Below are 114,021 nucleotides of genomic sequence, written 5' to 3'. Positions count from 1 at the left end.
CCGGGATCATCGGGACGAAGATGTCGGCGGCGTCGAGCTTGAGGGCGGTGGCGGCGCGGGCGGTCGGACCACCCCAGGGGAGGGTGTTCATGACCCCGTTGGCCGTGGCGGCGACGCCCGTCATGACCACCAGGCTGAGGCCGAGCCGCTTGTAGAGCGGATACATGGCCGAGACCGTGATCATGAAGGTGGTCGAGCCGTCGCCGTCGAGCGAGACGATCGCGGCGAGGACGGCGGTGCCGACCACCACGCGCATCGGGTCCGCCTTGCAGAAGCGCAGGATGCCGCGGACGACCGGGTCGAAGAGGCCGACGTCGATCATCACTCCGAAGTAGACGATGGCGAACATCAGCATGGCGGCGGTCGGGGCGAGCTTCCCGACGCCGTCGATGACGTAGTCGCCGAGGTGCGCGCCCTTCCCTGCGAACACGCAGAAGAGTGCGGGGATGAGGACGAGCGCCGCGATGGGCGACATTTTCTTCAGCATGATCAGTACCAGGAAGGTCGCGATCATGGCGAAGCCGAGGAAGGTCAGCATGTGGGGAAGGTAGGTGCCCCCTCAGCACGCCAACAAGACGTCTACGCGTGAGCAATACGAGCAAAACCCCAGCTCAGGGCAGGGGTGCCAACTCGACGGGGAAGCCGTTGAGCACCGCCGTGCCGGACAGCCGGTCCATGCGGGTGCCGTCGAGCAGCTGGTTGACGTTGACGCCGGGCACCGCGGCGGCCACGGACAGCCGCGAACCGGCGCGATCGTGGCCCCACCCGTGCGGGAGGCTCACCACGCCGCTGCGGACGGTGTCGGTGACCTCGACGGGCACCTCCAGGCTCCCGCCCTCGGCGGTGATCCTCGCCCGCCCTCCGTCGACGAGACCGAGGCGGTCGGCGTCGTGCGGATGGACGTGAAGGGTGCACCGGTTGGAACCTCCGGTGAGGGCCGGGACGTTGTGCAACCAGCTGTTGTTGGACCGCAGATGGCGGCGGCCCACGAGCACCAGGGCGGCGGGGCGTTCGGCGAGCGCCGCGCGCAGCCCGGGCAGCTCGGCCGCGATCGGGTCCGGCAGCAGCTCGATCCTGCCGCTGCGGGTCTTGAGCACGCCCGGGAGCCGGGGCCGCAGCGGGCCGAGGTCGATGCCGTGCGGCGCCTGCCGCAGGTCGTCGAGGGTCAGGTCGTACGGGCCGGTGCGCAGCATCAGGTCGAGGCGCCGCTCGGGGCCGGTGGTGCCGGTCAGGATGCGGGCCAGTTCCTGCGGGTCGCCGCCGTGCAGCGGTGAGTGGGGGTCGGCGACGGCCCGGGCCAGGGTGTCGGCGATGACCCGCTCGTCGACGGCCTCCGGCGGCGCGCCGTGCAGCCCGGAGACGGCGAGGATCAGGCGCGCGTGGATCTCGCACTCGTCCATGCGCCCGTCCTCCAGCGGGAGGGAGGCGGGCGAGTACCGGGCCTGGTTGCGCACGGCGAAGCCGTTGAACGCGAAGTCGAAGTGCGCACTGCGGGAGGGCGGCGGCGGTGGCAGGACGACGTGTGCGTGGCGCGAGGTCTCGTTCAGGTACGGGTCGACCGAGACCATGAAGTCGAGCCCGGCGAGCGCCGCGTCCAGCCGGTCGCCGTCGGGTGCGGACAGGACCGGGTTGGCGGCGATGGCGAGCAGCACCCGGATCCGCCCTTCGCCCGGAGTCTCGATCTCCTCCGCCAGCGCGGCCATGGGCAGTTCACCCTTGGCCTCGGGGTGGCCGCCGACCCGGCTCGACCAGCGGCCGAGGGCGAATCCCCGGCCCGGGCCGGCGGGCCGGCCCGCGGGGGATGTGGCGGAGAGCGGGAACAGGGCTCCGCCCGGCCGGTCCAGGTTGCCGGTGAGGATGTTGAGTACGTCGACCAGCCAGCTCGCCAGCGTGCCGAACTCGACGGTGCAGCTGCCGATCCGTCCGTAGACGGCGGCGGTGGGCGCGGCCGCGAGCTCCCGGGCGAGCGTGCGGATCTCGGCGGCGGTGAGGTCGCAGGCGGGTGCGACGGCCTCAGGAGTGAAACTCCAGAGGGCGGCGCCGAGTTCCCCGATGCCCTCGCTGTGTTCCTCCAGTGCGCCGGGGGCGGCGAGCTTCTCCTCGATCAGGGTGTGGGCGAGCGCGGCGAGGAGCAGCGCGTCACTGCCGGGGCGCGGCGCGAGATGGCGGTCGGCGAGTGCAGCGGTGCGCGTACGGCGCGGGTCGACGACGACCAGGGTGCCGCCGCGGGCCCGCAGGGCTTTCAGCCGGCCGGGGAAGTCGGGGGCGGTGCACAGGGAGCCGTTGGACTCGACGGGGTTGGCGCCCAGGAGGAGCAGGAAGTCGGTCCGGTCGAGGTCGGGGACCGGGATGGCGAAGGGGTCGCCGAAGAGGAGTCCGCTGGATACGTGCTTGGGCATCTGGTCGAGCGTGCTGGCGGTGAAGAGGTTGCGGGTGCCGAGGGCCTTGAGGAGCAGCGGCGGGTAGAGGGCGCCGGCCATCGTGTGGACGTTCGGGTTGCCGAGCACGACGCCGACCGACTGGGGCCCGTACTGCCCGACCAGGGCGGGAACGGCGGCGGCAATGGCGTCGAAGGCCTCCTCCCAGGTGGCCTCCCGCAGCCGGCCGTCACGGCGGACGAGCGGGCCGCGCAGCCGGTCGGGGTCGGAGTCGAGCGCTCCGAACGCGGCCCCCTTGGGGCAGATGAAGCCGCGGCTGAAGACGTCCTCGCGGTCACCGCGGGCGCCGGTGACCGCGCCGTCCTCGAGGGTGAGGGTCAGGCCGCAGGTGGCTTCGCAGAGGGGGCAGATGCGCAGGGCGGTGCGGGACATGGGCCCTCCAGGGGCGGCGGTCTGCGACACGGGCACGCGGGCGCACCGAGCATACCGACCGGTACGCACGGAGGGGAGGGGTCAGTCGAGGACGCGGGCGAGATAGGCGTGCATCATGGCGCGGGTCTCGTCGACGATCCCGGGATCCCCGGCCGGGTCGGTCCGGAAGGCGAGCTGGATCAGCGCGTCGGTGGCCTCGACGGCGACGAGGACGGCCCGTTCCAGGGCGACGTCGGGGGTGAGGCCGAGGTGCGCGGAGAGCAGCTCTGTCAGCCGGGCGGCGACCTGGTGGTTCGGGTCCGCCTCCGGGCCGTCGACGGGCGGCGCGGGCACGCCGAAGTCGACGAGCGCGAAGCCGGGCATGCTGCGCTTCATCGCCAGGTACTCGTCCAGCACCGCGTCCACGACGGGCCGCCAGTGGGTGGCGGGGAGGTCGGCGAGCCGGTCCGCGATGCCGTCGACGTAGCGGTCCAGGTTGCGGTGGGCGAGGGCGATGGCCATGGCCCTCTTGTTGCCGAAGAAGCGGTAGACGGAGCCGATCGGCACGCCGGCGCGCAGGGCCACGGCACGGGTGCTGAGGTTCTCGTACCCGGTCGCGTCGAGCAGCTCGGCGCAGGCGTCGAGGATCCGGGCGAGCCGGTCGGCGCTGCGCTGCTGGATCGGCGTACGGCGCAGGGAGTGGGCGGGAGGCACGGGGTCCATCATGCCGCTCCTCGCTTCCGGGTTCGGTGGGGGCCTCAGCCTCAGTTCAGCAGAAGCCCGATCCCCCCGATGGTGTAGGTGATCATCAGCGCCAGCAGCGGCAGCTGTCCGGCCACCGCTTTCGCGGGCGGGAAGAGGCGTACGGAACGGTCGTGGGCCGCGACGACACCGAGGACGTGGCCGGTGACGACGGCGATGACCTGGAGGGCGGCGAGGCCGCCCGGACCCAGTGGTGGCAAGGGTTCGGGGGCGTTGTCAGTGCCGAGTGCCATGCTTACTGTGCGTGGTCCTTCGACTACAAGGAGGGAGAAGTAGTGGGCGATGAGATAGCCGAGTGCGATCGGGACGAGTGAGTGCGCGAAGGCGGTGAGCGGGCCGGGGTGCGGGCCGCTCACGAGTCGGGTGGCCGCGGCGCAGAGGCAGTACAGCGTGGCGACGAGGGCGACGGAGGCGAGCAGTCCGAGTGTGGCCGTGGGGGTGCGGCCGAGGGGGGAGGTCTGAAGGACGTTGATCCACGAGGGGTTGTCGGAGAAGCCGTCGTAGGCGGTGGAACCGAGCAGGACGCAGACGGTGGCGACGAGTCCGGGCCGCTCGGGTGTCGCGTCGAGTCCGTGGAAGGGGTTACGGAGGACGAGGCGGCCGTCGCTTCGACGGCCGAGGGGGGAGAGCCGGGCCAGGAGGGTGGAGTACGCCTCGAAGGCGTCGCCGTCGTCGAACCAGCGCTCGCCGAAGCGGGCGGCGAGCAGGAGTTGGGCGGTGGCGTAGGCGGTGATCGCGATCAGGAGGGTGGTGGTGGATGCGGGTTCAGGAGCGACGAGTTCGAGCCAGGTGAAGCCGAACAGCCCGACGGCGGCAGGCCATTGGCCGAGCCGGGCGGGGAGGGGGTGATGGCCGCGGGCCGGAACGGCGTCGGGGGCGCTGCCGGGGTCGGGCGCGGGGCCGGAGCCGGGCTCGGGGCCGGGCTCGGGCTCGGGGCGGCGCGGGGCCCGGGAGAGCAGGCGGTGCAGGGTGCGGAGCGGGTTGAGCAGGCGCCAGACGGGGCCGAGGAGGAGGGAGGCCGGGACGAGTCCAACCCAGAGGAGGACGTAGACGGCGCCGGGAGCGGGGTTGTGCGCGGGGTCGTCGGGACCGAGGAGGAGGTACAGCAGGACGGCCAGGGCGGCGGCGAGTCCCAGGCCGCGCAGGGCGGTTCGGGTGGCCGGCGAGTCGGCCACCCGCTGCAGGGCGACGGGCAGGGCGAGGCCCGAGCGCTCTCCGCGGAAGCGGGAGGTGGACCAGAGCAGGCCGAGCGCGAGGAAGGAGACGAACAGCGCGGCGAAGGCACCGGCGAAGGCGTAGAAGGGAGAGATGGGCAGATCGTGCTGGGAGCCGATCCCGTGCGCGAGCGAGGTGAGCGGATCGGCCGGGTGAAGGACCACGCCCTGGCCGTCGCCGTCACCGCCGCCACCGCCCGGGATGGCCCCCGGCCCGAGGGGGCTCAGCACGGACCCGCCCCGAAGCGCGCCGCCCCGCGGGCAAGGCGCCCGAGCATCCCGAACCCCGGCCCGAGCCCGGTCGACCGGGGCCGGGAGGCAACTCGGCCCGCGGGCCGAGCCCTACGCCCGGGCCGGGATCCGGGCTGGGACCGCGACCCGGGCCGGGGCCGCGATCCGGGCTCGGACTCAAGCCCTGCCCCGGACATGGGGCCGAACGCAGCACCGGCTTCCGTCCCCGGCGCGGGGCCGAACGCGGGCCGTGGCCCGCGCGCGGGCCACGGGCCGTGCCGGCCAAGCCTGGGCGGCGGCTGGTGGGCGAGCCCGGGCGCCAACTGCTGGGCGAGCCCGAGCGGCGGCTGCTGCTGGCCGGGCCTGGGCGGCAGCTCCTGGCCGAGCCCGGGCGGCGGCTGCTGGGCGAGCCCGGGCGGCGGCTGCTGGCCGGGCCCGGGCGACGGCTGCTGGGCGAGCCCGGGCGACGGCTGGTGGGTCGGGTGGGGGCGGGTCATCGGACGAGGAGTTGGGTCAGGACGAGGCTGGACTCGTGGGTTTCGACCTCGAAGAGGCCCGTGCGGTCGACTGTCAGGATCAGGGTGGCCTCCTGGCCTGCTGGCAGGACCAGCTCCTTGTCGTAGCCGTGGACGTGCAAGGTGTCCGCGCGGTCGCTGGTGACGCGCAGGGCCACGCGTTCTCCGCGCCGCAGCTCGGTGCGGGCGGGGGCGGGACTGACCTTGCCGTCCCGGACGGTGATGGCGACCGTCCGGTCGGCCTGCTCCGGAGTCGGAGTCGAGGTCGGAGCAGGGGCCGGAGCCGGGCTCTCGCCGTGGCTGTGGCCACCCGCCTGCCCCGGGGCGGTGGCGGTGGCGGTGAGCTGGGCCGTGCCCTCGACCGGCTTGCCCGACACGGCCCAGGCGGTGTGGTCGTCCGCGTAGAGGCGGACGGTCAGGGTGTGCGCGCCCTCGGGGACCTGCGCCGCGGGCAGGTGGAACCAGGGGCCGTACAGCCTGGCCAGTTTGCGCCCGTCGAGCTCCAGGTGCGCGTGGCCCGCGCCCGGGAGGGCGGCGCCACCGGTGCTGTCGGGGGTGAAGCGATAGTTCTTCACGGCCAGTTGGAGGTTCCACCCGTCCTCGCTGTCCGGGCGGACCGTCACCTCGACCTCCGGCGCACCCTGGGCCGGGACCTCGCGGAGCCGGTGGCCGGTGGCGTCGGTGGCCGTGAGCAGGGTGCCCACGCTGCCGGAGGCCTGCTCGTGGCTGGTCCCGGGCTTGTGGTGGGTGGTGGCCCGCCCGCCGCACCCCGTCGCCGCGCCGCCCGCGAGGAGCAGGGCGAGGGCGAGCACGGCTGCGGCGCGGGCGGTTCGGCGGAGCCTGCGGGCTGCGCGGGGCGGCGGCGTACGGCAGGCGTCGCACCGGCTGTCGCCGTCGGACCAGCGGTCACGCCGGTCCTCGGACCCGCCGTTGGACCGGTGCGCGGACCCGTCGTCGGACCGGTGCTCGGGCTGGTGCTCGGGCCCGTCGTCGGGCCGGGGCTCGGACCCCCCGTGGGGCCAGTGGTCGGGCCGGTTGGTCATGGATGGCCTCCTGGGGGCGGGACGGCCCGGTTGGGGGTCACGGCGCGGGGTTGGGGGTGGTCGGGGGCTCCGGTGCCGCCGCGTGGAGCGCCGGGGCGGGGCCCGCGGGGACCGGGGCGCGGTCGCCCGCGGGGTCGCCGCCCGGGCCGGACGGGGTGCCCGGGCGGGCCGAGGCAACCACCGCCCACAGGATCCAGACCACGGCGACCAGGGCCCGTACCCAGGCGGGGCTCAAGGGGATCCACGGGATCATCAGGACCGCCTTGTCGAAGGCGTCCAGCAGGGTGAGCCCGGCCAGCAGCAGGGTCAGGCGGGCCAGCCACGGGCGGCCGGTGCGCAGGGCCAGGCCGGCGCCCGTCCACCACAGGCCGAGCAGGAGCAGGGCCAGTGCGGGGACGAAGGTGGCGGTCAGGGCCGTGGTGGAGCCGGCCACGTCCAGGACCAGGCCCGCCAGCCCGGCCAGCGAGGCGGCGGTGCCCAGCCGCGAGCCGCGCAGGCGGCGCCACCACAGGGCCCCGCCGACCAGCAGCAGGACCGCGGCGACGGCCAGTGCGAGCTGGGTCTCCACCCGCTCCGGACCGCGCGCGCCGTACCAGTCGCAGCCGGCCGGGAGTTTGCGCGCCTGGACGTTGTAGTCGGCGCAGACGAGGAGCTGGACCAGCTTGACCGGTTCCCCGACCAGCCGGGAGGACGCCCCCGAGACCTCGCCCCGGCGGTCACCGCACTGCGGGACTGCGCCCGGGGTGGAGCCGTCGGGTCCGTCCTGCCAGCAGTTGGCGCGCCCCTGGCCGTCCCACCACACGTCCATGCCGTTGGGGCGGGAGGCGCCGGACTTGTCCTTGCCCATGACGTTCCCGGCGTACCGGTTGTGGTGGGAGGTGTCGGTCTGCTTCGACCATGCCTCCTCGCCGCGGATGAAGGCGGGGACGGCGCTGAGGAAGAAGCCCGCGCGCTCGTGCCCGTACACCCAGTTGCCCTCGTAGAGGTTCCAGTTGCCGCCCGCGGTGATGATGCCGGTGCCGGGGGGCATGGAGATCTGCGGGCAGACGACGCCGCGCTCGTAGCCGCGCTCGATCGGCGGCTTGGCGCAGGTGCCGTCGGCGACGAAGCGGTAGTAGTCCTGGTTGTTGTCGTGGATCACGTTCCGCTCGAATTTGGCGTGGTTCTGCGGGAGTCCGGGGTGTCCGGGGAAGGCGCTGTCCATCGAGGCGCCGCCCATGTTTTGGTCGAACTCGTTGTCGTGCACCCAGACCGAGTCGCCCGCGGTGCCGGAGTAGCCGACCATGTTGTGGTGGCTGCGGCAGCCGGTGATCTCGATGGAGTACCGGGGGACTTCGTAGCCGCGGCCGTCGTTGATGTTCGAGGCGCTGCCCGGGTAGATGCCGGAGTCGCCGTTCCCGTACGACTCGCAATTCTTGTAGAGCCCGTGGTCGCTGGCGAAGGTCAGGAAGCCGTACTCGTCGTTCCAGCGGGTCAGCACGTCGTCGATGACGAAGCCGTCGCCGGCCAGCACGTACAGCGAGTTGAAGGTGGTGCGCTGGGCGGTGAAGTTTCGGAAGTAGATGCCGTTCGACTTGTCCGCACGGATGGCGTTCAGCTTCTGGTACTTGGCGTCGACGACCACGTCGAGCCGTGACGCGCCGGTGCCCTCGATCTGCAGGTTCGTCTTGCCGAGGATCGCGACGAGGTTCTGGTTGTGCCGGCACTGCACCTGCTGCTCGTAGGACAGGATCTGGTAGCCCAGCGAGGACTCGGGGGCCTTCAGTGCGGCGCACTCCCCCGTCGGCGCGGGGAGCGAGGGCTCCTCCTCGTAGAGGCCGGGGAGGATCGCGATGTTCATCCCGGGCCGGTCGACGGCGTCGACGGCCTCCTGGAGGTGCCGGTAGCCGCTCTTCTCGCACCGCTCGTACAGGGCGAGGTTGCGCTGCCGGAGCTCTTCGGGGAAGGCGGATATCCGGCGCTCGAAGGCGGGCCGGTCGGTCTTGCAGACGATCAGGTCGGGCTCCGCCCTGCGGTACTCGGGTACGGATCCGGAGCCGTCCGGGAGGGTGATCGGGCGCTCCTCGTGCGCGCGGGCGGCGGGCGCGGCGACGAGGAGGGACACAAGAGCGAGGAGGGCGGCGAGGAGCGCCGCCGGCACGGCAGGAAACCTGCGGGTCCACGACATGCGCGTGAGAGTAGAGCAATGTTCATCTTTTGGGATCCCCCTCGACCGAATCCGTCCTCCCGCCCGGCCGAAAGCCCCCCGACCACCCCGGCACCCGTCACCCCCCTCTCCCAGCTCCCCCCTCTCAGCCCCCTTCCCGGAACCCCCTCGACGCCGCTCGCCGCCCCGCGCCGCCCCGCGACCTTTCCCGCCTTTCCTGCCATTCCCGCCGATCTTCCGCCGCTCCCCCCACCCCCGCCCCGGATCCGCCGTTGACGCGCGGGCTGCGGAATCCTACTGTCGACCATAGGATTCCTTCGACGGAGCGGGAGCAGCACATGAGCGAGCAGGCCAGGAAGACGGCCGAGGCACTGGAGTACCTCACCGGCTTCGGCAACGAGCACAGCTCGGAGGCCGTCCCCGGCGCACTGCCGATCGGCCGGAACTCGCCCCAGCGCGCCCCCCTCGGCCTCTACGCCGAGCAGCTCAGCGGCAGCGCCTTCACCGAGCCGCGCACGCACAACCGCCGCTCATGGCTCTACCGGATCCGCCCCTCGGCCGCGCACCCGCCCTTCACCCGGGTCGACAACGGGGCCCTGCGTTCCGCGCCCTTCACCGAGGCCGCGGCGGACCCGAACCGCCTGCGCTGGAACCCGCTGCCCGCCCCGGCCCCCGGCACCGACTTCCTGGCCGGCCTGTGGACCCTCGGCGGCAACGGCGACGCCGCCCAGCGCTCCGGCATGGCCATCCACCTCTACGCCGCCAACGCCGACATGACCGACCGGGTGTTCAGCGACTCCGACGGCGAGCTGCTCATCGTCCCCGAGCGCGGCGGGCTGCTCCTGCGCACCGAACTGGGCCTGCTCGCCGCCCGCCCCGGCGACATGGCCCTCATCCCCCGCGGGGTCCGTTTCCGGGTCGAGCTGCTCGACGCCGATGCCCGCGGCTACGTCTGCGAGAACTACGGCCAGCCCTTCGAGCTGCCGAACCTGGGCCCGATCGGCGCCAACGGCCTCGCCGCCGCACGGGACTTCCAGGCCCCCGTGGCGGCGTACGAGGACAGCGAGCGCCCGACCGAGGTGATCAACAAGTTCTGCGGCAACCTCTGGTCGGCCACCTACGACCACTCCCCGCTCGACGTGGTCGCCTGGCACGGCAGCCACGTCCCGTACGTGTACGACATGCGCCGCTTCAACGTCCTGGGCTCGATCAGCTACGACCACCCGGACCCGTCGATCTTCACGGTCCTGACCTCCCCGTCCGACACCCCGGGGCTGGCCGGCGTGGACTTCGTGGTCTTCGCACCGCGCTGGCTGGTCGGCGAGGACACCTTCCGTCCGCCCTACTTCCACCGCAACGTGATGAGCGAGTACATGGGCCTCATCGAGGGGGCCTACGACGCCAAGGCCGAGGGGTTCGTCCCCGGCGGCGGCTCGCTCCACAACATGATGTCCGCGCACGGCCCCGACCACGAGACCTTCGAACGGGCGAGCGCCGCCGAGCTGAAGCCGCAGAAGATCGACGACGGCCTGGCCTTCATGTTCGAGACCCGCTGGCCGATCACCGCCACCGCGCAGGCCGCCGGCGCCGATCACCTCCAGCGGGGCTACGACGACGTGTGGCAGGGTCTGCAGCGCCACTTCCGCGCCTGACCTGCACTGCATACCCTGCATGCGCCGCACGTCACCCCTGTCCAGCCGTTCGGAGATCCACCCGTGACCGCCTTCGCCCCCGACTCGCTGGTACTGAACCGGAAGCTGCCGCTCTGGTATCAGGTGTCGCAGTCCCTGCGCGCCTCGATACTGGGGCGCACCCCGGACGCCTCGCTGCGCCTGCCCACCGAGGAGCAGCTCGCCGAGCACTACGGGGTGAGCGTGCTCACCATGCGGCAGGCGCTCAAGGAGCTGGAGGGCGAGGGCCTGATCAGCCGGCACCGGCGGCGCGGGACCTTCATCGAGCCGGGCGCGCTGCGCAGCACCCCGGTCCGCCTGCTGGGCTCGGTCGACGCGATCGTGGCCCAGCAGTCGGGCGACCGCACGACGATCCTGGGACACGGCCGCACGGCCGTGTCCGGGGAGCTGCTGGAGCACTTCCCGGGCACGCCCGAGGTGGTGACGTACCGGCGCCTGCGCCACGACCGGGAGAGCGGCGAGCCGACCAACTGGGTGGAGAACGCGGTCCTCCCGGAGTTCGCCGACACCGTGGACCTCGCCGATCTCGAACGCTGGCCGATGACCAAGGTCCTGCGGGACGTCGTGGGGGTGCGCATCAGCCGGATCACGGACACGGTGGAGGCCCGGCTGGCCGACCCCGAGACGGCCGAGCTGCTCCAGGTCCCGCTGCTCAGCCCGATCCTGCACTACACGGGGGTCACCTACGACGAGGACGGCCGGGTGGTGGACGTGGCCCGGATCCGCTACCGCGGTGACCGCTTCTCCTTCACCGTGACGGTCGACGCGCACTGACGGCCGCGCAGGACATCCGCGTGCGGGCGACGCGCCTGCGCGTCGCCCACCCGTCCAAAGACCCGCAGCGCACCCGCGCGGCTACTTCTCGTCGTCCTCCCTGGTGCGCTCACCCTCCGCCTGCGAGGGCGTGGTCCGCATCGTGTGGGGGTGCTGCAGCTGCTTGCGGTGGGCCTCGTCCATGTCCTCGTCGAGACGCTCGCCCTCCGCCTGCGACGGGGTCGTGTATTCGTCGTACTGGCTCATGACCGTCTCCTCAGCTCCTCGGTCGATACCCGTACGTATACGTACATAAGGAGCGTAGCTCTTCGGCCTGGACGCAGCCCGGCCGCCCGATCCCGTCGCTACCATCGGCGGCGTGAGCGAAGACGTACCGCTGCTTGCGGACCTGATGCCCTGGGCCGTGGGCAGTCTGCGCCTGGGCCGGGACTGGGTGGCCGCGCCCGATCCGGCGGCCCTGCGCGCCCGCTGGGCCGCCCTGACGGGCTCCGAAGGGGCCGAGCGGGAGCGACTGTTCCGCCCGAGCCGCAGTCGCCGGCCCGACGCCGGGGCGGCGGCCCTGCCGGGGCAGCGCTCGGCGGCCACGGCCCGCTTCGCGGACTCCCCCGGCCCCTGCCCCGAGCCCGTACGGGTCCTGCGCGAACCCTTCGACGAGCAGTGGCTGCTGCCCGACCAGCGGCTCATCGACATGGCCCGCCCCGAGCTCTGGCGGGTCCGGGACGAGCACCAGCTGTTCCTCGTCGAGACTCCGGATCCGCTGGTCACCGCACACCTCCCGGTCGGCCGCCTCGGCCGGATCCGCCCCCTGCACCGGCGCCCCGGCGGCGCCGAGCCCAATCTCGCCCCCGGCCTGCTGCACCTGCTGGGCGAGCGCCACGGCGGCTGGGTGACCCCCGAGGACGTCCTGTGCTGGATCCTCGCGGCGGGCCGGCCGGGCCCGCGCGGATACGAGGTCCCGCTCGCCGCCGACCCCGGGCGCTGGCGGGCCGGGCTGGAGCTGGGGCACCGGCTGCTCACGGTGCAGTTGCGCGGGGCGCGCGGCGGCGAGGCGCCCCGGCTGCCCGGCGGCCGCCGCCCGTACGTCCGCTCCGCGGTGCCGGGCCGGCCGCACGAGATGGCGTACGACGCCGAGAGCGAGACGCTGAGCCTGGGGAGCGGGACCGTGTCCCCCGTGCCGGCCGGGGCCTGGGAGTACGAGGCGCAGGGCGTGCGGGTGCTGCCGGCCTGGTTCGCGGCCCGCACCGCGCACCGCGCGCCGGACGCCGAGGGCCTGGCGGCGCTGGGGCCCGCCGAGTGGCCGCAGAGCTGGACCTCGGAACTGCTGGCCCTGGTCACCACCTTGGCGCTGCTGGCCGAACTGGCTCCGGAGCGGGCCGCGTTCGAGCCCGGCCCGGGCCTGCCGGCCGAGGCCCTGCGCGCGGCCGGGGTGCTGCCGCCGCCGGCCTGGGCACGGCGCCCGGCTTCGGTGCTGGATCACCAGGAGGAGGGCCCCGGCGGGCAGTTCGCCCTCCTCTGAGCCCGACACCCGTCGGGACCGGCAAGGCATCCCCAAGATCCGAAAGAGACGGCCCGGGGCCTGTCTCTTGGATCAGGCCGTCGCGAGCCCGGCACGATCCAAGGGACACGGCCTAGGACTCCCAGGCCCCCAGCAGACGGGTCATCGTGCGGTCGAAGACCGCGGCCATGTCGAGTCCGGCGCCCGGGACCGGACCGCCGCCGGTGAGGGCCGCCGCGAGCCTGGGGTACTCCCCGCTGGCCAGCCGGGAGCCGAGCCAGGCGGTGCGTACGCGCTGTTCCTCCGCCTCGCTCCAGGGCAGCGACCGGGCCCGCTCGGCGAGCGCCAGCTCGCCCGCCACGTAGGTCGCGACGGTGCCGTTGACGGCGGCGACGAGCTCGAGCTTCTCGGCGTCCGGCACGTCGAGCGGGGCCAGGCAGTCCAGGGTGTACTCGAGGTAGCGCAGGGCGTTGGGGCCGAACCCGTAGACGGGGGTCAGCAGGCGCGGCAGCCACGGGTGGCGGTGCATCAGCGCCCGCGTCCCGCGGGCCAGCACGAGCAGGTCGGCCCGCCAGTCGCCGGTCGGCGCGGGGAACTCGTACTCCCCGCTGACCGCGTCGACCATCAGCTCGTACAGGTCCTCCTTGCGCGGCACGTAGTTGTAGAGGGACATCGTCCCGGCGCCGATACCGGCCGCCACGCGCCGCATGGAGACGGCCTCGATCCCCTCCTCGTCGGCGATCCGCACCGCCTCGGACGCGATCGACTCGCGGCTGTGCGCGGGCCTGGGTCCGCGGCCGGCCCGCTGGGGGCGGGACCAGATCACTTCGGGTTCAGCGGGTCGCCCGCCGGCTGTCATGGCTCAGATCACCTCGTCGTCTCGCCACCATCTTAGTTACGTACGGCGTACGTAGTGCGGTACGGTGACGCACATGACGACTACGTACGCTGTACTTAGTGAAGGTCTGCGGAAGAACTACGGCCGGGTCCATGCCCTGCGCGGCCTCGACCTGGCCGTCCCCGAGGGCACGGTCTGCGGCCTCCTCGGCCCCAACGGCGCCGGCAAGACCACCGCCGTCCGCATCCTCACCACCCTCACCGCGCCCACCGGCGGCCGCGCCCTCGTCGCCGGCCACGACGTCACCCGGGATCCCGCGGCCGTCCGCCGCGCGATCGGCGTCACCGGCCAGCACGCCTCCGTCGACGGGGACCTGACCGGCCGTGAGAACCTCCGGCTCTTCGCCCGGCTCGCCGGACTGCGCGGCGCCGCCCGCCGGGCCCGCGCCGACGAGCTGCTGGAGCGCTTCGGGCTCGGCGAGGCCGCCGACCGGGTGGCGGGAACCTGGTCCGGCGGTATGCGGCGGCGCCTGGACCTGGCCGCCGGGCTGATCACCCGGCCCCGGGTGCTGTTCCTCGACGAGCCCACCACCGGACTGGACCCGGCGGCCCGCGAGCAGATCTGGACGGCGGTGCGCCGGCTCTCCACGGAGGGCACCTCGGTGCTGCTCACCACCCAGTACCTGGAGGAGGCCGACCGGCTGGCCGACGACATCGTGGTCGTCGACGGCGGCCGCGCCGCCGCCACCGGCACTCCGGCCGGTCTGAAGGCCCGGATCGGCGCCCACGCCGAGGTCGCCGTCGCGGAGCGCGGGGCGCTCGCGCGCGCCGCCGCCGTGCTCGACCGGCTCACCGGCGGCCGGCCGGTGCTCGACGAGGAGCGGCTGACCGTGGGCGTCACCGTCCTCGACGACGCCCTCACCCTGCCGCGGATCATCCGGGAACTCGACACCGCGGGGGTCCCGGTCACGGACGCGAGCCTGCGCCCGCCCACCCTCGACGAGGTGTTCCTCCGCCTCACCGGCGCCCGCCCGGCCACCCCCGACACCGACCCCGACCCCGACCCCCATGCCGAGGCCCGGCCCCGGGCGCAGGCCGGGCAGGAGCACGCCGCATGAGCACCTTGCTGTCCGACGGCGGAGCCGTCCTCACCCGCCAGCTCCAGAAGGCCCGGCACGCCCCGGCGCTGCTGATCCTCACCCAGACCATGCCGATCACCATGCTGCTGTTCTTCGGCTACGTCTTCGGCAGCGCCGTCGCCATGCCGGGCGCCGAGTACCGGGAGTTCCTGGTGCCGGGGCTGCTGGCCGCCACCGCCGCGAACGGTCTGATGACCGGCCTGTTCACGGCCGCGCAGGACGCCCACCGGGGAGTGATGGACCGCTTCCGGACCCTCCCGATGAGCCGCAGTGCCGTACCGCTCGGGCAGACGGCCGCCGATCTGCTGACCACCGGCGTGGCGATGGTGCCGCTGATGCTGGTGGGGCTGGCGATGGGCTGGCGCATCGAGAACGGACTGCCCGGCGCGCTCGGGGCCCTCGGCGTACTGCTGCTGTTCCGCTTCGCCACCGCGTGGGTCGGCACCTACCTCGGCCTGCTGAGCAGGAACGAGGAGGCCGCCGGCCAACTCGGCGGCGCGACCTTCATCCTGCCGATGCTGTCCAGCGCGTACCTGCCCACCGGCGGGCTGCCCGGGTGGCTGCGGGCGGTCGCCGAGTGGAACCCGATCAGCGCCGTCGCCACCGCCGTCCGCACGCTGTGCGGGAACGCCGGGGGCGGGGCCGCGGCGGGCGCCGCCTGGCCCGCCGCACATCCCGTGGCCGGGGCCCTGCTGTGGTCGGGGCTGCTGCTCGCGGTGTTCGTCCCGCTGGCCACGCGCAGGTTCGCGCGCGGCGCCCGATAGCCGCGCGCCCGGCGGCCATTCGTGATCAATGGCGCGCATCGCCGCCCGTGTGGTGACAGCCGCCCGTCCGACCAGGTAGGCAGGGGGCATGGCTACCGAACCGCTCCCTCTGGACGGCGTCACCGTCGTCGCCGTCGAACAGGCCGTCTCGGCCCCCTTCGCCACCCGCCAGCTCGCCGACCTCGGCGCCAGGGTGATCAAGGTCGAGCGCCCCGACGGCGGCGACTTCGCACGTGCCTACGACACGGCCGCGCACGGCCTCGCCTCGCATTTCGTCTGGGCCAACCGCGGCAAGGAGTCGATCGCGCTCGACCTGAAGGACCCGCGCGGGCGGGAGGTCCTGCACGGGCTGCTCGCCGATGCCGACGTCTTCGTACAGAACCTCGCGCAGGGGGCCGCCGCCCGGCTCGGGCTCGACTCGGCGGCGCTGTGCGCGCGTTACCCGCGGCTGGTCGCCGTGGACGTCTCCGGCTACGGCGCCGAGGGCCCGTACGCCCACAAGCGCGCCTACGACATGCTCGTGCAGTGCGAGGCGGGCCTGGTGTCGGTGACCGGCACCCCGGACCAGCCGGTCAAGGCGGGGATCCCGGCGGCCGACATCGCGGCGGCCATGTACGCCTTCTCGGGGGTCCTGGCCGCCCTGCTGCGCCGCGGGGTCACCGGACGCGGGGGCAGGGTGGAGGTGTCCATGCTGGACGCGCTCGCCGAGTGGATGGGCCACCCGCTGCACCACACGATGCACGGCGGGGAGCAGCCCGTGCGCACCGGCCTCGCGCACGCGGTGATCGCACCCTACGACGCCTACGCGACGGCCGACGGGGACCGGGTGCTGCTGTCGGTGCAGAACGACCGCGAGTGGCGGCGGCTCACACAACAGGTGCTGGAACAGCCCGAGTTGGCCGAGGATCCGGCGTACGCGACGAACACGGCGCGCACCGGGAACCGGGAGAGGACCGACGCGGTGGTGGCGGAGGCGCTGGGCCGACTCGGCGCGGACGAGGCGATCGGGCGAATGGAGGCGGCGGGCATCGCGTGCGCGCGGCTGAACTCGGTGGCGCAGCTGGCCGGGCATCCGCAACTCGCGGCCCGGGACCGCTGGCGGGAGGTGGCATCTCCGGTCGGCCCGCTACGGGCCCTGCTGCCGCCGATCGGACTGCCGGGCGGCGCGGCACCGCACATGGGTGCGGTGCCCGCGCTGGGCGAGCACACCGAGTCCCTGCTGCGCGCCCTGGGGATGGCGGACGCGCAGATCTCGGAACTGCGCCGGGACGGTGTGATCGGGTAGGGCCGGGAAGCCGGAGGCCGAAGGGCCGACGGCTGCGGAACGGGGACGGTTACGAGCGGCGGCTGCCGAAGAGCGTGCGACGCAGACGGCGCAGCGGCGCGAAGAGCGAGACGCGCGCGCTCCGGCTCCGCAGACGGTGCGTGTGGTCGCGGGAGGTGAGCTCGCGCATCAGCAGTGTCGCCTCGGCGGCCTCCCGGTGCGGGACGGCAGGACCGCCCAGCACGGCGAGGTGGCGGTCGAGGCGCGAGCTGGTCGCACTGCTGCCGCAAGTGATGGCAGGCACGCGAGGCGGCCTGCTGCGCATTGCTATCTGTTCCATGATCTCTCCCCACCCGTACGAGGGCACCCGGCCCGGGCAGGTTAACCCTATCGCCCCCGCGTCGCCCCCGGGTATCCCGGTGGTGTGAATTACCCCTGTGGCGACGGGTAGTTGACGATTACTCAACGGAGTCGCCGGTTACTCTCCGCACAGACGTCACGCTGCGGAAGGCCTCTGCGCGAGTCCCGTCACGACAGGGGCCACACGGCTCACACTGCGCTAACTTGGAGTGATCGCCCGATGACACGCGGGCGCACGGGAACACACTCGGGGGCGCGCGTGAGTGAGCAATCGAACTCCGATCGTGTCATCTCGGGCCGCTACCGGCTGCTCGAACCGATCGGCCGCGGCGGGATGGGCATCGTGTGGCGGGCCCGGGACGAAGTGCTCGCCCGCGAGGTCGCCGTCAAGGAGGTACGGGCGCCGGCCGGGCTGGAACCCGCCGAACTGGAGCGGCTGTACCGGCGGCTGGAGCGGGAGGCCTGGGCCGCCGCCCGGGTCTCGCACCGCGGGGTCGTCACCGTCTACGACGTGGCCTCCGAGGACGGGCGACCCTGGATCGTCATGGAGCTGGTGCGCGGGCTCTCCCTGGCGGACGTACTGGAGGCCGAAGGCCCGATGCCCCCTCAGCGAGCCGCGCACATCGGGGAACAGGTGCTCGCCGCGCTGCGCTCGGCGCACGACTGCGGGGTGCTGCACCGGGACGTGAAGCCGGCCAACGTGCTGATCGCCAACGACGGCCGGGTGGTGCTCGGCGACTTCGGGATCGCGAGCCTGGAGGGTTCGTCGGCCATCACCATGACGGGCGAGGTGGTCGGGTCCCCCGAATTTCTGTCACCGGAGCGGGCGTTGGGCCGCGACCCGGGACCCGCGTCCGACCTGTGGGCGCTCGGGGTCATGCTCTACGCCGCCGTCGAGGGGGCCACGCCGTTCCACGGGGCCACGCCGCTGGACACCCTGCGGGCCGTCGTGGACGCACCGTTGCCGCCGCCGCGCCGGGCGGGCGCGCTGGAGCCCGTGCTGGAGGGACTGCTGCGCAAGGACCCGGCCGAGCGGCTGCCCGCGGCGGAGGCGGCCCGGATGCTGCGGGTGGTGGGTGCGGGCGGGACCGTACGGGCCTCCGGCGGTCCGGTGTCGGGACCGGACGGGCCGACGACGGTCGCACGCCACGGGCTGCAGGGGGCGGGCGAGCCGCACGATCCGTACGGGGCGCAGCCGGCGCGGGTGGCCCAGCCCGCGCGCCCGGCGCCGTACGGGACACCGCCGCCGGTGGCGCGCGAGGGACACGCCGGGCTGGTGCTGACGGCCGGGATCGTGCTGATGCTGCTGGCCCTGGTCGCGGTGGGGTGGCTGCTGCTGCGGGACCGCGGGAACGGCGGCGGGACGAGCGGCGGGAACGGCGCCCCGACCGGCGCGGCGACATCCGCGCAGACCGTCACGACGGCGCCTTCGACCGCTCCGTCGGCCCCGGTGTCGGCGTCCGCCTCGGGCGCCGCGGGACAGCACGTCTCGGTGTACGTGGACAGCGTGCGCTCCTCCTACACGGGCAGTTGCCCGCCGCCCGCCGAGTACGCGCCCGCCTTCACGGCCACCGTCGAGGTGGAGCGCACCCCGGTCGTACTGGAGTACCGGTGGGCCACGCGCAGCGGTCGGACCTCCGGGCCCGGCTGGCAGTCCGTCACGTACGAGGAGAGCGGGCCGAGGAGCCGGCGGCTGGAGCACGCGGAGCTGACGCACGAGCCGGACGGGGTCTTCGAGGACGCCGTCCGGCTGGAGGTGCGGGGGCCGGCGGAGGTGGCCACCCAGTGGGTGGCCACCTCCGTGACCTGCCGGAAGGAGACCCCGACGAGCGGGGCCCCCTCCCCCGGACCGAGTACGTCACCGGCGTCGCCGACGGCGAGCGCTCCGGCGAGTCCCGCGACCGGTGAGCCGGATGGAACGGACGGGACGGATCGAGCGGGCCGGGTGGATCGGGCGGATCAGGCGGCGTTCGTGAAGGCCGGCAGGTAGCCGCCGGACTGTCCGGCGGCGGTCGGGTGGTACGACTCGCCGATGTTCAGCCAGTTGACGCTGTGCAGCCACGCGTTGCCGGAGCAGATCTCGTGACCCGTGAAGGCACCGGCGACCGAGGCGAAGGTGAAGCCGTGGTTGGCGGCGCGTTTGGCGATGGCGGCGTTCAGGTGGTCTGCGGCGCCGTTGATGGCGGCCCGCTCGCCCTCGGTGAGGCCGGTGGTGCAGGTGCCGTTCAGCTTGTAGAAGCGGGGATAGCCGAGGACGACGACGTGCGCGCCGGGCGAGCGGCTGTCGATGGCGTTGTAGACCTGGTCGAGCTGGCCGGGGAGGGTGGAGTCCACGTAGGCCTTGGCCTGGTTCACGCGGTTGACGCAGGTGGATTCGGACTGGAGCACACAGGTCGTCATGACGTCGGAGAATCCGGCGTCGTTGCCGCCGATGGTGATGCTGACCAGGTCGGTGCCCGAGTTGAGCGGGGCGAGCTGGTTGGCGAGGACATCACCCGTACGAGCGCCCGAGCAGGCGGTGAAGGAGAAGGTCTGGGGGGAATGGGCGGCGGCCCACAGGGCCGGGTAGGCGCGGGTGGTGCGCTTGCAGTTGCCGCTCCCGCTGTCGTAGTTGCCGGCGCCGACGCCGGAGGAGTACGAGTCGCCGAGGGCGACGTAGCCGAAGTCGGCCTGGGCGGCGGCGGCCTGGCCGGCTCCGAACAGGGCGGCGCCCGCGGCGAGTAACAGGGAGGAGGACAGGGCTGCGAAGCGCGACAGTCTCATGCTCATGTGTGCGGCTCCTTGTGGGGGTTACTCCTGAGTCCGTGGTACAAGCAGCCGGGGTCCGCTGGAAGTGTCCATGCCAAGAATGTTCGGGGCAGAGTTGTGGCTGGAATCTTCACCCCGAATGCGTTTGAAGAGGGAACTCGGGCACCCGATCCGGCGAAACACGGGTGCACGACGGCATCGCGTGCCGGATCATGGGCGCCATGTCAGCCAACCCGCAGGACGCGCTGCCGATCCGGCTCAACGTCGACGACAGCGACTCACCGTCGGATGTCGTCGACGCGCTGTTCCTCGGCCGGTTCGCGTCCGGTGAGCAGCCGTACTCGCACAGCGTGTCGATCGAGCGGGTCAAGGCCGAGGCCACCCTCCTGCCGCCGGAGGCCACGGTGTTGCGCTCGGCGCGCGACAGCGACCGCAGCGCCACCCTCGCCGAGGGCGAGGGCTGGACCATGCTCGTCTCGCGCTGGAGCCGGGGCGCGGACGTCACCGTGACGGCGGTCAGCGACGAACTCGCCGCCGGAGTGCTCGGCAAGGCCACGGAGGGCGTGCAGGACGAGCCCGAACCGCAGCCCGAGAACGTCACGATGGGCTTCTGGTACGTCTCCCCGCGCCGCGGCCCGTACCGGACGACCCGCCAGATCGCGGCCGGGACCTGGCCGGAGGTGCGGCCCAACTACACGGCGCCGGTGGCCGGGGCGATGGACCGGCTGATGAAGGTGACCCCGGACGACATCGCGGGCCGGCTGCTCCTGCTGCACGGGCCGCCGGGCACGGGCAAGACCTCCGCGCTGCGCACGCTGGCCCGGTCCTGGCGGGACTGGTGCCAGGTGGACTGCGTCCTGGACCCGGAGCGGCTGTTCAACGACGTGGGCTACCTGATGGACATCGCGATCGGCGAGGACGAGGGCACGGCGAAGGGGCGCTGGCGGCTGCTGCTGCTGGAGGACTGCGACGAGCTGATCCGCGGCGAGGCCCGGCACACGGCGGGGCAGGCACTGTCCCGGCTGCTGAACCTGACGGACGGCCTGCTGGGTCAGGGCCGCAACGTCCTGGTGGGGGTCACCACCAACGAGGACCTGGAACGCCTCCACCCGGCGGTGGTCCGCCCGGGGCGCTGCCTGGCCCGGATCGAGGTCGGCCGGCTGACCCATCGGGAGGCGGTGGACTGGCTGGGCACGGACGAGGGCGTCTCCCGCGAGGGCGCCAGCCTGGCGGAACTCTTCGCCCTGCGGCGCGGCACGGGCCCGGCGGCGGTCCTGCCCCCGCAACCGCACACCTCGGAAGCCGGCCTGTACCTGTAACCCCGCCGTGCCGCACCCGGCCCCGCCGGCGTTTGAGGCGCGGGGGTCCGGGCGCAGAACTCCCGACAACGGCCCTGCCGACCCAGCCCCGCCGGCGTTTGAGGCGCGGGGGTCCGGGGGCAGGGCCCCCGGCGACGGCCCCGCGCGGGCTACTTGGCCGCGTACCGGGCCCGGAGGGCTTCCGTGGCTGCGGCGAGCGCCTCGGCCTGCGTCAGGCCTAGGCGGTGGACCCGGTCCGCATACGCCTGCGCAGCAGACGCCGCCTCGCGGGACACCCCATCCCCCGCGGCCGCGATGAAGGTCCCGTTCCGCCCCCGCGTCTCGATCACCGCGTCCGCCTCCAGCGCCCGGTACGCCTTCGCGACGGTGTTGGCCGCCAGCCCCAGCTCCTCCGCGAGGCCCCGTACCGTCGGCAGTTTGAAGCCCGCCGGCAGCTTGCCCGTCCGGGCCCGGTCGGCGATCTGCGCGCGCAGCTGTTCGTACGGGGCGGCCGATCCGGCCGAGCCGTCGATGGTGATCTTCAGGTTCGTCGAGGTCACGCGGCTGATTGTCCCCCATGACCGGGTAATTGGGAGGCGCCCGGCACGAAGGCGCCCGTAGCGTCTGCCGCATGACCGTATCGATCCGCGACCTCCGCCCCGTCGACCCTTCCGACGCGGAGTCCGTCGTGCGGGTGCTCCGCGCGGCCCTGCCCTTCACGATCACCACCGCCGAGGGCGTGGCCTTCGAGCTGTCCTCCGGCCACCCCGCGAAGCACCACCGGATCCTCGTCGCCGAGGGCCCGGACGGCCTCGTCATCGGCACCGCCCAGGTCGGCATCGCATACGACAGTCCCGAGCCCGGCCAGTCGTACGTCAACGCGTACGTCCACCCCGCCCACCGCGGGCTCGGCGCCGGCCGCCTCCTGCTCCGCGCCGCCGAGGAGCACCTCGCCGCGCTCGGCGCGGTGGACGTGTACGCCTGGGTCCTCGACGAGCCCGCCCATCGCGCCTTCGCCGAGCGGCACGGCTACCGGGCCAGCCGTTCGGCGCACTTCCTGCGCCTGGACCTGACGACGGCCGAGCTGCCCGAGCCGCCGCGGGACGGGGACCTTCCGGCCGGGGTCGAGCTGCGTCCCGGCTCCGCCTTCGCCGCCGACCCGCGACCGCTGTTCGAGGCGGACGCCGAGACGACCTCTGACGAACCGGGCGATGTGGCGGCCGGGTTCGACGACTACGAGCAGTGGCTCGCGCAGACCTGGCACAGCCCGTCCCTCGACAAGGAGCTGACCACCGTCGCCCTGGTCGACGGTGTGGTGGCCTCCTTCGCCGCGGCGCAGACGGACGGTGCGACGCGCTACGGCTCGGCGATGACCGGCACCCTGCGCGCCTTCCGCGGCCGGGGTCTGGCCAAGCTCGCGAAGACGGTCTCGCTGCACCGGGCCCGGGCGGCCGGGTACACGGAGGCCTTCACCGGGAACGACGCGGGCAACGACCCGATGCTGGCCATCAACGAGTGGTTCGGCTACGAGATCTGCGCGACCGAGACGCGCTTCACGAAGAAGCTGACGACGCCGAAGAAACCGAACGAACTGGAGAAGCCGTGACCTCGCAACTGACCGTCGTCCTGACCAAGGCCGGCCGGACCAAGATCCGCTACCCGGCGGCCCAGGTCGCCGACGACGGCGACCGGATCTCCGTACGCGCGCCCTGGGCTGCGGAGGGCGTACGGGACTTCGGTTTCGTGCGCTTCGAGCCGGGCGACGTGTTCGTCGAGCACTTCTGGCGGACGCGCTGGTACGCGGTCAAGGAGGTGTGGACCGGCGACGGCGTCCTCAAGGGCTGGTACTGCGATGTCACGCGCCCGGCCCTGGTGCAGAGCGGGGAGATCCTCGTCGAGGACCTGGACCTCGACCTGTGGGTGTCGGCGGACGGGACCTCCGTGCTGCGGCTGGACGAGGACGAGTTCGCGGAGAGCGGGCTCACCACGAGCGATCCGGAGGCGGCCGCCCAGGCGGTGCGGGCCCTCGACGCGCTGGACGACCAGGCCCGATCGGCCGCCGGCCTGGCCGCTCTCCTCACATAGTGCGGGGCGCGCGGCGGCCCTCCCGTGGGGAGCCGGGAGGGCGCCGGGCCCGGGATTGGTCCGGGGCCACACCATACGCACGGGCCGTGGTGGGCCGATAGGCATATGACAGCCGGAGATTCCGGATCGCCGGCCACCCGCTCCCGCGCCACGGCACCCGCGCCCGACGGCGTACCTTATTGCACATAGATTGCAGTTACTTGAATGGCTCAACAGGTGCGAAAGGGGTCGTCGTGGGCTCTCCGGTGGTGCTCGGGATCGAGTCGTCGTGCGACGAGACGGGCGCGGGGCTGGTGCGGGACGGCCGGCTCCTCGGCCACGCCGTGGCCTCGAGCATGGACGCGCACGCCCGCTTCGGCGGCGTGGTCCCGGAGATCGCCGCGCGGGCGCACGTGCACTCCTTCACCCCCGTCGTACGGGAGGCCCTGGACCGGGCCGGGCTGCGGATGGCGGACATCGGCGCGGTGGCCGTCACCACCGGCCCCGGACTCTCCGGCGCGCTCCAGGTGGGGCTGGCGGGGGCGAAGACCCTGGCGTTCTCGCTCGGCGTGCCGCTGTACGGGGTGCACCACCTGGCCGGGCACGTCGCCGCCGACACCCTGGAGCACGGGCCGCTGCCCGACCCGTGCGTGGTGCTGATCGTCTCCGGCGGGCACACCTCGCTGCTGCTCGTACGGGACCTGGCGCGCGACCCGATCGTGCACCTCGGGGACACGATCGACGACGCCGCCGGGGAGTGCTTCGACAAAGTGGCCCGGGTCTTCGGGCTGCCGTATCCGGGCGGACCGGCGATCGACCGCACCGCACGCGAGGGCGACCCGCGCGCCGTACGGTTCCCGCGGCCGCTGACCGGGCCGCGCGACGCGCCCTACGACTTCTCCTTCTCCGGGCTGAAGACCGCCGCCGCCCGCTGGGCGGAGCAGCACCGCATCCGCGGCGAGGACCTGCCCCTCGCGGACGGCGCGGCCTCGCTCCAGGAGGCCGTGGCCGACGTCCTGACCCGCAAGGCCGTCGCCGCCTGCCGCGAACACGGGGTCGGCACCCTGGTCGTGGTGGGCGGGGTGGCCGCCAACTCCCGCGTACGGGCGCTCGCCGAGGCCCGCTGCCGGTCCGCCGGGATCACCCTGCGGGTACCGCCGCTGAAGCTGTGCACCGACAACGGGGCGATGATCGCGGCGGTCGGCGACCTGCTAATGCGGGCCGGCGCCGAACCGGCCCCGCTCGACGTCTCGATCGACCCGTCCGCCCCACTGGAATACGCGGCCCTGCACCCGGTCGCCCGCGCCGCCGCCCGGCTCGCTTCCTAGACTCTGTGCATGCCCGTCCACACTGCCGCACCGCTCGCCGGGACGGTCCCCGTGCCCGAGCGGGTCTGGTACGCCTCCTACGGCTCCAACATGCACATGGACCGCCTCGCCGCGTACCTCGCCGGCGGCACCCCGCCGGGAGCGACCCGCACCTACCCGGGATGCCGGGACCACCGGGCACCCGAGCGCTCGATCGCGGTCGAGCTGAGCGGCTGCCTGTACTTCGCCACGGAGTCACCGGTGTGGACGGGGGGCCGCGCGTTCTACGACCCGACGGCGCCCGGCCCGACGCGCGCCCGGGCGCACCTGGTGACGGCCGGCCAGATGTCCGACATCGCCGCGCAGGAGATGTACGAACGGCCCGGGCGGGACCTGGACCTGACGGCGGTGCTGCGGGACGGCCGTGACGAGCTGGGCCCGGGACGGTACGAGACCCTGATCTGCCCGGGCACGATCGAAGGCATCCCCCTGCTGACGTTCACCGCGCCATGGAGCCTCCAGGACGTCGAGGTGCGCACCCCGTCCGCCGCGTACCTGCGCTACCTGGCCGGCGGCCTCCTGGAGTCGGGCCCGTGGCAGGAGCAGGACATCGCCGAGTACCTCGCAACCCGCCCCGGCGCCACCGGCCACTGGACCCCCGCACAGGTGAAGACCCTCCTCACCACCGACACCCCCGGCTGACCCGCGGGGCCCCGCCGGGAGTCCGGTTCCTGAGGCGGTGCTTGTCCCTGCCTTAAGGGGACCGTAACGAGCCTGCCCGGCTCGCCAGAGCTGTCGCAGCAGGTCACGGGCGCGGAGGCGCTCCCGGCTTGGTCCCGGGGAGCCAAACCGGGAGCCACCGCAAAGCGATCACGCGGATTCCGGGCGGAAGGGCACCTCCTTCTCCTCCCCCGAGAAGATCTCGTCCATCGCCTCAGCGCCCTCGGCGATGACGGGCCGCAGCTGTTTCCGGTAGACGCGCTCGGTCGTGTTGCTGCCGCTGTGTCCGACGACGCGCGCGATGACCTCGATGGGGATGCCGTGGTCGGAGAGCAACGAAACGAAGGTCGTGCGGAGCTCTCTCGTCGTCCACTCATGCGGCCGTTCGATGCCCGCCTCAGCCAGCAGGCGCCGGAAGTTCCGCCTCACGTCCAGGGCGGTCCGCACCTCGCCGCCCTCCCTGGGGAAGACGAGATCCTCGTCGGACCACACCCGGTCGGCGGCCTTCGACTCGGCCTGCTGTCGCCTGCGGTGAGCCTCCATCACCTCAGCCGCCTGCCTGGGCATGGCCAAGGAACGTCGGCTCTTCGGAGTCTTCGTGTCTCCGTGACTGCGCACGGAACGCCACACGTCGACGTGAGGCTTGCGCCCATCCGCGGGTGCCGTGTGCACATGCTTCCAGGGAAGCGGGCGCGTCTCTTCCGGCCGCGTCCCAACGAGCAACGACAGCACAACGTAGGCATGGATCCAGGTGCCCACCCCAGCCCGCAGGATGGCCTCTCCCTGTTCGAGGGACAACGACTTGCTGGGTCTTCCCGGTTTCCCTTCGGGGGCTTCGACCAGCTCGGCCACGTTCCGCACTGCCTTCCCCCTTCGCTGGGCATGAGCGATCGACCTGCTCAGAATCGAGAGCAGCAGGCGCAGCGACGTGGTGGCCAGTAGGGCCGCCCTGCTGTCCAGCCACCCATCAACGTCGTCGGCTTCGAGCTGGCACAACTTCGCGGCGCCCAGCTCCGTGTAGATGTGCGTGGTCGCAAGACTGCGATACGTACCGACGCTCGCGATCGCCTTCCCCTTCAGCCCCTGAGCCAGCCAGTCGTCCACGGCCTGCTTCACCGTGTACTGAGCCGGCGCCTTCGCTCCTTTGTCCAGTTCCTTCCTGAGTTCGCGCAGCTTCCGCCGGACCTCGGTCTTCGTGGTCCCGGATACCTTGGCCCGATTGCGCTTCCCGGCCGCCGTGTAACCGAGGGAGATCGCTCCGATGTAGCGGCTCTTGGACGCATCCCAGTAGATCGAGTCCTCGCCGTTCGCTGCCTTACGGGCGGGTGCCCGCTCGTTCTCCATCTGGCACCTTTCACGCATGAGAGCGGGGCCGCACCGGTGAGGGGCGACCCCGCTGTAGAAGTGGTTCTGGCTATGCGGCTTTGTGGGCTTCGATCTTGAGGAGTTCGACGTACTCGTCGACGTACTCGGTAGGTACGAGCCGTCGCCTGCCGACTCGGACCGTCCGCAGGCGGCCGAGTCGGATCTCTTCGAACGCTGTGGAGCGGCCGACGTTGAGGAGTTCTGCGGCTTCTTCCACGCTGTGCAGCCGCTTCTCGGGTACGACCATCAGTGCCACGTGATGACGTTCCTTCCGGTCCGTGAGTGGTCAGTCACGCGACGCCAGCCCTGCCGGAGGGCCGGAATCGCTGACAGAACTGACAGAACCTCGCCATGTAGCCCCTGACCTGCTGTTTTGGCCGGTTTGACCCGCGTGACAAAACCTCAAAAAACTCTGACAGAACCTCGAAAACCTAGGTTCTGTCAGACCGGACGACTCGCCCCGCGGCGAGGTTTTTGGAGTTCTGTCAGAGTTTTCGGAGGTTTTGTCAGAGCTCCGAAGGTGCCCGTTTGTGCAGGTCAGGCGGCTGGTCGGGAGGTTCTGTCAGTTCTGTCAGAGGTTTCGGGGGTTTTCAGGCGGGGGTGATGCGGGGGTGGGTCTCGTAGCGGGGGGAGGGCGGTCGGCCGCCGCGTGTGGTGCGGGGCCGCGGGGGCTGCTGGCGGACCCACCCGTGTTCCTCCAAAAGGTCCAGAGCGGGGTCGAGGTCGCCCATGGCGGGGAACTCGCTCCGTGGCATCGCGCGGAACAGATCTCGTTTGGTGAAGGTGGCGGTTCGGGTCTCGGTCAGGTGGGTCAGGACGGTGTGTGCGGCTTGCTGGGCTGGGTCGGCTTTCATGGCGTTGAAGACGTCGAGGGCGTGGGCGGTGAAGTAGTCCCCGAGCCGGGTGGCGGCGGCCATGGTGGCGGCGGCGATCGGCAGGTGCCAGCCGTCCTCGGGGTGAGCGGCGAGGTGGAGGAGGCCGGCGATGCGGGCGACGGCGCCGTCGCGCTTGCTGGCCCAGTTCACGATCGGGGCGAGGGGGCCGTCCTTGCGGAGGCGGGATTCCGTGACGCGTTGATAGGCGAGGAGGACCGCATCCGCCTCGGGGGTGAGGGTGAGCTCGGCGGTTTCGGTCCAGGCCGCGAGGGTCAAGGCCAGGCCGCCGAGCTTGCGGGCGTAGGTGTCGGCGGTGTCGGGGCTGAGGAGTTCGGGTGTGAGGTTGCGGTAGCCGACGAGGGATTCGGGCTTGGAGTAGAGGAACCGGGCGAGCAGGCCGCGGCCGTCGGCGCCCTTGATCTGCCCGATGGAGTCCAGGACGTCGGGCTGGATGGCCAGGCCCATGGTGATGGCGGGGTTCTCGATGTACTGGGGGTCTCGGGCCTGGCGGTTGACGCGGGCCATGTCGCCGGCGTGGCCCTTGAGGAAGATCCCCATGTTCGGGACGCCGGAGTAGCGTCCGGCGATGATCTCGAAGATCTCCCCCTCGGGGGAAAGGATCGAGATCCGCCCGTCCTGCTGGGCGAGGAGGGTGGTCAGGCTTTCGGCGGTGATGTCGTCGGCGACGAGCTGCGGCTCGACCGGGACAACAGCCCTCTCCGCGGCCTCTGACAGCGAGACGGCCTGAGCGGTCAGGCCGGCCTGTTTGTCGGCCTCGGCGTTGGCGGCCAGTTTCTCGGCCCTTTCCGCGGCGGCCTTCGCGATGCGAGCCGACGCTGCGGCCTCGGTCCGCTGGGGTGCGGTGAGTTCGATGAGGGCTTTCTCGGCGGCGAGGAGGGGTTTGGTCATGAGGCCGAACACGGCGCTCTTGCGGTTGCCGGGCGGGAGGGCGACGGCGGTGTAGAGGTTGACCGGTTCGCTCCACTGCCCGCGCACGTTCACGGTGAGACGTCCGCCGGCGGCGGTGCCGATGACGGCGAGAGCCAGACACCCGGCGAGGTCGACGGGTGTCTGCGTCTCCTCCGCGACACCGGCCGTCATGGCCGCGAGCCAGTCGGGCAGGGCGTCCACAGGGAAGGCAGGCAGCGGCCCGCGCGGGTTGAGGGGTACCGGCTCGTCCCACCCGGGACCGGAACCGGTGATGTCCTCGGGGGTCATTGTGTCGAACCCGTCCCACAGCTCGGGGTCGTACGTGGTCATGCGGCTTCCCTTCGCTCGGTGAGGCGGGAGCAAGCTGCTCGGTGTTCTTCGTGGTCGTCGATGAGCGCGAGGGCGCGGACATATCCGGCGGCGAACAGATCGCGGCCGCAGCAGCACCAGGAACGGACACTCGGGCTGGCGCCGTACGAGGGCGGGGCCACGATGTGGAGCCAAGCCACTGGCCGCCGTCCGTCGTCGGCGAGCGGGTCAGGGCGAACAGATGAAGGGACGCCTTCGGCGACGACCCTCAGCGCACCACTGCCGCCCGGGGCGGGGGCCGGTTCGGCGGGGCCGGTCCCGGCAGGGGCTGGGGTGGGGCCTTCCAAGGGGGGATGGGGGTGGGTACTCATGCCGTGTCCCGGGCGCGGACCGTGCGGGCGGAGCTGTCGAGGGCGGAGCGGATCGTGGACCGGCACTCGGCGACGGTGAGTCCCCGCTCCTCTCCGGCCACTTGGAAGGCCCCCTCCACCTCCTCGCGGGCAATGTCTCCCCAGGCCACGAACCGGCCCACCTTGAAGGCGGATCGGTTGAGCGTGTTGTTCGCCTGCCCCTCCGGGGCGGCACGGACCACGTCGCACTCGGCGTCCAGCGCAGCCCGGGCCGCGCTGGTCCCGCTGACCGCCGGGCCAACCAGCCGACGGACGGGCGCCGGGGCAGGGGGCTGGAGAAGCGACAGCAGCCAGTCCGGTAGCTCCGCCACGGGCAAGGAGTCGGTGACTTCGTAGAGACCGGCCGGCGTGGTGCTGCCGGGGGCCACGACGTATCCGCCATGCGCGCGGGTGTCGACGAGCGGAGCCAGCTTGCCTGCGGTGTTCCCGAGCCGGATGCCGTCGGGGGCGGTGAAGTACAGGTGCGTCCCGCCGGAGGGAGTCCGCACGGTGAGGGTGGCCGGGACGGGCTGCCCGGCGCGCTCGCAGAGCGCCCACAGGTTGCCCGCGCCGCCAGGCGCGTCCTGACTGCTGTCGGGCTTGGGCATGTCGAGGTCGATCACGATCAGCCCGGCCGGGCCGGTGGCCAGGCCGATGTTGTACGGCTTGTGATTCCAGCACCGGACGATGACGGCCGGGTCGGTAGTGGCGCGCTGCTCCCACTTCACGTGACCGTCACCGCAGGCACCGGTACGGGGACAGCGGTCTTGACGGTGCAGGGCAGGGGCCTTGCTGCCGCACCGGAGGGGGAAGACGGGCCAGCCGCGGGCGGCTAAGGCGAGTGCGTCGGCGATGAGTTGTAGCCGGCCGTCTCGCCGGATGGGGGCGGGTTGGGTCATGCTGGGTGTCTCCAGTTCTCGTGAAGGTGCTGGTGGACGAGGGCGGCCCCGGTTCATTGGCGTGAGAGGGGGCCGCCTTCGGCGTAGCTAGCTCCGGTGCCCGTGTCGGGGTTCGAGGAGCGTGAAGGTGAGCGCGGATTCGGCGATCTGCCCGTACAGGAACGCGGCATCGGGGAACGCTTCGAGGTCTTCGAGGGTGTCGGCGACGTTGAAGCCGTCGGGGAAGTCGTCCTCGTCGAGATCGACGCAGGCCCAGAGGTCACCGAGGCGTTCCAGCTCGCTGCGGGCGTGCTCGAAGCGCTGGTGTCCGCTCCAGCGGTCCAGCCCCTTGAAGGCGGGCGGGACGGGGAACAGCTCCTCGGGGATGGCGATGCGGCCGCCGGGCTTGCGTCCCAGTTCGACGAACGGGGGCTGCTGGCCATCGAGCACGCGGTGGATGGCCCAGGCGGCCCCGTAGGCGTATGCGGCGGCCGCGTTGTCGTAGAGCTCGGTCATGCGGCGCTCGTGCGCGCGGTGGGATGCGCCGATCTCGAACAGTGCCCGGTCGTGCGGCCTGTCCGGTACACCGGACTGCCAGCCGCGGACAGTGATGGCCCCATCGACGGGTCGGAGCCGGTCGAGGCTGTACTGCTCGGCGGCGGCCTGCGCGGCCCGGTGGGCGATGCGGGCTTCGCGGGCGGCAGCGCCGAGCGCGGACACGCTGTCGGTCAAGGTCTCGAACCACGGCATCGTGGTGCGCGTCATGGAGGCACTCCTCAAGGGTTATTGACGGTTCCGGTGGCGGCTCGGACATGGGTGAGGGCGGCCCGGAGTTTGGTGAGACGGGGCCGCCCTCGTTGTGTCTGCTGGGGCGTTCAGTTGCTGATCTGCCTGCGGACCTCCGCGACGAGCTGGAGGATCTCGTGCGCCAGGTCGGTGATCCGCTGGAGGATCTCGTGCGCCAGGTCGGTGATCCGCTGGAGTCGCTGTTCCACGTCCTGCGGTGCGGTGAAGGAGAAGGTCGGTTCGTTGTTGGGTTTGGGGTCGGTGAACGAGAACGACACGGGGTGGCTCCAGCCGGGTCAGATGTTTTGGTGGTGTGCGCGCTGGATGGCGGATTCCCACACGCTGCGTACCTGGGCGCCGGTGTGGGAGTCGTTCCAGGCGGGGATCGATTCCCACTGCTTGCCGTGCTGGCGGCGGGCTTCGTCCAGGAGGAGGTTTCCTGCGTCGCGGTAGGCGGTGTTGCGGGTGCCGGCGGCGGCGCGCAGGGCGCCGATGGAGCAGCGTGCGCCCTCGGGGTGGATGAGGCGGTGTTTGGTCCAGCCGTGGGTGTCGAGGAAGGCGAGGGCGTCGTTGAGGGTCTTCTCGACCGGCCCGGCTCGGTGCGCGGGCGGGGTGGCGGCGAGGATGACGGACACCGGGGTGGGTGCCGCCGGGGCCGCGGGGAGGTCGGGTTCTGGGGCTGGGTCGAGGAGCTGAAAGGCCTTCGCGTACAGGCCCTGGTCGACGGGGGTGAAGCGTGCGTTCGTGCTCGTGTTCATGCGGCCCTCCACAGTCCGTTTTCGTTGGTGACCTCGTCCCGCTTTTTCAGCTCGGTCAGACGGGGCTTGATCTTGTTCGCGGACGTGCCCAGCTTTCGGGCGATCGTCTCGGCGGTCATGGGGATGGACTCCTCTCGGAGGAGGTTGAGGATGCGCGGCTTGATCAGCTCCGTTCCGTCCGAGGAATCGACCGGCCCAGCAGTGCCGACGGGGCCGTTCTGGACCCGCTGCTGGGGCAGGGCGGATGTTCCGTGCTGGGCTTTGGTGAGGAGGTCGGCGAGGCTGCCGATCAGGTTCTTGCCGCGCTGGTCGACCACCGGCGTGCTCACGATCGCCTCCCGGGAGCGCCAGGCCTCGCAGTCCTCGACCGCGACAGGTGCCCCGCCTCCAGCGAGGGAGGCGGGCGGGACGTCGAGGTAGAGGGAGCGGAACTGGACGGCTTGGGAGCCGGGGGTGAGGAGGTAGCCGAGGCCGAAGGTGGCGTCCTCGGGCTTGGCGACGGCGGTGGTGTCCAGGCCGGACATGTCGCGGTCGGCGACTTTCTGGGCCTGGCCGGGCCACGAGTCTGGGATCAGCGACAGGTCGATGCCCTCTGCGCCCTGGACCGCGTTTGCCCCGACCAGGGAGCCCTGGCCCTTGGCGCAGCGCAGGAAGACCGCGCCGCCGCCGATCAGGAGCTGGGAGCGGATGATGGAGGAGTTGCCGAGGTCTTCGGCCAGCGGTGTTTGGGTGGCCAGGACCACGTCGATCCCTCGCTTGAGGGAGCGGCGGGTCATCTGCTCGACGATCGCCTTGGCCTCCGCGTGATACGGGGAGGAGGTCGCCAGCAGCATGTGTGCTTCGTCGATGACGGTCAGGATCAGCGGGTCGGTGAAGGGGAAGGACGGGGAGCGGTAGCGGGCTTCGCGGTCGAGCATGAGCGCGTAGGCCAGCCGCAGGGCGCCCATCGCCTCGTCCAGTCCGTCTCCGCAGAACGCGGCCAGCGAGGCTCCGGCGATGGTTCCGGCCTGCGGGGAGGACAGGATTACCGTGATCCGGGACTTGTGAGCGGAGAGCAGGATCTGTTCCAGGACTCCGGACTTTCCGGAGCGGGATCCGCCGACGAGGTAGAGGTGGCGGGCGCCGGAGCCGGGCTGGGCGAGGGGGACCAGGGCGGGTCGGGCGTCGATGTAGGTGCCCAGGCGGACGTAGCCGCGCGAGTCCATCGCCAGCTCGTCCGCGACCGCGGAGAGCATGGTGCCGTGCATGAGCGTGTGCTCCTTCATCACGCGCACCCCCATCTGCGTGGGCTTGTCGCCGGCGGCCAGGGCGACCTGGATGTTCGAAAGGTCGAGGTTCCCGGCCAGGTCCTGGATGTTGACGGTTCCGATGGCCTTCCGCTCCCGGGTGGCGGTGCCTTCCCAGTCCAGGGGGCCGTCGTAGCGGGTCAGGGTCAGGCGGGTGCCGGGCATCGCTCCGTCGGGGATGGCGACGTGCGCGGCCCACAGCTCCTCGGGAGTCGTCGGGACGCCGGCGGCAATCTCCGGCGCGGCCGATGGCTTCTTGAGGTGGACGGTGATGGGTAGCGCGTTGGGGGCGTAGTGCTTGGGGTCGCCCATCTCCACCTGGGAGACGGGGATCTGGTAGACGGCGGCGATGTCCGCGGCCTTCACGCGGACCTGCTGGCCCTGGGGCAGCGTGATGATCCCCGTGAACGAGGCGGCGTCCTCCCCCGCCTCGATGGCGAGGTGTGCGAGGACTGCCCCGGGCTGGATGAGCTTGCGGCCCTCGGTCTGGGTGGGGCCGGAGATGAATTCCGTCCACCACGCGGTGATGAGCTGCGCCTGCGAAGACTGTCCGGCCGTGCTCGTGACGGGGAGGGCGGGGGGCTGGCCGGCGGTGTTGCGGTGGTGGGCGAGGGCTGCTGCTCCGGCCGGTACGGCGAGGCCGAGGGCGAACAGGGGGTCCATGCCGCTGGTGAGGATCTGGTGGGCGGCGATGCCGCATCCGCTGGTGGTGATCCCGCAGGCGATCAGGGACCGCAGGGCGGGGGCGGAGGCGTTGATGGCCCACGCTCCCGCTCCGGCTGCTGCGGCGGCGAGCGCGGACCAGGGGCCGACGGTCACGGATGCCAGCGCGAGGGCGGCGGGCGCGTACTGGATGAACTGCGTGCGGGTCGGCCCCATGGTCCTCTCCTTACTGCTGGGTGTAGAAGGCGGCTTCGGCCATCTCGACCGGGGAGGTGTCCACGGCGTCGGCGATGCCCCCGTGATCGGACTCGGCGGTTGTCTTCGCGTCGTCGGCGGCTGCGGACGCGCTGTCCGCCGCGGACGTATAGGCGCCCGCCGCGTCCTTCGCCCCGGTCATGGTCAGAGCCGCATCCGCGAACTCGGCGGTGGTCGCGGCATCGACGGACAGCGCCTTCATCGTTTCCGAGGCGTCCTGCATCTGTTCCGCCGTGTCGTCGACGTCGGCCGCGAGGCGGGTGACGGTCTCGGCGTGGACGTGAACCTTGTGGGTGAGCCAGGCGAGCTTGGCGCGCAGAGCCGCGTAGGTCACGGCGTCCTGAAGGGTCTCGATCACAGACATGCGGGCTGCTCCTCGTCTATCGGGCGTTGTAGAAGTCGCGTTCGGCGGGCTTGGTCAGCGGGGAATCGGCGACGGCCCGGAAGATCGCGCCGTGCCGTACCTCCGCGTTCGCCGACGCGGTCCGGCAGGCTTCCTCGCCGCCCTGGATCTGGTCGTGCAGCTTCTTGGCGGCGGCGGCCTGGAGGGCGAGCTGTTCCTTGAGGTGCTCGCACTTGCCGATCAGGTTTTCGCCGACTTCCTTCTCCGTGATGTCGGCGATCAGCACGTCGCAGTCCGCGGCCAGCTGCGTGGACTCGTCGACGAGCTCCAGACAGGTCTCCGAGCTGGACTGGCACAGGGTTGCGGCGCCTTCGGCGAGGTCGATGACCTGGGTGAGGGTGATGACCTCACCGCCGCTGTAGGTGCGGTTCCTGCCGGACGCGGTGGTGACGTGGACACCCTGGGCGTCGACGGTCGCGGCGTGCGGAACGGGCGGGTTGGGCTGCATCGCGGGGTCCTTCCTGAACTGCGCAGGGAGCTTGACGGCCGAAGGAGGCGGGACAGTGCCGGTCGGCGGAACGATCACAACCAGCGGCGGCGGAGGAGCGGCAGGGGGCGCAGTAGGCGGCGTGGGTGGAGTGGGTGGGGGTGTCGGAGGCGCGGTCGGCTGCGGCGGCGGGACCGTCGGAGGCGACGTGGGCATCGGCGGCACGGTGGGCCCCGCGGCAGGTGCCGAAGGTCCGGGAGGAGGCGTGGCGGAGGGCCCCGACGGAGGCGTGGGCGACGGTGAACCGGAAGGCGCAACGCCCGGCTTCTTCAGGTAGGCGGACCGCCACCCGTCACGCAGACCACCCGCCCAATGAGCACCCGCGAGCAGTCCGTAATGCGCTTTCGCCGCCGCATTGTAGGAGGCGTTCCGAAAAGTCTCCGGGGCCTTGGTCGGCGCCCATTTACCTTTCGGATTCGGCGGGGGTTTCTTGATTCCCGCCTGCTCGTACTTGCCGTGCGTGTTGTCGACGCCGACGAGGTAGGTGATGGCCAGGAGAATGAGGAGTTCCACGAAGCTCCTTCGATGACACTGTGTAGTTGTCAGCGGTTACCGGTTACCGGTTACAGGCCCTACGGACGTCGGTTCGGGCCCCTGGGGCGGTCAGAACCGGGTGCCTGCGGGCTGTAACCGGTAACCTGTAACCGGCGAGATGGTTGCCTAGCGTGACGTTCCGATGTCGCTGACGGTGTCGTTCGCCGTGTTGAAGACCGATTCGAGGGTGCCCCGGATCTCGTCACTGAACGGCGTGTACGGCAGGAAGATCCCGGAGACGATCAGCAGCAGGCAGATCGCCATCTGCTTTCCCTTGGTCTTCTTGAAGGTGAAGAACAGTGCCCAGCAGAACAGGGCCAGGGCGAAGAACTGGAGCGTCATTTCATGCACCCTTCTCGAAGGTGAATCCCTTGTTGCTGGCAGGGCTGACCGCACCCGAACCGGAGGTTGTGGAGAGCTTCTTGTAGGCGAAGAGGCCACCGCCGCCGACGAGCGCCACCCACAGCCAGGGACTGGACGTGATGGAGCCGCCGGCCCCGCCGGATTCCTCGGTCTTGGCCTTGGGGGTCTGGCTGCCGAGGGTCGGGGCGGCGCAGGAGGGGATCTTCGCGACGTCGTACGAGGCGGCCTTGGCCACTGCTGCCGCGCGGATCTTCATGCACTCCAGGTAGACGGCCATCTCCCGCTCGTACAGGGTCTTGGCTGCGGCTTCCTCGGTCTGCGCCCGCTGCTTGTCGGCCTCTACCTCGACCAGTGCGTTCGCGGCTTTCTCCTGGGCCCGGGCACGGTCCTGGGCGGCCTGCTCGCTCTGCATGTTGGTGACTGCCACGACCGTGCCGCACACCGCGAGGACGGCGATGGTGCCGCACACGGCGAGAGCGGCGGTGTTGCGGCGGACCCCGCCGATCGTGCCGATCCTGGCGCTGAACTTGGACGAGGTGGTGGGCTTCTCCGGGGCTGCGGGGTTCAGGCGGGTGAACTCCTCGTCCCAGTCGATTCCGGACATGGGGGGCCTCTTCATGGTCAGCGAGTGGCGGGGCTGGGGTGGTTGGCCGCTGCGGTTAGCTGTCGGCGCCAGGCGGCGTGGACGATCTCGCCGTGGTCGAACGCGAGGTCACCCGGCGCGTTCAGCGACACCCACCGCACCGCCGCCGCGTCATCGCCCGCCGTGGCGGTGGTGTCGTCGGGGACGGTGGCCGCGTAGGCGACGGTGACGTACCGGCCGCGCGGGTCGCGCTCCGGGCCGTCGTACACGCCGACCAGCACCAGCGCGTCTGCGGGGATGCTGACGCCGGTCTCTTCCAGCAGTTCTCGGGCGGCGGCCTGGCGGGAGGTCTCGCCCGCATCCACGTGCCCGCCCGGCAGGGCCAGCCTGCCCTGGTGGGGCGGCCAGCCGCGCTCGATGACGAGCACGTCGCCGCCACGGATGCACACCACGTCGGCGGTGTACCGGATCGTTTCCGGCATGGTCTCGGTCATGGGACTGTCTCCTCGGGGAGGTCAGACGGGGTAGGCGCACGGGCTGCACATGCCGAGCGAGGTCGGGATCACGTACCCCGCATCGCGGCGGCAGGCAGGGCACCAGCGGCGGGCCGCATTGGCCTTCGCCAGGGCCCCGGCCCGGCGGACGGTCATCGGCCGGACCGGACGGGCCTCATCGATCCGGTAGAGGTAGGCCACCAGCGGCCCGCGCCGACGGCGCGGCCGCTCCAGCTGGGCGACGACGTCCTGACCGCCCGGCCGCAGCCCGAGCGAGCGGAGCTGACGACGGGTGGCCAGGCCATCGGGGGCCAGGCGCCACCGGTAGACGGGGAGGGTAGTCACCGTGGGCTCTCTTCCTGAGCCATGAGGGTGGCCCAGGCGCCCCGGATGCGGGCTTCGCCGCCGGTGAAGCCGGACTCGCGGAACGCGGCGGCGGTCTGCCGGTAGGACAGGGGCGGGTCCGCGGAGTAGCGCAGAAACCTGAGGACGACCACGATCTGTTCGTCGGTGAGGGGCTCCCCGATCAGCGGCGTGGACACCCCGGCGATGGCGGCGACCTCGTCGAGCGTCACGGGCGTGACGGGGGGCGTGACACCCTCACCCTCCGGGCCGGTCGGCGGGTCGTTGACCTGCGTGCCTTCCCCGTCACACCCACCCGTGACGGGACCCTCACCCGCGCCCGGTTCGGGCACCGGAGGGAGGGCAGGCGTCACAGCGGCCGTGACGGCGTCACGGGTGGGCGTGACGAGCGTGGCGGTGATCGCGAACATGTCGCCGAGGGCGACGTCCGCGCCAGTGGTGATCCGCTCCCGCTGTACGTCCAGCAGCCGTGCCCCGAGCGTGGTGTCCGCCGTGCCGACCTTGCGGGCCAGGCGCCACGATGCCCGGTCCGAACGCTTCCGGATCTTCGCATCGGGGTGGTTGGCGGCCCGGGCGCGGTGGTAGGCCAGCGCCTGCACTACCGATGCGGCCTTTGCTTCGGCCTCGGCGTCCCGGCCATCGACATGAACCACGATCCGCCGGGCCAGGAAGGCCATTCCTTCGGCCGACACCGACATGCCCAGCGGGGTGATCGCGTAGATCACGGTGCGGGGCCCGTCCGGGGCGGCGACGGCGGACATGGCCGACGCGGCGGCCGGCAGGGCCCACAGCCCGGCGCGGACCACGGCCGGGGACGACTGCCCCAGCATGGTCAGCCCCAAAAGCACCAGGGCCAGGACCGCGGTGGCACCCTCACCGGCGGCGACCGCTCCGAGGGCGGTACCGGAGTTGTAGGCGCCCTTGATGTTCGAGTACGTGCCGTATCCGCCGGCCGCTCCCGTGGCGAGCATCGGGGCGAACGCGAGCGCGAGGACGGCTTTCTGGGCTCCCGTCAGCGGGCGGCCGGTCACCGGACTCCCCCATCCTTCACGTCCTCGAACGGGGTGTAGGTGACGGGTTCCTCGGCGGTGCGGGTACGGATCGCGTCCGCAGCCACGCTCGGGTCTTGGGTGACGGTCCGGTTGATCTGCACGATGATTCGCACGGCAAGGGCCCGGCGTTCCAGCAGCCGGTAGTAGAGCTGCTCGTCCGCCTGCGCGATCGACGGTAGCGGCACGTTCAGCGCTTCCACGATCGCGTCGAGGAGGTCGGTGTGCGCCGTTTCGGTGCGCTCGTTCATGCCGCGTCCCCCGAGAGCTGCGTACCGGTGGCGCGGTTGGCGGCGTCCCGGCGGGCGGTCATCACCCGGTGGTGGGCCCGGCGGATCCGGCGGGCGTCGAACTCCGACGCCGGCCGGTCCAGGAGGACGATCAGCGCGTCCAGCAACTCGACCTCGGCCAGGACCACGTCCATCTCGGCCTCGATCTCGATCAGCTCCGCGTCGGAGGGCTCCAGGCCTTCGGACCACGGGGTAACAACGTCGTGAAGTGCGACGATGGGCTTCATGGGTTCTGCTCCTTCTAGGGAGGAACGGGACTCAGCAGCCCTCGGCGCGGGAACGCCGGGGGCTGCACTGCGTTGGGGGTTCAGCGGTGGACGACGGGCTTGTGCAGGTCGCGGTGGTGGAGCGTGACCGTGTGCCCGGCGCCCGTGAGCTGGTGGGCGAGGGTCAGGGCGACGGTGGCGGCGCGGTGGCGCCCGCCCTGGCACCCCGTGGCGATGACGAGAGGGCCGCCGCCCGGCCCGGCCGCGAACGCGTCGGCCGCGAGCATGGCCGCGGTGATGAGCGGCACGATTCCGGGGGTGGCGAGCACCGCGTGGCGCACGGACTCGTCCTCGGCGGTCAGGTACCGCAGCTCCGGCGACACGTGCGGGTCCCGGAAGTGACTGCGCAGGTCGAGCATCAGGTGAGCCGCGGGCGGCGCCGCGTGCAGGTAGCCGAACGAGACGATCTCTACGTTCACGGAAACCCCTTCCGGGGCCGGACACTCCGGCTCCCCTCAACCCCGCCCGTACGAGACGGGCGGAGGAGGCAACCGGCCGCCGAAGCGGCGAGGCAGGTCGGACTGGGCTTCGCACGGCGCCGCTCGATCCGGGGGCGGTCCGAGTCCCCGGGGGTCATGGCAGCCAAATGTCTGGCCGTGCGGATCTTTAGAGCCGATGGCGTGCCACCCCTTCGGGGCGTAGGGACCGGTTGTGACGCGGGCCCGTTCTCAGTCGGCTGGTCTCCACTCGCATCGACCGGTGCGCTCACGGCCGTCTTGCTGCGGTGGATCACGCTGTGGAGTTGTGTTCGGTGCATTTGTGCAGCTCAGAGCAGCCCAAAGAAGGCCCCTCATGAGTCGTTCGTTGGCGACTGCGCCACCGTTGTCGGGGCGCCCTGTCTTGCAACAAGCCTGTCCGCGTGGTGCTCCGGAATCGAATGACGGCTTGTCATATAGGGGCTGCCTCCTGCTCGCTGCCCTACGAACAACATGGTGCACCTAGTGCACCATGTTGGCAAGTGGCTCGCCCCTCCCCACAGGGAATGGATGCGAAGAGACTGGTGTACTAGGTACAACACCCACGACTGAAGGAAGACCCCGATGACCGAGTTCCGAGGGCAGCCGGCATACCTTCAGCTGGCTGATGACCTGCGGGAACGCATTCGCAGCGGCAAGATCCCTGACGGTGTTGCGCTGCCGTCGGCGCAGGAGCTGATCGACAGTTCCGGGGCCTCAAGCACGGTGGTGAAGAACGCGGTGTCGCTGCTGCGGGCGGAGGGATACGTGGTCGGCCACCAGGGCAAGGGGGTCTTCGCGCAGTTCCCTCCCCGCCTCGCAGACCACTCGCGCGGGGTGGCGGACTGGGCTATGCCGCTATTGCAGGCCGGCACGGAACTCGAAGCAGCCCTACGCGATGCGCTGAGCGAGACAGCGACCGCGTCGGCGCACAGCGAAGCGGCCCTTGAGCGCTGGCGGGAGGCGTTCGCCGACCTGCCGGAAAGCGTCAAGGACCGCTTGGCCAAGTCTTAGCGACTGGTGCCGGAGACGACCGCCCAGGCATCGGTGACCTGACGCTCCAAGCTGGAGCACTCCGGCTTCCATCCCAGGTCAGTCGTAATCCTGGAGATGTCCGCCACCAGCCGCGGCGGCTCGGGCTGCGGCGGGCGGTGCACAACAGGCACTTCTCGGCCCGACACCCGTTCGACCGTAGCCACGATCTCGCGCATGCTCGCCGGGGTCGCGCCCACGTTGTAGGCCCGGAAGGGGGCAGAGGCCGGAGCCTCCAGAGCCATCACGTACGCGCGCGCCAGGTCGTCGACGTGCACGAAATCCCGGACCGCCTCACCATCGCCGTTCATGTCAAGGTGCGGATGGTGGCCGGCTGCCACCGCCACGGCCTTCGGGATGATCCGGCTCTCATCCGCGTCCCCCACTCCGTTGACGGAGCCCGAGATGTTGAAGCACCGCAGACTCACGGCGTTGATTGCACCGCTCTCTGCTCGCGCCTGAAGTGCCCTGTCGGCGGCCAGCTTCGACGTGCCGTAGGGGTTGCCCGGAGCAGGCACGGTGTCCTCGCCGATGGGCTGCCGCTCGGGCGCCCCGTAGATCGCTGCTGTGGAGCCGAGGACGACCGTCGGGACCTTCGAGCCAGCGCGGGCAGAGGCAAGCGCGTCGAGCAGCGTCATCGTGCCGCCGGCGTTGACCGCCTGATACTCCTCCGAACGCTTGAAGGACTCGCGAACGCGGGTGAGAGCCGCGAGGTGGCACACGCCCTGGACGCCATCGAGAGCCTCAGTCAGAGCGTTCGGATCGCGGATATCGCCGCGGAAGATCTCAGATATCGGCAGCTCGGGCAGGGGGACATCGGCCGGCCGATGCGTGAGGACTACGGTGTCGTGGCCTGCTTCGACAAGCCGTCGTACAACCGCGTTGCCCACGAATCCGTAGGCGCCGGTCACAAGTACGCGCACTGATCTGCCTCTCAGCCCAGGATGAGTCCGCGGTGCTGCCACGCCAGGTCAAGGCACGCGGCCGCAGCGGACGCCAAAGGTTCATTGTCCAGCAGGCGCCGGACGTTGGCCTCGGTGAACTCAATTCCGGCACCGCTGCTGCCGGGACTGCCTGCTACAACGGCGCCTTCCGAGTTCCTGGACACCATGCCGGAGAAGACGGAGTCGTACACGTCGGCGTCGATGACCACCACGCTGAGGATCTCGCCCGCCAGAGTAAGCGGGTCCAGACCGATCCCGAAGCAGTACGGGCGCACCTTGCCTTCGCGACGGGCTTGGTTCAGCGTTCTGAAGGGTTCAGTCCCGTCGTAGTCGATCGGCTCGCCGCTGCTCCCGTCCGCTTCGGGGTCGCCGAGGAACTCCTCTGCGTACTCACGCAGTACATTGCGCCAGAGGTTGAAGTCATTCGACTGGTCCCAGGGCATGACCGAGGACGGTTGGAACACCCCGGCTGGCATGACGTGGTACGTCCCGCCGGCAAGAGCGACGTTGCTGGCAGACCGGTGATGAAGCGGGAACGACGCACCATCGGGGCCGAGCCGGATTGTCAGAGTGTCGATGGATGGCAGCAGCGGCCGGTGCGCGAGGTCGAACGGGTCCCCAACCAAGGACCGGAACGGGAGTTCCGCCCAACTGGGGTCACCGATCCAAGCCGGGTCACTGCCCGTCGTCAACCACGCACTCGCCAGCTCGTGAGCCACCCCCTCACAGACATCGGCCATGTCGAAGTAGGTCGTGTACCCGAACGACAGCTTGGGGTGGCCCTCTGTCTGCGCCACGTCGAGCAGCCGAAAGCTCGGCCTGTTCACGAAGAGGGACGGACGGTCGATCATGCGGATTGCTTGGGTATAGCGATCGAACTTGGTGCCGTGCGGCGCGAGCGGCCGAACACCCTCCGCCTGCCTCTCCCGCCCGGTAACTTCCGGCGGACTGGTCTGCGTCAGCCAGGCCAGCTCGATGTCCGCGAAGTCGACCGGCTCGGGCCACATCCACGACTCACGAGTGAGCACTGGGCTGTTGCCTGCGCGGGAGGCATCCGGGTACAGGCGAGCAGCGGCCTTCGTGAGGTCGGCCCGGTGACGGTTGAGTTCGCGGCGCGTCATACGCCAGCGCCTCTGGTCGTCCAGGGCTGCGAGCGGACTCCCCTTCCCCGATTCGCCAGCGGACGCTCCGACGGTGACCGTAGCCTCGGCCGGCGGGAGCAGGCCCAGCTCGTCTTCGGGCAACGCCAAAGCGTGGGGAAGCCTGCGAAGTTCGACCATGTCACGAATGTTGCGCTTCCCACGTTCGAGTAAGGACACGTACGACTGGTCATAGCCGAGTAAGTCGGCGAGATCCTGCTGCTTGAGCTTGTGGAGCGCTCGATACGCCTTGAGTACGTCAGCCAGGTTCGAGCCATCCGGAGGGGCACTCCTCTCGGCACTACCAGCGAGCCAGTGAGGCTCAGTGTCAGCCGGTACGGCGCGCAACGGGCTGCCGGAGGCCTTAGGACCGACAGCACGGCGGCAGGGGCTGCACACGGTGTCGATGTTGCTGCGGCTCAACTTCGTGCCGCACCTGGTGCACAGGGACGGCGTGGGCGGTGCAACGGTCATCAGCTTCTGATCCCTTCAGGGGAGGCAGTGACTCTAACGGCCTTACTGAGCAACTCGGTTGTATGGGTCTGGTGCCAGATTCCGGACCCCTACCCGAGCACGCTGGCAGGAGTTTCTCTACGTCATCAAGCACCCGGCTGCGCTCCGCTCCGCCGGGCGGGCTTCCCGGCTCCGCTCCGCGCGACGCTCCTGCCTTCGGCCCGCTCCGCGCGCGCTGCGCCGACGCCCGCCCCTGCAAGGCGGGTAGGCCCAAGGACATGAGTCGAGCCCGCCGGGCCGCAGGTGCCACCACTCACCGACATGCCTCCGGCGGGGGCGCTCCGACTCCGGAATGGCGGGGGCGCCGCGGCGGGTGCCGGCCGTGGATGGCTGGGGCGGGGAACTCCCATCCCATCTGCCATCGGCCAGGACAAGCCGAGCAGACACAGCACCGGGCGTCCAGGTCGTTCGTACAGTGGCGCGCTCCACTTGGACGCCCGGCACCGCACCCGCTCCACTGACGTGTGGGTCGACGGCAGACGGGATGGGAGCTGGGGTGAGTGGTGGGTGGGTGCGAAGTCGTTCTCAGATGGCGCGGAGTCTTAAAGCTAGGAAGGTTCCTTACGTTCGTCGCGTAGACGCCGAGCGAGACGCTGCATCGCATCGTCAGGTGCCCGAAGATCTTCCGGGTTCAGCTCAAGAGGGGTATTCGAATAGGCAACGTAGGAACCTGAGTACCGCATAGGCCCCGTTCGGAGAGTGAAGCGCACGACTGGCTGCCATCTACCGTCCCGCCGCAGAATTCGCTGCCATAGCTTCCGCTGCCCCAGAACCGCCTCGATAGCCACCTGGTAATCACGTCCTTCAGGTATGAAACCTGGCGACGGCACACTGAAGGTCACGACCCGTTGCTCTGCTTCCCGGCCCGCGATGGCGAATCCAGCCGGGGGTATCACGTCTTGCACTGATTCTGGCATGAGCTCTTCGCACGTGCCGGTCCAACGCAGCGGCCACAGAGCGGTGGGTTCCTCCGGGAAACGCATGCGCATGTCCAACACTACGATCGACCGTGCCCCCGTGTTGTACATGACCAGTGGCAGGCGTACCCGGACATAGTCCTGGCCGAGGGACATCGCGTAGGTCTGAGGCTCCCAGCTCTTCAGTACTCCCAGGCGGGCGTTAAGCCACCAAAACGTGACAACAGTGAACAGCAGGGCCATCGCCCCGACGAGTGCAGCAGCTGGGAGGGACGCTATGAGGCTCTCGGACTGCCTTGCGGCAGCAGTCACACTGATCATCGGTTCAGTCTGTCAGGACAAGAGAACGCCTGTCCGTGGAAGAAAAGAAGACAGGCTTGCGTGCCCCGAAGGCGCCTGGGCTGCCCCATCCGTGTCCGATAGACCGGGGCCTCACGGGGAATGCCTACATGCAGGGCTTTGACCTGCTGGATTGCCTTCGTATAAAGCGACCTCCGGAGCCGTGTGTGGATCGCCTGCTCTATCCAGCCTCGGACGCCCATACCGGCCGCGTCTCGGTGTGGATCCCTGCACCCACTGCCGGCCGGACAGTGCGCTCGGAGGCGGGGGCGGCAGGCTGGGGGCATGTCGGACGAGACGGAGATCATCGTGCACCCGGTGTCCTCGCAGGGTGGTCGGAAGGTTACGGTGCATGCGCTCGGCGTAGACGCGGATCGCGGACGCGCGCACGCCCCCAGGGACGTTGCCGAGTTCCTGCGACGCGCCGGCCTGAAAGACGTGGACCTGAGCGAGGATGGGCCGATCACGTAAGAAGGCGGCGGCCCCGAGGTGTGGAAGCGCCCCGACGCCTGAACGTCACCGGCGGCTCCCGGGAAGCCAGTCGGGGAGCCACCGGAGGCGACACGGGGCGGATCTGCCTGGACTGTCATGGACAGTGGGGAGCCAGGACCCTTGGGGTATGAGGGCTCCGCAACGTCGCTTCCTGAGGCCCTTCTTACCTCGACCCTAAGAATGCTCAATGCGTATAACATCGGGCGCAAATGCCTCGCCGCCAATGACGCGGGTGAAACCGTCCAGGGTTAGCTTACTCAACTCGGATAGTTCGAGTAGGGGGCGTACGTCTACCTCGATGGATCCATGAATTGCGATGATCCGGAGTGAGCGGACTTGTGGGAAGTAATCGACGAGCGGGGCTACGACACCAGACCTTGTGCCGAAGCTCGCGTCGGTTACCTGTGTTAGTCCCTCGAACCATGGACGACAAGCTGCTTCCAGTTCGACGTTCCAGAGATCCAAGTGGCTCAGACGGGGCGGCAACTCGAAGTTTCCACCGCGAAGGAACCCCGCGCCCTGGACGGACAACCGAGTCAAGCCAGGCCAGCGGTCAAGCATGGTGAGAAAGCCGCCGTGGTCGACGTCGAGCCACTCAAGCTGGGGAAGAGCTGGTACGCGCCCCGGGGTGAGTCGCTCGAGGTCCAGGAGCCGCAGGGAGCGAAGCCCGTTCATCCTCTTCAGAGGCCCAAGATTTCGCAGCATGGTGGACCCGATGAGCGAAAGCTGGCTGACTGACGTTGTCTCCAAGCCCGCGAGATCGCGCATCTTCCGGCATGCTTCCAGCTGCAGTTCCTCAAGCTGGGGAAAGAGAGTGGGCAGCTGGTTAAGTTCCGCAACTCTGCCGTTGCCTTGGAGAGTCAGGGACTTAATCCGCTCAGGGTGGGGCAGTCGGCCGATTGCCTGGAGCGTGTGGTCCCCCACGAAGGTGACCTTTGTTACCCGGAGGGGACGGATCGCTTGAATCTGTCGATCCTCCACGAGATGAACATTCGGGAGTTCACCCGCCATGGCCGCGAGTACCTGTGCCACGTACTCGTCAGGGTCGAAGTCGGACCAGCCAGCGCACAGTCCAGCACGCGCCCAGAGGTCTTGCGTTCCGCTGAAGGACTTGAGGTATGCGAGGGCTCCATCGCCACCGATTGTCTTGGCGGTGCGGATCGAGTAGCGAGCATGTCGCATGGGCGTATCGACCGCACTGGGCATGAGGTCGAGCACGAGTGGCCCAATATCCCCTAGCTCGTTCGCGGCTGTCCAAGATTGCGGCGGCAGCAGGGATCCGGCATTTATCTCGACCTTCTCGCGGGTGGCCGGGGGAAGCTCGGTGGCGTGCCGGAGACAAGCCAATGCCAGTAGGGCAAGCCGTTTGCGGTACTCCTCCTCATGCGAGCGGGCGAGGATGGCCTCTAGCAGCTCGACCCGCTCGCCTTCCCGGGCATGTGCGACCGCCATCCGTACGACGTCTTCCCACTGCGCGTCGTGGGCGTTTCGAGCAATAAGTGGGAGATCGTGCGCCTCAACGGCTGCCTTCGCACCCAGGAAATCCTGGAAGGTCCGGTGGACGAAGTCGATTGTGTCCGGCGTGGGCCTGCGCAGCAGGCCGCTGCGCGTCAGCAGATGGTTCAGCAACTGCGTCGCGTCGCCTTGTTGGGCAACCGCATGCATCGACATCAGCGCATCGGTCATGATGGCCACCGCAGTGCCATGGGGCATCTCCGTCTGGCCGTTGCGGATCAGCCAGTACGCAAGCCTCTGGAGGAGCTGCACGCTCTCCTTCTCGCTAAGGGTGAAGCCCTCGGGAGCCACGACCTCGCGCTCGTGGTCCCGGCGGTAGAGAAACATCGTCAGCGCTGCTTCGTACAACTCGACGCGGTCGTGCGGGAGCTGACCGCGGCGATCCCGGTGAAGTGCGCATACCAGCGCGCACAGCAGCGGTGTGGTGGTCAACAGTGACAGGTCCCGCTTCGCACGGACCTGCTCCTTGAGGTCGTTCTCAAGGCCGTCAAGGTGAGCCTGCACTTCGGAATCGTCGGTACTCGCCTTGGCTGCCGTGTGCCAGCGCGCGACGAAGACAGTTACGTCGTCGCGGCTCATCGGTCGGACAGTGAGCTCCCTGAAACCCGAGGCGGCCAGCCACCCCTCTGCTACAGCCGTAGGGCGCGTGGTGACCACGAACCGCGCACGCGTATAAGCCGCGACCAGCTCTTGCAACCAGATGCTGGTTCGGTCACGCATTCGTTCGGGTACCTCGTCCAAGCCGTCGACCAGCACGATTCCGCGTCCTGAGTCGAGAACCCGATCCGTCCATCCTGAGGGCTGGGCCCCGGCGAGTGGGCAGCCCACGGCTGACAGAAACTCTTGTGGGGTGGGTAGCCCTTCGCTGCGGCGTGCAAACGTGCGCAACGGTAGGACGAACGCGACCGGGGGCTGGGCGGGACCGTCGTTGGGTCCCAACAGCTCGCCGTCCGCTGCTGCACATGCGACCCACTGGAGCAGGGTGGTCTTGCCGCTGCCGGCCAGGCCCCTGATAAGCAGGCGGTTGTTCCGGCGTAGGGCATGCTCAGCGCGCTCCACCCGCTGCGCCTGGGTGGCCGAATCCGCCAGTTCCAGGCTCAGATAGGCCGCATCTAGGGGCCAGCTGGAGGCCGCCGGCCCACGCAGGTCCAAGCCGACTACCGTCAGCTGGCCGTGGCGGGTTTTGAGGTAGTCGCGGTAACGAGCCTCGAAGACCGCGTCGTCCTCCGGAACGCGTCCAGCGGACTTGACGGTTGCGACCGGTGCCGAGTTGGAGCTACGCGGTCCAGGGCACGCCCTGCGGTAAGTGAGCAGCGTTTCCAGGTCCAGCCGCAAGATGGGAGCTAGCGCGGCGAGGGTCTCCTCACTCGGCGGGACGGAGGAGTTGAAAGCCTGACTGACGGTGGTGCGACTCAGCCTCGAACGGGTCGCCACCGCCGTCATGCTTAGCCCTCGACCCAGCCGGGCGTTCCGCAGGGCCCGGTGCAGCATCAGCAGCGAGTCGGTCTCGTTCATCGGCACTTCGCTCCCAGGGTGTTCGGGAGTGTTCATTCTGGACCACGCCACACATCGCCGAACAGCGGAACCTCGAAGGTCAGGGCAGTGAGGCGCGCCAACTACAAGACATGCGCCCACTACACGGAACGGAGTCCTGCCATGACCTTTGGAACCCACGACGCCCTGATTGCCATGGCCGTCCTCGTTGCTCTTCTTATTGCCCTGCTTTGTGCGGTGGTGGCCGGGGTACTTGCCAGGGCCGACGGGGCCACGATCCCCGGAGCCTTCTCCCGCGCTGGCGTGGCCTTCGCCGCGACGATGGGGGTGGCCACGGGGCTGCTGACACTCTTTGGGCGGTGAGGCGGAGCACGGTCATATTACTTTCCGGCCTGGAGGACGTAGACCTGAGCGAGGACGGGCCGATCAGGCGGGAGGGCGGCCGCCCCGAGGTATGGAGGCGCCCCGAAACGTGAAGGCACCGGTGGCACTCGGGGAGCCAATCGGGGAGCCACCCGAGGCAGCACACGCCGGATCGGCCTGGACTGTCACGGACGCTGAGAAGCCAGAACCCCTTGGGCGCAAGGGCCCCCCAACACCGCTTTCTGAGCCCTCTCTTGTCCCTGCCTTAAGGGGACCCTAAAGATCCGCTCCGAGCGGGCCGAGGGGGCAAAAGGCGTGGTCCGGGGGGCTAGCTTGGCCGGGCCAGGACAGGAAGGGCCCGATGCGGCGCCGCCGGGGGGCGGCGCACCGCGGGGTCCGATTCCGCCGGCACGCCCCTGCCTTGTGCCCGAAGGAGATCACCCATGCCCGCACGCCGCCGTACCGCCGTCGCCCTGACCCGTATCGCCTCCGCCGGTCTCGCCCCGCTCGCGCTGGCCGCGTACGCGGCGGCGCCCGCGGTCGCCCACGGATCGATGACGGACCCGGTCAGCCGGGTGGCGGCGTGCTACGCCGAGGGGCCGGAGTCCCCGAAGACGGCGGCGTGCAAGGCGGCGGTCGCCTCCAGCGGGGCGCAGGCGTTCTACGACTGGAACGCGGTGAACATCGCCAACGCGGCCGGGAACCACCGTACGTTGATCCCGAACGGCCGGCTCTGCTCGGCCGGCAACGACAAGTACCGGGGCCTGGACCTGGCCCGTGCCGACTGGCCGGCCAGCCCGATGACCGCCGGCGCGCACACCTTCCGCTACAAGGGCACGGCCCCGCACAAGGGTTCCTTCGAGCTGTACGTGACCAAGGACGGGTACGACCCGGCGAAGCCGCTGGCGTGGTCCGACCTGGAGCCCGCCCCGTTCGCGAAGGCCACCGACCCCGGCATGCAGAACGGCGACTACGTCTTCTCCGGGACCGTCCCGAAGAAGTCGGGCCGCCACCTCATCTACAGCATCTGGCAGCGCTCCGACAGCCCCGAGGCCTTCTACACCTGCTCGGACGTGGTCTTCGGCAAGGACAACGGCGGTGGTACCGGTACCGGTGCTGGTGCTGGCACCGGTACCGCTCCGACCGCCAAGCCCGGCACCGGGACGGGTACCGAGCCGACCGGCAAGCCCGCCGACAAGCCCTCGGCCCCCACCGACCAGCAGATCGCCGACGGCGCCGACAAGTCCTCGGTGGAGCACAAGGGCCACGGCGACAACGACCCGAAGACGAACGGCACGGCGGATGCCGCCGCCCCGATCGCGGCCGGTGCCTCGTCCTCGTCGTCCGCGCCCTCCGCACTGTCCGCGGCCGGCAAGGAGAACCTCGCGGAGACGGGCGGCAACAGCGCAACCCCGACGATCGCGATCGCCGGGGCCGCCGCCCTGGCCGTCGGCGCGGCGGCGCTGTTCGCGGCCGCCCGCCGCCGTACCGCGCGCACCGCGACGGGCCGCCACGGCCGCTAGCCGGTCGGGGCCACCTGTGCGTCAGTCGAAGACCGAGGCGCAGGTGGTCCGTTCGGCATGGGCCGGGTCGAGGGCGTTGACCGCCTCGTGCCAGGCGATCCGGTCGGTCAGCCCGATCGCGACGTGCTCCGAGAGGTCCAGGAAGCACAGGTCCTGGAGTACGACGTTGCGTACGTTCGGCCCGTCCAGGAAGGCGCTCCGGTACGGGGTCACCACTTGGTCGTACTGGGTCGCGATGACCGTGTACTTCACCCCGGGCACGGTGTCCCCGCCCGCGTTCAGCTTCTGCTGGAAGGCGGATCCGGCGATCTGGTCGGCGAGGCCCGGGGTCGCGGTGCTGATCAGGTCCTCGGCCCCGGGGAAGTACGGCAGGAGCTTGGTGAAGCCGAGCAGCGTGGTGCCGTGGTTGTCGGGGGCGAGGCCGACCAGCGCGTTGACCTTCGAGGCGCCGCCGAGGAACTTCAGGTAGTAGCGCGGCATCATGCCGCCCTGCGAGTGCCCGACGATGTCGGTCTTGGCGGAGCCGGTGGCGGCGAGCACCTTGTCGACGAAGACGGCGAGCTGCTCGGCGGACTTGTCGATGGGCCCGAGCCCGTTGAAGAGGGGGACGCCGGGCAGTTGGCCGTAGTCGAGCGAGTAGACGCAGTACCCGCGGTTCACGAGGTACGGCGCGAAGCCGAGCCAGTTGTCCCAGGAGTTGCCGAAGGTGCCGTGGACGAGGACGACGGGGCGCGGGTGGGCGGCGGACGGCTTGCAGGACCAGTTGTTCCAGCCGCTGCTGGGAGCGGCTGCGGCCTGCGCGGCGCCGGTGGGGGCGACGAGCGCGGCGGCGGTGAGGGCGAGGACGACGAGCGGTCGGAGCAGGCGTCTCCAGGGCAGCATCGTGTGATCTCCTTGCGGTCGACTCAAGGGGATGAGCGGGGGGGATTCGTCCCGTGATCCGGATCACAAGGGGAGCTGCTGCCGCTAAATTACGGGTGAGTAGCAACACAGGGAAGTTACGCGTCGGTAAAAAATCGCGCGTCGCCCGACCGAAGCGCTAGAGGCGCTCGGATGAACGCCGACGAACCGTCAGGCGGCCAGCGTGCCGCGGGCGATGGCGTGCGGTCCGAAGCGCGCGCGGACCCGGTCCGTGACGGCCTCCAGCCGGCGGGCCTTCTCGTCCTCGGGGTCGAGGCTGAGCTGCCGCACGGCCCGATCGGCCGAGGTCAGGTCCTCGGCGCGCAGGGACAGCGCGCGGACCCGGGCCCGCTGGAGGCCGAGGCCCGCGTAGAGGGCGTAGGCCGTGTCGGTCAGGGCGGCCGAGTGCGCGGTGGGTTCGGCCAGGGTGCGCGTCCGGGTGAGGGTGGTGCGGTCGGCGCAGCGGACGGTGAGCGAAAGGGCACGGCAGACCTGCCCGCGGCCCTGTTCCTGTGTACGAAGCTTCGCGCCGAGCTCCTCGGTCAGCGAGAGCAGCGCCCGCCGGTGCCGTGCGGGATCCAGCTCGTCCAGATCGAAGAGCCGCTCGGCAGCGATGGCGCGGGCGGCGGCCCCCGGCCGGACGGGGGTCCGGTCGATCCCGAGGGCGCGCTCGTGCACCTCACGGCCGAGCCGGGCGCCGAGGATCCGCCGCAGGGCGGCGGGCGGGGCGGCGGCGACCCGGCCCACGGAGTCGAGGCCGTAGGAGCACAGGGTGCGGGCGGCCTTCGGCCCGACCCCGTCGAGGACGGTGACGGGCTTGCCCGCCAGGAACTCCCGTACGGCGGCGGGATCCCCGGGGATCACCAGGGTCCCCCCGGGCCGGGCCTCGCGGGCGGCGGCCCGGGCCAGCATGGGGTTCCCGGCCACGCCGACGGTGGCGTCCACGCCGTACAGGGCGAGGGCCCGGACCCGGATCACGGCGGCGAGCCGGGTGGCGTCGCAGTCGAAGTAGCGCAGGGCGCCCCGGACATCGGCGAGAACCGTCTCGGGCGGCAGCGCCTGCACGGCCGGGGTGATCCCGCCGAGCAGCGCGAGCACCCCGGCGTACTCCCGCGCCCCGAGCGGCCCCCCGTCGGCGGGGTGCGGGCGCAGGCACATCACGACCCGCTCGGCGGTGGTCATCCCGCGCTCCCGGGGCTGGAGTGCCACAGCTTGCGGCCGGTCGCGGGGCCGGTGCCGGGCGGCTGGAGGTCGGCCCAGGGGTTCATCTCGTACCCCGTGGACATGCGGATCCTGCGGCCGGGCGCCTTCGCCCCCGACTTCCCGCCCTCACCGCCGTCGCCCTCCCCGCCGTCACCGCCGCCGCCCTCGGCCGTACCGTCCCCCGACCCCGTCGGCTCGACCGGCTCGGCCGGCTCGGCGAGGCGGGCCGCGACCGCGTCCAGGCCGCCCGCCGCCCGCAGTTCCACCAGCTCCGCCAGATTCCACACCGCCGCCCCGACCACGCTCAGGCTCTGCGGGCCCCGCCGCTGCACGACACCGCGCACCAGCAGCAGGAAGGAGTGGAAGACGGTGTGCGCGCAGCGCTCATGGCTGTCGTCGAAGAAGGCCAGGTCGACCAGGCCCGTCCCGTCGTCCAGCGTCGTGAAGATGACCCGCTTCCCGGAGCGGATCGGCGGGGTCTGGGTGGCCGCCTTGGCCCCCGCGACGAGCACGGTCTGCCCGTGCTCGGTGTCCCGCAGCCGCCGCGCCGGGATCACTCCCAGTTCGGCCAGGAAGGCGTGGTGGTCCCCCATCAGGTGCCGCGAGGCGTCCATGCCGAGGACGCCCAGCTCGGCGCTGAGCCGCTCCGCCTCGGTCAGGTCGGGCAGCCCGACGGAGGCCGTCGACCGGCCGCCGTCCAGCGGGAGTTGGGGCCCGCGCACACCTGCGGCCCGCTGTGCGCCGTGCAGTTCGGACACGTGCAGCAGCAGGTCCCGCCGGTTGGCACCGAAGGCGTCCAACGCCCCGACCTGTGCGAGCCGTTCGGCGACCGGGCGGCCCGGGTGCGCCCGGTCCCAGAAGTCGCGCAGGGAGGCGTACGGCTGTCCGGCCTCGATCCGGTCCGCCTCGGCCCCGCTGATGCCGTGGACGTCGGACAGCCCGAGCCGCAGTCCCCACACTCCGCCGGCATCGGACACCAGTTCGATACGGTGGGCGGCCGCCGACCGGTTCACATCCAGCGGCAGCACCGGCACGCCCCGCCGCCGCGCGTCCGCCAGCAGCAGCCGCTTCGGGTACATCCCCGGATCGTGGGTCAGCAGCCCCGCGTAGAAGGCCGCCGGGTGGTGCGCCTTCAGCCAGGCCGACTGGTAGGTGGGCACCGCGAAGGCCACCGCGTGCGCCTTGCAGAAGCCGTACGACCCGAAGGCCTCCACGATCTCCCAGGTCCGGCCGATCACCTCCACCGGATAGCCGCGCTCGGCCGCCCTCGCCGCGAACCAGACCTTGATCCGCGCCTGCGACTGCGGGTCGGACAGCCCGCGCCGCACCCGGTCCGCCTCGTCCCGCCCGCAGCCGGTCATGACGTGCACGATCTCGATGATCTGCTCGTGGAAGACCACCACCCCGTACGTCTCGCGCAGCGCGTCGGCCAGGTCCGGGTGCGGGAAGCGGACCGGCGCGCGCCCGTGCCGGGCCTCGATGAAGGGCCGCACCATGTCGGCGGCCACCGGCCCCGGCCGGAACAGCGAGATGTCGACGACCAGATCGTGGAAGGTGGCCGGCTGCAGCCGCCCCACCAGGTCCCGCTGGCCCGGCGATTCGATCTGGAAGCAGCCCAGGGTCTCGGCCGAGCGGATCAGCTCGTACGTGGCCCGGTCGCCCGGCGGCACCTGCGCCGGGTCGTCCAGGTCGAGGTCCTGCCCCGTGCCGCGCCGGATCTCCGCGACCGCGTGCGCCATCGCGGACTGCATCCGCACGCCCAGCACGTCCAGTTTGAGCAGCCCGAGCTCCTCCACGTCGTCCTTGTCGAACTGGGACATGGGGAAGCCCTCGCCGCTGGTGGGGACCACCGGCGTACGGGCGAGCAGGGAGTCGTCGGAGAGCAGCACCCCGCACGGATGCATGGCGATGCCGCGCGGCAGCGCGTCCAGCGATTCGACGAGCTCCCAGAGGCGGCCGTACGACTGCCCCCGTACGTCACGCAGTTCGGGCAGCTCCTCCAGCGCGGCGCGGGCGTCACGCGCCCGGATGTGCGGGAAGGCCTTGGCGAGCCGGTCGGTGACGGCAGGGTCCATGGACAGGGCGGCGCCGACGTCGCGGATGGCGTGCCGGACCCGGTAGGTCTCGGGCATGGAAACGGTGGCGACGCGCTCGGTGCCGAACCGGTCCATGATCCGCCGGTAGACCTCCAGCCGGCGGGCGGACTCCACGTCGATGTCGATGTCGGGCAGGACCCGCCGCCGCTTGGAGAGGAAGCGCTCCATCAGCAGGCCGTGGGCGACGGGGTCGGCGTGCGCGATCCCGAGCAGGTGGTTGACGAGGGAGCCGGCACCGGAGCCGCGGGCGGCCACCCGGATGCCCATCTCCTTCACGTCGTCCACGACCTGAGCAACCGTCAGGAAGTACGAGGCGAAGCCGTGGTAGGCGATGATGTCGAGCTCCTGGTGCATCCGCTCCCAGTACGCGCGGTCGCCCGCGTACCCGCGCAGCACCATGCCCGCCGAGGCCCGCGAGGCGAGGACCCGCTGGGCGCTGCGGTGGGCCGCGCCGACGAGCCGCGCCTCGGGGAAGTGCACGGAACCCATGCCGAGGTCGTCCTCGGGATCCACGGAGCAGGCCTCGGCGGTACGCCGGGTCTCCGCGAGCAGGCGCCTGGCGTCGGCGGGGCGCAGGCCGGCCGCCTGCGCGATCCGGTCGGCGGCCTCGGCCATGGCGGCGGGGTCCTTGAGCCAGCGCTCGCCGCTGTCGAGCGGGTGCGCGGGATTGCGGGGGTCGATGGGGACCAGGCGGCGGGCCGCGTCGAGGATGTCGGCGACCGGGCCCTGGCCGGGGTCGGCATAGCGGACGGCGTTGGTCAGCACGGCCGGGAGGCCCTGGTCGGCGGCGAAGCCGACGGTACGGGCGGCCAGCCGGAGCGAGCCGGGCCCGGTACCGGTGCGGCCGTGGTGGACGGCCTCCAGGCGCAGGGAGTCGCCGTAGACCTCCCGCCAGGGTCCGAGCAGCCGGGCGGCCCGGTCGGGACGCCCCGCGGCGAGCGCCCGCCCCACCTCCGAGTCGGGCCCGAGCAGGACGAAGACGCTCTCCCCGCGCAGGGCGCCCCAGGGCACCAGCGGGACCTCGGCGGCCCCCGCGTGGGCGGCGGTGACCATCCGGCACAGCTCGGCCCACCCGGCGGCCCCGTCCCGGGCCAGGAAGACGGCCCGCGCGGCGGACTCGTCCACGAAGGCCCCGCCCTTGACGGGGGTGCGCCGCCGGTACGAGGCCTCGCCGGGCCCGCCGCCCGCGGCGGACCCGGTCGAGCCCCCCGGCACGGCCGGGCCGGCCGCGGGCGATACGGCCATGTCCACTCCGAACAACGGCCGGATGCCCGCCCCCGCGCACGCCTTCGCGAACCGCACCGCACCCGCCAGGGTGTCGCGGTCGGTCAGGGCCAGGGCATCCATACCCCGGTCGGCGGCACGCTCCGCCAGCCGTTCCGGATGCGAGCCTCCGTAGCGCATGGAGAACCCCGAAACGGTGTGCAGATGCGTAAAACCAGGCACCCGCGGCCTCCTGCTTCGCTCGAATTGAACACCTCCCCCGCTCTCCACCATAGAGCAATTCGAATACCCGTGCGAAACACTTGTTCGATCATCCCCGCCGGGCGCCTCCGGCGGCTCGACGGTGTCCGGCTCGGCGCCGTGTCCGGCTCGGCGGTGTCCCGGGCTCTGCCCGGACCCGCGGGTTGCCCTGCGGGCGGCTCGGCGATGTCCGGCTCGCGGTGGTGTGCCGGGCGCCGCCCGGACCCCGCGCGGGGTGCCCTGCGGGCGGCTCTGCGGTGTGCGGCTCGCGGTGGTGTGCCGGGCTCTGCCCGGACCCCGCGCCTCAATCGCCGGCGAGGCTGAGTGGTGCGGGCCCGCACCTCCGCGGGCGGCGTGGCGGTGACGGTGCGGGCTGGTCGGCGCCGCGTCCCGGGCTCTGCCCGGACCCGCGCCTCAAACGCCGGCGAGGCTGAATGGTGCGGGCCCGCGCCTCCGTGAGCGGCATGGCCGGGACGGTGCGGGCCGGCGCCTTCGTGAGCGGGGTGGCCGGACCGGCATGGTGCTGCGGGCATGCCGGCCTGGGCCGGTACGTGGGGCCGGGCCGGGGTGTCTCCTCGGCTCGGCGCGCGCGGGCATGTCTCGGCCGTACGCGGCGGTCGCGCCTCGTCCTGCGGGGACACCCCGCCCCGTCCCCACTCCCCTCCACCGACACACCCCCGGGAAAGCCCTACCCCCCAATCGGGCCCCGCGTACAGCCGAAGCCTGCCGTGGGGCGGGGACACGCAGGAGGGTCCCCGCAGGACGAGGCGCGACCCCCGCCGCACGGCCGAGACATGCCCGCGCGCGCCGAGCCGAGGAGACCCTCGTGCGGGGCACCGCCCCACCCGAGATCCGCCACATCAAGCCCCGCCGGCGCTTGAGGCGCGGGGTCCGGGGCGGAGCCCCGAGCAACGCCGGGGCGGAGCCCCGTGCAACGGCGCGGCCGAGCCCCGAGCAGCGGCGGGCGCCCCGCAGGGGTTACGCCCTGTGGACCACCTCGCCCGCCACCACGACCGTCTCCGCGACCGTGCCCGGGATCCGGTCCGCCGGGACGGTGAGGATGTCCCGGGAGAGGATCACGAAGTCCGCGGCCTTGCCGACGGTGAGGGAGCCGCGTTCCCGCTCCAGGAAGTTGGCGTGCGCCGAGCCCATCGTGTAGCCGTACACCGCCGTCTCCACGTCCACCGTCTCGGCGGGCTGCCAGGCCGGGCCGTCGCCGGACAGCGGGCGGCGCGTCACGGCCGTGTAGATGCCGACCATCGGGTCCATCTCGGCCACGTTCCAGTCGCTGGAGAACGCCAGCACCGCACCCGCCTCGTGCAGGCTCCGCATCGGCCAGGCCTTGTGCCAGCGGTCCTCGCCCACGTTCTGCGCCCAGTCCTGGCCGGGTCCCGCGATCTCCGGGGCGCAGTGCCTCGGCTGCATGCACGCGATCACGCCGAGCTGCGCGAAGCGCGGTACGTCCGCCGGGTCCAGGCACTCCACGTGGACGACCTGGTGGCGGGCGTCGCGCGGGCCGTTCAGTGTCCGGGCGTGTTCCACCGCGTCGAGGACGGTCCGGATGCCGCGGTCGCCGGTGGCGTGCACGAAGCACTGGAAGCCCCGCGCGTCGAGCTTCGCCAGCAGTTCCGCGAATTCCTCCGCCGGGTAGAAGGTCTCGCCGCGGTGTGCGCCGCAGCCGGTGTACGGCTCCAGGAGTGCGGCCGTACGCGGTTCCACGACGTCGTCGATGTAGAGCTTGAGCGGGCCGACCCGCAGCCGGTCCCCGGCGAACCTGCGTGCCGCGTCGGCGAATTCGTCCAGGTCTGCGTCGCCGGTGCCGCGCGGGTGGAACAGTGCGGCGACGATCCGTGAGCGCAACCGGCCTTCGGAGCGGGCCCGTTCGAAGAGTTCGAGGTCGTCGAGGGAGTTCTGCGGTTCGACCACCGTGGTGATGCCGAAGCCGATGGCGTCGTCGAGGCTTTTGGCGAGCCGGCCGTACTGCCGGTCGGGCGAGGCCCACGGCACGCCCAGTTCGCGCAGGGCCCGGTGGCCGTCGCGGGAGAGTCCCTTGATGGCGAAGTCCTTGACGAATCCGGTGGGTTCGCCGGTTTCCGGGTCGACGGCGGCCGTGCCGAAGGGGAGGTCGGTGCGGTCCCGGGTGACGCCGAGCCGCCGCATGGCCGCCGTGTTCAGCCAGGCCGTGTGCACGTCGTACGAGAGCACGATCGCGGGGGTGTCCCCGGTGACCGGGTCCAGGTCGGCGGCGCACGGCATCCGCCCGTCGGGGATCGCGGAGTAGTCGAAGGCTTCGGCTTCGATCCATCCGGCGTCCGGGTTGGCCTGCCGCCAGGCCAGGATCCGCTCGTGGATGCCCGCGAGGGTGCGTACGCCGGCGAGCTGGACGCAGTCCGCGTCGGAGCCGAGCCGGACGTGGTTGTGGGCGTCGATGAAGCCGGGCAGGACGAGCTTGCCACCCGCGTCGATCCGCTCGGTGTCCGGGCCGGCCCAGGCGGCGGCCTGATCGTCCGGGCCGACCCAGACGATCAGGCCGTCGTGGACGGCGAGGGCCTCGGCCGCGGGCAGGTCGGGGTCGACGGTGTGGATCCGGGCTCCGGTGAGCAGCAGGTCGGCGGGGAAGGGGTGGCGTGCCATGTGGGGGTGCTCCATTGGGTGTGCGGTGTCGTTCAGGCGGCCGGGGCGTACGCCGCGACCCGGCGGCGGGTGAGGGCCCAGTAGGTGAGTCCGGAGACGGCCGCGCCGAGCAGGGTGAGGTCGGCGCCGCCGAGCGGGGCGACCAGCGGCCCGGTCCACAGCTCGGAGTCGCAGGTCAGGGCGGCGAAGGTCATTCCGGTGAGCAGGGCGGTGATGCCTGCGGGGTGGTAGCCGGAGCGGTACCAGTAGGCGCCCATGCTCCCGGTGTGCAGTGCGTCGGCGTCGTAGTGGCAGCGGCGGAGCAGCATGTCGGCGAGGAAGACCCCGCCCCAGGGGGCGAACACGATGATCAGCAGGGAGAGGAAGGAGAGCAGGGAGGTGGTGAAGTCGGTGAAGAACAGCGCGGCGAGCGAGCCGAGGGCGGTGACGGCGGCGCTGATGACGATGGCCCGGGCGCGGCTCCAGGGGATGCCGAGGACCTGGAGGTTCAGGCTGGAGGAGTAGAGCGTGATGATCGAGTTGGTGACCGAGCCGCCGAGTACGAGGGCCAGGAAGAGCGGCTGGAACCAGCCGGGGAGCAGGCTCTCGGCTCCGGCGACGGCGTCGGTCATGTCGGTCTGGGTGGCGGCGGCGACGCCTGCGATGCCGAGGGCCACGGAGGAGAGGAAGCCGCCGAGGGCGCCCATCCAGGTGAGGGACTTCAGTGAGGTGGTCCGGGGCAGGTAGCGGGTGTAGTCGGCGGGCATCGGCAGGTACGAGAAGGGGCCGGCGAGCATGACGACGAAGGCGAGGCTCCAGCCGGAGAGCCCGGGTGCGGCGCCGGCGGGGGCGGCGGTGTCGGTGCCGGGCAGGACGAAGAGGAGCAGGACGCCGAAGCCGGCGGCGAGGACGTAGGCCATCCAGCGCTCGGCGAACTGGACGGTGGCGTGGCCCCACATGGCGACGGCGAAGGTCAGCGCGAGGGTGGTCAGGAGGGCGACGGCGCGGCCGGCGGTGCCGCTCTGCCAGCCGATCTCTGCGAAGAAGACTTCCAGTGCGAGGGTGCCGACCACGGTGTTGACGATGGTGTAGCCGATGCTCACCACCCAGTTGAGGACGCCGGCCGGGAAGTTGCCGCGGACGCCGAAGGCGGCGCGGGAGATCACCAGGGTGGCGGTGCCGGTGCGGATGCCGCTGAGTCCGGCGGCGCTGATGGCGAAGAAGGACAGTCCGCCGATCACGACCACGGCGGTGGCCTGCCAGAAGGAGAGCCCGAAGGCGACGGCGAGGGCGCCGTTGATCACGTAGGTGAAGGTGAGGTTGGAGCCGAACCAGAGCCAGAAGAGGTCCTTGGCGCTGCCGTGGCGTTCGGCGTCGGGGATGGGGTCGATGCCGTGCGTTTCGACCCGGAACACCTCGTCGACGTCGATTGTCTCCTGCTGCCCCATGGCGGACCCCTGACCTTGAACGATCTTGAATGGCGTTCTAACTTCTTGAATGGCATTCAAGATGAGGGCTGGACCTCGACCCCGTCAAGACCCTGTCCGGGATAAGGTCGGTCCACGAAGATCCGGAGGGCGGGAGCGGTGGCGGGAGCAGCGCGGCGGCGCGACGGGCAGATCGCCCAGGAGCGGATGCTGGAAGAGGCCATGGCGGCCATCGCCGAGGACGGGCTGGCCGCACTCACCATGTCCGCGCTGGCCGAGCGGCTCGGCACCAGCGGCGGCCACATCCTGTACTACTTCGGCAGCAAGGACCGGCTCCTGCTGGAGGCCCTGCGCTGGAGCGAGGAGCAGCTCACCGGGGAGCGCCGGGCGCTGCTGGGCCGCAGGGTGACGGCGGCGCGCAAGCTGGACCAGTTCCTGGAGCTCTACCTCCCCGAGGGCCCCCGCGACCCGCGCTGGACGCTGTGGATCGAGCTGTGGGCCCGTACCGCCTCCAACCAGCCGCTGAAGGCCGCCCAGGAGGAGATCGACGACAGCTGGCAGCGCGACCTCGAGGCACTGCTGGCCAAGGGTGTGGACCAGGGCCGTTTCGCCCCCATGGACGTGCCCGCGCGGGCCTCGGAGCTGCTCGCCCTGCTGGACGGCCTGAGCACCCGGGTGGTCCTGGGCCAGCGCGGCGCGGACCGCGCCCGGGCCCTGGAGCAGGCCCGTTCGGCGGCGGCCCTGCTCGTTCCGCTCGTTCCGCGCGCGTGAGGCGGCGGGAACTCCGTCATTTCCGTACGCGGCCCGGCGTCCGCTGCGGCAATTCGACGCCAAAAAGCGGAGGCTTCCGCGCCGAATAGGGCCATTCAGAGCGGGTCCGGGATCCGTTCACACCCATTCACGCCCCTCACGCGCCCTGTTGACCAGGGCATATGCGGAGGCCACAAAGCCGTTCCGGTTTCGTGAAGCCCTTCACAAGAATTCCGCCCGAAGTGCGCCCTACCGCGCTCCTCCCCCAGCGAGCACAATCGCGGTGACGACTCGCATCGATCGTGAAGGAGGGAGCGCGTGCGCAATCAGGTGCGCACAGCGGACGGGCGCGCTCTGACCGTGGAGCGCCGGGGCGATCCGGACGGCAGACCCGTCTTCCTGCTCCACGGCATGCCGGGCAGCCGCCTCGGACCCGCCCCCCGGGGCATGGTCCTCTACCAACGCCGCATGCAGCTCATCGCCTACGACAGACCCGGCTACGGCGGCTCCGACCGCCACCCGGGCCGCACCGTCGCCGACGTGGCCCAGGACGTGGCCGCCATCGCCGACGCCCTCGGCATCGACACCTTCGCGGTCGCCGGCCGCTCCGGCGGCGCCGCCGGAGCACTGGCCTGCGCCGCCCTCCTGCCCGACCGGGTCACCCGGACCGCGGCGATGGTCGGCCTCGCCCCCCGGGACGCGGAGGACCTGGACTGGTTCGCCGGGATGGCCGCGTCGAACGTACGGGAGTACACCACCGCCACCGACGACCCGGAGGAACTGGCGGCCCGTCTGATCCCGCGCGCGGCCGGCATCCGCAAGGACCCCGGCCGGCTCCTCGACGAGCTGCGCCGGGAGCTGACCGACAACGACCGCATGATCGTCTCGGACGCCGGCCTGCGGTCCATGCTCCTGCGGAACTACCGCGAGGGGCTGCGCCATTCGGCGTACGGATGGATCGACGACGTCCTCGCCTTCAGCCGCCCCTGGGGCTTCGACCCGGCCGACATCCGCTGCCCGGTGCTCATCTGGCACGGGGAACTCGACGTCTTCTCCCCCGTGGGCCACTCCCGTTGGCTGGCCCGCCGCATCCCGGGGGCCACCACCAACATCGTCCCGGCCGCCGCGCACTTCGCCGCCCTGCGGGCGCTGCCCGACGTACTGAACTGGCTGCTGCGGGATCTCCCGGCGCCCGGCCTCACCGAACAGCAGCCCGCCTAGGGGGCATTGCCGCCACCCGGACCCGCTCCCCGCGACCCTTCGGCGGCGGGGGCGGCTCCGCACCGGTCGGGCCGGACCCCCGACGACGGCACAGACCCTCGCATCGCACCAGGTCAGCGGGGTACGGCCGACGTAGGTACGGGCCGGCACGGCCGCCTCTCGGTCCCCCGGCGATGAAAAGGATCTTTCTTTGCGGGAAACGACCGATTCAGCCACCTCGAGATATCCCCACGCTTTGCAGGGAAGTCATGACCAGGCGTCATGTCTCGTGTTGCGAATGGGGTGTGGCCGAGTAAAGTCCACGCTTGACAACAGCATCACGCTCTTGTCATTCACATGCCCATTCCACATGGCTTCCCCAAGGACGGTGCCGTGAACACTTCAACGACCCCCGCGACCAGCTCGGTCAAGGCCCACCGGGTCCCGCTCACCAAGATCGACGTCCACTCCGCGTCCGCGGCGACGACGCTCGGTCGCGTGCTGCCGGCCGAATCTGCTCGTCCGGTTCAGGCACCTATCTTCAACTCCGCGCTCTGACACCGAAGTATGCGCTCTAGACTGGCGGAATGACCGGCCTGATCGCATTTCGCGAGATCGTCCTGAAAGTTCACAGCAGATGCGATCTTGCTTGTGATCATTGCTATGTCTACGAACATGCAGATCAGAGCTGGCGAGCCCGGCCGAAAGTGATCTCCCCCGAGGTTATTTCGCATACCGCGTCGCGGCTCGCCGAACATGCCCGTGACCATGCACTCCCCTCCGTCACGGTGATCCTCCATGGAGGGGAACCCCTGTTGGCGGGTACGTCCCGGCTCCGTCTCGTGTGCGAGGAGTTCGGCCGGGCGCTCAGCGGGATCGCCGCCCTCGACCTGCGCATCCACACCAACGGGCTCCAGCTCAGCCGTCGTTACCTCGACCTCTTCGACGAGTTCGACGTCCGGGTCGGCATCTCCCTCGACGGGGACCGCGCCGCCAACGACCGCCACCGGCGCTTCGCCGACGGCCGTACGAGCCACCCGCTGGTCCTCGCCGCCGTCGCGCTCCTGCGCTCGGAGCCCTACCGCCACCTGTACCAGGGCCTGCTCTGCACCGTGGACGTGGCCAACGACCCCGTCGCCGTCCTCGACGCGCTGGTCGAACTGGAGCCCCCGCGCGTGGACTTCCTCCTCCCGCACGGCACCTGGGAGACTCCCCCGGCCCGCCCCGACGGCGCCCCCGACGCATACGCGCGCTGGCTGCTGCGGGTCTTCGACCACTGGGACCGGCTGGGGCGCCCGGTACCCGTACGGCTCTTCGAATCCCTCCTCTCCACCCTGCGCGGCGGCCCCAGCCTCACCGAGTCCCTCGGCCTCGCGCCCACCGACCTGGTCGTCGTCGAGACCGACGGGACCCTGGAGCAGGTGGACTCCCTCAAGAGCGCCTTCGACGGGGCCGCCGCCACCGGGTTCAACGTCTTCGACCACGCCTTTGACCAGGTCGCGGCCCATCCCGGGGTCCGTGCCCGGCAGCTGGGCCTCGCGGGCGTCAGCGACTCGTGCCGCCGGTGCCCCGTCGTACGTTCGTGCGGCGGCGGGCTCTACACGCACCGCTACCGCGAGCGGAACGGCTTCGACAACCCCTCCGTGTACTGCACCGACCTGCGCGAGCTCGTGGACGGGGTCGAGGGCCGCACGGCACTGCGGGAGACCGCGCCGGAGCTGTCCGACCCCGCCGAACTCACCCGGTCCCAGCAGGAACTGACCCGGATGCTGCTGGCCCGGCTGCACGCGGACCTCGCCGGCGACCCGGACTGGGCGCGCGCCTGGGAGCTGCTGGCCGCCGTGGAACGGGCCGGGGAGGCGGGCGCGGACGCGCTGGACGCCGTACTGGACCACCCCTTCACCCGGACCTGGGTCCTGGCGGCCCTGGACGCCGCCCGCGGCGGTACGCAGGACACCGCGGAGGCGGCGCGCAGGCTGACCGCCCTGGGCGCCGCGGCCGTGCTGCGCGGCGGGCTGGAGCTGCCCGCGGAGGTGGCCTACCGGGACGGCGAGGTGTACCTGCCGACGCTGGGCCTGCTGCGGCTCGGGGAGCCCGGCACGGAGGGGCGGGCCGCGCTGCACGTCACCGACGAGGGGTACGCCGTACGGGACGGCCGCGCCGAGCACCGTTTCGGCCCCGCGGCCGGGGACGCCCGCTGGCAGCCCGTACGGACCTGGTCGCCCGGGCCGGACGCGGCCCCGGTGGCGCTGGAGGACCTCGACCCGTACCGCAAGTGCTTCGCCCGCCCGCCCAGGCTCCGCCTCGGCACGGGCGAGGCCGAGGAGTGGCGGGGCAGGCTGGACCGGGCGTGGGCGCTGCTGCACGAGGTGGTGCCGGAGTTCGCCCGGGCGGCGGCCGCCGGGCTGACCACGCTGACCCCGCTCGCGGGCGGCCCCCGGGCGGGCGGCTGGGGCGAGGCCGGCCGGCACGGGCCGGGGGCGCTCGGGGTGCCGTACGCGGCGGGGGTGCGGGAGACCGCGCTCGCGCTGCTGACCGGGCGGCGGCGGACCCGGCTGCGGGCGCTGACCGAGGTGGCCGACCTGTACGCGCTGGACGGCGAGTGGCAGCACCGCTCGCCGTGGCGGGAGCGGCCGGTCCCGGTGTCCCGGCTGCTGGCCGACGTGCACGAGCGGGTGGCGGTGGAGGCGTACCGGCGGGCCACGGCGGCGGCCGAGCCGGGCGGCTCGGACCGGATCCACCGGGCCTTGGACCGGCTGTCGGAGGCGGCCGAGCTGACCGTCACCGGCAAGCGGCTGGTCGCGGAGCTGCGCTACGAACTGAAGACGGTCGACGCGTGAGCGCCGCCCCCTCCCCAGGCGCCCCTTCCCCCGCCGCCCTTTCCCCCCGCGCCCCCTCCTCCGGCGTCGGACGGCTCCAGCTGGCCGTGCGGTTACGGCTGCTCGGGGTCCGCCCCGGTATGCGCCTGCTGGTGCACGCCGCCCTGGGCGGGACCGGGCTGCGCGCGGAGCTGTTGCGCGACGCGCTGACGGGCGTCCTCGGCCCGCGCGGCACGCTGGTCGTCCCCGCGTTCACCCCGGCGAACTCCAAGACCTCCACCGCCCATCTGGAGCGGATCGGCGGCCTGGACGAGGCCGGGGTGCGGGCCTTCCGCGAGCGGATGCCCCCGTTCGACGCGGCGAGCACCCCGAGTCAGGGCATGGGCTCCCTCGCCGAGGCGGTCCGCACCGCGCCGGGCGCGGCGCGCAGCGCCCACCCGCAGACCTCCTTCGCCGCGCTCGGGGCGGACGCGGAACGGATCTGTGCCGGGCACCGCCTCGAAAGCCATTTGGGGGAGGAGTCTCCCCTGGGGAAACTGTGCTGGGAGGGCGGCCAGGTACTCATGATCAATGTGGGGTTTTCGGTCTGCACCGCGTTCCATCTCGCGGAGTATCGAATTCCGAAGCCCCCCTTGCGCATGTACGAGTGTGTGGTGAAGGTGAACCTTCCGGGGCTGCAAAGGCACCGGCAGGAGGGGGAGTGGACCTCATACGAGGACGTCGCGCTGGATGACAGCGATTTCGCGGAGATCGGTGAAGCGTTTCCGGATTCCCGGGTGCGCAGGGGGCGGGTGGGAGGCGCGTCGGCCATGCTCTTCTCCCTCCCGGAGGCCGTCGATCACGCGCTTGACTGGATGACCGAAAACAGACGCTGATTGACTGAACCATGAGGGGATGTGGCGAAGCAGCTCCGGAATGATGTTTCTTCGCTCGCATCTTCGGGACGGGGGTCGTGTGCCCGCATCAGGGGAGCCGTACTTTTTTCTCAGTTACGCACATACACCGAGGTTCGGGGCCGGGGGCCCCGACCCGGACATGTGGGTCGAGCGCCTTTTCCGTGACCTCTGCGGACACGTGATGGCGCTGACGGATCTGCGTGCCGGGTACGACGTCGGGTTCATGGACCGGGAGATACGCAGCGGCGAGGGCTGGTCCGAACGGCTGGCCCGGGCACTCGCCAACTGCCGTGTCTTCGTTCCCCTGTTCTCGCCGCGGTACTTCGCGAGCGAGATGTGCGGGAAGGAGTGGTTCGCCTTCGCGCAGCGCGCCGTCCAGCACGGTGCGGTCCGCAACACACCGGCCGAGGCCATCGTGCCCGCGTTATGGGTGCCGGTCCCCCCGGAACAGCTCCCCGGTCCCGCCGAGCGGTTGCAGTTCAACCACAACACCTTCGGGGAGCGCTACGTCACCGACGGCCTGTACGGGCTGATCAAGCTGCGGGGCTACGCCGAGCAGTACGAGCAGGCGGTGTACGAACTGGCCCGGCGGATCGTACAGGTCGCCGAGACCGCCCACCTGGAGCCCATCCGCCCGCTGGACTACCGGAACGTGCCCAGCGCCTTCGGCTCCAGCGGCAGTCCCGCCCGCACCCTGCACGTCACGGTGGCCGCCGCCTCCCGGCACGAGCTGCCCGAGGGCCGCACCCCCGAGTACTACGGGGACAGCGCCCTGGAGTGGAACCCGTACCACCCGGTCGCCCAGCGGCCCATCGCCTACGTCGCCGAGGACCTGGTCAAGAACCTCAACTACCAGACCACCATGTCCTCCTTCGACGACGATGCCGGACATCTCGACGGCAAGCAGCTGCCGACCCGGCCGGAGATCCTGATCGTCGACCGCTGGGCGGTGGAGGACGAGGACCGGCGCCAGCGGCTGGCCGCCTTCGACCGGGACCCCCGGCCGTGGATCAACGTGGTGGTGCCGTGGAACCGGTACGACCACCAGAGCCGGACCAAGGAGAGCGAGCTCGCCGACCGGCTGGAGGCCACCATGCCGAAGACGATGAGCCAGGGCCGCGCCGCCTGCCGGGCCGCCGCCAACGGCGTGGCCAACGTGGAGACCCTCGGCCAGATCCTGCCGCAGGTGGTCGAGGCCGCCGCCCAGCAGTTCCTCAGACACGCGCAGCCGTATCCGCCGAAGGGCGACACCTCCATCGAGCGGCCGCGGCTGCTCGGTCCGATGGGGATGAACGGGCCGCCCGGGCCGCCATCGCCCCGTGTCCCCTTCCCACCCGACTCCGACCGGTACCGGACCGGGCCGGCGGGAGCCGGCCTCCACGACAACGACGACAACGACACCGACCGGGGGGACGCGGATGACAGCGAGCAGTGACAGCGACAGCGACAGCCGTGACGGACGCATCGTCACCTTCTATTCGTACAAGGGCGGCACGGGCCGCACCATGGCGCTGGCCAACACGGCCTGGATCCTGGCCGCCAACGGCAAGCGGGTCCTCGCCGTGGACTGGGACCTGGAGGCGCCCGGCCTGCACCGCTTCTTCCACCCCTTCCTGGACCCCTCCACGCTCGGGGCCACCACCGGGGTCATCGATCTGATCAGCGAGTACGCGTGGGCGGCGACCAGCCCGGTGCAGCGGCCCGACGACTGGCACAAGGACTACGCGCGGATACAGCCGCACGCGGTCTCGCTCACCCCGGAGACCCACGGCTGGGAGTTCCCGGACGGCGGCACCCTGGACTTCGTCTCGGCGGGCCGGCAGAACCGCGAGTACTCGGCGACCGTCTCCACCTTCGACTGGGACAACTTCTACGACCGGCTCGGCGGCGGGCTCTTCTTCGACGCGTTACGCGCCGACATGAAGCGGAACTACGACTACGTCCTGATCGACAGCCGCACCGGTCTGTCCGACATCGCGGACATCTGCACGGTCCACCTCCCCGACGTCCTCGTCGACTGCTTCACGCTGTCCGACCAGTCCATCGACGGCGCCGCGTCCGTGGCCCGGCAGATCGACGAGCGGTTCAACGACCGCGGCATCAAGATCTACCCGGTCCCGATGCGCATCGACGAGGGTGAGAAGGAGAAGGCGGACGCCGGCCGGGCGCTGGCCCGGATCAAGTTCGACCGCTTCCCGAACGGCCTGGTCGGGGACGAGCTCACCTCCTACTGGGGCGCGGTGGAGATCCCGTACCGGCCCTACTACGCCTACGAGGAGACCCTGGCCACCTTCGGGGACGAGGCCGGGCTCACCAACTCCCTGCTCTCCGCCTTCGAGCGGCTCACCGCCGTGGTCACCGAGGGCCACATCACCTCCATGCCGGTCATCGGCGAGGAGGTCCGGCTGCGCATCAGGGACGCCTTCACCCGGCGCCGCCCGGCGCTGCCCGCCGACCTGTTCCTGTCCTACGTCGCCGAGAACCGGATGTGGGCCGACTGGATCGAGTCGGTGCTCACCCGGGCCGGTTTCCGGGTCGTGCCCAAGGACGTCTCGGCCGAGCGGGCTCCGGGGGCGACCGCCGGGGACACCCTCGGGGGCGCGGGCATCAGCATCGACACCGCCGCCCGCACCGTGGTGCTGCTCTCCACGGCCTACCTCAAGTCCGCGCGGGCCGTGGACGTGTGGGAGCGCGCGGCCGCCGAGGATCCCACCGGGGGCCGGCGCCAGCTGGTGCCGCTGAGGGTGGGGGACGTACGGCTGTCGACGCCGTACATCGACCGCAACCCGGTGGACCTCTTCCGGCTGGACGAGGTGCACGCCACCACCGCCCTGCTGCGTGCGGTGGAGCGGCCCATGGCCCTGCCCGACAGCGCGGGCAGTGCCTCGCAGCCCGGCCCCCGCTTCCCGGGGACCGTCCCGAAGATCTGGAACGCGCCGCCCCGCAACCCCGGGTTCACCGGGCGCAGCATCGTGCTGGAGCGGATGCGCGACCAGCTCGGCGGGGGCATGGCCGTGGTGCTGCCGCAGCCGCAGACCCTGTTCGGGCTCGGCGGCGTCGGCAAGACCCAGGTGGCGCTGGAGTACGTGCACCGGTTCATGGCCGACTACGACCTGGTGTGGTGGATCTCCTCGGAGCAGACCGACGACGTGGTCGCGGCGCTCGCGGAGCTGGCGGTGCGGCTGGGTGCGCAGACCGGCGAGGACATGGCGGCCGCCTCGCAGGAGGCGATCGACCTGCTGCGGCGCGGGGTTCCCTCCTCCCGCTGGCTGCTGGTCTTCGACAATGCGGACGATCCGGAGACGCTCAAGCGGTTCTTCCCGCCGGGCGGTCCGGGCCATGTCCTGGTGACCTCCCGCAACCAGTCCTGGTCGCAGTACGGTGACGCGCTGCCGGTGGACGTGTTCCTGCGCGAGGAGTCCATCGAGCACCTCCAGCGCCGGGCCCCCGGGCTCAGCAAGGACGACGCCGAGCAGGTGGCGGTGGCGGTGGGCGACCTGCCGCTGGCCGTCGAGCAGGCGGGAGCCTGGATCGCGGAGACGGCGACGCCGGTGTCCGCGTACATCGAGCAGCTGGCCCAGCAGGCCGCCCGCGTGCTGGCCCTGAACCAGCCGCCCGGGTACCCGGAGCCGGTGGCGGCCACCTGGAACATCTCCATCGAGCGGCTGCAGTCCCGCTCCCCGGCGGCGGTCCGGCTGCTCCAGCTGTGCGCCTTCCTCGCGCCCGAGCCGATCTCGGCGAACCTGCTGTACAGCAAGGAGATGATCGACGCCCTCAAGCCGTACGACTCCTCGCTCCAGGAGAAGCTGGTGCTGGGCCGGGTGATCCGGGAGATCGGCCGGTTCGCGCTGGCCAAGGTCGACCAGGTCAGCAACAGCATCCAGGTGCACCGGCTGGTGCAGGCGGTGATCCGCAACCAGCTGACCGAGGAGGAGCAGCGGGAGGCCCGGCACGCGGTCCACCGGATCCTGGCCGGTGCCCGCCCGGACGACGACGAGCCGATCGACAACCCGGAGACGTGGCCGCGGTTCAACACCATCTGGTCGCACCTGACCCCGTCCGAGGCCCGGTTCTGCAAGGAGCCGGAGACGCGCCGGCTGCTGATCGACCGGGTGCGCTACCTCTGGAAGCGCGGTGACTTCAAGGCCGCGTACTCGCTCGGGGAGGAGCTGCGGGAGTCCTGGAAGGAGATGCTGGGCAACGACGACCTCCAGTACCTGTACCTGCGCTTCCACCTGTCGAACATCCTGCGCTCGCAGGGGCGGTTCGTGGAGGCGAAGGAGCTGGACGAGGTCACGCTGGAGCGGCAGCGCGCCGTGCTCGGCCCCTCGCACCCGCACACCTACATGACCATGAGCGGTCTGGCCAACACCCTGGGCGCGCTGGGCCAGTACGGGCAGGCGATGGAGCTGGCGACCGATGCGCACGAGGGCTTCAGCCAGATCTTCCACGAGGCGCACCCGCGCACGCTGGCCGCCGCGAACAACCTGGCGCTGAACCTGCGGCTCGTGGGCCAGTACACCAGAGCCCGCGAGATCGACCAGGAGGTGCACGACCTGCGTACGGAGGTGCTCGGGCCGGAGCACCCGTACACCCTGTCCTCCGCGCAGAACCTGGCCCGCGACCTGCGGGAGGTGGGCCGGTACGAGGATTCGGTGCAGCTGCTCAGCCGGACGTACGAGACGTACAAGCGGACGCTGGGGCGGGCCTTCCCCGGCACCCTGTCGGCCGCGAAGAACCTGGCCGTGTCGCTGCGCCGGGCCGGTCAGCTGGAGGACGCCCTGCGGCTGACGACGGCCACCCGGGCCCGGTACCGGGCCAAGTACACCGCCGTCAATCCCGACCTGCTGTCCTGCGAGCTCAACCTGGCCTCGGACCTGTTCGCGACCGGCGACCCGGGCGGGGCGCGGGACCTGGCGCAGGAGGTGGTGGACGAGTACATGAAGGTGCCGGGCGAGCGGCATCCGTACACGCTGGCGGCGGTGAACAACCTGGCCGTCTTCCACTGGGGCACGGGCGCCGCGGAGACGGCGGAGACGATGCTGCGCCAGACGATACGGGGCATGCGGGACGTGCTCGGCGACAACCACCCGCACACGGTCTTCGCCCATCTCAACCTGGCCAACACCCGGGCCGATCTGGGCGATCCGGAAGGTGCGCTGGAGCTGGAGCGGCTCGCGGTGATGAGGCTGCGCGAGGCGCTGGGGGCGCACCATCCGGAGACCCTGGCGAGCAGCTCGAACATGGCGGTCAGCCTGGACTCGATGGGCCGCAAGGAGGAGGCGGCCCGGCTGCGGGCGGAGGCGGTCTCCGAGCTGACCCGGCTGCTCGGCGAGGACCACAGCCTGACCCGGTACGCACGCGACGAGCGGCGGATCCATCGCGACCTGGAGCCTCTCGCCGTCTGATCCGACGGAGGGCGGCGGGGGCTCCGCGACCGCGGGGTCCCGCCGCCCGCCACCCGACAGCAGGGGGGCGCTGTGACCGACAGCATGACCTTTCGAAACGAGGACCTGCCGGCCCTCTTCCACCACACCGACCAGGCGGCGATCTCCCGGCAGCGGGAGTCCACCCAGGCCACGCGGGCCCAGTTGCTGCTGCTGGTCCTGGCCGCGGCGGCCGCCGCGCTGCCCGCCGGGCCGAAGCTGGGCTCGATGTACCTCTTCGGGCTGCTGAGCGTGCTCTCGTACGTGGGGGTGCTGGTCGTCGGCATGCGGGCGACCCGGCGCCGGGCCCGCCCGCAGTGGCAGCTCAACCGCAGTGCGGCGGAGTTCATCAAGTCGCTGGCCTGGCGGTACGCGGTGCACGGGGCGCCGTTCGGCAGTGAGGTCGCCGATCCCGGGGCGACGTACCGGACCCGGCTGGAGGCGGGTCTGGCCGAGCTGCGGAAGATGGGCTGGGAGGATCCGCGGACCTCCGGGGCGGTGCCGGAGGGCGGGGAGATCACCGGCGCGATGCAGCGGCTGCGCGGGATGGACTACCAGGCGCGGCGCGAGACGTACGTACGGGACCGGCTGATCGAGCAGCGCAACTGGTACCGGCGGCGGACGGAGGTGTCCCGGCGGGCGACGAACCTGTGGTCGTGGACGATCGTGCTGCTGACCTGTCTGGCCCTGCTGTTCGCGCTGCTGGGGTCGTTCGGTTCGGGTCCGGGGCCGAGGCTGACGGCGCTGCTGAGCGCGGCGGCGGCGGCCGGTATCGCCTGGAACGAGGTGCGGCGCCACCATCCGCTGATCGAGGCGCACACCCTGATCGAGCAGGATCTGGCGGCGATGATGGTCGTGATGCAGACGACGATCACCGAGTCCCAGTGGCCCTCGTCGGTGTACGAGACCGAGCGGTACGTGTCCCCGCAGCACACGGACTGGCTGGCCCGGCACAGCAGTTGAGGGCCGTGGCCGATGCGGCCTCGCGGGGGGCGTGGCTCAGTCCCGGGTCACGCCCTCGCGCCAGATGACGGTGACCGGCTTGCCGAGCGCCCGGGCGTAGGCGACGATCTCGCCGGTGCCGCCGTGCCCGCGTGCGGGCTGTCCGTCCCAGACGGCGACGAGCCGGTCGCAGGAGTCGGCGATGAAGGTGCCGGCGGCGTAGTAGGCCTCGTCGGTGGAGCGGGCGAAGTCCATCCGGATCTCCTGGGTGGCCCGGATCCTCAGTCCCTGGTAGCGGGCGAGGGCCTCGGCGTCCTCGAAGGTGTCCTCGTAGTCCTCGCTGGGGATGACCACGGTGAGCCCGGCGCCGTGTTCCAGCGCGATGGCTGCGAACAGCTGGTCCGCGCCCTCGGCGAGGCTGGAGAAGGCCTCCAGTGGTCCTTCGTGGCCGCCCAGGACGCCTCGCAGGGCGTCCTCCACATGGCCGAGCACCGAGTCCGGAATGGCTCGGTGCCCGGTCACGCCGATGCGTTTCATGCAGAAACCAGCCTCCCCCGTGGACACGGTCCGCCCGGACCATCCTCCCAGAAGGCGGGAGGACGTCCAGGGGTGCGGCGGGGGCGCATGAGTCACCGTCAGTAGACGCTGACTCCGTAGGCGTTGAGGGCCTCGACCACGGGCTGGAAGAAGGTGGTGCCGCCCGAGGAGCAGTTGCCGCTGCCGCCGGAGGTCAGGCCGACGGCCCGGGTTCCGGAGTAGAGCGGGCCGCCGCTGTCGCCGGGTTCGGCGCACACGTTGGTGCGGATCATGCCGTAGACGACGTCGCCGCCGCCGTAGTTGACGGTGGCGTTGAGGCCGGTGACCCGGCCGCTGTGGATGCCGGTGGTGGAGCCGCGCCTGGTCACCGACATGTTGACGGTGGCGTTGACGGCGCTGGTGATGTCCTGGCTGCCGACGGTCCCCGGGGGTACCGGTGTGTTGCTCGCGTACTTGATGAGGCCGTAGTCGTTGGTCGGGAAGCTGGATCCGGTGGTGGAGCCGAGGACGGTGGTGCGGGCGGAGTTGGTCCACCAGGTGCCGGCGCCGTCGGTGCAGTGTCCGGCGGTCAGGGCGTAGTAGTTGCTGCCGCTGCGCACGTTGAAGCCGAGCGAACAGCGCCAGCTGCTCGCGTAGATCGCGTCGCCGCCCGAGGCCAGCTTCGTCAGCCTGCCGGGGATGCGTTCGATGCGCAGGGCTGCGGCGTCGGCTCCGGCCTCGCGCTTGATTCTCGCGATACCGGCCTGGGAGACCGTGGAGTCGGCGGAGACCACGAGGGTTCCGGTGGCGGGGTCGGTGTGCCAGGCGGTGCCCGCCACGTCGGCGCGCAGGACGGATGCGCCGGCCGAGGCGAGTCGGTCGGCGCTGAATGCCGTGTCCTGGCCGTCCCGGCTGGAGTCCGCGCTCGCGGCCGTGGGGACGGCGAGCGCTGCGGCGGCGGCCAGGCCGGTGGCCGCCGCGAGCAGCCTGGTACGGGTCATGCGCTTGATCCTCACTTCTCGTCCTCCTGGAGAGGGTCGGGGGCCCGGCGGTCGTGGGGGTGCCAGAGCCCGTGAGGCGCAGCCGGGGGCACGGCGGGTGCACAAGCTTTGGCCGTGTCCCTGACAAGCGCTGTCGGGAGTGTCCTGTCGTCAGATACCGGTCGCAAGAGCGGCTTTCAGCCTCCGCTCACCCGCTGCGACCGCGAACGGCAGCGTGTTCCCGGGTGGCGGGAAAGGACAGATGAAGTGGTCCGCGAAGGCGCAGGGAGGCAGCAGGGACCGGTTGAAATCCACTGTGATCGCGCCCCGCGCGTCGGGTATGCCGGGCTTGAGGAAGCGGAAGCGGTAGCTGGTGTGCCCGCCGGTGGCGTCCCCGAAGACGGCCCAGAGGCTGCCGTCGTCCGCGTCGACGGCGACCTGGAGCCGGTGCTCGGCACCCTCGAAGGAGAAGATCAGCTCCCCGCCGAGGCCGAGCCCGCGCGCCCGTCCGTCGGCGTTCTCCACCTGGACGCTCCGGTCCTCGGCGTACGGCCGGAACCGCCCCGGCAGGGCGTGGGCGGGGTCGTACGGGGTGGTCTCGACACCGGCGAAGGCCCGGCGGGCCTCGGAGTCGGGGTCGAAGACGCGTACGCCCCACTCCCCCTCGCGCCGGATCACGACGATCCGCAGGGCCCCGGCGGAGAGCCGGGCGTGCGCGGGCGGGCCCTCGTCGGCGTCGAGGAGGACCTCACCCGTGAAGGGCTCGCCGTCGAGCCGGCAGGAGTCCTCGGCGGTGGCGGTCAGCCCCGCACCGGCCTCCGTGGCGCGCCAGTGCCCCGGAACGGCCGGAATTCGACCTTCCGGGTAGTCGGCGAGCCAGAAGGTTCCGGTCAGCGCGAGGGGGCCGTAGGGCGCGGACACGGCCGCCGCCCTGCGCTCGTGCCATGTCCGCCACGCGGCGTGCGGATCGTCTGCGTCGTCACTCATCCCGCTCAGCCCTTCCACGCCGGTCCGGACGGGAATCCCCGCGTACGCCGTCCGGACCTGTGAAATCCGAAAGGGCGTCAGCACCCGTCGCAGGGACAGCAGCAGCAGTCGTCGCATCCGCAGTTGCTGCAGCAGTCGCAGCCCTCGCAACAGTCCTCGCCGTCGCAGAGCGGCTCGCGCCGCTCGCGCGACCACGGGCCCTCGTACTCCGTGCAGCACATCTGGCACGTGCAGAACAGTCCGACGGCCACCGCGCAGCCCGCCAGCAGCCCGCGGCGCGGCCGCTGCGGGGGCAGCCCGCCGCCACCGCCACCGCCGCCCGGCCCCATGGGCGGGGGCATGCCGGGCCCGCCGGGGGCCTGGGGAGCGTTCGGGGCGTAGGGGTTGCCCCCGTACGGATTCCCGCCGTACGGGTTCGCGCCGTACGGGTTCTCCACCGCCGGGCCGCCCGCGTACGGGTTGCCGCCCTGTCCGGCGGAGGCCGTCGCGGTGTGGCCGCAGCTGCTGGTCCCGAAGGCCCGGTCCACCGAAGTGCGCAGCTCGTGCACGAGCAGCCGGTGGGCGAGCCCGGCGTCCGCGAACTCGACCTCGCGCAGCGCCAGCCGGATGCCGTGGAGTGCGTCGTCGCAGAGCCGGCGGGCCTCGGTGAGCGGGGTGCCGGTGGCGGTGAGCGGGTTCCAGGCGCCCGCGACGGCGTCGGCGCCCTGGTCCTCCACCGCGTCCAGCAGGTGCGCGAGCCGGCCGAAGTACCTGCCCGCCTCCGCCAGCGCGGGGGCGTTGCCAGGCCGTCCGGCCAGCTGCGCGGTATGCGCGAAAGCGGCGGCCGTCGCGGTCTCCGTCGGCTCGGTCACCACGAGCACGGGCGTGCCCGGCCCGGCCAGGGTCTCGATGCCCGCCTGCCGGTCCACGGCGTCGACGAGCACCGCGGTGTCGAAGCCGAGCGAGGCCCCGGTGCGGGCCCCGGCCCGGTCCCAGCCGCGGGCCACCTTGCGCGCGGCGGCGGCTATGGGGGCACGGGCCAACAGCCCGTCCCGGTCTGCGACGTGGTCGCGCACCTTGGCGGAGGCGAGCACGAGCGAGACGGCGGCGGCGAGCCGCGCACCCTCGCCCCGGGCGACCGGGGCGGTGCGCATCCCGCGCAGCGGGCAGGGCCCCGCGGTGCGCCGGGCACCGGGCACGGGCCCGGACTGAGCCTCCGTCAGAACGGAGACCAGCAGCCCGTCGTAGTTCGTGACGATCCGGGCGAACTGCCCGTGATCCCCCCGAAGTGCCAGACAGAGCCCGCACAGATGGGCCATCCACTCCGCCTTGAAGCGCTCCCCCAACCGGTGCGTGCAAGGTCTGACGATGCCGAACAAGCTCTTCCCCCGTGTGTCGTACGCGTGCTTGCCGGGCATCGTATCGACCCGCGTGTTTCACCCGTACGTCCGCGTCGCTCACCCGTAAGGCCGCAGCGGTCGTATTTTCACTCAGTCAGCAGCGGTAGCCACCAGGATCCTTGACCGTGCAACGGATGTTCTGCACCAGTACCGTCACGAAACCCCTGCGCGGCGACTATCCACTTGGCGCGTTGTCAGCATCATGGACGAGCATAGGGGCAGCGGAGAGAAGACAGACTGACCGCGGTGAAAGGAGGCAGTCCATGGGTTCGGTGCGCAAGGCGAGTGCCTGGCTGGGTCTCGTGGAGGACAGCGACGACGAGCGCTACTACGACGACGACTACGCGGAGGCCGCCCAGGGTTCGGTGGCCGGCCCCGGCGAGCAGTGGGTCACCGACCCCCGGGTGCGGGTGGCCTCCGAGTCGGCCGTGGAGCACGGCCGTCGGATCGCGACCGTCACCCCGGACGGCTTCCGTGACGCACGCGGGATCGGCGAGCTGTTCCGCGACGGAGTCCCGGTGATCGTCAACCTGTCGTCGATGGACCCGGGCGACGCGAAGCGCGTCGTCGACTTCGCGGCCGGACTGACCTTCGGGCTGCGCGGGTCGATCGAGCGGGTGGCGACCAGGGTCTTCCTCCTGACCCCGGCCGACACCCAGATCGTCAGCGGCGAAGCGGGCGGCCGCTCGCGCGACTTCTTCAACCAGAGCTGAGCAGGGCTCTCACCGGAAGGCGTCCAGCCCGGTGAGCGCCTTGCCCAGCACCAGCTGGTGCATCTCGACGGTGCCCTCGTAGGTGAGCACCGATTCGAGATTGGTGGCGTGCCGCATGACGGGATATTCGAGGGAGATCCCGTTGGCACCGAGGATGGTCCGCGCGGTACGGCAGATCTCGATGGCCTCGCGGACGTTGTTGAGCTTGCCGAAGCTGATCTGCTCCGGCCGCAGGGTGCCCGCGTCCATCCGCCGGCCCAGGTGGTGGGCGAGCAGGATGCCCTTGTGGAGTTCCAGGGCCATGTCCGCCAGCTTGGCCTGGGTGAGCTGGAAACCGCCGATCGGCTTGCCGAACTGCTCCCGCGTCCTCGCGTAGTCGAGCGCGGACTCGAAACTGGCCCGCGCCGCGCCCATGGATCCCCAGATGATCCCGTACCGCGCGTGGCTGAGGCAGCCCAGCGGCCCCTTGAGCCCGGTGACCAGCGGCAGCACCGCGTCCGCGGGCAGCCGTACGTCGTCCATCACCAGCTCGCTCGTGACGCTGGCCCGCAGCGACCACTTGTGCTTGATCTCCGGTGCGGAGAACCCGGGGGTGTCGGTGGGCACCGCGAACCCGCGGATCCCCTCGTCGGTCTGCGCCCACACCACGGCGACCGCCGCCACGGACCCGTTGGTGATCCACATCTTGCGGCCGTTCAGCACCCAGTCGGTGCCGTCGCGCTTGGCGTAGGTCCTCATCGCCGCGGGGTCCGAGCCCACATCGGGCTCGGTCAGCCCGAAGCAGCCGATCAGCTCGCCCGCGGCCATGCCGGGCAGCCAGCGCTGCTTCTGCTCCTCGGAGCCGTACTTCCAGATCGCGTACATGGCGAGCGAGCCCTGTACCGACACGAGCGAGCGGATCCCGGAGTCGGCGGCCTCCAGCTCCAGGCAGGCGAGCCCGTACTGCACGGCGCTGGCGCCGGCGCACCCGTACCCCTGGAGGGACATCCCGAGGGCCCCGATGGCGCCGAGCTCCCGCGCCAGCTCCCGGATCCCGGGCAGCTCGCCGTTCTCGTACCACTGCGCGATGTCCGGCAGCACCCGGTCGGCGGCCCAGGAACGCACGGTGTCCCGGACGGCGAGGTCCTCGGGCCCGAGGAGCTCGTCGAGCCCGAGCGGATCAAGGGGCAGGAACGCGGACACGTGGGCCTCCCGGCGGCGTGGCGGCCTGACGGCCGCGAGATGCCGGGGGCCGCGGCGCCCACCGGCAGAACCTAGCAGCGCAAGTTTTTGCGCTGGCCCGACGCTATGCGCCTCCGCCGGTCAAATCCAGCCCCACTACTCGACCGGCCGGCCGCTCGCAGGAGTCCCCTCGAACCCGCATGCTGCGCGACCGGGCTCTGAGAGACTGCCGGCGTGGATTTGACGCCCGATCAGGCCGCATCGACGGTAGAACGTCACGACTGCCCGAACGCCGGAGGCCCCCGTGGATGACCGCGCGACCGCCCGCGCGCAGGAGTACGTGAAGGTGTACGAAGAGCTCCTCGCCGCCGCCGCCCGGCTCGACGCGCTGCGGCCCCTGGAAGCCGGGGGCGTCGACCCCCACGCGACCGCAGCCATGCACGCGGTCCGGTTCGCCGCCACCATCCTGTGGCCGGAAGTCCCGGACACCCCGCCGCCGGGCTTCCGCCATGACAGCCTGGGCCTGATCGAGCTCGCCGCCCATTGGCGCGAGGCAGCACTGGACCTCGGCGAGTTCGCCCCGCCGCCTCCGGTCCTGCGGCTCGTCAGCGACACGGCGCCGCCCCCGTAGCCCGCCGCTACCGGCCCTCGGCCGGCCCGGCCGGCGTGCGGGGCGCGGGGCGCCGGGGGCTGAGCCCCCGGCTACGGCGTCAGCCCGCCTGCTCGACCCGGGTCGGGCGCGCCTCGCCCTTCGCCTGGGCGGGCAACCGCACCTCCGCCTCCGGCTCCGCCGTCCCGCAGTCCATCGACCGCGGCAGCTTCAGCGCCATCACGGCCCCCGCCACCAGCAGGGCCGCGCTCACCAGCAGCGTCACGTGCAGCCCGTGCACGAACGACTGCCGCGCCGCGGCGTACAGCGAGGCCCCTGCCGGGCCGCCCAGGTGCGCGGCGATCTGGTAGGCCTCGCCCAGAGAATTCGCCGCGCCCGCGGAGTCCGCCGCCGACACCCCCGGCACGCCGACCAGCCCCGGCCGGTACGCCGCGTTCATCACGCTGCCCAGCAGCGCGATGCCGATGCCCGCGCCCAGCTGGTACGAGGTCTCGCCGATCGACGCCGCGCCGCCCGCGGTCTCGGCCGGAGCCTCGCTCAGCATCGACTCGTAGGCGGCGAACAGAGTGGTCTGCAGTCCGAAGCCGAGCAGGATGAAGCCGACGGTCAGCAGCAGCGGCCGGTCGTGCTGGCCCATCAGCGTCAGCAGCAGCACGGCGAAGGCGGTCAGGACGAAGCCCAGCGACACCATCGTGCGCGGCCCGATCCGGTTCAGGGTGTACGAGCCGGTGGCGCCCGCGGCCATCGCGGCGAAGGTCAGCGGCAGCAGCCGCAGGCCGGTCTCCAGCGGGCTGAGCCGGAGCACCAGCTGGAGGTACTGGACGGCGATCAGCTCCAGGCCGACCAGCGCCAGCATCGCCAGCACGATGCAGGCCACCGAGGTGGAGAAGGCGGCCCGCGAGAACATCCGGATGTCGATCAGCGGGTGCTCGCGCCGCCTCTGCCGACGGACGAACAGCACGAGCAGCACCACGCCGAGCAGCAGCGGGATCAGTGCCTCGGCGTCGAGGAGCCGGCGCTCGGCGCCGAGCCGCTTGATGCCGAGCACGGCGCCGAGCACTCCGCCGGCGGCCATCAGCGCGCCGAGGACGTCCCACGGCCCGTCGGCGGCGCCGCGCGACTCCGGCAGCAGCCAGCGTCCGAGGGGCAGGATCAGTGCCATCAGCGGGATGTTGATGAGGAAGACGGAGCCCCACCAGAAATGCTGGACGAGGAAGCCGCCGAGCACCGGTCCGCTGGCCGCGCCGATGGCGGCGACGGCGGTCCAGATGCCGATGGCGAGCGCCCGCTCGCGCCGGTCGGGGAAGACCTGGCGCAGGATCGACAGGGTGGCGGGCATGATCATCGCGCCGCCGATGCCGAGCAGTGCGCGGGCGGCGATGAGGACCTGGGCGTTGTCGGCGAGGGCCGCTATCGCGGAGGCCACGCCGAAGAGTGCGTAGCCGAGGAGGAGGATGCGGCGGCGTCCGACGCGGTCACCGAGGGTGCCGAAGAGGATGAGCAGCGAGGCGCAGACCAGCGGGTAGGCGTCGACGATCCAGAGCAGCTCGATCGAACCGGGGCGCAGGTCCTCGGTGACGGAGGGGACGGCGACGTGCAGGATCGTCGCGTCGAGCGCGACGAGGACCAGGCTGACGCACAGGACCGCCAGGACGACCCAGCGGTTGACCCCGCCGGAGGCGGCGCCGATCCGCTGCCAGGGGGAAGGGGTCCCGACTCCGGCCGCGTTCGTCCCCGACATGCATGTACCTCCCAGGTGATCCCTCGCGCTCGGCGGACCAGCGTCTTGCGGAGCCACGGGGGGTGGTGCGCTGTGCGGCGTCCAACGGGGTCCGGCATCGACACGCGAGTGAACGGTCAGCGTACGCGAGTTCGCCTGTGCCACACGTGGTCAAGCTCTCATCCCCCCGGCGGCCCCCGTGTGGCGTGCGCCACTCGCCGCGCCCTCGACCTCCCCCGACGTACACGCCTGCTCACGGTGTGTGGTTCTGCACCCCCGGCGCGCGGGGCGCCCGGCCGGCGCCACCGATAATCATGCCCGTGAAGGATCTTGGATTTCGCCGGGCCGCGCCCGCGCTGGCCGTCTTCGCCGCGGTCCGGCTGCTCGGGCTGACGGTGCTCGCGGTGTGGGGCGCGGCGGTCGGCAGCAGCCCGCACACGCTGCTGTCGGCCCGCTGGGACTCGCTCTGGTACGCCCGCATCGCCGCGGAGGGGTACGGGTACGAGGTGGTCCTCCCGAACGGGGACGTTCACTCGAACCTGGCGTTCTTCCCGCTGCTGCCGTGGCTGGAACGGGTGGTGTCGGCGGCGACCGGGCTGCCGTACGGCTCCGCGGGGCTGGTGGTGTCGGTGGTCGCGGGCCTGGCCGCGGCCTGGGGGATCTTCGCGGTGGCCGATCTGGTCCACGGCCGCCGGGCCGGGGTGTTCGCGGTCGCGGTGTGGGCGGCGCTGCCGGTCGGGATCGTGCAGTCCATGGCGTACAGCGAGTCGCTGTTCACCGCCCTGGCCGCCTGGGCGCTCCACGGGGCCCTGCGCGGCCGGTGGCTGACGGCCGGGCTGCTCGCGGCCGGGGCCGGGCTGACCCGCCCGGTCGGCGCGGCGGTGGTCGCGGCGGTGTGGGTGGCCGCCGCACTGGCCTGGCGGCGCGGGGAGCGGTCCTGGCGGACGGTCGCCGGCGCGGCGCTGGCCCCGGCGGGCGCGGCGGCGTACGTCCTGTGGGTCGGCGCGCGCACCGGGGGCGGGCTGCTCGGCTACCTGGACGTGCAGGGCGGCTGGGGCAACGGCTTCGACGGCGGCTGGGCGTTCGCGCGGTTCGTCGGGGCGAAGCTGGCGTCGTCCGCGTTCCTCGCCGGGGTGGGGCTGATCGCGGGGGTCGTGCTGGTGCTCTGGCTGTACGGGAAGTGCGTCCGGCAGCGGCAGCCGGTGCCGCTGCTCGTGTACGGCGGGATCGTGGTGGCGCTGGCGCTGTGCGCGTCCGGGTACTTCGGCTCCAAGCCGCGGCTGCTGCTGCCGGCGTTCCCGCTGGTGCTGCCGCCCGCGGCGGCGCTGGCGCGGTGGCGGACGGGGCGGGCGGTGTCGGTGGTGGGTGCGCTGGCGCTGGTCTCGGCGGTCTACGGGGCGTTCTGGCTGAACGGCTCGGGTCCTCCGTAGAGCCTCCACGTCACGGAATGGATCATTCCCATCCATCTTTCAGCAAAAGAAATGACCTGTTGGGCAATAAAGTCCGGATAAGTGGCCGAAACAATTCTGGAAGCAGTGGATCAAGAAGGGTCCAACCGCAGTCGAAATAGCGGGAATTAAGTCCCGCGTGAGACCAACTCCACATCACATGGTCATCACAAAGCCCGCGATTCGCCCGGGCCGACCAGCGGCGGGCGGTAACGTCGATTGAGTGCGTACCGACCAAATCCTGACCCGTCTGGAGCGGGTGTTCGCCCGGCTGGACCGGGAACCAGAGCGACCGGCTCATCTGCAAACACCGCAGATGAGCCGGCACCGCGTCGTGCTCCTGGGATCGACCCTCGCGTTCTATCTCGCAATCGTGGTCGCCGTACTGACCACTTCCTGGCTGGTCCGGCTGGACTGGCAGATCATGTTCTTCCGGCCCTACGAGCAGTGGCCGCAGCTGCACGCCTTCCTCGACTACCTCGTCGTACTCGGCCAGCGCGGACCCACCGCGGTGATGGTCGCCGCCTGGCTCGGCTGGCGCTCCTGGCGGCAGCACACCCTCCGCCCGCTGATCACCCTCGGCGTGGCGCTGCTGCTGCTCAACGTCACCGTCGGGGCCGTCAAGCTCGGCCTCGGCCGGCTCGGCCCGCACTACGCCACGGAGATCGGATCCGCGGAACTCTTCGCCGGTGGCGATATATTTCCTTCCGGCCACACCGCCAACGCCGTTGTGACCTGGGGAATCCTGGCCTATCTGGCTTCCACCGGCGTCACCCGGCGGGTGCTGTCCATCGTGTCCGCCGTCGTCTCCCTGAGCGTCGGCGCCACCACCGTGTACCTGGGCACCCACTGGGTCAGCGACGTCCTGCTCGGGTGGTCCGCGGGCCTGCTGATCCTGCTGGCCCTCCCCTGGTTCGAGCCGCTCATCGCCCGCGCCGAGGCCTACGTCTTCGACCTGCGCGAGCTGCTGCGCCGCCGCGCCGAGACCGGACGGATGCCCGCGCCGGTCGTCTCCGCGCTCACCCCGCTGCTCTCGGCGGGCGGCAAGTGGCAGCTGCGGCCCGTCGTCGGCACCGCCGGGGAGCCGGCCCCGCAGGCCGTACCGGCCGCCGTTGCGGCCGGCGCCGCCACCTCCGCGGCACCCGCGACCGTGGCGGCCGTCGTCGCCGTGCACTCCTCGGCGCCCCGGGCGACGGTGCACCCGGCGGGCCGGCCCCACGTGATCCGCTCCGAGCGGACCCCGGTCACCCCCGCCGGCAGCCGCCGCCCGGCGCACACCGACCGGGCCACCGCCCGGGGGGCCGCGGCCCGACCGGTCGCCGGCGGCTGACCGGGGCGGGGGACGGTACGCACCACCTCCCCCCGCGTCACGAAAGGCGGGCCGGGTCCTCGGACCCGGCCCGCCTTCGCCGTTCGTCAGCGCCACGCCCGGACGTTCGTCCGTCCCGGGTCACGCTTGTGTCACAGAATATCTACAACCGCAAATTGATTACCCGTCCGCGACACGCCCGGGCTGCGGGCTGTTTGGAATTCGCTACCGGGGCCGCGGAATTCATGTCCGGGATTGTCGCGATCCGATAGGTCCGGACCAGCTGAATCCCCCTCAGGTCCCCTACATTTCCTTCACTTCCGGCGGACCCACGGCCCTGGTCAGGAGATCCCGCGCCGACCGGATCCGATCCGTCAGCTCCGCCGGCTCGACCACTTCGAACTCACAGCCGAGCAGCATGATGTGAATCACAAGAACGTCCAGGTTCACCGCCCCCGTGCGCAGCAGGCAGCTCTCGCCGTCGACCGGTTCCAGGGCTCCCGCACTCGGCCCGATGATCCGCGCGGCGTCCGTCGCCGACACCTTCAGCCGCACCACCGCGCGGGCCGCGTACACCCGCTGCGAGACGCCCTCGGAGACGTACGCGGCGAGGTCCTCGGCCGGCGGCGGGCGCGGGGTGAACCGCGGTCCGTGCGGCGGTCTGGGCTCGATCCGGTCCGCGCGGAAGGTCCGCCACGCCTCCCGGTCCAGGTCCCAGGCCACGAGGTACCAGCGGCGCTCGGTGCAGACCAGCCGGTGCGGTTCGACGGTGCGCCGGGTGACGTTCCCCTCGTGGTCGCGGTACCCGAAGCGCAGCCGCTCGGCGTCCCGGCAGACCGAGGCCAGCTCGGTCAGCACCGAGGCGTCGACCGTGGACCGCTGGGCCCCGCGCAGCATCGGCACGGTGAACTCGTTGAGCGCGGACACCCTGCGCCGCAGCCGCGACGGCAGCACCTGCTCCAGTTTCCCGAGGGCCCGTACGGAGGCCTCCCCGATGCCCTCGACCCCGTTCCCGGCGGCGGTCCGCAGGCCCACGGCGACGGCCACGGCCTCGTCGTCGTCCAGCAGCAGCGGCGGCAGCTCGGCCCCCGCCCCCAACTGGTAGCCGCCGCCGGTGCCGGGGCTGGCGTTCACCGGGTATCCGAGCTCCCGCAGCCGGTCCACATCGCGCCGGACCGTCCGCGGGGTGACCCCGAGCCGGTCCGCGAGATCGGCACCGGTCCATTCGCGGTGGGCCTGCAACAAGGAGAGCAGGCGCAACAGTCGTGCGGAGGTGTCGAGCATTCCCCGAGTCTGCCAGCGCCCCGCGGCCGGCCCGCACTCAGCTCAGCACAGCAGTGGCGGCGCCTCGGCGCCACCGGCCTCGATGAGCTGGCAGACGGTCTGGATCGAGACCTTCCAGACCCCGTCCTCCAGCACCACGGCCCCCTTGCTGTCGGGCAGCTCCATCGTGTCGCCGACGCTCAGGTCGTAGGTCACCGTGCCCTCGGTGGGCGAGGTGAAGGTGACGTCCGTGACCTTCACCGAGGTCTTGGCCGCTTCGGCACCGGCCGAGAAGCCTTCCAGCACCGGCTCCAGCATGTCGCCGTGCTCCAGCAGCTCCGCCTTCTTCTCGGTCGGGGTCTTCGGGTCGAAGAAGGCGGTCCAGTTCTTCTCGACCTGCGCCTTGGCCGCCTCGGGATCGGCGGGCCCGTCCGCGGCCGGCACGACCAGGACCGCAGCGGCCCGCAGGGCCGGGGCGTCCGCCGCCGCGCCCGAGGACCACCCCACGACGGCCGGTACGGCCAGCAGGGCCGCGGCCGCCGCGCATGCCGCGGCACGTGAGGGTGCGCGTGGGTGTCTGCTCTGGACCATCTGGCTCACCACCGGTGTCCGGACGAGCCGTTCGACCCGTCGTTTCCAGGGTCAGCGCCTTCCGGGCATCGCGCAACGCGCGAACGGTCCCGCGGGCCGGTCAGGGGCCCGGGGCGGCCGGCGCCGCGGTGGGGGCGGCCACCGGCACCGGCGCGGCTCCCGAACCGGCCGGGACGGGCTTCGGCCCCGCAGGGGCGGGCTTCGGGGCGGGCTTCGGGACCGGCTTCGAGGCTGCCGGGACGGGCTTTTGGCCCGGTGTCGGGGCGGCCGGGACCGGTGTCGGGGCGGTGGGCTCCGGGGTGGGGAGGGTCAGCAGCATGCCCACCGCGATGGCCTCCGGCTTCGGCCCGATCAGCGCCCGGTTCGCCTCGTGGAGCGCCCGCCACCCGCCCTGGACCCGGTGCCTGCGGGCGATCGACACCAGCGTGTCCCCCTCCCGTACCGTGTGCATCCGCCCCGCCAGCCCGTACCGCTTCGAGCACACCGGCCACGCGCTCCAGCCCTGCGCGACGAGGACGTCCTCCGCGACCCGGATCTGCTGCGCGCGCCCAGCCAGGTCGGCCCGCTTCGCGTAGGCCAGCCCGCCGTACTCCTCCCACGTCGGCTGCCAGAACTGCAACCCACCGTAGAAGCCGTTGCCGGTGTTCACCGCCCACCGCCCGCCGCTCTCGCAGTCGGCCACGCAGTCCCAGGGCCACTGGCCGCCCGGTCCGCAGTCCCCGGGCCCGCTCCCGATCACTCCCGGCGAGCCGGGGTGCGCCGCCCCCGCGGGCCCCGGCGCCGGTGGCGGCGGAGCCGCTGCCACCGCGTCACCGCGGGGCAGTTCGAGTACCAGCACGCAGGCGAGGACAACGGCTGCTGCGCCGGCGCCGACGGCCCGGCAGGTCCGGTGGTTGGGCATCGGGTCACGCTACGCAGCCGCCCGCGGCCCCCCGCGGCCCGCCACGCGGCGTGTCCCCGCACCCACCCGGTCGGCCGACCGCCACCTCCACCCCAAACGGCCACACCCGGGCATCAACTGCACACAACCAGAAAACAGTTGGCACGAAAACAAAGCCCCGGTCGGACGGTTCACCCTTCCGGGGGCCCGGTTCGAATCCGTTCCCTCAAATGGCGTGACCCCGGCCGCCGCCGGACCGTTGAGCCCGGCGAGCCGGGAGCCTCCCGGACCCGCACCTATGCCGAGGAGCCACCCCGTGCCGCGCATGCTCGACGTCAGTGATGAGGTACGTGCCGAGATCGGTGACGAAGAAGCCGACAGGCTGCTCGTCGGCGAAGACGCGCCGCGCAGTTACGACTGCACCTCCTGCCGCACCCCGGGCGACCCCGAGAACGACCGCACCAGCACCGTGCTGTTCGTCGGCGAGGAGACCGCGGTCCTCGCCTTCGCCCACGCCACCTGCATCCCCTCCCAGGTCGTCTCGGTCTCCGAGGAGCAGCTCCAGGGCGCGGTCCGCAGCATCACCGGCGACAGCCCGGCCCCCGCCGCCGGCGGCCCCGGGGTCGCCCCGCAGAACGTGCCCGGTGGCCAGGCCGTCCTCGGCATCACCAGCGGTCTGATCCTGATCGGCGGGGAGCTGCACCCCGCCCTGGTCGTCGAGCCGACCGCGCCGATCGCCCGCCCCGGCAGCGACGGCCCGGGCGACGACTTCCTGCCGCTCCTCATCGAGCAGGACTTCATGCCGGTCACCGACACCTCGGAGGTCCCCCGCCTCCTCCACGGCTGGTCGGTCCTGCTCGCCGCGGGCCAGCTGCACGCAGTGCTGCAGCCGGCCCCCGAGGGCGGCGGCCAGGTCGCCTGGTGGCAGGCGCACCAGGCGCTGTCGGTCACCGACGGCTGGCGCAACGCCGTCAACAAGACCCAGCGCGTGCTCATCTACGCCGCCCCGGTCGGCTCCATCGGCCAGCAGCCGCGTGAGGACCTGCTGCGCGACGCCCTGGACAAGGCCGCCGCCGCGGGCAAGCTCGTGGCCGCCGCGATGCCGCTGGCGGGTACGCCCGTCGCCTGACCGAGGCGGTACCGGAACGGCCGCCCAGCCCCCTGCCGAGGGGGCCGGGCGGCGTGCGCCGGGGGTGTGCGGTCCGTCCCGCACACCCCCGGCGTTTCTGTGTTTGCTCCCCCGTCACCCCGCATCCGCAGAGCGCCGGTTTCGTTGGCTGATACGTGCATTCATACGACTCCTCCCGCGCCCCGTCCTACCCGAGCAGCGTCCCCGCGATGCGTCCCGCACGGGACCGGGACAGCTCTCCGGCCGTCTCGCACACCCCGATCTACGACACGCTGTACTCGGAGTACCTGCGCGCTTTCCGGGCGCTGCCGGGCGACCGCACGGGCGAGGAGGACCACGGCTTCACGGCCTTCTCCTACGGGGGCTCGTACACGAGCGGCAGCTCGTACGGCAGCGGCTGGAGCGGTTCCGGGTGGCAGCGCGTCGACAGCTGGCAGCCCTCGTACACCCCCGCCCCGCAGCCGCAACCGCAGCCCCAGCCGGCGTACTCGTACGCGGGCAGCCCCGGATACGGCGACGGGCGGCAGCACCAGACCGGGATGACGCACATCCCGGCGGCCCTGCCGCCCGCTCCGCGCCGGGGCTACTGACTCCTCGGAGCCCCCCGCCCGGCGACTACTTCTTCTTCTTGTACTGGGCGCCGCGCTTCTCGCGCACCCGCACCGAGATGTGGATCGGGGTGCCCTCGAAGCCGAACTCCTCGCGCAGGCGGCGCTCGATGAAGCGCCGGTAGCCGTGCTCCAGGAAGCCGGAGGCGAAGAGGACGAACCGCGGCGGCTTGCTGCCCGCCTGGGTACCGAACAGGATGCGGGGCTGCTTGCCGCCACGGATCGGGTGCGGGTGGGCGGCGACGACCTCACCGAGGAAGGCGTTCAGCCGGCCGGTGGGGACGCGCGTCTCCCAGCCCGCGAGGGCCGTCTCGATCGCCGGGACCAGCTTCTCCATGTGGCGGCCGGTGAGCGCCGAGACGTTCACCCTGGGCGCCCACGAGACCTGCTGCATCTCGGTCTCGATCTCGCGCTCGAGGTAGTAGCGGCGCTCCTCGTCGAGCTCGTCCCACTTGTTGTAGGCGATGACGATCGCGCGGCCCGCCTCGACGGCCATCGTGATGATGCGCTGGTCCTGGACGCTGATGGTCTCGGTGGTGTCGATCAGGATCACCGCGACCTCCGCCTTCTCGACGGCGGCGGCCGTGCGCAGCGAGGCGTAGTAGTCGGCGCCCTGCTGGAGGTGGACCTTCTTGCGGATACCGGCGGTGTCGACGAACTTCCAGGTGATGCCGCCGAGTTCGATCAGCTCGTCGACCGGGTCGCGGGTGGTTCCGGCCAGCTCGTTGACGACGACGCGGTCCTCCTTCGCCACCTTGTTCAGGAGCGAGGACTTGCCGACGTTCGGGCGGCCGATCAGCGCGATGCGGCGCGGGCCGCCGGGGGCGGCGCCGCCGAAGGTCTGCTCGGGGGCCTCGGGCAGGGCCTCCAGCACGGCGTCGAGCATGTCGCCGGTGCCGCGGCCGTGGAGCGAGGAGACCGGGTGCGGCATGCCGAGGCCGAGCGACCACAGGGAGGCCGCGTCGGACTCGCCGCTCTGGCCGTCGACCTTGTTGGCGCACAGCACGACGGGCTTGCCCGCCTTGCGCAGCAGCCGTACGACGGCCTCGTCGGTGTCGGTGGCGCCGACCTTGGAGTCGACGACGAAGACGACCGCGTCGGCGGCCTCGATGGCGTACTCGGCCTGGGCGGCGACGGAGGCGTCGATGCCGAGGACGTCCTGCTCCCAGCCGCCGGTGTCGACGACCTTGAAGCGGCGGCCGGCCCATTCGGCCTCGTACGTGACGCGGTCGCGGGTGACACCGGGCTTGTCCTCGACGACCGCCTCGCGGCGGCCGATGATCCGGTTCACCAGGGTCGACTTGCCGACATTCGGGCGGCCGACGACGGCGAGGACGGGAAGCGGGCCGTGGCCGGCCTCCTCGATCGCGCCTTCGACCTCTTCGATGTCGAAGCCCTCTTCCGCGGCGAGCTCCATGAACTCCGCGTACTCGGCATCGCCAAGTGCTCCGTGGTCGTGCTGGTCGTTCATGAAGTCCGTTCCTCGTCGTTCGTGGTGGTCGGTGGTGCCCGCGCAGCGCGGTTCCACTACTGGTTCAAGTCTCGCTCAGCGCCCGGTGAGGCGCTTGGCGTCGGCCAGGTGGGCGGTCAGCCGGTCCTGGATGCGTACGGTGGCCTCGTCCAGTGCGGTACGGGTCCGGCGGCCACTGCCGTCCCCCGCGTCGAAGGCCGAGCCGAAGACGACGTCGACCCTGCTCTTGAGGGCCGGCAGGCCCTTGACGACGCGCCCCGGGGTGTCCCCGCTGCCGAGGACGGCCACGGGCACGATGGGGGCGCCGCTGCGGACCGCGAAGTAGGCGAGGCCCGCGCGCAGCGAGGCGAAGTCGCCCTCGCCCCGGGTGCCCTCGGGAAATATCCCCAGGGCGCCTCCATTGTCGAGCACCCCGAGGGCCCGGCCTATCGCCGTCCGGTCGGGGCCGCCGCGGTCGACCTTGACCTGCCCGATCCCGTCGAGGAAGGGGCCGAGCGGGCCCACGTACGCTTCCTTCTTGATCAGGAAGTGCAGGGGCCTGGGCGCGGTGCCCATCACCATGGGGCCGTCGATGTTGTGCGAGTGGTTCACGGCGAGGATGACGGGGCCCGAGGCGGGCACTTTCCAGGCCCCCAGTACGCGCGGCTTCCAGAGCCCGTACATGAGCCCGATGCCGATGCGCCTGCCGACCGCCGCACCCTTGCGGGAGGGCGCTTCGCTCACTTGCGGCCCGCCCGCTTCTCTTCCACGAGCGTCACGACGCATTCGATCACGCGGTCGAGCGTGAGCTCGGTGGTGTCCACCTCGACGGCGTCGTCGGCCTTGGCCAGCGGGGAGGTCTTGCGGCCGGAGTCGGCCGCGTCGCGCTTGATCAGCGCCTCCTTGGTGGCCGCGAGGTCGGCGGCCTCCTTGCCGCGGAGCTCTCCGCTGCGCCGGGCGGCGCGCGCCTCGGCGGAGGCGGTCAGGAAGATCTTGAGGTCGGCGTCGGGCAGGACGGTGGTGCCGATGTCCCGGCCCTCGACGACGATCCCCTCGGCCTCCTGGGCCGCCTCGGCGGCGATGGAGCGCTGGAGGTCGGTGATCAGGGTGCGCACCTCGGGGACGGCGCTGACGGCGCTGACCTTCGAGGTGACCTCCTGGGTCCGGATGGGACCCGCGGCGTCGAGGCCGTCCACGGTGATGGTGGGGGCGGCCGGGTCGGTGCCGGAGACGATGGTGGGCTTGCCGGCCGCGATGGCGATGGCCTGCGGGTCGTCGGTGTCGACGCCGTTGGTGATCATCCACCAGGTGATGGCCCGGTACTGGGCACCGGTGTCCAGGTAGCGCAGCCCGAGCTTGGCGGCCACGGCCTTGGAGGTGCTGGACTTGCCCGTGCCGGAGGGACCGTCGATGGCGACGATCACGGCGGACGGAGCTACGGTTTCCACGGTGCGGGCACCTTCCTGGTTGCGCGTACGTGTCCGGGCGCGGCAAAGCGCCCCTCCCCAAGGTTACCGGCCCCGGACGGCCCCCGTCCCCGCCGCGTTCCCAAGGGGTCGGCGGGGCCCGCGCCCCTTACTGCTGCCGCAGCGCCCAGCCCCGCTCGCGCAGCTCGGCGGTCAGGCCCGCCACCGCCCGCGGCTCCACCATCAGCTGGACGAGGCCGGCCTGCTGGCCCGTCGCGTGCTCGATGCGCACGTCCTCGATGTTGACCCCGGCCCGTCCCGCGTCGGCGAAGATCCGTGCCAGCTCACCGGGCTGGTCGCTGATGAGCACGGCCACCGTCTCGTAGACCGTGGGCGCCGCGCCGTGCTTGCCCGGCACCCGGACGCGGCCCGCGTTCCCGCGCCGCAGCACGTCCTCGATGCCGGCGGCGCCGCCGCGCCGCTTGTCCACGTCGCCGGACTGGAGGCCGCGCAGCGCCTCGACGGTCTCTTCCAGGTCGGCGGCGATCCCGGCGAGGACGTCGGCGACCGGTCCCGGGTTGGCGGAGAGGATCTCCACCCACATCCGCGGGTCGGAGGCCGCGATCCGGGTCACGTCGCGGATGCCCTGCCCGCACAGCCGCACCGCCGTCTCGTCGGCCTCCTCCAGCCGGGCCGCGACCATGCTGGAGACCAGCTGCGGGGTGTGCGAGACGAGCGCCACCGCCCGGTCGTGGGCGTCGGCGTCCATCACGACCGGTACGGCCCGGCTGAGGGCCACCAGCTCCAGCGCGAGGTTGAGGACCTCGTGGTCGGTGTCCCGGGTGGGGGTCAGCACCCACGGGCGGCCCTCGAAGAGGTCCGCGGTGGCGGCGAGCGGCCCCGACTGCTCCTTGCCGGCCATCGGGTGCGTCCCGATGTAGGCGGTGACGTCCACGCCGAGCGCCGCCAGCTCCCGCCGCGGTCCGCCCTTGACGCTGGCCACGTCCACGTAGGCCCGGGCGACCCCGCGCCCGATCAGGTCGGCCAGGGTGGCGGCCACGTGGGCCGGCGGGACGGCGACGATCGCGAGGTCGACCTGCTCCTGCGCGGGCTCGTCGGTGCCTGCGCCGAGGGCGGCCGCCGTACGGGCCCGGTCCGGGTCGTGGTCGGCGAGGTGGACGGTGATCCCGCGGGCGGTCAGGGCGAGCGCCGCAGAGGTGCCGATCAGTCCGGTTCCGATGACGACGGCGGTTCTCACGAGGCACTCCAGGGTGGCGAAAAGGCGAGCTGACGGGCTGTCCGGCCAGGGTATCCAGCCCGGGCGGCACGAGGGCCCGACCGCCCATCCCGTGGGACGGCGGCCGGGCCCCGGCGTGCTGCTGCGGGCCGGTCAGAACTTCTGCTGCCGGATGATGTCCTCCAGCGAACCGCTCGGGAGCTGTCCCCCGGGGCTCAGCCGGTCGACGGCGGTGGGCAGCGCCTGCGCGATCTGGTCGGCGGCCTCCTGCGGGCTGACGCCCGCCTGCGCGGCCGCCTTCTGGAGGGCCTCGTCGGGCACCGCCTCCGCGATCTGGGCGCCACTGACCGGCTTGTTGTCGCCGGTGCCGAGCCAGGACTGGGCCTGGTCGGCGAGGCCCGACTTGGTCAGCATGTCCATCAGCCCGCCGAGCGGGTTGTTCCCGCCGGCCTGGGCGCCGCTCGCACCGCCGCTCCCAGCGCCGCCGGCACCGCCGCTCGCACCGCCGCCGGCGCCGGTGAGTGCGCCGAGCAGCGCACCGAGGATGTTGCCGGCGCCACCGCTCCCGCCCTGGCCACCGCTGCCGCCGAGGAGGCCGCCGAGAAGGGAGCCGAGGTCGTTACCCGCCATCGTCATGCCTTTCGAAGAGGGACCGGGCCGCGCGGACAGCGGCGTACCCGGCTTCGGGACACGGACAATGTCACCCGTACCGGACCATGCCGCCACCTGGCGCACACGCCATCGGCCGCTGCGGTAGAACGATCGGCATGATCTTCCACATCGTCCCGCTCGCCGACTGGACCGCCGCGCCCGAGCTCCCGTACGCCCCGCCCTCGCTGGAGTCGGAGGGATTCGTCCACTGTTCGGCGGATCGCGCCACGGCACTCGCGATCGCCGACGCGCACTACCGGGCGGTACCCGGGATCCTGCTCGCGGTGGAGCTGGACGAGGGGGCGCTGACCTCCGTGGTCCGCCGGGCGAGTGAAACCGGCGGCCGCTACCCGCATGTCCACGGTCCGCTGAACCGGGAAGCCGTGGTTCACGTGTGGGAGGTCGTACGCACACCCGGCACTCCCACCTCACTGGCCCCGTGGGAACCGGGCCGATGAACCGGCGCGGCAGGCTTCACCTGAAGCCCGCCGCAGGCCAGGATGCTGCACGCCATCCGGCCACGAAGCGAGGAGAGACTCATGAGTGACCTCACGCACACCGCCCGGCGCACGGTACTGACGATCGGCGCCGCCGCCCTGACCGGGGGCGCCATCACCGCCTGCGGCGGCGGGAGCGGCGAGACGGCCCCGCAGGGGGAGGCGAGCGGCGCGGCCACGCCGCCCGCCACGCCCGCCCCGGCCAGCTCGGAGGCCGGCGCGCCGGCCTCCGACAAGACCCTCACCAAGAAGGCCGACGTCCCGGTGGGCGGCGGCAAGGTCTTCAAGGAGGAGAAGGTCGTGGTCACCCAGCCCAAGGCCGGCACCTTCAAGTGCTTCACGGCGGTCTGCCCCCACCAGGGCTGCCTGGTCAACAAGGTGGAGAACGGCAGCATCGACTGCCCCTGCCACGACAGCAAGTTCGCCATCGCGGACGGCGCGGTGACCAAGGGGCCCGCCACCAAGGGGCTGGCCGAGAAGAAGATCAAGGTCGCGGCGGACGGCAATATCTCGCTCGCATAGCCCCTGACCGGGCTCTACGCTCCCGGGATGGACGATCTGACACTGGTACGGGACCACACGGTCTACCGGTGCGTGATGGGCTCCCGGGCGTTCGGACTGGCGACGGAGGCGAGCGACACCGACCTGCGCGGTGTCTACCTCGCCCCGACGCCGCTCTTCTGGCGGTTCGAGAAGCCCCCCACGCACGTGGAGGGCCCGCGGGACGAGGAGTTCTCCTGGGAGCTGGAGCGCTTCTGCGAACTGGCCCTGCGGGCCAACCCGAACATCCTGGAGTGCCTGCACTCCCCCCTGGTGGAAGAGGTCACCCCGGTCGGCGAGGAGCTGCTCTCCCTGCGCGGGGCCTTCCTCTCCCGCCGGGCCCACACCAGCTTCAGCCGGTACGCGGCCTCCCAGCACGGCAAACTCCTCGCGGACGTCCGCGTCCACGGCGCCCCGCGCTGGAAGCACGCCATGCACCTGCTGCGCCTGCTGCTGTCCTGCCGTGACCTCCTGCGCACCGGCGGCCTGACCATCGACGCCGGCCCGCACCGCGACCGCCTCCTCGCGGTCCGCCGCGGCGAACTGACCTGGGAAGAGGTCGACGCCTGGATGACCCGCCTGGGGGACGAGACGGACACGGCCCTGGCGACCACCGTCCTGCCCGCGGAGCCCGACCACGCGCGGGTGCAGGACTTCCTGGTCCGCACCCGCCGCGCGTCAGCCGCGTAGCGTGCGCCGCCGTACGACGAACGCGTCGAGCGCGTCGTACGCCGAGCCCTGCCCGGGCAGCGCGGAAGCGGCCTGCGCCGCGTCCAGCACCGCGTGCAGCGCCCGGAAGTCCTCCCGCACCGCGTCGAGGGCCGGGCCCTCGTAGCCCCCGTGCTCGGCGGCCACCTTGGCCTCGATCAGGTCGGCGAGGTACGGGGGCGCCTGCGGCACCTCGGCCAGCAGGGTCGGCAGGTGCGCCTGCACCTCGGCCGTCCGCATGAGGTGGATGCCGGTGAGCAGCGCCCGGAACGCGTAGAGCAGCGGTTTGAGTTCGGCGGCCTTCTCGAAGAGCCGCCACTGGGTGCCCGCGAACCCCCGGTAGTGGTGGGCGTGGTGGGAGGTCAGCACTCCCGGGGACAGGGCGATCAGCTCCTCGTGCGCCGGCGTCGTGTGGACGACGAGCGGGGAGAGCAGCTGTTCCAGGACGTACCCGTTGTGCTTCAGCATCAGACGGACGAACTTGCGCAGGTCGTGCGTGACGAGGTCCATCTCCACGTCGTCCCGGTCCCACATGCGGGTACGGGTCTCCTCCGGCTCGCGCAGTCCCAGCAGGTCCTCGGCCGGGAGCAGGTGGGCGCCGCGCAGGTCGATGTCGGAGTCCCGGGACGGGAAGCCGTACAGGTGTGCGCCGGAGACCGTGGCGAACAGCAGGGGGTCGGGCTGTTCCGCCACGACGGGGGTCAGGTCGAGACTCAGAGCGTCCAGCATGGATCAAGCATCCCAGAGGGTGCCGAAGGCCAGGAGTTCGTCCCGGTACTCGATGCGGCCCTCCCATTCGCGGGGCCAGACGTCCGCACCGAGGTGGGCTCCGGCGAAGGCACCGGCCAGGCAGGCGAGGGAGTCGGAGTCGCCCCGGGTGCAGGCGGCCCGGCGCAGCGCCGTCAGCGGCTCGTCGGGGAAGAGCAGGAAGCAGTGCAGGGCGGTGGCGAGGGCCTCCTCGGCCACCCAGCCGTCGCCCGTGGTCAGGCAGGGGTCGGTCTCCGGGGACGGGGACCGCAGGGCTGCCGCCAGCCGGTCCAGGACCGCCAGGCAGTCGTCCCAGCCCCGCGCCATGAAGGACTCCGGGGAGGCGTCGGACGCCGTCCGCATCCACAGGTCGCCGAGCCAGCGCTCGTGGTAGCGGGTGCGGTTCTCCAGGGCGTACGAGCGCAGCCGCCCGACGAGCCCCGTCACCTCGGTGCCCTCGGCGAGCAGGTGGACCGCCCGGGCGGTCAGGTCGGAGGCGGCGAGCGCGGTGGGGTGCCCGTGGGTGAGGGCGGACTGGAGCTGCGCGGCGCCGGCCCGCTCCTCCTCGGTCCAGTCCGGAACCAGCCCGACCGGGACCACCCGCATGTTGGCACCGCAGCCCTTGGAGCCGATCTGGCTGGCGTCGCGCCAGTCCCGGTCCGGGGTGTCCAGCAGCCGGCAGGCCGTCATGCAGGTGCGGCCCGGGGCCCGGTTGTTCTCCGGGGAGTGGTACCAGTCGACGAACTCCTCGCGGACGGGCCGGGCCAGGCGCAGCGGCTCCACCCGGCCGCGCTCCGCCGCCGTGCGCATGCCGCGGGCCAGTGCGAGGGTCATCTGGGTGTCGTCCGTGACGATCGCCGGGCGCGGGAGGCTCATCTCGCGCCAGGGGCCCGTCTTGGCCAGGATCGAGGGCACGTCGTTGAACTCGGTCGGGAAGCCGAGGGCGTCGCCCAGGGCCAGGCCGATCAGGGCGCCCGTCGCGGCTCGCTTCGTCATCGAGTGGGTCCTTCCGGTCGGAGCAGAGGGGGATGCAGGGTGGTCGCCGGGCCGGGCCGGTAGAGGGCGGCCGGTTTGCCGCGGCCGCCGGTCAGCCGGGCCGCGCCCGGCACGGCCTCGACGAATCCCGGTGTCGCCAGGACCTTGCGGCGGAAGTTGGGGCGGTCGAGGGTGGTGTTCCAGACGGTCTCGTAGATGGACTGGAGCTCGCCGAGGGTGAACTCGGGCGGGCAGAAGCCGGTGGCCAGGCAGGTGTACTCCAGCTTGGAGCCGATCCGCTCCCGCGCGTCCGCCAGGATCACCGCGTGGTCGAAGGCCAGTTCCGTGACCTCCTCCAGTGCGAGCCAGCGGGCGTGCGCCGCGTCCCCGCCGCCCTGCGCCGCCGGCTCCGGCAGGTCCGGTACGAGTGCGGTGAAGGCCACCGAGACCACCCGCATCCGGGGGTCCCGGTCCGGCTCGCTGTACGTGCGCAGCTGTTCCAGGTGGAGCGCCGCCACGAGCTGCTCCGACAGGCCGGTCTCCTCGGCCAGTTCGCGCCGGGCGGCGGTCTCGGCGGACTCCCGCGGCAGGACGAAGCCGCCGGGCAGCGCCCAGGCCCCGGCGTACGGCTGCTGACCGCGCCGGATCAGCAGGACGTGCAGGGCGCCGCCGCGCACCGTGAACACGGCCAGGTCGACGGTCACCGCGAACGGCTCGAAGGCGTGCGGGTCATAGCCGGCGGTCATCGGTTCTCCGGGAGGGGGTCGGTGAAGTGCCAGCCCTCGGCCAGCAGTCCGTCCACGGCCCGGACGGCCGCTTCCAGCCGGGCCGCCCGGTCCCCGCGCACGACGAGGTAACGCCGTCCGGTGCGCTCCAGTTCCGCCCGGAACCGCTCCGTCATCCAGGGCCGCAGGTGCTCCCCGTCCCGCAGTCCGTCGTCCTCGAAGGGCACGTCGGCGTGGTCGGTCAGCAGGTACAGGTCGCGCCGGGTCCGGTCGGCGATCCGCTCGACCTCGGTGTTGCGGCCGTCCATGTACCGCTCGTGCCAGATGCCGGTCGCGAAGGAGTCGGTGTCGCAGAACAGCACCGGGGAGCCGAGCCGGGCCGCCCGCTCCTCGTCGGCGTCCTGGCGGCGGGCGATGACCGGGAACTCCTCGGAGGTGAAGGAGACGTCGGCCCAGGAGGCCGCCGGGTCGGCCGCGCGGGCCGCCGCCAGCTTCTCCTCGCTGTACCGGCGGCCGTACTCGGCGACCCAGCCCGTCCTGGCCCAGACGCCGCCGCGGCGCCGGTAGTGGTCCGCCAGGGCCCGCGAGAGCGTGGTGGTGCCGGTGGACTCCGCCCCGAGGACGACGACCCGTCGGGTCAGGGCGGCCCGTACGGCCGGCCCGAGGAAGTCCCAGGAGCCGACCGGGTCCTGCCGCACGGCCGTCCCCGACACCGGGAACAGCGTCCGCTCCCGGTCCACCAGGACCTCCGCGGCGCCGAACCGCCGGGCGAGCTCGCTCCCGTACTCCTCCGAGGTGAACACGGCGTCCACCCGTCCGGGGACCGCGCTCCGGAAGACCGCCATGTGGGCCTCCCAGATCGCCGGGTCGTGCAGGTCGACGGGGATGTCGTCCACCGCGCCGACGACCTCGGCCCCGGGGTGCGCCTCGCGCATCCAGGCGACCCGGTCGGCGAGCGGGACCGATTCGACGGAGGCCGCGCACACCAGGACGGTCAGCCGCTCGCACTGGTCGTGGGCGGTGCGGACGAGGTGGTGGTGGCCGGCGTGCGGCGGGTAGAACTTGCCGAGGACCAGGCCGTGCCCGTGGCGCCTCATGCCGCCGCCTCCGCCGCTTCCGCCGCCGTACGGGCGCCGGGCGCCGGGAGCGTGCGCCGCCAGCCGAGGAGTCCGACCACGCACAGGGCGAGGAAGCCCACGTAGAGCGCGGAGGTCAGGTAGAGGCCCTTGTGGGCGTAGAGCGGGATGTAGACGAGGTCGGCCGCGATCCACAGCCACCAGGACTCGACGAGCTTGCGGCACTGGCCGTAGGTGGCGACGAGCGAGAGCCCCGTGGTCAGAGCGTCCCAGAAGGGGACGGTGGAGTCGGTGGCCCGGCTCAGCAGCAGGGTGAGCGCGAGCACCCCCACCGCCCCCGCCGCGGCGAGCCCGGCCCATTCGGTGCGCGTGGTGCGGCGCACCGGCAGGGCCTCGGCGGATCCTGGTCCACCCCCGTGGGTCCAGGACCACCAGCCGTAGGCGGCGAGGGCGATGAAGACGATCTGGAGCCCGGCGTCGGCGTAGAGGCCCGCCTGGGCGAAGAGCACGATGAAGAAGACGTTGTTGGCGATGCCGATCGGCCAGTTGGCCACGTGCTGCCGGGCGACCAGCCAGACGCACAGGGCGCCGGTGGCGAAGCCGAGCACCTCGGTCCAGCTCATGGTCCAGCTCATGCCGACCCCCCTCACTCCGTTTAATGGTCAGCCTGACTATAAACAGGGATCGGGGTGCCCGGCAAGCACAGAACCCGCGGCGCCCAGGGGCACCGCGGGTTCTGTGCGATCGGGCCGGCCGCCTGCGCGGCGGCCGGCCGGGAGTACTACAGACCGACCTCGCGCATCAGCATGCCGACCTCGGTGTTGGTCAGGCGGCGCAGCCAGCCGGACTTCTGGTCGCCCAGCTCGATCGGACCGAAGGAGGTACGGACGAGCTTCTCGACGGGGAAGCCGGCCTCCGCCATCATGCGGCGGACGATGTGCTTGCGGCCCTCGTGGAGGGTGACCTCGACCAGGTAGTTCTTGCCGACCTGGTCGACGACGCGGAAGTGGTCGGCGCGGGCGTAGCCGTCCTCCAGCTCGATGCCGTCCTTGAGGCGCTTGCCGATCTCGCGCGGCAGCGGGCCGGTGATGGCGGCCACGTACGTCTTCTTCACGCCGTACTTCGGGTGCGTGAGGCGGTGGGCCAGCTCACCGTGGTTGGTGAGCAGGATGATGCCCTCGGTCTCGGTGTCGAGCCGGCCGACGTGGAAGAGACGGGTCTCACGGTTGGTGACGTAGTCGCCCAGGCACTGGCGTCCGTCCGGGTCCTCCATGGTGGAGACGACACCGGCCGGCTTGTTCAGCGCGAAGAACAGGTACGACTGGGTGGCGACGGTCAGGCCGTCCACCTTGATCTCGTCCTTCGGCTGGACGCGCTTGCCCTGCTCCAGCACGATCTCGCCGTTGACCTCGACGCGGGCCTGCTCGATGAGCTCCTCGCAAGCGCGGCGCGAACCCATGCCGGCGCGGGCGAGCACCTTCTGCAGACGCTCACCCTCCTCCTCGGCACCCGGGAAGGTCTTCGGGGTCTTGATCACGGGCCGGTCGGCGTAGCGGTCGCGCACCCGCTCCTCGATGCGCGCGTCCAGCTCGCGCGGGCGGGACTGGCCGCTGCGGCTGCCGGGGCCGCTGCGCGGGCCGCCCGCGCCGCCGATGCCGGGGGTCTTGGAGGTCCGGGGACCGCCCTTGGCGCCACCGCGCGCCGCCGCGCCGCGGGCACCGCCGCCGCCCGCCTTGGGGCCGCTGCGTCCGCTGCGCTCGCCCTCGGGGCCGACGTCGTAGCGGCGCTCCTCGGGACGCGGGTTGCGGATGCGGGGGGCCGGCTGGTCGCGGTCGCGCGAGTCGGAGCCGCCGCCCTGGTAACCGCCACCTCCCTGGTAGCCGCCGCGGGAGCCGCCGGAGCTGCCACCGCGCGAACCGCCGGAGCCGCCGGAGCTGCCACCGCGGTAGCCGCCGCCGGAGCCGCCGGAGCTGCCGCCACGGGAGCCACCGGAGCCACCGGAGCCGCCGCCGCGGTAGCCGCCGCCCGAGCCGCTGCCACCGCCGGAGCCGCTCCCGCGGTAGCCACCGCCGCCGCTGGAGGAGCCGCCGCGGGAGTTACCGCGCCCGCCGCCACCGCCGCCGCCGCTGTTCCTGTTGCCGCCACCGTTGCCGTTGCCGCTGCTTCGCATCAAAGTTCCGTCGTCTTGTCGTCTTCATCGGTGTCCGGTGCGTCCGGATCGAACGACGGCACACCTTCTTGCGTCTCGGCTTCGATCGCGTCCGCCTCGGGGAGGAAGGGCGCGAGCTCCGGGAGCTCGTCCAGGCCGCGCAGGCCCATCCGCTCCAGAAAGTAGTTCGTCGTCCTGTATAGGATCGCACCTGTTTCGGGTTCCGTCCCCGCCTCCTCCACCAGACCGCGCTGGAGGAGGGTGCGCATGACCCCGTCGCAGTTGACTCCGCGCACCGCCGAAACCCGCGATCGGCTGACCGGCTGGCGGTACGCGACGACCGCCAGGGTCTCCAGCGCCGCCTGGGTCAGCCGGGCCTGCTGCCCGTCCAGTACGAAGCCCTCCACGGCCGGCGCGTACTCGGCCCGGGTGTAGAACCGCCAGCCCCCGGCGACGAGCCGGAGCTCGAAGCCCCGGCGCGCGGCCGTGTACTCGTCGGCGAGGTCGCGCAGGGCCTGCGCGACCTCGCGCGGGGTGCGCTCCAGCACCTTGGCGAGGTGCGCCTCGGTCGCCGGCTCGTCCACGACCATGAGCACGGCCTCCAGGGCCGGCTTCAGCTCCAGCGCGGCCACCGCGCTCACGTCGCTGCTCAATCCTTCGCCTCCACGATCCGGTCGAACTCGTCGGTGACGGTCGGCATGCCGTCGCCGTCCCCGCCGCTCCAGCGCACGGTGAGGGTCCGCAGGGCCTCCTCCTGGTCGAGGACGACCGCCTTCTCCCGGTAGAGCTCCAGCAGCGCCAGGAAGCGCGCGACGACGGTGAGGGTGTCCTCCGCGTCCTCGGTGAGCTCCTGGAAGGTGGCCTCCCCGCGCGCCTTCAGCATCCGCACCACCAGCCCGGCCTGCTCGCGCACGCTGACCAGGGGGGCGTGGATGTGGTCCACGTACACCTGGGGCTTGGCCCTGGGCTGCATCGCCTTCACGGCGAGCCGGGCGAAGCCCTCCGGCCCGATGCTGATGACCACCTCGGGCAGCAGGTCGGCGTGGTGCGGCTCCAGCCCCACGGTCCGCGGGTACCGCCTGCCCTCGGCCTCCGCGCGCTGCTCGAAGATCTCGGCGATCTGCTTGTACGCGCGGTACTGGAGCAGCCGCGCGAAGAGCAGGTCCCGGGCCTCCAGCAGCGCCAGGTCCGCCTCGTCCTCCACCTCGGCGACCGGCAGCAGCCGGGCGGCCTTCAGGTCGAGCAGGGTGGCGGCGACGACGAGGAACTCGGTGGTCTGGTCGAGGTCCCAGTCGGGGCCCATGGCCCGGATGTGCGCCATGAACTCGTCGGTGACCTTGGAGAGGGCGACCTCGGTGACGTCGAGCTTGTGCCGCGAGATCAGCTGGAGCAGCAGGTCGAAGGGGCCCTCGAAGTTGTCGAGCCGCAGCGTGAACCGCCCGTCGCCGCCCGCGGGGATCGCGCGCTCGGTGGCCGCGGCCGCCTCGGGGGCTGCCTCGGCGTCCGGGGCGGGGGCTGCCTCGCCGTCCGGGCCGGGGAGCTCCTGCTGCCCGTCTGCGGGCCCGGGGGAACGTTCCGGCACCGCGGCGCCCGCCTCGGGTGCGGGGCCCTCAGCGGGCGCCTCAGGGGCTTCGGGGTCCGCTGAGGCGCCCGCGTCCGCTTGCCGGGCCGCGTCGGGGGCGCCCGGGCCGCGGCCCAGGGCGCGCCGGGTCGGTCGGCCGGATTCGGCGGGGAGGGGCATCGCGGTCCAGGAGGTGCAAGGGGGCGGCGTGGGGGGTGCCGGGCGCCATGGCCGCGGCCACCAGCAGCCTACGGGCTGGCCCGCGCTCCCCGGCGGATCACCGCCCGGCACGGCGCCGCACCGTCGGGCCGGCGCTCCCCCGCCCGTACGGATTCCCGTGCCGGCGGGTCACCGCGACGGGGCGAAGTTCTGGGGGGCCCGCTCCGGGAAGGGCGCGTCGCGGGCGGAGCGGCGACGCGCCGGCGGCCCGGACGGGCCGGACGGGTCCGGGCGCCGGGAGGGACGGCCCGCGGGGCGGGACGGCCCGCGGGGCGGTCAGCGGCCGCGCAGGCGCCGTACGAGGATGCTCGCGTCGCCGCGGGATTCGAGATCGGCGAGCACGACCGCCACCGCCTCGCGGACGATGCGGCCGCGGTCCACCGCCAGCCCGTGCTCCCCGCGCAGCACCAGCCGCGCGTGTTCCAGGTCCATGAGCTCCTCGGCGGAGACGTAGACCGTGATCTTCTCGTCGTGCCGCTCACGGCCGCTGGGGCGCCGGTTGGCGCCCCGGCCCTGCCCCTTGCCCCGGCGGCCCGCGCCGGCCGGGGCGGACCCCACGCCGCCGGCCGGGCCGGCAGAACCTTCCTGCGGGCGCCTCGGCTGCCCCACGACGGGCCCGCCGGTCTCCGCGCCGGCCGCGGCCTCCCGGCCACGGCCCTCGCTCGCCGCGCCCTCGGCCGAAGCGGCCGAGTGTTCCGCGGCGGGCGTCTCGTCGACCCCGCGCCGCGGCGAGGACGACTGGAGCGCCATCCCCCCGGTCGTACGGAACAGTTCGTCGGCTCCGGGCAGACTCACTCGGCGTGACACCGGGCGAGCACCTCCCTGGCCAACTGGCGGTAGGCGGCGGCGCCGACGGAGTTGGACGCGTACGTCGTGATCGGCTCACCGGCGACCGTGGTCTCCGGGAAGCGCACCGTGCGGCCGATGACCGTGTGGTAGACGTGGTCGTCGAAGGCCTCGACGACGCGCGCCAGCACCTCACGGCTGTGCACCGTACGGGAGTCGTACATCGTGGCGAGGATGCCGTCGAGCTCCAGCTCGGGGTTGAGCCGCTCCTGCACCTTCTCGATGGTCTCGGTCAGCAGCGCCACGCCGCGCAGCGCGAAGAACTCGCACTCCAGCGGGACGATGACCTTGTGAGCCGCCGTCAGGGCGTTCACGGTCAGCAGACCGAGCGAGGGCTGACAGTCGATCACGATGTAGTCGTAGTCGGCCATCAGGGGCTTCAGGGCCCGCTGCAGGGTGGACTCGCGCGCGACCTCGCTGACCAACTGCACTTCGGCAGCGGACAGGTCGATGTTGCTCGGCAGCAGGTCCATGTTGGGGACCGCCGTCTTGAGCAGCACCTCGTCGGCCGACATGCCCCGCTCCATGAGCAGGTTGTAGACCGTCAGGTCGAGTTCCATCGGGTTCACGCCGAGGCCCACGGACAGTGCGCCCTGCGGGTCGAAGTCGACGAGCAGCACGCGGCGCCCGTACTCGGCGAGCGCGGCACCCAGGTTGATGGTCGACGTGGTCTTGCCCACGCCGCCCTTCTGGTTGCACATCGCGATGATCTTCGCCGGACCGTGGTCGGTCAGCGGACCCGGGATCGGGAAGTACGGGAGCGGGCGTCCGGTCGGGCCGATCCGCTCACGGCGCTGGCGGGCAGCGTCGGGGGCGAGAGTGGCCGCGTACTCGGGGTCCGGTTCGTACTCCGCGTCGGGGTCGTAGAAGTGCCCTTCGGGCACATTGTCGTAGTCGGCGAAACCCACGGGCTTTTCGCCGCTCAGGTCGCCGGCCCTGGAGTTCACGTCTAGGCCGTCCATGCTCTTTTGGGGCGTCGTCATGTGCTGGTGGTTTGCGAAGGTGCGTACCGCGACGGAGCCGACGGCTTCGAGCCCGGTAGGGCCCTGGCCCCGCTCAGGCATCCCTGCTCGACCACCCCCAGGAGCAAATGTCGACTCATTCACAAGTCGTCTTACCTCCTCGGACGTGACCAGGACACTTATCGATAGGTCAGCGTGGCACCATGCCGACGGTTGGCGACTCTATGGCGTGTCACCACTCAGCGGCAACACAATCCGCCGGACCCGGCACGATGTGTCGGCAACCGAACACCACTCTGTCAAGGGCGCACGAGCTGTCGCTGCGAAGTTTCGCGGGTGTGCGAAAGGGTTAAAGGGTTACGTTCGAGGCGAGTTGAGCGGGGTCGCCGGGCACCGCGCAAACGCGTCCGGCCGGACCTTGCGGGCAAGGTCCGGCCGGATACGTGAGATTGACGTCAGTCGTTGACGGGGTCCGACCGATCAGCCGAGGAGCGTGCTCAGCTCAAGGGTCTCGAGGCCGTGGGCCTCGGCAACGGGACCGTAAACGACCTGGCCGTCATGGGTGTTGAGGCCCAGGGCGAGCGCGGCGTCGCGGCGCAGCGCCTCGGCCCAGCCGAGGTTGGCGAGCTGCACGATGTAGGGCAGCGTCGCGTTCGTCAGCGCGTAGGTGGAGGTGTTCGGCACCGCGCCCGGCATGTTGGCGACGCAGTAGAAGACCGAGTTGTGGACCTGGAAGGTCGGCTCGGCGTGGGTGGTCGGACGGGAGTCCTCGAAGCAGCCGCCCTGGTCGATCGCAATGTCGACAAGGACACTTCCGGGCTTCATCTTGGCGACGAGCTCGTTGGTGACCAGCTTCGGGGCCTTCGCACCCGGGATCAGCACCGCGCCGATGACGAGGTCGGCCTCGACGACGGCCTTCTCCAGCTCGAAGGCGTTGGAGACGATCGTCTTGATCTTCGTGCCGAAGATCTTGTCGGCCTCGCGGAGCTTGTTGATGTCGCGGTCCAGCAGGGTCACGTGGAAGCCCATGCCGATGGCGATCTGCGCGGCGTTCCAGCCGGAGACGCCGCCGCCGATGACCACGCACTCGCCGGCGTGGGTGCCGGGGACACCGCCCGGGAGGACGCCGCGGCCGCCGGCCGAGCGCATCAGGTGGTAGGCGCCGACCTGCGGGGCCAGCCGGCCCGCGACCTCGGACATCGGGGCGAGCAGCGGCAGCGCGCGGTTGGCGAGCTCGACCGTCTCGTAGGCGATGGCGGTGGTGCCGGACTCCAGCAGGGCGTCCGTGCACTCGCGGGAGGCCGCCAGGTGCAGGTAGGTGAAGAGCGTCTGGTCCTTGCGGAGGCGGTGGTACTCCTCCGCGATCGGCTCCTTGACCTTGAGCAGCAGGTCGGCGGTGGCCCAGACCTCGTCGGCGCTGCCGAGGATCTCGGCGCCGGCCGAGACGTACTCGGCGTCCGTGATCGAGGAACCCACACCGGCGTTCTGCTCGACGAAGACCTGGTGGCCGTTGCGGACCAGCTCATGCACGCCGGCGGGCGTGATGGCGACCCGGAACTCGTTGTTCTTGACCTCGCGGGGGATGCCGACCTTCATCGTCGATCACGGTCCTTGGCTCAGGGGATTTTGGGGGTCACTTCCATACATACCCGCCCACAAGAACGCGCAACGGGATGCACCACGGGAAGCCGCGGTGAACCCAGTCTAATGAAGGATGAGTCGCTGTCTAGCCTTGCAAACCAATAATCTCAGTCGGAACCACTGCGGATTTCGCAGGCTGCGGGGTCGTCTCCCAGCAATCTGTCGGCCGCGGACCGGTGCAACCTCGCAGCTGCGGGGTCTCCCAGCCGGTCCAGCGTGTCGGCCAACCGGACCTGCAGAGCGGCCTGAAGTCGCTGGTCCCCCGCCCTGCGCGCCAGCTCCACCGCCTCGCGGCAGGTGTGCAGCGATTCCTCGGGCCGTCCGGCGTACTCCTGGACCCGCGCCATCTCGCTCAACGCCTTTGCCTGCCCGGGCACATCGGCCAGCTTCCGGTAGCCCGCGGCGGCCGCCCGCCAGCTGCGCAGCGCGTCCCCGTACCGCCCCGCGTAGGTGTGGACGTTGCCGAGCCGCCCGTACAGCCGGGCCTCGTCCGCGCGCTCGCCCCGCGCCAGGGCCTGGGAGAGCGCCCGGCCGAACCAGTCGGAGGCCCGGTGCCAGTCCGCCAGCTCCTGGTACGCACCCCCTACGGATTCCATCGCGCGGCCGGTCGCGTAGGGGTCGTTCGCCGCCCGTCCGGCGTCCAGCGCGGCCCGGTAGCGCTCCAGCGCCTCCTGGGTCCGGCCGGTCGCGGCGTCCAGATCGGCCAGGTTCAGCAGCGCGGCGGCCTGCTCCCGGTGCAGCTTGCGGCGCTCGGCCACGTCGAGGACCAGGCGGTGCAGCCCGTACAGCTCGGGGGCGGCCCCGGCGGTGCCGCGGTGGTCCGCCAGCGCCCGTACGAGGGCCGCGACCAGCCTGCGGGCCAGGGTGTCCAGCTCCCCGTCGGCCACGGCCAGCGAGGCGGCCGCGCAGAGCGCGGGCAGCCGGGTGTCCAGCCAGGTGGCGGCGGCCCGCCGGTCGGGGAACCGCAGGGCGCGCGGCAGACCGTCCAGCAGTTCCCGCAGGCCGTCGTCGACGGCGGCGTCCACCCCGGGCTCCTCGGGCTCGGCCATGGCCCGGCAGGACTGCAGCAGCCGTACGGTGCGCTCCAGCATCCGGGCCCGGGCCAGCTGGACCTCGGCGGGGCGCTCCTTGGCCTCCAGCAGCGCCTGGAGCATCGGTGCGAGACAGCCGGGCAGCAGGAAGAGGCCGTCCTGGGAGGAGCGGACGAGGCCCAGCCCGGCGAAGTCGTCGAGCGTGGACTGGGCGGCGGCGACGGAGCAGCCGGCGAGGGCCGAGGCGGTGTGCGAGTCGACGATGCCGGCCGGGGCGAGCGGCAGCAGCCGCAGGGTCCGCTGGGCGGGCTGCGGCAGGGACTCGTAGACGAGCCGGAAGCCGCGGGCGAGCGGGCCGCCGGTGGTGGCGGGCATGTCGTGCAGCTGCTTGGCCACGTCGGCGACGGAGGCCTTGGGGTGCGCGGCGAGCCAGCCGCCGACGAGGACGAGTGCGGCGGGCTGCCCCCCGCACTCCTCGGCGAGGGCCTCGGCGGCCCGGGGGTCGGCGGTGACGCGGGTGTCGCCGATGCGCTGCGCGAGCAGTTCCACGGCGGAGGGGGTGTCGAGCCCGCCGAGGGTGCAGGGCCGGACGTCGGGGATCCCGGTGAGCGGCCCCTCGGCGGTGACCACGACCAGGCACTCGGGGGTGTCCGGCAGCAGCGCGTCCACCTGCTGCGGATCGGCGGCGTCGTCAACCAGGATGATCACCCGGCGGCCTTCGAGGGCGGTGCGCAGGGCGGAGCTCAGCTCGTCCTCGCCGGCCCCGGGCGGGGTGGGCCGCCCCAGCCCCTCCAGCAGGCTCCGCACGGCCCGTTCGGTGGCCACGGTCTCCCCGCCGGGGGCGGTGAGCCGGGTGCGGAGCACCCCGCCGGGATACTCCTCGGCGACCTCGCGCACGAAGGCCTCGGCGAGGGCCGTGCGCCCGGACCCCGGCCGCCCGGCGACGAGCAGCACCCGGGCCCGGGGCGCCTTGGCCTTGCGGCCGGAGAGGGTGTCGAGCCCGGTCCGTGCGATGTCCTCGCGCAGCTCCTTGAGCTCACGCCGCCGCCCGACGAAATCCGCCACGGATCCGCTCCTCTCACTGCCACCGGATTGCGAGCGTAGTTCACGCAGAGCGACGACCCGTGTGGAGCGCGGCGGGCAAATCCCCCAATCGGATCAGCAGATGGACCTATTTTTCACGAACGGCTCCCTCCGCCGGGGAGTCGGGCGCGCTCACGCCTCGTACGGACGGGCCGGCCAGGGGGCCAGGGCCGGGCGCAGGGAGTCGATGCCGCCCTCGGAGGCGAGCGCCGCGGCGAGCGCCAGTACCCCGGTCACCAGGCCCGGGTTGCCCAGCTCGCCGGCCAGGACCCCGCGGACCAGGTCCGCGAGCGGGACGCGGGCGATCTCCATGTCGGCCTCCTCGTCGGAGACCTCGTACCGCTTCCCCTCGGCCTCCGCCAGGTCCCGCGCGAGGAAGACCCGTACGGCCTCGTCGGATCCGCCGGGCGAGCTGAAGAAGTCGGCCAGCACCCGCCAGTCGCCCGCCTTGGCGTGCGCCTCCTCGTACAGCTCCCGCTGGGCCGCGTGCAGCGGGTTCTCGCCGGGTACGTCGAGCAGCCCGGCCGGGAGCTCCCACAGCCGGTGCCGCACCGGGTGGCGGAACTGCTTGAGGACCAGCACCCGCTGCTCCTCGTCGAGGGCGAGGACGCACACCGAGCCGGGGTGCACCTGGTAGTCGCGGCGCACCACCATACGGTCCGGCATCCGGACCTGGTCCGACTTCACGGAGGTCTTCGCACCCTCGAACGGGGTCCGTGAGGCGACCACCTCCCACGACTCCGGTGTGTCCACGATGTCGTTGCCCATGGCCATGGCCGATACCTTCCCCGAAAACGCGACAGCCGGGGCACGATCCGTGCCCCGGCTGCCTACGTTATGCGGTCAGGCGCTCACTTCGCGGACTGCTGCCGCTCCACGGCCGCCTTGACTAGGCCCGCGAACAGCGGGTGCGGGCGGGTCGGGCGCGAGCGCAGCTCCGGGTGGGCCTGGGTGGCCACCAGGTAGGGGTGCACCTCGCGCGGGTACTCGACGTACTCGACGAGCTTGTTGTCCGGGGAGGTGCCGGAGAAGACGAGGCCCGCCTTCTTCTCCAGTTCACCGCGGTAGGCGTTGTTGACCTCGTAGCGGTGGCGGTGGCGCTCGTCCACGTACGCCTGGTCGCCGTAGACCTCGCGCACGATGGAGCCCTCGGCGAGCTTCGCCGGGTACATGCCCAGGCGCATGGTGCCGCCCAGGTCGCCCGCGCCCTCGACGAAGGCCAGCTGCTCCTCCATGGTCGAGATGACCGGGTGCGGGGTGGAGGCGTCGAACTCGGTGGAGTTCGCGTCATCGATGCCCGCGAGGTTGCGCGCGGCCTCGATGACCACGCACTGCAGGCCCAGGCACAGGCCGAGCAGCGGGATCTTGTTCTCGCGGGCGTAGGTGATCGCGCCGACCTTGCCGTTGACGCCGCGGTCGCCGAAGCCGCCGGGCACGCAGATCGCGTCCACGTCGCCGAGCACCGCCGCGGCACCGGCCGGGGTCTTGCAGTCGTCGGAGGTGACCCACTTGATCTGGACGCGGGCCTTGTTGGCGAAACCGCCGGCGCGCAGCGCCTCGGTCACCGACAGGTAGGCGTCGGGCAGGTCGATGTACTTGCCGACGAGCGCGACCTTGACCTCGTGGTCGGGGTTGTGGACGCGGTCGAGCAGGTCCTCCCAGACCGTCCAGTCCACGTCGCGGAACGGCAGGTCGAGCTTGCGCACGACGTACGCGTCCAGGCCCTCGGTGTGCAGGACCTTCGGGATGTCGTAGATGGACTTGGCGTCGATGGCCGCGACCACGGCCGCCTCGTCCACGTCGCACATCAGCGAGATCTTGCGCTTGATGGAGGTCGGCACGTCGCGGTCGGCGCGCAGCACGATGGCGTCGGGCTGGATACCGATGTTGCGCAGGGCCGCGACCGAGTGCTGGGTCGGCTTGGTCTTGAGCTCGCCGGAGGGGCCGATGTAGGGCAGCAGCGAGATGTGCACGACGAAGACGTTGTCGCGGCCGACCTCGTGGCGGACCTGGCGGACGGTCTCCAGGAACGGCAGCGACTCGATGTCGCCGACGGTGCCGCCGACCTCGGTGATGACGACGTCGACGTCCTCGGTCGCCATCCGGCGGATGCGGTGCTTGATCTCGTTGGTGATGTGCGGGATGACCTGCACGGTGTCACCGAGGTACTCGCCGCGGCGCTCCTTGGCGATGACCGTGTTGTAGACCTGGCCGGTGGTGACGTTGGCCGAGCCGTCGAGGTCGACGTCGAGGAAGCGCTCGTAGTGGCCGATGTCCAGGTCGGTCTCGGCGCCGTCGTTGGTGACGAACACCTCGCCGTGCTGGAACGGGTTCATGGTGCCGGGGTCGACGTTCAGGTACGGGTCGAGCTTCTGCATCGTGACCCGCAGACCGCGCGCCTTCAGCAGCGCACCCAGGCTGGAGGCCGTCAGGCCCTTGCCGAGGGAGGAAGCGACACCCCCGGTGACGAAGATGTGCTTGGTCGTCATGGATTTGGGCGGCATCGCCAAGAGGGGGCTCCCGTGGTCGCGAGGTGAGGTGCGTCCGGCGCCGGCCACCGTCGATCCGGAAGGGTCTCAGGGGGCGCCGAAGCTGCGGTTTCGGGGCTCCTGATTCGCACAGGCAGACCACCGGTCCACGGGGTACCAGCCTATCAGCGCCCGGAGCGGTCCGCCTCCGGGCACGCGGCGCGCGCTGCGTCCCGGGGCGAGCGGGTGCGCCGGGGCGGCATCGCCGCTGCTCACCCGTTCGGCCCAACCGCATTCTTCCGGGGCTCACGTAGATCACTAGGGTGCCGTCATATCCTGCTCGGATATTGCACACATCACCGCCGGGCAGTCCGTCAGACGGCCTAACCGAGCCGATATACGGAATCATGGGCTCACGCGGAGATCCCTGCACACAGGAGACCGCGCAAACGCGCAATGCAAGCGCCCTTCGGGGCGGACGTGGCCGTTCGACTGGAGATGCACGTGTCCGGGCGCATCGAGGATTACGCACTGATCGGGGACATGCAGACCGCAGCACTGGTCTGTCGGGACGGAGCGGTGGACTGGCTGTGCCTGCCACGGTTCGACTCGCATGCCGTGTTCGCGAGCATTCTCGGCACCGAGGATCACGGGTTCTGGCGGATCGGCCCGTCGTTCCCGGCGGGCACCGAGGCCCCCCGTGCGACCCGCCGCCGCTACCGCGGTGACTCGCTGGTGCTGGAGTCGGAGTGGGACACCCCGCGCGGCAGGGTCCGCGTGATCGACTTCATGCCGCCCCGTGAGGATCACGCGCCGCAGCTGATCCGCATCGTGGAGGGCATCAGCGGGCGGGTCCCGATGCGTTCCGCGCTGCGGATGCGTTTCAGCTACGGGCGGGTCGTGCCCTGGGTGCACAAGGTCGACGGGCGCACCGTGGCCGTCGCCGGCCCCGACTCCGTCTGGCTGGACGCCGACGCGCAGACCTACGGCAAGGACCTGACGACGTACTCCGACTTCACCGTCGGGCCCGGGGACCGCAAGGCGTTCAGCATCAGCTGGCAGGCCTCGCACCGCGACGCGCCCGAGACGCCCGACGCCGAGGCGGCCCTGGAGTCGACCACCGACTTCTGGCGCGACTGGGTCGAGCAGTGCACGTACCACGGGCCCTACCGGGAGGCCGTGATCCGCTCCCTGATCACCCTCAAGGCCCTCACGTACGGGCCCACGGGCGGGATCGTCGCCGCGCCCACCACCTCCCTCCCGGAGGAGATCGGCGGGGTCCGCAACTGGGACTACCGCTACACCTGGCTGCGGGACGCGGCGATCACCCTCTCCTCGCTGCTGCGCACCGGCTACCGCGAGGAGGCCCGCGCCTGGCGCGAGTGGCTGCTGCGCGCGGTCGCCGGCGACCCGGAGAACCTCCAGATCATGTACGGGATCGCGGGCGAGCGGGAGCTCGGCGAGACCGAGCTGGACTGGCTGCCCGGCTACGAGAACTCCAGCCCGGTCCGCGTCGGCAACGGCGCCGCCGGCCAGCTCCAGCTCGACGTGTACGGCGAGGTCACCGAGGCCCTGCACCTGGGCCACATGACGGGGCTCGCCCGCAGCGACTACGCCTCGCTGCTCCAGCTCAAGCTGATCCGCTACCTGGAGACCCACTGGGACCAGCCGGACGAGGGCATCTGGGAGGTGCGCGGCCCGCGCCGCCACTTCGTGCACTCGAAGGTGATGGCCTGGGTGGCCGTGGACCGCACGATCAAGCTGATCGAGAGCGGCGACGCGGACGGCCCGCTGGACCGGTGGCGCGAGCTGCGCGACGAGATCCACCAGGACGTGTGCGAGAAGGGCTACGACAAGGAACGCAACACCTTCACCCAGTCGTACGGGTCGAAGGAGCTGGACGCCTCCCTGCTGCTGATTCCGCAGATGGGCTTCCTGCCGCCGGACGACAAGCGGGTCATCGGCACCATCGAGGCGATCCAGCGCGAGCTGTCCACGCCCGACGGTTTCATCCTGCGCTATCCGACGGCGGGCGACGAGGCCGGCGTGGACGGCCTCGAGGGCGACGAGGGCGCCTTCCTGGCCTGCTCGTTCTGGATGGCCGACGACCTGGCGATGATCGGCCGGGTGGACGAGGCGCGGCGGCTGTTCGAGCGGCTGCTGGCTCTCCGCAACGACCTGGGCCTGCTGGCGGAGGAGTGGGACCCGCGGCTCCAGCGCCAGGTCGGGAACTTCCCGCAGGCCTTCAGCCACGTTCCGCTGATCGACACGGCCCTGCGGCTGACGGCCAGCGGGGCGTACGGGGGCTAGGGGGTCCGGGAGCTCCCGCCCGGCGCCGACTCGCCGGGGCCGCGGGATTTCTCGCCGCGCCCCGGTGATCGTCCCCGCCTACGCTGGAAGGGTCCTATGCCCTCCCTCCGGTGGAAGGGGGCAGCCATGGCTCCCCTGTCGAAGGCGGGCGCGGCCCTGACCGCGCTCCGCGAGGATCTGTCCGGCGAGGTCTTCGCCCCGGAGGATCCGGGGTACGACGAGGCCCGGACCCTCTTCAACGCGATGATCGACCGCAGGCCCGCCGTCATCGCCCAGTGCGAGAGCACCGCGGACGTGATCACCGCGGTGCGTTTCGCGAGGGACCTGGACCTGAACATCGCCGTGCGCGGCGGCGGGCACAGCGTGGCCGGGATGTCCCTCAACGACGGCGGTCTCGTCGTGGACCTGCGCCGGATGCACGAGGTGACGGTCCATCCGGCGGCCGGGGCCGCGCACATCGAGGGCGGGGCCACCATGAGCCACCTGGACCGGGCCTGCGAGCCGTACGGGCTGGCGACCACCGGCGGCCGGGCTTCCACCACCGGCGTCGGCGGCTACGTCCTGGGCGGCGGCAGCGGCTGGCTGGACCGCAAGTTCGGCCTGGCCGTGGACAACCTGCTGGGCGTGGACCTGGTCACCGCCGAGGGCGAACTGGTCCACGCGACGAGCGAGGAGAACCCGGAGCTGTTCTGGGGGCTGCACGGCGGCGGCGGCAACTTCGGCATCGCGACCTCGCTGACCCTGCGGCTGTACGACCTGCCCGCCATGTCGATCGCGCTCCTGCTGTACCTGCCGGAGCGCGGGCCCGAGGTGGTCCGTACGTACCGGGACGTCATCGAGGCCGCGCCGCCCGAGGCCTCCGGCGCCGCCCTCTACATGACCGCCCCGCCCGAGGAGTTCGTCCCGGCGCACCTGGTCGGCCGGCTGGCCGCCGGGGCGCTGCTGACGTACGCGGGCCCCGAGGAGGAGATGCGCAGGCTGGCCGAGCCGCTGCTGGCGATCCCGCACGAGGCCGAGGTCGTCACGGCCATCCCGTACGCCGATCTCCAGTGCATGATCGACGACCCGCCCGGCATGCGGAACTACTGGTCGGCGGAGTACCTCACCGGCTGCCCGGACGCCTTTGTGGACACCTTCTGCGCCCGCGGCGAGACCATGCCGGTACCGACCGGCACCCAGCACCTGGTCTTCCCGCAGGGCGGCGCCATCGCCTCCGGGCCGGACGAGTATCCGGTGCCGTACCGCGACGCGCCGTGGGCGGTGCACCCGTTCGGGATCTGGGAGGACGCGGCCGACGACGAACGCTGCCGGCAGTGGGTCAAGGACGTCCGCGCCGACGCCCGGCCGTGGAGCACCGGCGCGGTCTACCTCAACTTCACCGGCGACGAGGGGCCCCAGCGGCTGGTCGCGGGCCTCGGCGACGAGAACATGCAGCGGCTGGGCGCGCTGAAGCGCCGGTACGACCCCGACAACATCTTCCGTTTCAACCACAACATCCGGCCCGCCTGACGATGGAGACCGGTCGGCCGGTAGCGTCCCGCGATATGGAGAACCAGGGCGGGATCACGGTTCAGCGGGCGCTGGAACTGCCGGGACTGCGCGGCGGACTGCCGGAGGTGGTGGCCTGCGCCGACCGCCTGGGCCGGACCGTCCGCTGGGTGCACGCGGGCGAGGTGCCGAACATCGCCTCCCTGCTCAAGGGCGGCGAGCTGCTGCTGACCACGGGCCTGGGCCTCGGCACCCGGCCGGCCGAGCAGCGGGCCTTCGTACGCCGCCTCGCGGACCGCGGGATCGCCGCGCTGGTGGTGGAACTGGGCCCGCGCTTCACCCGGCTCCCGGCGACGATCGTGGAGACCGCGCGCACGGCCGGGCTGCCCCTGGTCCAGCTGCACCGGGAGGTCCCCTTCGTGGCGGTCACGGAGGAGGTCCACACCGAGATCGTCAACCACCACTACGCCCTGCTCCAGCGGGCCGAGGAGGTCCACCGCCGCTGTACGGAGGCCCTCCTCGGCGGTGGGGGCATCCCGCAGGTCCTGCGGATCCTGGCCGACTTCACCGGGAACCCGGTCTTCCTGGAGACGCCCGACGGCCAGCTCCTGTACGCGGCCGGCAGCACGGCCGCGGACGCGGGCGCCGACCCGCTCCAGGTGTGGGAGGGCCTGCGGGGCCACCGCGAGGCCGAGCCCTCCGCCAACACGGTGGTGGTCGACGTACCGGGCGGCGGCCACGGCACCGGCTCGGTCCGCGCCCGGGTCGTCCTGGTCGGGGTCTCGGCCCCGCTGCTCCCGGTGCACCGGATGGCGGCCGAACGCACGGCCGGCGTCCTCGCCGTCGTCCTGATGCAGGCGCGGCAGGAGGAGGAGCTGGCGGCGCGCGGCCGCGGCGACTTCCTCACGGACCTGGCCGAGGGCCGCATCTCGGCGGAGGACGCCCCCGGGCAGGCCCGCGTCCTCGGCTTCAAGCCGGGCGGGGGCCCGCTGCTGCCCGTGGTCATGCGGCTCGCCTCCGACCTCGGCCCGTCCGGCAACTGGGCGGTGCTGGCGCGCGCGGTGCTGGAGGAGCTGTCGTCCGTCGGGGTACCGGTCCTGCTGGGCGTCCGCCCGGTCGAGGGCCGGGTCCCGCTGCTGGTGTCCCTGCGCGCGGAGTCGGAGCGCACGGCGGTCGCCGACCGGGTCTCGGCCGCGCTGCGGGCGGGCGTCGAACGCGCGGGCCTGGACCGGGCCGACGCCCCGCCGGCCGTGGTCGTCGGCGTCGCGGGGGGCTGGGCGGCCGCCTCGGCGGGCCTGCGCCATGCCGCGGAGACCGCCACGGCCGCGCACGGGCTGCCGGCCCGACCCTGGTACGACGCCCGGCGCCTCGACATCGACCTGCTGCTGTGGCGGCTGCGCGAGCACCCCGACCTGGCGGCCTTCGTGGACCGGGCGATCGGGCCGCTGCGCACGCACGACACGGCCTCGCGTCCGCCGCTCCTCCCCACGCTGGAGACGTACCTGGCCCACGCGGGCCGCAAGGCCGAGACGGCGCGCGAACTCCACCTGAACCGGCAGACGCTGTACAACCGGCTGGCCCGCATCTCGGAGCTCCTGGGCACGGACCTGGACGACCCCGAGACGGTCCTCGCCCTCAGCCTGGCCCTCCGCGCCCGCCGCCACACCCCTTCCTGACGCCCTCCTCGCGGGTCCGGTTTTCAGCCTCGCCGGCGATTCAGGCGCGGGGGGTGCGGGGGCGGCGCCCCCGGAGCGGCGGCGCGCCACGGCACGCAATGGCACGGCTAGCGGCGGGTTCGTTCCATCAGTTCGTCGTAGACCGACAGGACCTGCGCCACCGTGTCGTCCTCCGACGGCCACGTCGACGCCTGCGCCCGCCCTGCCGCGGCCAGCGCGGCCCGCCGGTCCGGGTCGGCCAGGAGGCCGGTCACGGCCGAGGCCAGCGCTCCCGCCTCCCCCGGCGGGACCAGCACCGCGCCCTCCCCCACCAGCTCCGGCACGCCCCCCAC

The 114,021-nt window shown here is 72.1% G+C and carries 101 protein-coding genes and 1 pseudogene (2 of these 102 only partly in view); 36 read left to right on the top strand and 66 right to left on the bottom strand.

Annotated elements, in window-relative coordinates; genetic code table 11:
• From B6R96_RS27715 to B6R96_RS27690, 6 genes are all read right to left on the bottom strand, one after another.
• On the bottom strand, positions 1-538 hold the 5' portion of the coding sequence (locus B6R96_RS27715; RefSeq protein WP_081523956.1) for a CitMHS family transporter. It extends 968 nt beyond the left edge of the window; only the first 538 of its 1,506 coding nucleotides appear in the window; its start codon is at positions 536-538; its stop codon lies off the left edge, out of view.
• A gap of 73 nt (positions 539-611) precedes the next feature.
• Positions 612-2,810, bottom strand: coding sequence for a molybdopterin oxidoreductase family protein (locus tag B6R96_RS27710; RefSeq protein WP_081523955.1), 2,199 nt, complete (start codon positions 2,808-2,810; stop codon positions 612-614).
• Between the two features lie 81 nt (positions 2,811-2,891).
• Positions 2,892-3,512 carry a TetR/AcrR family transcriptional regulator gene (locus tag B6R96_RS27705; protein WP_081525289.1) on the bottom strand — a complete coding sequence of 207 codons (621 nt, stop codon included), beginning with the start codon at positions 3,510-3,512 and terminating at the stop codon, positions 2,892-2,894.
• A gap of 41 nt (positions 3,513-3,553) precedes the next feature.
• Positions 3,554-4,930, bottom strand: coding sequence for a hypothetical protein (locus B6R96_RS27700; RefSeq protein ID WP_081525288.1), 1,377 nt, complete (start codon positions 4,928-4,930; stop codon positions 3,554-3,556).
• Between the two features lie 559 nt (positions 4,931-5,489).
• Positions 5,490-6,323, bottom strand: coding sequence for a hypothetical protein (locus tag B6R96_RS27695; protein ID WP_081525287.1), 834 nt, complete (start codon positions 6,321-6,323; stop codon positions 5,490-5,492).
• Between the two features lie 268 nt (positions 6,324-6,591).
• Entirely contained in the window at positions 6,592-8,721 is a 2,130-nt protein-coding gene (locus B6R96_RS27690; RefSeq protein ID WP_081523954.1) for a right-handed parallel beta-helix repeat-containing protein, read from the bottom strand.
• 317 nt (positions 8,722-9,038) lie between these two features.
• Here B6R96_RS27690 and hmgA point away from each other — a divergent pair, with 317 nt between their 5' ends.
• Entirely contained in the window at positions 9,039-10,352 is a 1,314-nt protein-coding gene (hmgA, locus tag B6R96_RS27685; protein WP_081523953.1) for a homogentisate 1,2-dioxygenase, read from the top strand.
• 63 nt (positions 10,353-10,415) lie between these two features.
• Positions 10,416-11,165 carry a GntR family transcriptional regulator gene (locus tag B6R96_RS27680; RefSeq protein WP_030388748.1) on the top strand — a complete coding sequence of 250 codons (750 nt, stop codon included), beginning with the start codon at positions 10,416-10,418 and terminating at the stop codon, positions 11,163-11,165.
• An 81-nt stretch (positions 11,166-11,246) separates the two neighbouring features.
• On the opposite strand, the gene B6R96_RS37760 is transcribed toward B6R96_RS27680, so the two are convergent.
• A complete protein-coding gene (locus tag B6R96_RS37760) occupies positions 11,247-11,411 on the bottom strand; it encodes a hypothetical protein (RefSeq protein WP_167745570.1) in 165 nt (54 codons plus the stop codon).
• Between the two features lie 145 nt (positions 11,412-11,556).
• On the opposite strand from B6R96_RS37760, the gene B6R96_RS27675 reads away from it, so the two are divergent.
• Positions 11,557-12,681 (top strand): type ISP restriction/modification enzyme, encoded by a 1,125-nt coding sequence (locus B6R96_RS27675; protein WP_159396447.1) that lies wholly within the window; start codon positions 11,557-11,559, stop codon positions 12,679-12,681.
• 112 nt (positions 12,682-12,793) lie between these two features.
• On the opposite strand, the gene B6R96_RS27670 is transcribed toward B6R96_RS27675, so the two are convergent.
• Positions 12,794-13,519 (bottom strand): TetR/AcrR family transcriptional regulator, encoded by a 726-nt coding sequence (locus B6R96_RS27670; RefSeq protein WP_030388750.1) that lies wholly within the window; start codon positions 13,517-13,519, stop codon positions 12,794-12,796.
• A gap of 73 nt (positions 13,520-13,592) precedes the next feature.
• Between B6R96_RS27670 and B6R96_RS27665 the strand changes: the two genes are divergently transcribed.
• From B6R96_RS27665 to B6R96_RS27655, 3 genes are all read left to right on the top strand, one after another.
• Positions 13,593-14,615, top strand: coding sequence for an ATP-binding cassette domain-containing protein (locus B6R96_RS27665; RefSeq protein ID WP_237291535.1), 1,023 nt, complete (start codon positions 13,593-13,595; stop codon positions 14,613-14,615).
• Positions 14,612-15,400, top strand: a complete 789-nt coding sequence (locus B6R96_RS27660) for an ABC transporter permease (protein WP_081523951.1) — start codon at positions 14,612-14,614, stop codon at positions 15,398-15,400. Before B6R96_RS27665 ends, B6R96_RS27660 begins: the two co-directional genes overlap by 4 nt.
• 88 nt (positions 15,401-15,488) lie before the next feature.
• Positions 15,489-16,685, top strand: a complete 1,197-nt coding sequence (locus B6R96_RS27655; protein ID WP_081523950.1) for a CaiB/BaiF CoA transferase family protein — start codon at positions 15,489-15,491, stop codon at positions 16,683-16,685.
• 49 nt (positions 16,686-16,734) lie between these two features.
• On the opposite strand, the gene B6R96_RS27650 is transcribed toward B6R96_RS27655, so the two are convergent.
• Positions 16,735-17,004, bottom strand: coding sequence for a hypothetical protein (locus B6R96_RS27650; protein ID WP_172671376.1), 270 nt, complete (start codon positions 17,002-17,004; stop codon positions 16,735-16,737).
• Positions 17,005-17,283: 279 nt separating this feature from the next.
• Between B6R96_RS27650 and B6R96_RS27645 the strand changes: the two genes are divergently transcribed.
• Positions 17,284-19,014, top strand: a complete 1,731-nt coding sequence (locus tag B6R96_RS27645; protein WP_081523949.1) for a serine/threonine-protein kinase — start codon at positions 17,284-17,286, stop codon at positions 19,012-19,014.
• Here the strand turns inward: B6R96_RS27645 and B6R96_RS27640 are convergent.
• Positions 18,984-19,787, bottom strand: coding sequence for an SGNH/GDSL hydrolase family protein (locus B6R96_RS27640; protein WP_053177135.1), 804 nt, complete (start codon positions 19,785-19,787; stop codon positions 18,984-18,986). The two genes, B6R96_RS27645 and B6R96_RS27640, sit on opposite strands and share 31 nt — an antisense overlap.
• Positions 19,788-19,993: 206 nt before the next feature.
• On the opposite strand from B6R96_RS27640, the gene B6R96_RS27635 reads away from it, so the two are divergent.
• Positions 19,994-21,091, top strand: a complete 1,098-nt coding sequence (locus B6R96_RS27635; protein WP_030388756.1) for a DUF5925 domain-containing protein — start codon at positions 19,994-19,996, stop codon at positions 21,089-21,091.
• Positions 21,092-21,240: 149 nt separating this feature from the next.
• Here the strand turns inward: B6R96_RS27635 and B6R96_RS27630 are convergent, their stop codons facing one another.
• The gene (locus B6R96_RS27630; RefSeq protein ID WP_030388757.1) at positions 21,241-21,630 is read right to left on the bottom strand and encodes a GntR family transcriptional regulator; all 390 of its coding nucleotides are present in this window, start codon (positions 21,628-21,630) and stop codon (positions 21,241-21,243) included.
• A 71-nt stretch (positions 21,631-21,701) separates the two neighbouring features.
• Between B6R96_RS27630 and B6R96_RS27625 the strand changes: the two genes are divergently transcribed.
• The 4 genes from B6R96_RS27625 (at position 21,702) to B6R96_RS27610 (ending at position 25,143) form a co-directional block, all read left to right on the top strand.
• Complete coding sequence (locus B6R96_RS27625) at positions 21,702-22,676, top strand: GNAT family N-acetyltransferase (RefSeq protein ID WP_081523948.1); 975 nt, start codon at positions 21,702-21,704, stop codon at positions 22,674-22,676.
• On the top strand, positions 22,673-23,155 hold the full coding sequence (locus tag B6R96_RS27620; RefSeq protein WP_081523947.1) for a DUF402 domain-containing protein: 483 nt from the start codon (positions 22,673-22,675) through the stop codon (positions 23,153-23,155). The genes B6R96_RS27625 and B6R96_RS27620 overlap by 4 nt, the downstream gene beginning before the upstream one ends.
• Before the next feature lie 233 nt (positions 23,156-23,388).
• Complete coding sequence (tsaD, locus tag B6R96_RS27615) at positions 23,389-24,462, top strand: tRNA (adenosine(37)-N6)-threonylcarbamoyltransferase complex transferase subunit TsaD (protein WP_107475592.1); 1,074 nt, start codon at positions 23,389-23,391, stop codon at positions 24,460-24,462.
• Positions 24,463-24,471: 9 nt separating this feature from the next.
• On the top strand, positions 24,472-25,143 hold the full coding sequence (locus B6R96_RS27610) for a histone deacetylase (protein ID WP_081523945.1): 672 nt from the start codon (positions 24,472-24,474) through the stop codon (positions 25,141-25,143).
• Between the two features lie 168 nt (positions 25,144-25,311).
• Here B6R96_RS27610 and B6R96_RS27605 read toward each other — a convergent pair whose 3' ends face one another.
• From B6R96_RS27605 to B6R96_RS27515, 18 genes are all read right to left on the bottom strand, one after another.
• On the bottom strand, positions 25,312-26,505 hold the full coding sequence (locus tag B6R96_RS27605) for a site-specific integrase (protein ID WP_081523944.1): 1,194 nt from the start codon (positions 26,503-26,505) through the stop codon (positions 25,312-25,314).
• A 70-nt stretch (positions 26,506-26,575) separates the two neighbouring features.
• Entirely contained in the window at positions 26,576-26,773 is a 198-nt protein-coding gene (locus B6R96_RS27600) for an excisionase family DNA-binding protein (RefSeq protein WP_053177136.1), read from the bottom strand.
• Between the two features lie 343 nt (positions 26,774-27,116).
• The gene (locus B6R96_RS27595; RefSeq protein WP_081523943.1) at positions 27,117-28,661 is read right to left on the bottom strand and encodes a YfjI family protein; all 1,545 of its coding nucleotides are present in this window, start codon (positions 28,659-28,661) and stop codon (positions 27,117-27,119) included.
• Positions 28,662-29,007: 346 nt separating this feature from the next.
• On the bottom strand, positions 29,008-29,928 hold the full coding sequence (locus B6R96_RS27585; RefSeq protein WP_081523941.1) for a bifunctional DNA primase/polymerase: 921 nt from the start codon (positions 29,926-29,928) through the stop codon (positions 29,008-29,010).
• 87 nt (positions 29,929-30,015) lie between these two features.
• Positions 30,016-30,672 (bottom strand): hypothetical protein, encoded by a 657-nt coding sequence (locus tag B6R96_RS27580; RefSeq protein ID WP_081523940.1) that lies wholly within the window; start codon positions 30,670-30,672, stop codon positions 30,016-30,018.
• Between the two features lie 110 nt (positions 30,673-30,782).
• Positions 30,783-30,971 (bottom strand): hypothetical protein, encoded by a 189-nt coding sequence (locus tag B6R96_RS27575; protein WP_081523939.1) that lies wholly within the window; start codon positions 30,969-30,971, stop codon positions 30,783-30,785.
• Positions 30,972-30,989: 18 nt separating this feature from the next.
• Complete coding sequence (locus B6R96_RS27570) at positions 30,990-31,451, bottom strand: DUF6197 family protein (RefSeq protein ID WP_237291534.1); 462 nt, start codon at positions 31,449-31,451, stop codon at positions 30,990-30,992.
• Positions 31,448-33,616: a type IV secretory system conjugative DNA transfer family protein gene (locus B6R96_RS27565; protein WP_081523937.1), complete on the bottom strand. Its 2,169-nt coding sequence runs from the start codon at positions 33,614-33,616 to the stop codon at positions 31,448-31,450. The genes B6R96_RS27570 and B6R96_RS27565 overlap by 4 nt, the downstream gene beginning before the upstream one ends.
• 10 nt (positions 33,617-33,626) lie before the next feature.
• Positions 33,627-34,019, bottom strand: a complete 393-nt coding sequence (locus B6R96_RS27560; RefSeq protein ID WP_081523936.1) for a hypothetical protein — start codon at positions 34,017-34,019, stop codon at positions 33,627-33,629.
• A 16-nt stretch (positions 34,020-34,035) separates the two neighbouring features.
• Entirely contained in the window at positions 34,036-34,506 is a 471-nt protein-coding gene (locus B6R96_RS27555) for a hypothetical protein (protein ID WP_081523935.1), read from the bottom strand.
• Positions 34,507-35,205: 699 nt separating this feature from the next.
• Positions 35,206-35,421, bottom strand: a complete 216-nt coding sequence (locus B6R96_RS27550; protein ID WP_237291533.1) for a hypothetical protein — start codon at positions 35,419-35,421, stop codon at positions 35,206-35,208.
• 1 nt (position 35,422) lies between these two features.
• On the bottom strand, positions 35,423-36,046 hold the full coding sequence (locus B6R96_RS27545; RefSeq protein ID WP_081523933.1) for a hypothetical protein: 624 nt from the start codon (positions 36,044-36,046) through the stop codon (positions 35,423-35,425).
• A 17-nt stretch (positions 36,047-36,063) separates the two neighbouring features.
• Positions 36,064-36,519 carry an NUDIX domain-containing protein gene (locus B6R96_RS27540; protein WP_081523932.1) on the bottom strand — a complete coding sequence of 152 codons (456 nt, stop codon included), beginning with the start codon at positions 36,517-36,519 and terminating at the stop codon, positions 36,064-36,066.
• A gap of 21 nt (positions 36,520-36,540) precedes the next feature.
• A complete protein-coding gene (locus B6R96_RS27535) occupies positions 36,541-36,864 on the bottom strand; it encodes an RRQRL motif-containing zinc-binding protein (RefSeq protein WP_081523931.1) in 324 nt (107 codons plus the stop codon).
• Positions 36,861-37,853, bottom strand: coding sequence for a hypothetical protein (locus B6R96_RS27530; protein ID WP_237291706.1), 993 nt, complete (start codon positions 37,851-37,853; stop codon positions 36,861-36,863). The genes B6R96_RS27535 and B6R96_RS27530 overlap by 4 nt, the downstream gene beginning before the upstream one ends.
• Before the next feature lie 56 nt (positions 37,854-37,909).
• Entirely contained in the window at positions 37,910-38,182 is a 273-nt protein-coding gene (locus B6R96_RS27525; protein ID WP_081523929.1) for a hypothetical protein, read from the bottom strand.
• The gene (locus B6R96_RS27520) at positions 38,179-38,448 is read right to left on the bottom strand and encodes a DUF6284 family protein (protein ID WP_081523928.1); all 270 of its coding nucleotides are present in this window, start codon (positions 38,446-38,448) and stop codon (positions 38,179-38,181) included. The genes B6R96_RS27525 and B6R96_RS27520 overlap by 4 nt, the downstream gene beginning before the upstream one ends.
• 80 nt (positions 38,449-38,528) lie before the next feature.
• Complete coding sequence (locus tag B6R96_RS27515) at positions 38,529-38,906, bottom strand: RapZ C-terminal domain-containing protein (RefSeq protein WP_053177134.1); 378 nt, start codon at positions 38,904-38,906, stop codon at positions 38,529-38,531.
• A gap of 621 nt (positions 38,907-39,527) precedes the next feature.
• Here B6R96_RS27515 and B6R96_RS27510 point away from each other — a divergent pair.
• Entirely contained in the window at positions 39,528-39,956 is a 429-nt protein-coding gene (locus B6R96_RS27510; RefSeq protein ID WP_081523927.1) for a GntR family transcriptional regulator, read from the top strand.
• On the opposite strand, the gene B6R96_RS27505 is transcribed toward B6R96_RS27510, so the two are convergent.
• The gene (locus tag B6R96_RS27505) at positions 39,953-40,897 is read right to left on the bottom strand and encodes an NAD-dependent epimerase/dehydratase family protein (protein ID WP_081523926.1); all 945 of its coding nucleotides are present in this window, start codon (positions 40,895-40,897) and stop codon (positions 39,953-39,955) included. The genes B6R96_RS27510 and B6R96_RS27505 overlap by 4 nt on opposite strands.
• An 11-nt stretch (positions 40,898-40,908) precedes the next feature.
• Positions 40,909-42,480: a helix-turn-helix domain-containing protein gene (locus B6R96_RS27500; RefSeq protein WP_203351667.1), complete on the bottom strand. Its 1,572-nt coding sequence runs from the start codon at positions 42,478-42,480 to the stop codon at positions 40,909-40,911.
• A gap of 1,631 nt (positions 42,481-44,111) precedes the next feature.
• Here B6R96_RS27500 and B6R96_RS27495 point away from each other — a divergent pair.
• A complete protein-coding gene (locus tag B6R96_RS27495) occupies positions 44,112-44,297 on the top strand; it encodes a hypothetical protein (protein WP_053168270.1) in 186 nt (61 codons plus the stop codon).
• A 195-nt stretch (positions 44,298-44,492) separates the two neighbouring features.
• On the opposite strand, the gene B6R96_RS27490 is transcribed toward B6R96_RS27495, so the two are convergent.
• The gene (locus tag B6R96_RS27490) at positions 44,493-47,348 is read right to left on the bottom strand and encodes an NACHT domain-containing protein (protein WP_053168272.1); all 2,856 of its coding nucleotides are present in this window, start codon (positions 47,346-47,348) and stop codon (positions 44,493-44,495) included.
• Between the two features lie 141 nt (positions 47,349-47,489).
• Here B6R96_RS27490 and B6R96_RS27485 point away from each other — a divergent pair, with 141 nt between their 5' ends.
• Together B6R96_RS27485 and B6R96_RS27480 are read left to right on the top strand one after the other, a co-directional pair.
• On the top strand, positions 47,490-47,690 hold the full coding sequence (locus B6R96_RS27485; protein WP_053168274.1) for a hypothetical protein: 201 nt from the start codon (positions 47,490-47,492) through the stop codon (positions 47,688-47,690).
• A 443-nt stretch (positions 47,691-48,133) separates the two neighbouring features.
• Positions 48,134-49,213, top strand: a complete 1,080-nt coding sequence (locus tag B6R96_RS27480) for a lytic polysaccharide monooxygenase auxiliary activity family 9 protein (protein WP_081523924.1) — start codon at positions 48,134-48,136, stop codon at positions 49,211-49,213.
• 21 nt (positions 49,214-49,234) lie between these two features.
• Here B6R96_RS27480 and B6R96_RS27475 read toward each other — a convergent pair whose 3' ends face one another.
• The 5 genes from B6R96_RS27475 to B6R96_RS27455 form a co-directional block, all read right to left on the bottom strand.
• Positions 49,235-50,095, bottom strand: coding sequence for an esterase/lipase family protein (locus tag B6R96_RS27475; protein ID WP_053704553.1), 861 nt, complete (start codon positions 50,093-50,095; stop codon positions 49,235-49,237).
• A gap of 189 nt (positions 50,096-50,284) precedes the next feature.
• On the bottom strand, positions 50,285-51,295 hold the full coding sequence (locus tag B6R96_RS27470) for a DNA polymerase Y family protein (RefSeq protein ID WP_081523923.1): 1,011 nt from the start codon (positions 51,293-51,295) through the stop codon (positions 50,285-50,287).
• Positions 51,292-54,909: a DNA polymerase III subunit alpha gene (locus B6R96_RS27465; RefSeq protein WP_443069971.1), complete on the bottom strand. Its 3,618-nt coding sequence runs from the start codon at positions 54,907-54,909 to the stop codon at positions 51,292-51,294. The genes B6R96_RS27470 and B6R96_RS27465 overlap by 4 nt, the downstream gene beginning before the upstream one ends.
• A 945-nt stretch (positions 54,910-55,854) precedes the next feature.
• Complete coding sequence (locus B6R96_RS27460) at positions 55,855-57,510, bottom strand: amidohydrolase (protein ID WP_081523921.1); 1,656 nt, start codon at positions 57,508-57,510, stop codon at positions 55,855-55,857.
• Positions 57,511-57,542: 32 nt separating this feature from the next.
• Positions 57,543-58,937: a purine-cytosine permease family protein gene (locus tag B6R96_RS27455; protein ID WP_081523920.1), complete on the bottom strand. Its 1,395-nt coding sequence runs from the start codon at positions 58,935-58,937 to the stop codon at positions 57,543-57,545.
• Between the two features lie 138 nt (positions 58,938-59,075).
• Between B6R96_RS27455 and B6R96_RS27450 the strand changes: the two genes are divergently transcribed.
• From B6R96_RS27450 to B6R96_RS27415, 8 genes are all read left to right on the top strand, one after another.
• Complete coding sequence (locus tag B6R96_RS27450; RefSeq protein ID WP_053702647.1) at positions 59,076-59,687, top strand: TetR/AcrR family transcriptional regulator; 612 nt, start codon at positions 59,076-59,078, stop codon at positions 59,685-59,687.
• A 297-nt stretch (positions 59,688-59,984) separates the two neighbouring features.
• A complete protein-coding gene (locus tag B6R96_RS27445) occupies positions 59,985-60,887 on the top strand; it encodes an alpha/beta fold hydrolase (RefSeq protein WP_037861279.1) in 903 nt (300 codons plus the stop codon).
• A gap of 336 nt (positions 60,888-61,223) precedes the next feature.
• Entirely contained in the window at positions 61,224-61,424 is a 201-nt protein-coding gene (gene fxsA / locus B6R96_RS39025) for an FxSxx-COOH cyclophane-containing RiPP peptide (protein ID WP_078626627.1), read from the top strand.
• Positions 61,425-61,453: 29 nt separating this feature from the next.
• Positions 61,454-63,706: a radical SAM/SPASM protein FxsBH, inactivated beta-hydroxylase extension form gene (fxsBH, locus tag B6R96_RS27435; RefSeq protein WP_203351666.1), complete on the top strand. Its 2,253-nt coding sequence runs from the start codon at positions 61,454-61,456 to the stop codon at positions 63,704-63,706.
• Between the two features lie 119 nt (positions 63,707-63,825).
• Entirely contained in the window at positions 63,826-64,560 is a 735-nt protein-coding gene (locus tag B6R96_RS27430) for an aminoglycoside N(3)-acetyltransferase (protein WP_081525286.1), read from the top strand.
• A gap of 43 nt (positions 64,561-64,603) precedes the next feature.
• On the top strand, positions 64,604-66,016 hold the full coding sequence (locus B6R96_RS27425) for a TIR-like protein FxsC (RefSeq protein WP_158721329.1): 1,413 nt from the start codon (positions 64,604-64,606) through the stop codon (positions 66,014-66,016).
• Positions 66,000-69,989 carry an FxSxx-COOH system tetratricopeptide repeat protein gene (fxsT, locus tag B6R96_RS27420; RefSeq protein ID WP_107475591.1) on the top strand — a complete coding sequence of 1,330 codons (3,990 nt, stop codon included), beginning with the start codon at positions 66,000-66,002 and terminating at the stop codon, positions 69,987-69,989. The genes B6R96_RS27425 and fxsT overlap by 17 nt, the downstream gene beginning before the upstream one ends.
• An 84-nt stretch (positions 69,990-70,073) precedes the next feature.
• Positions 70,074-70,970, top strand: a complete 897-nt coding sequence (locus tag B6R96_RS27415; protein ID WP_081525283.1) for a DUF4231 domain-containing protein — start codon at positions 70,074-70,076, stop codon at positions 70,968-70,970.
• Between the two features lie 36 nt (positions 70,971-71,006).
• Here the strand turns inward: B6R96_RS27415 and B6R96_RS27410 are convergent, their stop codons facing one another.
• The 4 genes from B6R96_RS27410 to B6R96_RS27395 form a co-directional block, all read right to left on the bottom strand.
• A complete protein-coding gene (locus B6R96_RS27410) occupies positions 71,007-71,486 on the bottom strand; it encodes a hypothetical protein (RefSeq protein ID WP_081523919.1) in 480 nt (159 codons plus the stop codon).
• Between the two features lie 98 nt (positions 71,487-71,584).
• Complete coding sequence (locus tag B6R96_RS27405; protein ID WP_081523918.1) at positions 71,585-72,481, bottom strand: S1 family peptidase; 897 nt, start codon at positions 72,479-72,481, stop codon at positions 71,585-71,587.
• 135 nt (positions 72,482-72,616) lie between these two features.
• A complete protein-coding gene (locus B6R96_RS27400) occupies positions 72,617-73,432 on the bottom strand; it encodes a DUF1684 domain-containing protein (RefSeq protein WP_081523917.1) in 816 nt (271 codons plus the stop codon).
• Between the two features lie 77 nt (positions 73,433-73,509).
• On the bottom strand, positions 73,510-74,790 hold the full coding sequence (locus B6R96_RS27395; RefSeq protein WP_081525282.1) for a DUF5685 family protein: 1,281 nt from the start codon (positions 74,788-74,790) through the stop codon (positions 73,510-73,512).
• Positions 74,791-75,074: 284 nt separating this feature from the next.
• Here B6R96_RS27395 and B6R96_RS27390 point away from each other — a divergent pair, with 284 nt between their 5' ends.
• Positions 75,075-75,524 (top strand): cell division protein SepF, encoded by a 450-nt coding sequence (locus tag B6R96_RS27390; protein WP_052875748.1) that lies wholly within the window; start codon positions 75,075-75,077, stop codon positions 75,522-75,524.
• Between the two features lie 9 nt (positions 75,525-75,533).
• On the opposite strand, the gene B6R96_RS27385 is transcribed toward B6R96_RS27390, so the two are convergent.
• Positions 75,534-76,706, bottom strand: coding sequence for an acyl-CoA dehydrogenase family protein (locus tag B6R96_RS27385; protein WP_081523916.1), 1,173 nt, complete (start codon positions 76,704-76,706; stop codon positions 75,534-75,536).
• A gap of 283 nt (positions 76,707-76,989) precedes the next feature.
• On the opposite strand from B6R96_RS27385, the gene B6R96_RS27380 reads away from it, so the two are divergent.
• Positions 76,990-77,316: a hypothetical protein gene (locus tag B6R96_RS27380; protein ID WP_081523915.1), complete on the top strand. Its 327-nt coding sequence runs from the start codon at positions 76,990-76,992 to the stop codon at positions 77,314-77,316.
• A 79-nt stretch (positions 77,317-77,395) separates the two neighbouring features.
• On the opposite strand, the gene B6R96_RS27375 is transcribed toward B6R96_RS27380, so the two are convergent.
• Positions 77,396-79,036: an MFS transporter gene (locus B6R96_RS27375; RefSeq protein WP_081523914.1), complete on the bottom strand. Its 1,641-nt coding sequence runs from the start codon at positions 79,034-79,036 to the stop codon at positions 77,396-77,398.
• A gap of 293 nt (positions 79,037-79,329) precedes the next feature.
• Here B6R96_RS27375 and B6R96_RS27370 point away from each other — a divergent pair, with 293 nt between their 5' ends.
• Together B6R96_RS27370 and B6R96_RS27365 are read left to right on the top strand one after the other, a co-directional pair.
• Positions 79,330-80,445: a glycosyltransferase family 39 protein gene (locus B6R96_RS27370; RefSeq protein WP_081523913.1), complete on the top strand. Its 1,116-nt coding sequence runs from the start codon at positions 79,330-79,332 to the stop codon at positions 80,443-80,445.
• Positions 80,446-80,686: 241 nt separating this feature from the next.
• Complete coding sequence (locus tag B6R96_RS27365; protein WP_081523912.1) at positions 80,687-81,793, top strand: phosphatase PAP2 family protein; 1,107 nt, start codon at positions 80,687-80,689, stop codon at positions 81,791-81,793.
• Between the two features lie 309 nt (positions 81,794-82,102).
• Here the strand turns inward: B6R96_RS27365 and B6R96_RS27360 are convergent.
• The 3 genes and pseudogenes from B6R96_RS27360 to B6R96_RS38700 all read right to left on the bottom strand — a co-directional run.
• Positions 82,103-83,056: pseudogene (locus B6R96_RS27360) on the bottom strand (helix-turn-helix transcriptional regulator); the annotation flags it as partial.
• Between the two features lie 42 nt (positions 83,057-83,098).
• A complete protein-coding gene (locus tag B6R96_RS27355) occupies positions 83,099-83,626 on the bottom strand; it encodes a hypothetical protein (RefSeq protein ID WP_203351665.1) in 528 nt (175 codons plus the stop codon).
• A gap of 100 nt (positions 83,627-83,726) precedes the next feature.
• Positions 83,727-84,527: a LysM peptidoglycan-binding domain-containing protein gene (locus B6R96_RS38700; RefSeq protein ID WP_081523910.1), complete on the bottom strand. Its 801-nt coding sequence runs from the start codon at positions 84,525-84,527 to the stop codon at positions 83,727-83,729.
• Positions 84,528-84,822: 295 nt separating this feature from the next.
• Between B6R96_RS38700 and B6R96_RS27345 the strand changes: the two genes are divergently transcribed.
• Together B6R96_RS27345 and B6R96_RS27340 are read left to right on the top strand one after the other, a co-directional pair.
• Entirely contained in the window at positions 84,823-85,635 is an 813-nt protein-coding gene (locus B6R96_RS27345; RefSeq protein WP_030389199.1) for a hypothetical protein, read from the top strand.
• 209 nt (positions 85,636-85,844) lie between these two features.
• Entirely contained in the window at positions 85,845-86,225 is a 381-nt protein-coding gene (locus B6R96_RS27340; RefSeq protein ID WP_107475590.1) for a hypothetical protein, read from the top strand.
• Positions 86,226-86,250: 25 nt separating this feature from the next.
• On the opposite strand, the gene der is transcribed toward B6R96_RS27340, so the two are convergent.
• The 5 genes from der to B6R96_RS27315 form a co-directional block, all read right to left on the bottom strand.
• The gene (gene der / locus B6R96_RS27335; protein WP_030389201.1) at positions 86,251-87,714 is read right to left on the bottom strand and encodes a ribosome biogenesis GTPase Der; all 1,464 of its coding nucleotides are present in this window, start codon (positions 87,712-87,714) and stop codon (positions 86,251-86,253) included.
• A 75-nt stretch (positions 87,715-87,789) separates the two neighbouring features.
• Positions 87,790-88,479 (bottom strand): lysophospholipid acyltransferase family protein, encoded by a 690-nt coding sequence (locus B6R96_RS27330; protein WP_203351664.1) that lies wholly within the window; start codon positions 88,477-88,479, stop codon positions 87,790-87,792.
• The gene (gene cmk / locus B6R96_RS27325) at positions 88,434-89,141 is read right to left on the bottom strand and encodes a (d)CMP kinase (RefSeq protein WP_030389203.1); all 708 of its coding nucleotides are present in this window, start codon (positions 89,139-89,141) and stop codon (positions 88,434-88,436) included. The genes B6R96_RS27330 and cmk overlap by 46 nt, the downstream gene beginning before the upstream one ends.
• Positions 89,142-89,268: 127 nt before the next feature.
• On the bottom strand, positions 89,269-90,357 hold the full coding sequence (locus tag B6R96_RS27320) for a prephenate dehydrogenase (protein ID WP_079404523.1): 1,089 nt from the start codon (positions 90,355-90,357) through the stop codon (positions 89,269-89,271).
• Positions 90,358-90,489: 132 nt separating this feature from the next.
• The gene (locus B6R96_RS27315) at positions 90,490-90,966 is read right to left on the bottom strand and encodes a YidB family protein (RefSeq protein ID WP_081523907.1); all 477 of its coding nucleotides are present in this window, start codon (positions 90,964-90,966) and stop codon (positions 90,490-90,492) included.
• Positions 90,967-91,103: 137 nt separating this feature from the next.
• Here B6R96_RS27315 and B6R96_RS27310 point away from each other — a divergent pair, with 137 nt between their 5' ends.
• The 3 genes from B6R96_RS27310 to B6R96_RS27300 all read left to right on the top strand — a co-directional run bounded on the left by B6R96_RS27310 (position 91,104) and on the right by B6R96_RS27300 (position 92,714).
• Positions 91,104-91,445 carry a DUF952 domain-containing protein gene (locus B6R96_RS27310; RefSeq protein ID WP_030389206.1) on the top strand — a complete coding sequence of 114 codons (342 nt, stop codon included), beginning with the start codon at positions 91,104-91,106 and terminating at the stop codon, positions 91,443-91,445.
• An 81-nt stretch (positions 91,446-91,526) separates the two neighbouring features.
• Positions 91,527-92,006 (top strand): Rieske (2Fe-2S) protein, encoded by a 480-nt coding sequence (locus tag B6R96_RS27305; RefSeq protein ID WP_030389207.1) that lies wholly within the window; start codon positions 91,527-91,529, stop codon positions 92,004-92,006.
• A 27-nt stretch (positions 92,007-92,033) separates the two neighbouring features.
• Entirely contained in the window at positions 92,034-92,714 is a 681-nt protein-coding gene (locus B6R96_RS27300; RefSeq protein ID WP_081523906.1) for a nucleotidyltransferase domain-containing protein, read from the top strand.
• On the opposite strand, the gene B6R96_RS27295 is transcribed toward B6R96_RS27300, so the two are convergent.
• The 14 genes from B6R96_RS27295 to B6R96_RS27230 form a co-directional block, all read right to left on the bottom strand.
• On the bottom strand, positions 92,703-93,461 hold the full coding sequence (locus B6R96_RS27295; protein ID WP_081523905.1) for a nucleotidyltransferase domain-containing protein: 759 nt from the start codon (positions 93,459-93,461) through the stop codon (positions 92,703-92,705). The genes B6R96_RS27300 and B6R96_RS27295 overlap by 12 nt on opposite strands.
• A 3-nt stretch (positions 93,462-93,464) precedes the next feature.
• On the bottom strand, positions 93,465-94,475 hold the full coding sequence (locus B6R96_RS27290; RefSeq protein ID WP_081523904.1) for an ADP-ribosylglycohydrolase family protein: 1,011 nt from the start codon (positions 94,473-94,475) through the stop codon (positions 93,465-93,467).
• On the bottom strand, positions 94,472-95,200 hold the full coding sequence (locus tag B6R96_RS27285) for an NUDIX hydrolase (protein ID WP_081523903.1): 729 nt from the start codon (positions 95,198-95,200) through the stop codon (positions 94,472-94,474). The genes B6R96_RS27290 and B6R96_RS27285 overlap by 4 nt, the downstream gene beginning before the upstream one ends.
• Positions 95,197-96,276, bottom strand: a complete 1,080-nt coding sequence (locus B6R96_RS27280; protein ID WP_081523902.1) for an AAA family ATPase — start codon at positions 96,274-96,276, stop codon at positions 95,197-95,199. The genes B6R96_RS27285 and B6R96_RS27280 overlap by 4 nt, the downstream gene beginning before the upstream one ends.
• Positions 96,273-96,890 (bottom strand): nicotinamide riboside transporter PnuC, encoded by a 618-nt coding sequence (gene pnuC / locus B6R96_RS27275; protein ID WP_053702667.1) that lies wholly within the window; start codon positions 96,888-96,890, stop codon positions 96,273-96,275. Before pnuC ends, B6R96_RS27280 begins: the two co-directional genes overlap by 4 nt.
• Before the next feature lie 146 nt (positions 96,891-97,036).
• Complete coding sequence (locus tag B6R96_RS27270; protein ID WP_053702668.1) at positions 97,037-98,425, bottom strand: pseudouridine synthase; 1,389 nt, start codon at positions 98,423-98,425, stop codon at positions 97,037-97,039.
• On the bottom strand, positions 98,425-99,057 hold the full coding sequence (gene scpB, locus B6R96_RS27265) for an SMC-Scp complex subunit ScpB (protein WP_081523901.1): 633 nt from the start codon (positions 99,055-99,057) through the stop codon (positions 98,425-98,427). Before scpB ends, B6R96_RS27270 begins: the two co-directional genes overlap by 1 nt.
• On the bottom strand, positions 99,054-100,145 hold the full coding sequence (locus B6R96_RS27260) for a segregation and condensation protein A (RefSeq protein WP_081523900.1): 1,092 nt from the start codon (positions 100,143-100,145) through the stop codon (positions 99,054-99,056). The genes scpB and B6R96_RS27260 overlap by 4 nt, the downstream gene beginning before the upstream one ends.
• Before the next feature lie 315 nt (positions 100,146-100,460).
• A complete protein-coding gene (locus tag B6R96_RS27255) occupies positions 100,461-100,991 on the bottom strand; it encodes a hypothetical protein (protein WP_078626629.1) in 531 nt (176 codons plus the stop codon).
• Positions 100,976-102,094, bottom strand: a complete 1,119-nt coding sequence (locus B6R96_RS27250; RefSeq protein WP_078626630.1) for a ParA family protein — start codon at positions 102,092-102,094, stop codon at positions 100,976-100,978. Before B6R96_RS27250 ends, B6R96_RS27255 begins: the two co-directional genes overlap by 16 nt.
• A gap of 378 nt (positions 102,095-102,472) precedes the next feature.
• Positions 102,473-103,588, bottom strand: coding sequence for an alanine dehydrogenase (gene ald, locus B6R96_RS27245; RefSeq protein ID WP_030389218.1), 1,116 nt, complete (start codon positions 103,586-103,588; stop codon positions 102,473-102,475).
• A 152-nt stretch (positions 103,589-103,740) separates the two neighbouring features.
• On the bottom strand, positions 103,741-105,729 hold the full coding sequence (locus B6R96_RS27240) for a tetratricopeptide repeat protein (RefSeq protein WP_237291531.1): 1,989 nt from the start codon (positions 105,727-105,729) through the stop codon (positions 103,741-103,743).
• A gap of 150 nt (positions 105,730-105,879) precedes the next feature.
• On the bottom strand, positions 105,880-106,515 hold the full coding sequence (locus tag B6R96_RS27235) for an NUDIX domain-containing protein (protein ID WP_081525281.1): 636 nt from the start codon (positions 106,513-106,515) through the stop codon (positions 105,880-105,882).
• Positions 106,516-106,598: 83 nt separating this feature from the next.
• Complete coding sequence (locus B6R96_RS27230) at positions 106,599-108,251, bottom strand: CTP synthase (RefSeq protein ID WP_053702672.1); 1,653 nt, start codon at positions 108,249-108,251, stop codon at positions 106,599-106,601.
• A 462-nt stretch (positions 108,252-108,713) separates the two neighbouring features.
• On the opposite strand from B6R96_RS27230, the gene B6R96_RS27225 reads away from it, so the two are divergent.
• The 3 genes from B6R96_RS27225 to B6R96_RS27215 all read left to right on the top strand — a co-directional run bounded on the left by B6R96_RS27225 (position 108,714) and on the right by B6R96_RS27215 (position 113,689).
• The gene (locus tag B6R96_RS27225) at positions 108,714-110,525 is read left to right on the top strand and encodes a glycoside hydrolase family 15 protein (RefSeq protein WP_053172761.1); all 1,812 of its coding nucleotides are present in this window, start codon (positions 108,714-108,716) and stop codon (positions 110,523-110,525) included.
• 126 nt (positions 110,526-110,651) lie between these two features.
• Complete coding sequence (locus B6R96_RS27220; protein WP_081523898.1) at positions 110,652-112,034, top strand: FAD-binding oxidoreductase; 1,383 nt, start codon at positions 110,652-110,654, stop codon at positions 112,032-112,034.
• Positions 112,035-112,069: 35 nt separating this feature from the next.
• Positions 112,070-113,689: a PucR family transcriptional regulator gene (locus tag B6R96_RS27215; RefSeq protein WP_030389224.1), complete on the top strand. Its 1,620-nt coding sequence runs from the start codon at positions 112,070-112,072 to the stop codon at positions 113,687-113,689.
• A 107-nt stretch (positions 113,690-113,796) separates the two neighbouring features.
• Here B6R96_RS27215 and B6R96_RS27210 read toward each other — a convergent pair whose 3' ends face one another.
• Positions 113,797-114,021, bottom strand: the final stretch of a protein-coding gene (locus B6R96_RS27210) for a glycosyltransferase family 4 protein (protein WP_081523897.1). 900 nt of this gene lie beyond the right edge of the window; only the last 225 of its 1,125 coding nucleotides appear in the window; the start codon falls outside the window, past its right edge; its stop codon occupies positions 113,797-113,799.

The organism is Streptomyces sp. Sge12 (assembly GCF_002080455.1).
Classification (GTDB): Bacteria; Actinomycetota; Actinomycetes; order Streptomycetales; family Streptomycetaceae; genus Streptomyces.
This window is presented reverse-complemented; position numbering and strand designations above follow the sequence as displayed.

Coding starts and splice junctions, on each gene's coding strand:
- B6R96_RS27415 (WP_081525283.1), top strand. CDS start 70,074: ATGACCTTTCGAAACGAGGACCTGCCGGCCCTCTTCCACCACACCGAC.
- B6R96_RS27225 (WP_053172761.1), top strand. CDS start 108,714: ATGCACGTGTCCGGGCGCATCGAGGATTACGCACTGATCGGGGACATG.
- B6R96_RS27635 (WP_030388756.1), top strand. CDS start 19,994: ATGTCAGCCAACCCGCAGGACGCGCTGCCGATCCGGCTCAACGTCGAC.
- fxsA (WP_078626627.1), top strand. CDS start 61,224: ATGCCCATTCCACATGGCTTCCCCAAGGACGGTGCCGTGAACACTTCA.
- B6R96_RS27670 (WP_030388750.1), bottom strand. CDS start 13,519: ATGACAGCCGGCGGGCGACCCGCTGAACCCGAAGTGATCTGGTCCCGC.
- B6R96_RS27285 (WP_081523903.1), bottom strand. CDS start 95,200: ATGACCGCCGGCTATGACCCGCACGCCTTCGAGCCGTTCGCGGTGACC.
- B6R96_RS27330 (WP_203351664.1), bottom strand. CDS start 88,479: ATGCGTCGTGACGCTCGTGGAAGAGAAGCGGGCGGGCCGCAAGTGAGC.
- B6R96_RS27300 (WP_081523906.1), top strand. CDS start 92,034: ATGGACGATCTGACACTGGTACGGGACCACACGGTCTACCGGTGCGTG.
- ald (WP_030389218.1), bottom strand. CDS start 103,588: ATGAAGGTCGGCATCCCCCGCGAGGTCAAGAACAACGAGTTCCGGGTC.
- B6R96_RS27410 (WP_081523919.1), bottom strand. CDS start 71,486: ATGAAACGCATCGGCGTGACCGGGCACCGAGCCATTCCGGACTCGGTG.
- B6R96_RS27705 (WP_081525289.1), bottom strand. CDS start 3,512: ATGGACCCCGTGCCTCCCGCCCACTCCCTGCGCCGTACGCCGATCCAG.
- B6R96_RS27295 (WP_081523905.1), bottom strand. CDS start 93,461: ATGCTGGACGCTCTGAGTCTCGACCTGACCCCCGTCGTGGCGGAACAG.
- B6R96_RS27215 (WP_030389224.1), top strand. CDS start 112,070: ATGGAGAACCAGGGCGGGATCACGGTTCAGCGGGCGCTGGAACTGCCG.
- B6R96_RS27305 (WP_030389207.1), top strand. CDS start 91,527: ATGAGTGACCTCACGCACACCGCCCGGCGCACGGTACTGACGATCGGC.
- B6R96_RS27555 (WP_081523935.1), bottom strand. CDS start 34,506: ATGCAGCCCAACCCGCCCGTTCCGCACGCCGCGACCGTCGACGCCCAG.
- B6R96_RS27270 (WP_053702668.1), bottom strand. CDS start 98,425: ATGCGAAGCAGCGGCAACGGCAACGGTGGCGGCAACAGGAACAGCGGC.
- B6R96_RS27570 (WP_237291534.1), bottom strand. CDS start 31,451: ATGAACACGAGCACGAACGCACGCTTCACCCCCGTCGACCAGGGCCTG.
- B6R96_RS27315 (WP_081523907.1), bottom strand. CDS start 90,966: ATGGCGGGTAACGACCTCGGCTCCCTTCTCGGCGGCCTCCTCGGCGGC.
- B6R96_RS27525 (WP_081523929.1), bottom strand. CDS start 38,182: ATGAACGAGCGCACCGAAACGGCGCACACCGACCTCCTCGACGCGATC.
- B6R96_RS27310 (WP_030389206.1), top strand. CDS start 91,104: ATGATCTTCCACATCGTCCCGCTCGCCGACTGGACCGCCGCGCCCGAG.
- B6R96_RS27595 (WP_081523943.1), bottom strand. CDS start 28,661: ATGACCACGTACGACCCCGAGCTGTGGGACGGGTTCGACACAATGACC.
- B6R96_RS27455 (WP_081523920.1), bottom strand. CDS start 58,937: ATGGGGCAGCAGGAGACAATCGACGTCGACGAGGTGTTCCGGGTCGAA.
- B6R96_RS27480 (WP_081523924.1), top strand. CDS start 48,134: ATGCCCGCACGCCGCCGTACCGCCGTCGCCCTGACCCGTATCGCCTCC.
- B6R96_RS27640 (WP_053177135.1), bottom strand. CDS start 19,787: ATGAGACTGTCGCGCTTCGCAGCCCTGTCCTCCTCCCTGTTACTCGCC.
- fxsT (WP_107475591.1), top strand. CDS start 66,000: ATGACAGCGAGCAGTGACAGCGACAGCGACAGCCGTGACGGACGCATC.
- hmgA (WP_081523953.1), top strand. CDS start 9,039: ATGAGCGAGCAGGCCAGGAAGACGGCCGAGGCACTGGAGTACCTCACC.
- B6R96_RS38700 (WP_081523910.1), bottom strand. CDS start 84,527: ATGCCCAACCACCGGACCTGCCGGGCCGTCGGCGCCGGCGCAGCAGCC.
- B6R96_RS27290 (WP_081523904.1), bottom strand. CDS start 94,475: ATGACGAAGCGAGCCGCGACGGGCGCCCTGATCGGCCTGGCCCTGGGC.
- B6R96_RS27545 (WP_081523933.1), bottom strand. CDS start 36,046: ATGTCCGGAATCGACTGGGACGAGGAGTTCACCCGCCTGAACCCCGCA.
- B6R96_RS27675 (WP_159396447.1), top strand. CDS start 11,557: ATGCCCTGGGCCGTGGGCAGTCTGCGCCTGGGCCGGGACTGGGTGGCC.
- B6R96_RS27690 (WP_081523954.1), bottom strand. CDS start 8,721: ATGTCGTGGACCCGCAGGTTTCCTGCCGTGCCGGCGGCGCTCCTCGCC.
- B6R96_RS27465 (WP_443069971.1), bottom strand. CDS start 54,909: ATGGTGGAGAGCGGGGGAGGTGTTCAATTCGAGCGAAGCAGGAGGCCG.
- B6R96_RS27560 (WP_081523936.1), bottom strand. CDS start 34,019: ATGTCTGTGATCGAGACCCTTCAGGACGCCGTGACCTACGCGGCTCTG.
- B6R96_RS27340 (WP_107475590.1), top strand. CDS start 85,845: ATGCGTCCCGCACGGGACCGGGACAGCTCTCCGGCCGTCTCGCACACC.
- B6R96_RS27390 (WP_052875748.1), top strand. CDS start 75,075: ATGGGTTCGGTGCGCAAGGCGAGTGCCTGGCTGGGTCTCGTGGAGGAC.
- der (WP_030389201.1), bottom strand. CDS start 87,714: ATGAACGACCAGCACGACCACGGAGCACTTGGCGATGCCGAGTACGCG.
- B6R96_RS27580 (WP_081523940.1), bottom strand. CDS start 30,672: ATGACGCGCACCACGATGCCGTGGTTCGAGACCTTGACCGACAGCGTG.
- B6R96_RS37760 (WP_167745570.1), bottom strand. CDS start 11,411: ATGAGCCAGTACGACGAATACACGACCCCGTCGCAGGCGGAGGGCGAG.
- B6R96_RS27660 (WP_081523951.1), top strand. CDS start 14,612: ATGAGCACCTTGCTGTCCGACGGCGGAGCCGTCCTCACCCGCCAGCTC.
- fxsBH (WP_203351666.1), top strand. CDS start 61,454: ATGACCGGCCTGATCGCATTTCGCGAGATCGTCCTGAAAGTTCACAGC.
- B6R96_RS27235 (WP_081525281.1), bottom strand. CDS start 106,515: ATGGGCAACGACATCGTGGACACACCGGAGTCGTGGGAGGTGGTCGCC.
- B6R96_RS27550 (WP_237291533.1), bottom strand. CDS start 35,421: ATGACGCTCCAGTTCTTCGCCCTGGCCCTGTTCTGCTGGGCACTGTTC.
- B6R96_RS27250 (WP_078626630.1), bottom strand. CDS start 102,094: ATGCCTGAGCGGGGCCAGGGCCCTACCGGGCTCGAAGCCGTCGGCTCC.
- B6R96_RS27470 (WP_081523923.1), bottom strand. CDS start 51,295: ATGACCACCGCCGAGCGGGTCGTGATGTGCCTGCGCCCGCACCCCGCC.
- B6R96_RS27625 (WP_081523948.1), top strand. CDS start 21,702: ATGACCGTATCGATCCGCGACCTCCGCCCCGTCGACCCTTCCGACGCG.
- B6R96_RS27710 (WP_081523955.1), bottom strand. CDS start 2,810: ATGTCCCGCACCGCCCTGCGCATCTGCCCCCTCTGCGAAGCCACCTGC.
- B6R96_RS27650 (WP_172671376.1), bottom strand. CDS start 17,004: ATGGAACAGATAGCAATGCGCAGCAGGCCGCCTCGCGTGCCTGCCATC.
- B6R96_RS27425 (WP_158721329.1), top strand. CDS start 64,604: ATGTTTCTTCGCTCGCATCTTCGGGACGGGGGTCGTGTGCCCGCATCA.
- B6R96_RS27510 (WP_081523927.1), top strand. CDS start 39,528: ATGACCGAGTTCCGAGGGCAGCCGGCATACCTTCAGCTGGCTGATGAC.
- B6R96_RS27520 (WP_081523928.1), bottom strand. CDS start 38,448: ATGAAGCCCATCGTCGCACTTCACGACGTTGTTACCCCGTGGTCCGAA.
- B6R96_RS27565 (WP_081523937.1), bottom strand. CDS start 33,616: ATGGGGCCGACCCGCACGCAGTTCATCCAGTACGCGCCCGCCGCCCTC.
- B6R96_RS27665 (WP_237291535.1), top strand. CDS start 13,593: ATGACGACTACGTACGCTGTACTTAGTGAAGGTCTGCGGAAGAACTAC.
- B6R96_RS27495 (WP_053168270.1), top strand. CDS start 44,112: ATGTCGGACGAGACGGAGATCATCGTGCACCCGGTGTCCTCGCAGGGT.
- B6R96_RS27475 (WP_053704553.1), bottom strand. CDS start 50,095: ATGCTGCCCTGGAGACGCCTGCTCCGACCGCTCGTCGTCCTCGCCCTC.
- B6R96_RS27370 (WP_081523913.1), top strand. CDS start 79,330: ATGCCCGTGAAGGATCTTGGATTTCGCCGGGCCGCGCCCGCGCTGGCC.
- B6R96_RS27600 (WP_053177136.1), bottom strand. CDS start 26,773: ATGGTCGTACCCGAGAAGCGGCTGCACAGCGTGGAAGAAGCCGCAGAA.
- B6R96_RS27430 (WP_081525286.1), top strand. CDS start 63,826: ATGCGCCTGCTGGTGCACGCCGCCCTGGGCGGGACCGGGCTGCGCGCG.
- B6R96_RS27610 (WP_081523945.1), top strand. CDS start 24,472: ATGCCCGTCCACACTGCCGCACCGCTCGCCGGGACGGTCCCCGTGCCC.
- B6R96_RS27540 (WP_081523932.1), bottom strand. CDS start 36,519: ATGACCGAGACCATGCCGGAAACGATCCGGTACACCGCCGACGTGGTG.
- B6R96_RS27460 (WP_081523921.1), bottom strand. CDS start 57,510: ATGGCACGCCACCCCTTCCCCGCCGACCTGCTGCTCACCGGAGCCCGG.
- B6R96_RS27230 (WP_053702672.1), bottom strand. CDS start 108,251: ATGCCGCCCAAATCCATGACGACCAAGCACATCTTCGTCACCGGGGGT.
- B6R96_RS27355 (WP_203351665.1), bottom strand. CDS start 83,626: ATGGTCCAGAGCAGACACCCACGCGCACCCTCACGTGCCGCGGCATGC.
- B6R96_RS27260 (WP_081523900.1), bottom strand. CDS start 100,145: ATGCCCCTCCCCGCCGAATCCGGCCGACCGACCCGGCGCGCCCTGGGC.
- B6R96_RS27280 (WP_081523902.1), bottom strand. CDS start 96,276: ATGAGGCGCCACGGGCACGGCCTGGTCCTCGGCAAGTTCTACCCGCCG.
- B6R96_RS27585 (WP_081523941.1), bottom strand. CDS start 29,928: ATGACCCAACCCGCCCCCATCCGGCGAGACGGCCGGCTACAACTCATC.
- B6R96_RS27490 (WP_053168272.1), bottom strand. CDS start 47,348: ATGAACGAGACCGACTCGCTGCTGATGCTGCACCGGGCCCTGCGGAAC.
- pnuC (WP_053702667.1), bottom strand. CDS start 96,890: ATGAGCTGGACCATGAGCTGGACCGAGGTGCTCGGCTTCGCCACCGGC.
- B6R96_RS27530 (WP_237291706.1), bottom strand. CDS start 37,853: ATGCTCGCCACGGGAGCGGCCGGCGGATACGGCACGTACTCGAACATC.
- B6R96_RS27400 (WP_081523917.1), bottom strand. CDS start 73,432: ATGAGTGACGACGCAGACGATCCGCACGCCGCGTGGCGGACATGGCAC.
- B6R96_RS27605 (WP_081523944.1), bottom strand. CDS start 26,505: ATGGAGAACGAGCGGGCACCCGCCCGTAAGGCAGCGAACGGCGAGGAC.
- B6R96_RS27655 (WP_081523950.1), top strand. CDS start 15,489: ATGGCTACCGAACCGCTCCCTCTGGACGGCGTCACCGTCGTCGCCGTC.
- B6R96_RS27485 (WP_053168274.1), top strand. CDS start 47,490: ATGACCTTTGGAACCCACGACGCCCTGATTGCCATGGCCGTCCTCGTT.
- B6R96_RS27375 (WP_081523914.1), bottom strand. CDS start 79,036: ATGTCGGGGACGAACGCGGCCGGAGTCGGGACCCCTTCCCCCTGGCAG.
- B6R96_RS27220 (WP_081523898.1), top strand. CDS start 110,652: ATGGCTCCCCTGTCGAAGGCGGGCGCGGCCCTGACCGCGCTCCGCGAG.